Origin of the sequence: Stenotrophomonas sp. MMGLT7, assembly GCF_021168555.1 — a bacterium.
Lineage (GTDB): Bacteria > Pseudomonadota > Gammaproteobacteria > Xanthomonadales > Xanthomonadaceae > MMGLT7.
In genome coordinates, this window is sequence record NZ_JAJOZS010000015.1 from 1 (window position 1) to 109545 (window position 109545).

Annotated in this window: 97 protein-coding genes; 39 read left to right on the top strand and 58 right to left on the bottom strand. The window is 71.1% G+C overall.

Translation table 11 applies throughout. From position 1 onward, the window contains the following. The 10 genes from tssI to LRX76_RS15710 all read right to left on the bottom strand — a co-directional run. Window positions 1-2050: type VI secretion system tip protein TssI/VgrG (tssI, locus tag LRX76_RS15665; RefSeq protein ID WP_231806559.1), on the bottom strand; the 2050-nt coding region annotated here is incomplete at its 3' end. A 66-nt stretch (window positions 2051-2116) separates the two neighbouring features. Further along, entirely contained in the window at window positions 2117-2473 is a 357-nt protein-coding gene (locus tag LRX76_RS15670) for a hypothetical protein (protein WP_231806560.1), read from the bottom strand. A gap of 33 nt (window positions 2474-2506) precedes the next feature. Beyond that, window positions 2507-5254, bottom strand: a complete 2748-nt coding sequence (gene tssH, locus LRX76_RS15675) for a type VI secretion system ATPase TssH (RefSeq protein WP_231806561.1) — start codon at window positions 5252-5254, stop codon at window positions 2507-2509. Between the two features lie 70 nt (window positions 5255-5324). Next, window positions 5325-6416: a type VI secretion system baseplate subunit TssG gene (gene tssG / locus LRX76_RS15680; protein ID WP_231806562.1), complete on the bottom strand. Its 1092-nt coding sequence runs from the start codon at window positions 6414-6416 to the stop codon at window positions 5325-5327. Further along, window positions 6380-8212, bottom strand: coding sequence for a type VI secretion system baseplate subunit TssF (tssF, locus tag LRX76_RS15685; protein ID WP_231806563.1), 1833 nt, complete (start codon window positions 8210-8212; stop codon window positions 6380-6382). Before tssF ends, tssG begins: the two co-directional genes overlap by 37 nt. Before the next feature lies 1 nt (window position 8213). Then, entirely contained in the window at window positions 8214-8729 is a 516-nt protein-coding gene (gene tssE, locus LRX76_RS15690; RefSeq protein ID WP_231806564.1) for a type VI secretion system baseplate subunit TssE, read from the bottom strand. A 95-nt stretch (window positions 8730-8824) separates the two neighbouring features. Continuing rightward, window positions 8825-9322: a type VI secretion system tube protein Hcp gene (locus LRX76_RS15695; protein WP_231806565.1), complete on the bottom strand. Its 498-nt coding sequence runs from the start codon at window positions 9320-9322 to the stop codon at window positions 8825-8827. A gap of 142 nt (window positions 9323-9464) precedes the next feature. Further along, on the bottom strand, window positions 9465-10967 hold the full coding sequence (tssC, locus tag LRX76_RS15700) for a type VI secretion system contractile sheath large subunit (RefSeq protein ID WP_231806566.1): 1503 nt from the start codon (window positions 10965-10967) through the stop codon (window positions 9465-9467). A gap of 1 nt (window position 10968) precedes the next feature. Continuing rightward, window positions 10969-11475 carry a type VI secretion system contractile sheath small subunit gene (gene tssB / locus LRX76_RS15705; protein ID WP_231806567.1) on the bottom strand — a complete coding sequence of 169 codons (507 nt, stop codon included), beginning with the start codon at window positions 11473-11475 and terminating at the stop codon, window positions 10969-10971. Between the two features lie 42 nt (window positions 11476-11517). Continuing rightward, complete coding sequence (locus LRX76_RS15710) at window positions 11518-12150, bottom strand: hypothetical protein (RefSeq protein ID WP_231806568.1); 633 nt, start codon at window positions 12148-12150, stop codon at window positions 11518-11520. A gap of 253 nt (window positions 12151-12403) precedes the next feature. Here LRX76_RS15710 and tssJ point away from each other — a divergent pair, with 253 nt between their 5' ends. From tssJ to icmH, 3 genes are all read left to right on the top strand, one after another. Next, entirely contained in the window at window positions 12404-13006 is a 603-nt protein-coding gene (gene tssJ / locus LRX76_RS15715; protein ID WP_231806569.1) for a type VI secretion system lipoprotein TssJ, read from the top strand. A gap of 93 nt (window positions 13007-13099) precedes the next feature. Beyond that, the gene (gene tssK, locus LRX76_RS15720) at window positions 13100-14446 is read left to right on the top strand and encodes a type VI secretion system baseplate subunit TssK (protein ID WP_231806570.1); all 1347 of its coding nucleotides are present in this window, start codon (window positions 13100-13102) and stop codon (window positions 14444-14446) included. Further along, window positions 14443-15228 (top strand): type IVB secretion system protein IcmH/DotU, encoded by a 786-nt coding sequence (gene icmH / locus LRX76_RS15725; protein WP_231806571.1) that lies wholly within the window; start codon window positions 14443-14445, stop codon window positions 15226-15228. Before tssK ends, icmH begins: the two co-directional genes overlap by 4 nt. Before the next feature lie 217 nt (window positions 15229-15445). Here icmH and LRX76_RS15730 read toward each other — a convergent pair whose 3' ends face one another. The 8 genes from LRX76_RS15730 to LRX76_RS15765 form a co-directional block, all read right to left on the bottom strand. Continuing rightward, on the bottom strand, window positions 15446-15889 hold the full coding sequence (locus LRX76_RS15730) for a phosphotransferase (protein WP_231806572.1): 444 nt from the start codon (window positions 15887-15889) through the stop codon (window positions 15446-15448). Beyond that, window positions 15876-18224, bottom strand: coding sequence for an MMPL family transporter (locus LRX76_RS15735; protein WP_231806573.1), 2349 nt, complete (start codon window positions 18222-18224; stop codon window positions 15876-15878). Before LRX76_RS15735 ends, LRX76_RS15730 begins: the two co-directional genes overlap by 14 nt. 348 nt (window positions 18225-18572) lie before the next feature. Next, on the bottom strand, window positions 18573-19220 hold the full coding sequence (locus LRX76_RS15740; protein ID WP_331716788.1) for a LolA-related protein: 648 nt from the start codon (window positions 19218-19220) through the stop codon (window positions 18573-18575). Beyond that, window positions 19144-20118 carry an acyltransferase gene (locus LRX76_RS15745; RefSeq protein WP_231806574.1) on the bottom strand — a complete coding sequence of 325 codons (975 nt, stop codon included), beginning with the start codon at window positions 20116-20118 and terminating at the stop codon, window positions 19144-19146. Before LRX76_RS15745 ends, LRX76_RS15740 begins: the two co-directional genes overlap by 77 nt. Continuing rightward, window positions 20115-20402 (bottom strand): hypothetical protein, encoded by a 288-nt coding sequence (locus LRX76_RS15750; protein ID WP_231806649.1) that lies wholly within the window; start codon window positions 20400-20402, stop codon window positions 20115-20117. The genes LRX76_RS15745 and LRX76_RS15750 overlap by 4 nt, the downstream gene beginning before the upstream one ends. Before the next feature lie 5 nt (window positions 20403-20407). Next, window positions 20408-21154, bottom strand: coding sequence for a lysophospholipid acyltransferase family protein (locus LRX76_RS15755; RefSeq protein WP_231806575.1), 747 nt, complete (start codon window positions 21152-21154; stop codon window positions 20408-20410). Window positions 21155-21389: 235 nt separating this feature from the next. Beyond that, window positions 21390-22133 carry a ketosynthase gene (locus LRX76_RS15760; RefSeq protein WP_231806576.1) on the bottom strand — a complete coding sequence of 248 codons (744 nt, stop codon included), beginning with the start codon at window positions 22131-22133 and terminating at the stop codon, window positions 21390-21392. Further along, window positions 22108-22377: a phosphopantetheine-binding protein gene (locus LRX76_RS15765; RefSeq protein WP_231806577.1), complete on the bottom strand. Its 270-nt coding sequence runs from the start codon at window positions 22375-22377 to the stop codon at window positions 22108-22110. Before LRX76_RS15765 ends, LRX76_RS15760 begins: the two co-directional genes overlap by 26 nt. A 293-nt stretch (window positions 22378-22670) precedes the next feature. On the opposite strand from LRX76_RS15765, the gene LRX76_RS15770 reads away from it, so the two are divergent. After that, a complete protein-coding gene (locus LRX76_RS15770) occupies window positions 22671-23675 on the top strand; it encodes a pteridine-dependent deoxygenase (protein WP_231806578.1) in 1005 nt (334 codons plus the stop codon). 275 nt (window positions 23676-23950) lie between these two features. Here the strand turns inward: LRX76_RS15770 and LRX76_RS15775 are convergent, their stop codons facing one another. The 3 genes from LRX76_RS15775 to LRX76_RS15785 form a co-directional block, all read right to left on the bottom strand. Next, window positions 23951-24961, bottom strand: coding sequence for a hypothetical protein (locus LRX76_RS15775; protein ID WP_231806579.1), 1011 nt, complete (start codon window positions 24959-24961; stop codon window positions 23951-23953). A 58-nt stretch (window positions 24962-25019) separates the two neighbouring features. After that, a complete protein-coding gene (locus LRX76_RS15780) occupies window positions 25020-26330 on the bottom strand; it encodes an AMP-binding protein (protein ID WP_231806650.1) in 1311 nt (436 codons plus the stop codon). Window positions 26331-26618: 288 nt separating this feature from the next. After that, window positions 26619-27113 carry a RidA family protein gene (locus tag LRX76_RS15785; RefSeq protein WP_231806580.1) on the bottom strand — a complete coding sequence of 165 codons (495 nt, stop codon included), beginning with the start codon at window positions 27111-27113 and terminating at the stop codon, window positions 26619-26621. A gap of 285 nt (window positions 27114-27398) precedes the next feature. Here LRX76_RS15785 and LRX76_RS15790 point away from each other — a divergent pair, with 285 nt between their 5' ends. The 7 genes from LRX76_RS15790 to LRX76_RS15820 all read left to right on the top strand — a co-directional run bounded on the left by LRX76_RS15790 (window position 27399) and on the right by LRX76_RS15820 (window position 35514). Continuing rightward, window positions 27399-28979, top strand: coding sequence for a flavin monoamine oxidase family protein (locus LRX76_RS15790; RefSeq protein ID WP_231806581.1), 1581 nt, complete (start codon window positions 27399-27401; stop codon window positions 28977-28979). Then, window positions 28976-29410, top strand: a complete 435-nt coding sequence (locus LRX76_RS15795; protein ID WP_231806582.1) for a cytochrome c — start codon at window positions 28976-28978, stop codon at window positions 29408-29410. The genes LRX76_RS15790 and LRX76_RS15795 overlap by 4 nt, the downstream gene beginning before the upstream one ends. A 197-nt stretch (window positions 29411-29607) precedes the next feature. Continuing rightward, complete coding sequence (locus LRX76_RS15800; RefSeq protein WP_231806651.1) at window positions 29608-31956, top strand: S9 family peptidase; 2349 nt, start codon at window positions 29608-29610, stop codon at window positions 31954-31956. Between the two features lie 50 nt (window positions 31957-32006). After that, a complete protein-coding gene (locus tag LRX76_RS15805) occupies window positions 32007-32366 on the top strand; it encodes an NUDIX hydrolase (protein ID WP_231806583.1) in 360 nt (119 codons plus the stop codon). Window positions 32367-32493: 127 nt separating this feature from the next. Continuing rightward, on the top strand, window positions 32494-33042 hold the full coding sequence (locus tag LRX76_RS15810; protein WP_231806584.1) for a hypothetical protein: 549 nt from the start codon (window positions 32494-32496) through the stop codon (window positions 33040-33042). A 624-nt stretch (window positions 33043-33666) separates the two neighbouring features. Further along, on the top strand, window positions 33667-34143 hold the full coding sequence (locus tag LRX76_RS15815) for an NUDIX domain-containing protein (protein WP_231806652.1): 477 nt from the start codon (window positions 33667-33669) through the stop codon (window positions 34141-34143). Between the two features lie 147 nt (window positions 34144-34290). After that, on the top strand, window positions 34291-35514 hold the full coding sequence (locus LRX76_RS15820; RefSeq protein WP_231806585.1) for a hypothetical protein: 1224 nt from the start codon (window positions 34291-34293) through the stop codon (window positions 35512-35514). 69 nt (window positions 35515-35583) lie between these two features. Here LRX76_RS15820 and LRX76_RS15825 read toward each other — a convergent pair whose 3' ends face one another. Both LRX76_RS15825 and LRX76_RS15830 read right to left on the bottom strand, forming a co-directional pair. Further along, window positions 35584-37722 carry a M48 family metallopeptidase gene (locus LRX76_RS15825; RefSeq protein ID WP_231806586.1) on the bottom strand — a complete coding sequence of 713 codons (2139 nt, stop codon included), beginning with the start codon at window positions 37720-37722 and terminating at the stop codon, window positions 35584-35586. A gap of 115 nt (window positions 37723-37837) precedes the next feature. Next, window positions 37838-38275 carry a hypothetical protein gene (locus LRX76_RS15830; protein WP_231806587.1) on the bottom strand — a complete coding sequence of 146 codons (438 nt, stop codon included), beginning with the start codon at window positions 38273-38275 and terminating at the stop codon, window positions 37838-37840. A 166-nt stretch (window positions 38276-38441) separates the two neighbouring features. On the opposite strand from LRX76_RS15830, the gene hemF reads away from it, so the two are divergent. Beyond that, window positions 38442-39380 carry an oxygen-dependent coproporphyrinogen oxidase gene (gene hemF / locus LRX76_RS15835; protein WP_231806588.1) on the top strand — a complete coding sequence of 313 codons (939 nt, stop codon included), beginning with the start codon at window positions 38442-38444 and terminating at the stop codon, window positions 39378-39380. Next, complete coding sequence (locus LRX76_RS15840; protein WP_231806589.1) at window positions 39377-39619, top strand: DUF2164 domain-containing protein; 243 nt, start codon at window positions 39377-39379, stop codon at window positions 39617-39619. The genes hemF and LRX76_RS15840 overlap by 4 nt, the downstream gene beginning before the upstream one ends. Before the next feature lie 141 nt (window positions 39620-39760). Here the strand turns inward: LRX76_RS15840 and LRX76_RS15845 are convergent, their stop codons facing one another. Further along, window positions 39761-40240, bottom strand: a complete 480-nt coding sequence (locus tag LRX76_RS15845; RefSeq protein ID WP_231806590.1) for a YetF domain-containing protein — start codon at window positions 40238-40240, stop codon at window positions 39761-39763. A gap of 443 nt (window positions 40241-40683) precedes the next feature. Next, a complete protein-coding gene (gene polA, locus LRX76_RS15850; protein ID WP_231806591.1) occupies window positions 40684-43449 on the bottom strand; it encodes a DNA polymerase I in 2766 nt (921 codons plus the stop codon). Between the two features lie 92 nt (window positions 43450-43541). Between polA and LRX76_RS15855 the strand changes: the two genes are divergently transcribed. Next, the gene (locus LRX76_RS15855; RefSeq protein ID WP_231806592.1) at window positions 43542-43826 is read left to right on the top strand and encodes a DUF2782 domain-containing protein; all 285 of its coding nucleotides are present in this window, start codon (window positions 43542-43544) and stop codon (window positions 43824-43826) included. 320 nt (window positions 43827-44146) lie between these two features. On the opposite strand, the gene LRX76_RS15860 is transcribed toward LRX76_RS15855, so the two are convergent. From LRX76_RS15860 to LRX76_RS15870, 3 genes are all read right to left on the bottom strand, one after another. Then, the gene (locus LRX76_RS15860; RefSeq protein WP_231806593.1) at window positions 44147-44593 is read right to left on the bottom strand and encodes a universal stress protein; all 447 of its coding nucleotides are present in this window, start codon (window positions 44591-44593) and stop codon (window positions 44147-44149) included. 173 nt (window positions 44594-44766) lie between these two features. Beyond that, window positions 44767-47625, bottom strand: a complete 2859-nt coding sequence (locus tag LRX76_RS15865; protein ID WP_231806594.1) for a pitrilysin family protein — start codon at window positions 47623-47625, stop codon at window positions 44767-44769. Between the two features lie 9 nt (window positions 47626-47634). Continuing rightward, window positions 47635-47946, bottom strand: a complete 312-nt coding sequence (locus LRX76_RS15870; protein ID WP_231806595.1) for a hypothetical protein — start codon at window positions 47944-47946, stop codon at window positions 47635-47637. A gap of 128 nt (window positions 47947-48074) precedes the next feature. Between LRX76_RS15870 and LRX76_RS15875 the strand changes: the two genes are divergently transcribed. From LRX76_RS15875 to LRX76_RS15885, 3 genes are all read left to right on the top strand, one after another. Next, complete coding sequence (locus LRX76_RS15875; RefSeq protein WP_231806596.1) at window positions 48075-48536, top strand: hypothetical protein; 462 nt, start codon at window positions 48075-48077, stop codon at window positions 48534-48536. Between the two features lie 37 nt (window positions 48537-48573). Next, a complete protein-coding gene (locus LRX76_RS15880) occupies window positions 48574-49053 on the top strand; it encodes a tRNA (cytidine(34)-2'-O)-methyltransferase (protein WP_231806597.1) in 480 nt (159 codons plus the stop codon). A gap of 194 nt (window positions 49054-49247) precedes the next feature. Next, on the top strand, window positions 49248-49826 hold the full coding sequence (locus LRX76_RS15885) for an Ax21 family protein (RefSeq protein WP_231806598.1): 579 nt from the start codon (window positions 49248-49250) through the stop codon (window positions 49824-49826). A gap of 364 nt (window positions 49827-50190) precedes the next feature. On the opposite strand, the gene LRX76_RS15890 is transcribed toward LRX76_RS15885, so the two are convergent. The 5 genes from LRX76_RS15890 to LRX76_RS15910 form a co-directional block, all read right to left on the bottom strand. Further along, a complete protein-coding gene (locus LRX76_RS15890; RefSeq protein ID WP_231806599.1) occupies window positions 50191-51216 on the bottom strand; it encodes an NAD(P)H-dependent glycerol-3-phosphate dehydrogenase in 1026 nt (341 codons plus the stop codon). A gap of 13 nt (window positions 51217-51229) precedes the next feature. Continuing rightward, window positions 51230-51748, bottom strand: a complete 519-nt coding sequence (gene secB, locus LRX76_RS15895) for a protein-export chaperone SecB (protein ID WP_231806600.1) — start codon at window positions 51746-51748, stop codon at window positions 51230-51232. 121 nt (window positions 51749-51869) lie between these two features. Then, window positions 51870-52310, bottom strand: coding sequence for a rhodanese-like domain-containing protein (locus LRX76_RS15900; RefSeq protein ID WP_231806601.1), 441 nt, complete (start codon window positions 52308-52310; stop codon window positions 51870-51872). A gap of 86 nt (window positions 52311-52396) precedes the next feature. Further along, entirely contained in the window at window positions 52397-52819 is a 423-nt protein-coding gene (locus tag LRX76_RS15905; RefSeq protein ID WP_231806602.1) for a hypothetical protein, read from the bottom strand. Window positions 52820-52979: 160 nt separating this feature from the next. After that, entirely contained in the window at window positions 52980-53453 is a 474-nt protein-coding gene (locus tag LRX76_RS15910; RefSeq protein WP_231806603.1) for a YiiD C-terminal domain-containing protein, read from the bottom strand. Between the two features lie 46 nt (window positions 53454-53499). Here LRX76_RS15910 and LRX76_RS15915 point away from each other — a divergent pair, with 46 nt between their 5' ends. From LRX76_RS15915 to LRX76_RS15925, 3 genes are all read left to right on the top strand, one after another. Then, a complete protein-coding gene (locus LRX76_RS15915) occupies window positions 53500-54288 on the top strand; it encodes a uroporphyrinogen-III synthase (protein ID WP_231806604.1) in 789 nt (262 codons plus the stop codon). A 112-nt stretch (window positions 54289-54400) separates the two neighbouring features. Beyond that, window positions 54401-55396, top strand: coding sequence for a hypothetical protein (locus LRX76_RS15920; RefSeq protein ID WP_231806605.1), 996 nt, complete (start codon window positions 54401-54403; stop codon window positions 55394-55396). Next, window positions 55393-56655 (top strand): heme biosynthesis HemY N-terminal domain-containing protein, encoded by a 1263-nt coding sequence (locus tag LRX76_RS15925; RefSeq protein WP_231806606.1) that lies wholly within the window; start codon window positions 55393-55395, stop codon window positions 56653-56655. The genes LRX76_RS15920 and LRX76_RS15925 overlap by 4 nt, the downstream gene beginning before the upstream one ends. A 249-nt stretch (window positions 56656-56904) precedes the next feature. On the opposite strand, the gene LRX76_RS15930 is transcribed toward LRX76_RS15925, so the two are convergent. Further along, on the bottom strand, window positions 56905-58122 hold the full coding sequence (locus tag LRX76_RS15930; RefSeq protein ID WP_231806607.1) for an MFS transporter: 1218 nt from the start codon (window positions 58120-58122) through the stop codon (window positions 56905-56907). Window positions 58123-58965: 843 nt separating this feature from the next. Beyond that, complete coding sequence (locus LRX76_RS15935) at window positions 58966-60246, bottom strand: acetyl-CoA C-acetyltransferase (protein ID WP_231806608.1); 1281 nt, start codon at window positions 60244-60246, stop codon at window positions 58966-58968. 103 nt (window positions 60247-60349) lie between these two features. On the opposite strand from LRX76_RS15935, the gene LRX76_RS15940 reads away from it, so the two are divergent. After that, entirely contained in the window at window positions 60350-61234 is an 885-nt protein-coding gene (locus LRX76_RS15940; RefSeq protein ID WP_231806609.1) for a hypothetical protein, read from the top strand. A 227-nt stretch (window positions 61235-61461) separates the two neighbouring features. Here LRX76_RS15940 and LRX76_RS15945 read toward each other — a convergent pair whose 3' ends face one another. The 7 genes from LRX76_RS15945 to glnA form a co-directional block, all read right to left on the bottom strand. Then, window positions 61462-62079 (bottom strand): superoxide dismutase family protein, encoded by a 618-nt coding sequence (locus tag LRX76_RS15945; RefSeq protein ID WP_231806610.1) that lies wholly within the window; start codon window positions 62077-62079, stop codon window positions 61462-61464. 67 nt (window positions 62080-62146) lie between these two features. Further along, a complete protein-coding gene (locus LRX76_RS15950) occupies window positions 62147-62743 on the bottom strand; it encodes a superoxide dismutase family protein (RefSeq protein WP_231806611.1) in 597 nt (198 codons plus the stop codon). 264 nt (window positions 62744-63007) lie between these two features. Further along, window positions 63008-64432 (bottom strand): nitrogen regulation protein NR(I), encoded by a 1425-nt coding sequence (ntrC, locus tag LRX76_RS15955; protein WP_231806653.1) that lies wholly within the window; start codon window positions 64430-64432, stop codon window positions 63008-63010. Between the two features lie 2 nt (window positions 64433-64434). Further along, window positions 64435-65499: an ATP-binding protein gene (locus LRX76_RS15960; RefSeq protein ID WP_231806612.1), complete on the bottom strand. Its 1065-nt coding sequence runs from the start codon at window positions 65497-65499 to the stop codon at window positions 64435-64437. 175 nt (window positions 65500-65674) lie between these two features. Then, window positions 65675-67105: an ammonium transporter gene (gene amt / locus LRX76_RS15965; protein WP_231806613.1), complete on the bottom strand. Its 1431-nt coding sequence runs from the start codon at window positions 67103-67105 to the stop codon at window positions 65675-65677. Window positions 67106-67125: 20 nt separating this feature from the next. Further along, the gene (locus LRX76_RS15970) at window positions 67126-67464 is read right to left on the bottom strand and encodes a P-II family nitrogen regulator (RefSeq protein ID WP_231806614.1); all 339 of its coding nucleotides are present in this window, start codon (window positions 67462-67464) and stop codon (window positions 67126-67128) included. A 270-nt stretch (window positions 67465-67734) separates the two neighbouring features. Next, window positions 67735-69144 carry a type I glutamate--ammonia ligase gene (gene glnA, locus LRX76_RS15975; RefSeq protein ID WP_231806615.1) on the bottom strand — a complete coding sequence of 470 codons (1410 nt, stop codon included), beginning with the start codon at window positions 69142-69144 and terminating at the stop codon, window positions 67735-67737. 255 nt (window positions 69145-69399) lie between these two features. Here glnA and LRX76_RS15980 point away from each other — a divergent pair, with 255 nt between their 5' ends. Both LRX76_RS15980 and LRX76_RS15985 read left to right on the top strand, forming a co-directional pair. Then, window positions 69400-70197 (top strand): undecaprenyl-diphosphate phosphatase, encoded by a 798-nt coding sequence (locus LRX76_RS15980; protein WP_231806616.1) that lies wholly within the window; start codon window positions 69400-69402, stop codon window positions 70195-70197. Window positions 70198-70566: 369 nt separating this feature from the next. Further along, window positions 70567-71391, top strand: a complete 825-nt coding sequence (locus tag LRX76_RS15985; RefSeq protein WP_231806617.1) for an META and DUF4377 domain-containing protein — start codon at window positions 70567-70569, stop codon at window positions 71389-71391. 96 nt (window positions 71392-71487) lie between these two features. On the opposite strand, the gene LRX76_RS15990 is transcribed toward LRX76_RS15985, so the two are convergent. The 9 genes from LRX76_RS15990 to LRX76_RS16030 form a co-directional block, all read right to left on the bottom strand. Continuing rightward, window positions 71488-72105 (bottom strand): YbhB/YbcL family Raf kinase inhibitor-like protein, encoded by a 618-nt coding sequence (locus tag LRX76_RS15990; RefSeq protein WP_231806618.1) that lies wholly within the window; start codon window positions 72103-72105, stop codon window positions 71488-71490. Between the two features lie 19 nt (window positions 72106-72124). After that, window positions 72125-74191, bottom strand: a complete 2067-nt coding sequence (locus LRX76_RS15995) for a tetratricopeptide repeat protein (protein WP_231806619.1) — start codon at window positions 74189-74191, stop codon at window positions 72125-72127. An 808-nt stretch (window positions 74192-74999) separates the two neighbouring features. Next, complete coding sequence (locus tag LRX76_RS16000; RefSeq protein WP_231806654.1) at window positions 75000-76001, bottom strand: alpha/beta fold hydrolase; 1002 nt, start codon at window positions 75999-76001, stop codon at window positions 75000-75002. Window positions 76002-76088: 87 nt separating this feature from the next. Continuing rightward, the gene (locus LRX76_RS16005; protein ID WP_231806620.1) at window positions 76089-76886 is read right to left on the bottom strand and encodes a lysophospholipid acyltransferase family protein; all 798 of its coding nucleotides are present in this window, start codon (window positions 76884-76886) and stop codon (window positions 76089-76091) included. 103 nt (window positions 76887-76989) lie between these two features. Next, window positions 76990-77412 carry a hotdog fold thioesterase gene (locus tag LRX76_RS16010; protein ID WP_231806621.1) on the bottom strand — a complete coding sequence of 141 codons (423 nt, stop codon included), beginning with the start codon at window positions 77410-77412 and terminating at the stop codon, window positions 76990-76992. 164 nt (window positions 77413-77576) lie between these two features. Then, the gene (locus LRX76_RS16015; RefSeq protein ID WP_231806622.1) at window positions 77577-79574 is read right to left on the bottom strand and encodes a phospholipase D family protein; all 1998 of its coding nucleotides are present in this window, start codon (window positions 79572-79574) and stop codon (window positions 77577-77579) included. After that, complete coding sequence (locus LRX76_RS16020) at window positions 79571-80107, bottom strand: YceI family protein (protein ID WP_231806623.1); 537 nt, start codon at window positions 80105-80107, stop codon at window positions 79571-79573. Before LRX76_RS16020 ends, LRX76_RS16015 begins: the two co-directional genes overlap by 4 nt. 40 nt (window positions 80108-80147) lie before the next feature. Next, window positions 80148-80624, bottom strand: a complete 477-nt coding sequence (locus LRX76_RS16025; RefSeq protein ID WP_231806624.1) for a histidine phosphatase family protein — start codon at window positions 80622-80624, stop codon at window positions 80148-80150. 81 nt (window positions 80625-80705) lie between these two features. Beyond that, entirely contained in the window at window positions 80706-81338 is a 633-nt protein-coding gene (locus tag LRX76_RS16030; protein WP_231806625.1) for a ParA family protein, read from the bottom strand. 496 nt (window positions 81339-81834) lie between these two features. On the opposite strand from LRX76_RS16030, the gene LRX76_RS16035 reads away from it, so the two are divergent. Next, window positions 81835-82050: a hypothetical protein gene (locus tag LRX76_RS16035; RefSeq protein WP_231806626.1), complete on the top strand. Its 216-nt coding sequence runs from the start codon at window positions 81835-81837 to the stop codon at window positions 82048-82050. A gap of 95 nt (window positions 82051-82145) precedes the next feature. On the opposite strand, the gene LRX76_RS16040 is transcribed toward LRX76_RS16035, so the two are convergent. Together LRX76_RS16040 and LRX76_RS16045 are read right to left on the bottom strand one after the other, a co-directional pair. Then, the gene (locus tag LRX76_RS16040; RefSeq protein WP_231806627.1) at window positions 82146-83063 is read right to left on the bottom strand and encodes an AEC family transporter; all 918 of its coding nucleotides are present in this window, start codon (window positions 83061-83063) and stop codon (window positions 82146-82148) included. Between the two features lie 197 nt (window positions 83064-83260). Next, window positions 83261-83899, bottom strand: coding sequence for a tetratricopeptide repeat protein (locus tag LRX76_RS16045; RefSeq protein ID WP_231806628.1), 639 nt, complete (start codon window positions 83897-83899; stop codon window positions 83261-83263). Between the two features lie 304 nt (window positions 83900-84203). Between LRX76_RS16045 and LRX76_RS16050 the strand changes: the two genes are divergently transcribed. Continuing rightward, complete coding sequence (locus tag LRX76_RS16050; protein WP_231806629.1) at window positions 84204-84659, top strand: MgtC/SapB family protein; 456 nt, start codon at window positions 84204-84206, stop codon at window positions 84657-84659. Window positions 84660-84773: 114 nt separating this feature from the next. On the opposite strand, the gene LRX76_RS16055 is transcribed toward LRX76_RS16050, so the two are convergent. Continuing rightward, window positions 84774-86771 (bottom strand): bifunctional 2',3'-cyclic-nucleotide 2'-phosphodiesterase/3'-nucleotidase, encoded by a 1998-nt coding sequence (locus tag LRX76_RS16055; RefSeq protein ID WP_231806630.1) that lies wholly within the window; start codon window positions 86769-86771, stop codon window positions 84774-84776. A 161-nt stretch (window positions 86772-86932) separates the two neighbouring features. Between LRX76_RS16055 and LRX76_RS16060 the strand changes: the two genes are divergently transcribed. The 4 genes from LRX76_RS16060 to LRX76_RS16075 all read left to right on the top strand — a co-directional run bounded on the left by LRX76_RS16060 (window position 86933) and on the right by LRX76_RS16075 (window position 92277). Beyond that, a complete protein-coding gene (locus tag LRX76_RS16060; RefSeq protein ID WP_231806631.1) occupies window positions 86933-88390 on the top strand; it encodes an MFS transporter in 1458 nt (485 codons plus the stop codon). Between the two features lie 283 nt (window positions 88391-88673). Then, a complete protein-coding gene (locus LRX76_RS16065) occupies window positions 88674-89600 on the top strand; it encodes an ABC transporter ATP-binding protein (RefSeq protein WP_231806632.1) in 927 nt (308 codons plus the stop codon). 2 nt (window positions 89601-89602) lie between these two features. After that, a complete protein-coding gene (locus LRX76_RS16070) occupies window positions 89603-90364 on the top strand; it encodes an ABC transporter permease (protein WP_231806655.1) in 762 nt (253 codons plus the stop codon). A 704-nt stretch (window positions 90365-91068) separates the two neighbouring features. Beyond that, window positions 91069-92277 (top strand): serine hydrolase domain-containing protein, encoded by a 1209-nt coding sequence (locus LRX76_RS16075; protein ID WP_231806633.1) that lies wholly within the window; start codon window positions 91069-91071, stop codon window positions 92275-92277. A 123-nt stretch (window positions 92278-92400) separates the two neighbouring features. Here LRX76_RS16075 and yghX read toward each other — a convergent pair whose 3' ends face one another. Continuing rightward, window positions 92401-93288: a YghX family hydrolase gene (gene yghX / locus LRX76_RS16080; protein WP_231806634.1), complete on the bottom strand. Its 888-nt coding sequence runs from the start codon at window positions 93286-93288 to the stop codon at window positions 92401-92403. 492 nt (window positions 93289-93780) lie between these two features. On the opposite strand from yghX, the gene LRX76_RS16085 reads away from it, so the two are divergent. The 3 genes from LRX76_RS16085 (at window position 93781) to LRX76_RS16095 (ending at window position 98113) form a co-directional block, all read left to right on the top strand. Further along, on the top strand, window positions 93781-94188 hold the full coding sequence (locus tag LRX76_RS16085; RefSeq protein ID WP_231806635.1) for a nuclear transport factor 2 family protein: 408 nt from the start codon (window positions 93781-93783) through the stop codon (window positions 94186-94188). Window positions 94189-94337: 149 nt separating this feature from the next. Continuing rightward, window positions 94338-96827 carry a DEAD/DEAH box helicase gene (locus tag LRX76_RS16090; protein WP_231806636.1) on the top strand — a complete coding sequence of 830 codons (2490 nt, stop codon included), beginning with the start codon at window positions 94338-94340 and terminating at the stop codon, window positions 96825-96827. Next, window positions 96824-98113 (top strand): ribonuclease H-like domain-containing protein, encoded by a 1290-nt coding sequence (locus LRX76_RS16095; protein ID WP_231806637.1) that lies wholly within the window; start codon window positions 96824-96826, stop codon window positions 98111-98113. The genes LRX76_RS16090 and LRX76_RS16095 overlap by 4 nt, the downstream gene beginning before the upstream one ends. A 67-nt stretch (window positions 98114-98180) precedes the next feature. On the opposite strand, the gene LRX76_RS16100 is transcribed toward LRX76_RS16095, so the two are convergent. Further along, window positions 98181-99119: a LysR family transcriptional regulator gene (locus tag LRX76_RS16100; RefSeq protein ID WP_231806638.1), complete on the bottom strand. Its 939-nt coding sequence runs from the start codon at window positions 99117-99119 to the stop codon at window positions 98181-98183. 69 nt (window positions 99120-99188) lie between these two features. Here LRX76_RS16100 and LRX76_RS16105 point away from each other — a divergent pair, with 69 nt between their 5' ends. After that, window positions 99189-99602 (top strand): VOC family protein, encoded by a 414-nt coding sequence (locus tag LRX76_RS16105; RefSeq protein ID WP_231806639.1) that lies wholly within the window; start codon window positions 99189-99191, stop codon window positions 99600-99602. Between the two features lie 92 nt (window positions 99603-99694). Next, the gene (locus LRX76_RS16110; protein ID WP_231806640.1) at window positions 99695-100012 is read left to right on the top strand and encodes an I78 family peptidase inhibitor; all 318 of its coding nucleotides are present in this window, start codon (window positions 99695-99697) and stop codon (window positions 100010-100012) included. Window positions 100013-100034: 22 nt separating this feature from the next. Here the strand turns inward: LRX76_RS16110 and LRX76_RS16115 are convergent, their stop codons facing one another. After that, complete coding sequence (locus LRX76_RS16115; protein WP_231806641.1) at window positions 100035-101078, bottom strand: SDR family oxidoreductase; 1044 nt, start codon at window positions 101076-101078, stop codon at window positions 100035-100037. Between the two features lie 284 nt (window positions 101079-101362). Between LRX76_RS16115 and LRX76_RS16120 the strand changes: the two genes are divergently transcribed. Beyond that, entirely contained in the window at window positions 101363-101707 is a 345-nt protein-coding gene (locus tag LRX76_RS16120; RefSeq protein ID WP_231806642.1) for a hypothetical protein, read from the top strand. A gap of 68 nt (window positions 101708-101775) precedes the next feature. Further along, window positions 101776-101919, top strand: a complete 144-nt coding sequence (locus LRX76_RS16125) for a hypothetical protein (RefSeq protein ID WP_231806643.1) — start codon at window positions 101776-101778, stop codon at window positions 101917-101919. A 191-nt stretch (window positions 101920-102110) separates the two neighbouring features. On the opposite strand, the gene LRX76_RS16130 is transcribed toward LRX76_RS16125, so the two are convergent. Next, window positions 102111-103196 (bottom strand): DNA topoisomerase IB, encoded by a 1086-nt coding sequence (locus LRX76_RS16130; RefSeq protein ID WP_231806644.1) that lies wholly within the window; start codon window positions 103194-103196, stop codon window positions 102111-102113. A gap of 141 nt (window positions 103197-103337) precedes the next feature. Here LRX76_RS16130 and LRX76_RS16135 point away from each other — a divergent pair, with 141 nt between their 5' ends. From LRX76_RS16135 to LRX76_RS16145, 3 genes are all read left to right on the top strand, one after another. Continuing rightward, window positions 103338-103721: an I78 family peptidase inhibitor gene (locus tag LRX76_RS16135; protein WP_231806645.1), complete on the top strand. Its 384-nt coding sequence runs from the start codon at window positions 103338-103340 to the stop codon at window positions 103719-103721. 203 nt (window positions 103722-103924) lie between these two features. Continuing rightward, window positions 103925-108379: a glutamate synthase large subunit gene (gene gltB, locus LRX76_RS16140; RefSeq protein WP_231806646.1), complete on the top strand. Its 4455-nt coding sequence runs from the start codon at window positions 103925-103927 to the stop codon at window positions 108377-108379. A 109-nt stretch (window positions 108380-108488) separates the two neighbouring features. Continuing rightward, on the top strand, window positions 108489-109545 hold a 1057-nt coding region (locus tag LRX76_RS16145; RefSeq protein WP_231806647.1), incomplete at its 3' end, for an FAD-dependent oxidoreductase.

Genomic DNA, 109545 nt, shown 5'->3' on the forward strand with positions numbered 1-109545 from the left:
GCTGCCCGCGCGCGGCCTCGGCCAGCGCCTGCAGCAGTTGCTGGCCCTCGGCCAGCTGCGCCTGCGCCTGCTCGGCGCTGAGCTGCTGGCGGCCGGGCTCGCTGCTCAGCAGCAGGCCCTGGCCGGCGCGCAGGCTGCCGCGCGCCTGCGTGGACAGTTCGGTGCCGTAGCCGCGCTCGCCCTCGCGCACGTTGTCCTGGCCGCCTTTCAGGTGGCCCAGCGTCAGCGTGCTCTGCTGCTGGGTGGTCGACAGCTGCGCGCGGCCCTGGCCGGGGGTGTCGTCCAGCCGCAGTTGCTGGTAGCCGCCGCTGCCGTCCTGGCTGTGCGCCAGCGCCTGGCTCTTGAACCCGGTGAACACCGCGGCATGCTCGTTGCCGTCGAACCACGAAGGCGCGTTGCCGGTGGCCCCGGCACCACCGCCGCCGACCTGGTTGTGCGCCGCATCGGCCTGGCCGCGGCCGTTGTAGACGCTGCCCACCACCACCGGCCGGTCGATGTCGCCCTCCAGGAACGCCACCAGCACTTCCTGGCCCTTGCGCGGCAGCATCACCCCGCCCCAGTTGTCGCCGGCCCACGGCGTGGCCACCCGCACCCAGGTCCAGGCGCTGCCGCGACCCGGGGCGTTGTCCTCGCCGGCGGGATGCGCCTGCGCGCTGCTGGCGTCGGCGCCACGCTGCCAGGGGAACTGCACCTTGATGCGGTTGTCGCGGTCGGCCAGCAGCGGCTCGCCGTCGCTGACCACCACCGCGCTCTGCGTGCCCTGCACGCTCGGCCGCGGGTGCAGGCGCAGGCCGTGGCCGTCCTCGGTCTGCGGGCGGTAGGCCTGCGCCGCCGGCAGCGCTTCGAACACGTTCTCGTAGAAATCGGGCGCTTCGGCATCCAGCTGCGGCGCCTGCTGCCAGCCGGCCAGCGTCGAGGGCAGCGGCGCGCCGGGACCGGCCACCGTGCCCAGCGCCTGCTCCAGCGCGTCGAATACCTCGGCGCCGAGGTTGTTGCGGGCGCGGTGCCACACCCGCAGGCAGGTGTAGCCATCGTCCCCAGCCTGTGGGTGCTGGGTCAGCACGAAGCGACCGCCTGCCGCCAGTTGCCGCCAGCTGCCTTCGCCCTGGATGGTATGCGTGCGCAGCTGCTGCGCCTCCAGCTGCTGGCGGGCATGGCGCTCGCCGGTGGCCGCGTCCGGCCAGGCATACGGGCCGGCGGTGTCCACGTCCTCGGCGGCGAGTTCGCCGGGGGCCTGCACCTGCGCTTCGACCGGGCGCCGGTCCAGGCTGCGGTAGTCCCAGCTGGCGCGTGCGACCCGGGCGGTGCGCCAGCGCCGCGCCACCGACCATTGCTGCACGCTGTCGGCCGCCTCGGTGGCATCGGCGCGGTGGAAGCGCACGCTCCCCAGCTCGGCGAAGGCCTGGCCGTGGTCGGCCAGCACCAGGGTGTGCTCGCCCAGTGCTTCGCCGCCGGCATCGCCGCGGTGCTCGAACCAGTAGCAGATGCCTTCCTCGGCCAGCAGCCGCTGCACGAACGCCAGGTCGCTCTCCTGGTACTGGGTGCACAGGCTGCGCTTGCGGTAGATGCTGCGGTCGGCAAGGTCCCAGCGCCATCGCGGCACCAGCGCGCCCTGGCCGGCGTAGTCGGAGAACACGCTCTCCACGATCTCCACCACGCTCATGTCCTGGAACACGTAGCTGTCCACGCGCTGGCCCAGCAGCGCCAGCCACGGTTCGATCACAAGACGATAGCGCGCCAATCCGCCATTGCTGCCCACCCGCTCGAACGCGGTGACGTGGCCGTGGAACGGCCGCAGCGCGGTGGCCGACTCGGCGGTGAGCAGTTCCAGCAACACCGGCTGGCCCAGCAACGCATCCAGGTCCAGCCCGGCGTCCACCGACAGCGCCGTCAGCTCCAGCCGGAAGCCTTCGCCGTCGATGGATTCCTGGCCCGAGAGCGTCTCGGCCACCAGCGCGGAGGGCCCCAGGGCGGTATGCAGGCGCAGCAGTCGGTCGTGCTGCCCGGGCACGGCCTGCAGACACGCCAACACGATGTCGACCGGATTCATGTGTACTCCTTGGCTTCCAAGCCGTGGCGCCGCCCCCTGTCGGCGCCCGGTCGAATGCAGCCTGCGTCAGGCGGCCAGGGTGATGCGCTCGAGCTGCAGGAACGGAGCCTCCGTGCAGTGCAGCTTGTAGTCGCGCCCGGCCACGGCCAGGGTCACTTCGCGCACGTTGCTGACCAGCTGGTTGGCCTTGCCCGGGGCCGCGGCCTGCACCTGGATGCGCCACGGCACGCGCGACACCAGTGCGGCGAGGTTGCGGGCATCGCCGCGGGCATCGGCCGAAGCGGTGTCCAGCAGTTCCACCACGTGCTCGGGACGCAGGCGGCTCCAGGCACGCAGGTGTTCGACATCCGCTCCTGCACGCCCCAACGACAGGCTGTCGCAACGGGCAACGGCGTTGGCACGATCGAAACCATAGAAATCCATGGGTATTTCCTCCTTGTCATTCAGTACGGCGGGTCATGAAACCTTGTAGCGGAAAGCTCCGTTCTTGCCGGCGGTGACCTTGATCGCATCGATCTTGCCGCCTTCGGCCATCGTTGCCAACACCGTCTCGGCGATTTCCGGCAGCAGCGTCCCATTGAGGATGTGATCGACGTTGCGCGCGCCGGAGTCGACCTCGGTGCAGCGCGCCAGCACGGCCTCGAGCAGAGGCTGGTCCCACTGGAAGGCGGCCTTGTGGTTGGCACCGACGCGGTCGCGGATGCGGCCGAGCTTGAGCTCGATGATCGAGGCCAGCACGTCGTCGGAAATCGGATAATACGGCACAACCTTCATGCGTCCCAGGAACGCCGGCTTGAAGCTGCGCATCAGCACCGGACGCAGCGCCTCGGCCAGGTCGTCGGGCTTGGGCAGATCCTCGGCGGGCTTGTTCAGGCACGCCTGCATGATCTGCGAGGAGCCGACGTTGGAGGTGAGGATGATGAGCGTGTTGCGGAAGTCGATCTCGCGGCCTTCGGCATCGTCCATCACGCCCTTGTCAAACACCTGGAAGAACATCTCCAGCACGTCCGGATGCGCCTTCTCCACCTCGTCCAGTAGCACCACGCTGTAGGGATTGCGCCGCACCGCCTCGGTCAGCACCCCGCCCTCGCCGTAACCGACGTAGCCGGGGGGAGAACCCTTGAGACCGGAGACGCTGTGCGCCTCCTGGTACTCGCTCATGTTGATGGTGACCAGCTTGCGCTCGCCGCCGTAGAGGATGTCGGCCAGCGCCAGCGCGGTCTCGGTCTTGCCCACGCCGGACGGGCCGACGAACATGAACACGCCGCGCGGCTTGTTCGGGTCCTCGAGCTTGGCGGTGGCGGTGCGCACGCGCTGGGCGATGGCCTCCAGTGCGTGGTCCTGGCCGATCACGCGCTCGGCCAGCAGGTTGCGCAGGTTGCGGATGGTGCGGATCTCGTCCTTGACCATGCGCCCGAGCGGGATGCCGGTCCAGGCCGAGACGATTTCGGCGACCACGCCGCCATCGACCTGCAGCGGCACCATCGGCGTCTCGCCCTGCAGCTGGCGCAGCTCGCCCTGCAGCGCCTGCAGGCGCTCGTGGTCGGGCGAGAGCGGCGCGGCCGCGGCCTTGTCCTTCTTCCTGCCGCCCTTGGATGCGGGCTTGGCCTGTGCCGCAGCTTCTTCGGCCGCGGCCGGCGCCGGGAGCGCTTGTTCCAGCTGCGCGCGCAGGGCGACGATCTCGTCGGCCAGCGCGCGCTCGCGCTCCAGCCGCGCCTGGTTGTCGGCCAGTACCCGGGTCGCCTCCTGCTGCGCCTGGCGCAGCTCGGCCAGGCGCTCGGCGTGCTGGCCGGCGCCGCCGGCCGCTTCCTTCTCCAGCGCGCCGATCTCCGCCTGCAGGCGCTCCAGGTAGCGCTGCGTGTCCTCGATGATCGCCGGCGTCGCGCTGCGGCCGAGCGCCACCTTGGCGCAGGCGGTGTCGAGCACGCTGACCGCCTTGTCCGGCAGCTGGCGGCCGCTGATGTAGCGATGCGACAGGCGCACCGCCTCGGTCACCGCCTCGTCGAGCACGCGGATGCCGAAGTGCTGCTCCATCAGCGGCACCATGCCGCGCAGCATCGCCGCGGCCAGCGGCTCGCTCGGCTCCTCCACCTTGACCACCTGGAAGCGCCGCGCCAGCGCGGCGTCCTTCTCGAAGTACTTCTTGTACTCGCTCCAGGTGGTGGCAGCGATGGTGCGCAGTTCGCCGCGCGCCAGCGCCGGCTTGAGCAGGTTGGCCGCGTCGTTCTGCCCGGCGGTGCCGCCGGCGCCGATCATCGTGTGCGCCTCGTCGATGAACAGGATGATCGGATGCGGGCTCTTCTTGACCTCGTCGATCACGCCCTTGAGGCGGTTCTCGAACTCGCCCTTGACGCTGGCGCCGGCCTGCAGCAGCCCCAGGTCGAGCACGTGCAGCTCCACGCCCTGCAGCACCTGCGGCACGTCGCCGGCGGCGATGCGGCGCGCCAGGCCCTCGACCACGGCGGTCTTGCCCACGCCCGCCTCGCCGGTGAGGATCGGGTTGTTCTGGCGACGCCGCATGAGAATGTCGATGACCTGGCGGATCTCGCCGTCGCGGCCGATCACCGGGTCGATCTGGCCATCGCGGGCGCGCTGGGTGAGGTTGGTGGTGAACTGGTCCAGCGCCGGCGTCTTCGACAGCCCGCCCTGGGCCGGCGCCTCCTGCGGCGCCTCGCCGGTGGGTTGCTCGCCACCGCCGTCGGCATCGGCGAAGCGCAGGCTCTGCGCCGCTTCCTGCGAACCCTCGGTGAGCTTGGCGAAGTCGTGCTTGAGCTCGTCGAGCTTGAGCTTCACGAACAGCTTGGAACCGCGATAGGCCAGCTGCGACAGGTCCGGGTCGGTCAGCAGCGCCAGTAGCAGGTGGCCGCTGCGGATGCGCGTGGTCTGCGAGTCGAGCGAGGCGATCAGCCAGGCATGCTCGAACAGCCGCGGCAGGTGCTGCGAGAACACCGGGGTTCGGCTGTTGCCGGTCTTGAAGCGCTCCACCTCGTTGCCCAGGTCGCGTTCGAGCGACTCGGGCGAGACGCCGCTGCGCTTGAGGATGAACACGAAATCGCTGTCCGGCTGCTCCAGCAGCGCCAGGAACAGGTGTTCCAGGTCCACTTCGTAGTTGCCGCGCGCCATGCACAGGTTGGCGGCGCGCTCGGCGGCCTGCCGGCAGGTGTCGTCGAGCTTGCTGATCAGGGTCTTCAAGTTGATGCTCATGCGAAGTGCCGTGCTCCTTGCTTGGTCTGCGGCGGCGCCCCGGCAGGATGGCGCGCACCGATGGTTCGGTTCAGTGGATCGTGCGGATCTGGTAGGTGGTGTCGGAACGCGGTTCGTGCTGCGGGCGCGAGCACAGGTAGCTGTCCCAGCCCAGGCGCGGGCCCGCGTCGCCGGCCATGCGCATGCCGCGGATGTCGGCGGGCTTCAGCAGCAGCCGCACCTCGTACTCGAGCCCGGCGCCGGTCAGCAGCGCCAGCCATTTCGCCAGTGCCTGCGCGCCGTCCGAGCCGGGAAGGAAGTCGTCGAACGCCTGCCGCGCCAGCGGCCCGATGCGCAGGCGCAGGCGCAGGTCGCGCTGCCAGATGCGCTCTCCCGACAACGCGCTCTTGCCGAGCTGCGCATTGGTCATTCCCAGCCGCGTCCGCTGCGCCGCCGGCACCTTGTACCAGGCACCGACGAACTGCTCGACGTCGACGCGCGCGCGGAAGTAGTCCGACAGCACCCGGCGCAGCACGGCAGCCGACACCGGCCGCTGCCGGATCGCCCCGGCGTAGTAGGCGACCGCCTGGTCGAACACGTTGCCGCTGCCGTCGACCAGGGCATCGTGCAGGGTGCGCGAGCCCAGCCCGGCCAGCGACATCACCAGCGGCATGAAGCGCTCGCGCCGGTCCAGCTCGTACTGCAGCGCCAGCCGGTGCTTCTTCCAGGCGGCATAGTGCAAGGCCACCGCGCGCGTGGAGAAGATGTCCAGGAATGCGCGCGCCGCGCGGTCGCGGCCATACAGCTCGCGCTCGGCGAGCGTCTCGGTGTAGTGCAGCGGCAGCGCGCCGGCGATGCCGAGCAGCCCCATGAAGTGCGCGGTCAGCTGCACCTCGCCCAGGCTTTCGGTCTCGACCGCATGCGTTACCGCGGCCTCGCCGTGCAGGCGCTCGCCATCGTGCGAGAACACCGCGCTTTGCGCATCGAGCTCGGTGGCGGGGAAGGCCAACGACAGCGAATTGCGGAAACGCACCGACAAGGCGATGGCATCCGACTGGCGCCCGCCCTGCTGCCGCAACAGCCGCTCGAGGATCCGCATCGCCTGGAAGAACTGGAAGCGATGCGGCTGCTCGAACAGCTGCTGGGCTACGCCAGGATCGATTCGCCGCTTCGTGGCGGACATCTGACGATCTCCTTACCCGTCTGGCTGGAGAGCAGCACCAGCTGGGTGAAACTGTTGGCATGCACGTACAGGCCGAAAAACCTGTCCATGACATGGGCGAAGGCCGCCACGCCGGTGCCGACGAAATGGCTTTCGGCGACGGTCATGCGGATCTCCAGGCCGCGCGCCAGCGAACCGAAGCGCTCGCCGGACAGCCATGTCGTGACCGCTTCCGATTCCAGCCCGACGATGCCCTCGATCTGCCGCGAGGTCACGCCGCTGTCGCCCAGCTCGTACAGGCGCAGCATTTCCTTCAGCGTCTGCAGGCCGTTGTGCGCGAGCGAGAGCTGGTTGAGCGCCAGGTGCGATATCAGCCGCCATTGCGAGCCGCGTCCCTGGCGGAAGCGGACCGAGCGGCTCGGCTTGCGCAACAGGCCGATGGCGCGCGCCGGCGAGCCGCCTTCGATCGTCAGGTCTCCGCCGGCGACGCCATAGGCCAGCCGGGACGGCAGGTCGCGGTTGCTGCAGGTCAGCTTGACGCTGACCACGTCGGTCTTGGGCTGCGTCGGCTGGAACTCCAGGTCGACGAACGTCATTTCCATCTCGTGCCCGGGACTGTGGCGGGCGACGTCCTCGTCGCGATGCGCGATCCAGTACTGCCCGGCACGTTCCGGCTCCTCGCCGTGCCGCAGCGAATAGAACGGGCGGAACTCCTGTATCGACTCGCCCTGCGGCGACTGCCGGATGCGGTGCACCGAGTCGATGGAATGTATCTCGTAGGCGAAGGCCCGGCGCGCATCGGCGACGATGGGATAGGCCGTCTGCCGGTGGGTGACGCGGATCGGTTCGCCCTGCTGCGGGAACAGGTTGACCACCGGCGTGCAGCCCAGACGGATGTTGTCGCGGCCCAGCTCCTCCAGCACGCGGCTGTTGCCGCGGTCGGCGGGCGCCGCGCGCAGTACCAGGTGCAAGGTGAAGCGGCGCGCCGCACCGGCGATCAGCGGCGCGAGCGCGAGATCGAAGAAGCCGAACTTCTCCGGATAGGCGAAGAATTCGGTGAGCAGCAGGTAGGCCGGATGGGAGCGCGGCGGGAAATCGATCAGCGTCTCGTCTTCGGCGAACCCGACCGGGCTGAGCGGAACCGCATCCAGGCGGCGCCAGCGGCCGCTGCCATCGGCCTCGACGTAGGCCGCCTTGACCTCGAGCGAGAGCGCATCGCGCATGGCCGCGCAGAACGAGGGCTCGCCATCGACGAAGAAGCGCAGCGACTGCCCGAGCTGTTCCAGCGAGAGCTGGTCCGACAGCAGTTCGAACTCCAGCGAGATCTGCGCCCCGCAGCCGGGAGGCAGGACCACGGCCAGCGGCGTCTCGGCCACGGCCCGGTACCTGGCGGCACGGGTCACCAGCGGCGTCAGCACCACGTCGTAGGCGGTGCGGAAGCGGCAGTTGACGCCCTGCACCGGCCGCGACTGCAGCGAGGTCCCGCGGGCGATGCGTACCGGCCCGCTCAGCTTCGCCGCCGCCGGACCCATATCGAAATGCGCGATCGAGCACGAGGGGAACGGCCGCAGGTAGTGCGGGTACAGGACGTCGAGCAGGGCATCGGTGAATTCGGGGTAGTCGTCCTCGACACGCTTGGAGATGCGCGCGCCCAGCAGCGCGAACGCCTCGATCAGGCGCTCGACGTGCGGGTCCTGGCTGCCGTCGGCCGACAGCTGCAGGCGCCCGGCGATCTTCGGGTAGCGCTCGGCGAACTCGCGCCCGTAGCGGCGCAGGTAGGCCAGTTCGCGTTCGTAGTAGGGAAGCAGGTCCTGCATTTCAGGCCGCGACCTGCCTGCGCAGGCGGCTCACCTGGTACTGCAGCGTCGAGGGCTGCAACAGCGCGTCGAAACTGACCGGCTCGCGCGCCTCTTCGACGTTGAGCACGGCATGGATGCAGAAATGCAGTCCGCCGCCGGGCTGCTGGCCATTCTCGAGCATCACCTGCACGTTGCGCAGGCGCTTCTCGTGGCGGCCGATGGCGCGCTCGAGCGACTGGCAGATCCTGGCCCGGTCGTAGCCGTTGGCCAGGCTCAGCGCGGAGAAATCGTCCAGACCGTACGTCATCAGCGATTGCCGGCACTCGGGAAATCCTTCGAGCGCGACCTCGTCGAACGCCGATCGGGTATTGAGCAACCCTTCCAGGTCCCGCGCAACCGACTCCTTGAACTGCTCCAGCGACACCGCATTGGCCAACCCGGTCACCATGGACTTGGGTGCGTCGTCGAACAGCTTTTCCAACAGACTTGGCTCGAGTCCCTTCATCGCGATCCCTATGGGCGATTGGCTGCGCAAGAAAACAAGGAGGCGCGCGGCATGGTCCCCTTCCGTGGGTCCATCTCACTGCTGCCGGATGCGATGGCGCCGAAGCGCCATCGCAAGGGTCCACCTCAGACGGTGTAGTTCGGGATGTTCTTGGTAGCGCTCCACTGCGCCACCGCCTTGCCCCCGATGCCACCTTCCGGCTTCTGCTGGTTGTAGGTCCACTTGATTGCGCCGAAGCTCAACTGGACCACTTCCTGCGGCATGCCGTCTTCGTCGACGGTGGTGGTAACGCGATGGACGAGCACGTTCAGCAGCTCGACCTGGTAGTAGCTGATCGCGTTGCCGTCCTTGTCGGCGCGCATGAACTCGATACGCGCCTTCGGGAACGTGGTTCCGTTGGCACATGCCTGGCTCAATGCGGTGCTGGCCAGGTCGATCGACTTGACCACCTCGATCGGCGACAGGTTGACGCGTGCCGCCGTCTGACCGCCGGTCGTGGAGGCCGTGGCCGAACGCGGCTGCAGCACATCCTGGGTGAACGACTTGATCTCGATCCAATCCTTGTGCTTGTCGTCGTGCGACTCGCCCTTGATGGTGTCGATGGTGAGGAAAGCGTGTTGCATATCTGGTCTCCTAAGTTCCGTTCTTCCGTGAGAAATGCGGGGCCGGCTACCCGGCACCCGTTCTTGCCTGTCCTGATGGACATTGCGTCATCTGCAACTGCCGGGATCTCCGTCCCTTGACGCTGAGCAACAACAAAAAACGCTACGACTTGTTGGCGGCAGCCGGCAGTTCGGCCACCAGTCGCAACGAAACAGACAGCTCATCGAGCTGGAAATGCGGCCTGATGAAGGCCACCGCGCGGTAGACACCGGGCTTGCCCGGCACCTCCGAAACCTGAACCGACGCCTCCCTCAGCGGGTACTGCGCCTTGGCTTCCTGACTGGCGTTGTCGTCGAGCAGCACGTACTGCGCGATCCAACGGTTGAGGAAATCCTCTACATTCCGCACCGAGGCGAAACTGCCGATTTTCTCTCTCATCATCGCCTTCAGATAATGGGCGATGCGCGAGACGGCGAAGATGTACTGCAGCTGCGCCGACAGGATGGCGTTGGCGTTGGCCGAATCGGTGTTGTACTTCTTCGGCTTCTGCGCCGACTGCGCGCCGAAGAACGCCGCGTAGTCCGTGTTCTTGCAATGGACCAGCGGGATGAACCCCAGGTCGCTGAGCTCCTTCTCGCGACGGTCGGTGATCGCCACCTCGGTCGGGCACTTGAGCGCGACCTCGCCATCGTCGGTACGGAAGGTATGCGTGGGCAGATCCTCCACCAGTCCGCCACCCTCGACGCCGCGGATCGCCGCGCACCAGCCATAGTCCTCGAACGCGCTGGTCAGCCGCGCCGCCATCGCGTAGGCGGTGTTGCACCACAGGTAGCGGCCATGGTCCTTGGCATCGACCTCCTCGACGAAGTTGAAGCCTTCGACCGTGGTGCCGTCCTTCGGGTTGTACGGCAGGCGCCCGAGGAAGCGCGGCAGGGTCAGGCCGACGTAGCGGCTGTCCTCGCTGTCGCGGAACGACTTCCACTTGGCGTATTCCACGGTGTCGAAGACCTTGGCCAGGTCGCGCGGCTTGCCCAGCTCGGTGAAGGTCTCCAGGCCGAACATGTCCTCGGAGGCGGCCGAAATGAACGGCGCATGCGAGGCGGCGGCGACATGCGACATCTGCTCGACGAAGTACATGTCCTCCGGCTGGCGGCCGACGTAGTAGTCGCCGACCAGCGCCCCGAACGGCGCGCCGCCGAAGGTGCCGAACTCCTCTTCGTAGACCTTCTTGAACAGCGCGCTCTGGTCGAAGTCGATGGCCGACTTGAAGTCGCGCACCAGGTCCTTCTTCGGCGAGTTGAAGACCTTGATCTTCAGCGTGGCGCCGGTCGAGGTCTGCTCGCACAGGTAGTGCAGGCCGCGCCAGCTGCCTTCGAGCTGCTGGAACTCGGGCGCATGCATCACCGCGCTCAGCTGCTCGGAGATGATCCGGTCCAGCTCGGCGATGCGGGCGTCGAGGGTGAGGTTGAGGTTGTCGGAGACGACGACCGTGCCGTCCATCACCTCCTTGGCCAGCTCGGCGATCAGGTCCTTGGCGCGCCGGTGCTCGCTCTCGGACTTGGCGACCTTGCTCTGCTCGACGATCTGGTCGAGCAACCCGGGCTGTTCCTGGACCGCCGCGGCGGCACCGCCGCCGCCACTGGCATTTGCGGTTTCTGCAGCCATGTCAATTCTTCTCCTGGGTTTCCTGCCCGAGCTGCTTGAGCTGCTCGGTACTGTTGAGCACGTCGGTCAACAAGTCCTCGAGCTTCTCGTTACCGGCCAGCTTGTTGCGCAGGTCGGCGAGCTTGGTACGCGATTCGAGCAGCTTGCGCAACGGCTCGACCTGCTGCACCACGGCCTCGGGACGGAAATCCTCGATCGACTTGAACTTCAGCTCGACCGCGAACTCGCCGTCCTCGTCGCTGATCTTGTTGGGCACGCGATAGACCGCACGGGGCGCCATGCCTTCCATGACCTCGTCGAAGTTGTCGAGGTCGACATTGACGAACCTGCGGTCCTTGACCTTGGCCAGCGGCTGTTCCGGGTTGCCGCTGAAATCGCCAAGCACCCCGACCACGAACGGCAGCTCCTTCTGCTCGATGGCGTCGCCCTTCTCCACGTCGTACGTCAACTGCACGCGCGGCGGCCTCACCTTCTGCAGCCGCTTCTGGATGCTGTCCTTCTTGCCCATATGATCTTTGCTCCTTGGAAAAGCGGATAGCCTATCCGGCGATCAGTTGCCGCCGAGATTCTTGAACGGATCAGAGGAAGGTTTTTTCTGCTCGGTATTGCCGGTGGCCGCGGGAGCGGTGCTGGGCGCGGCGGTGGCGCGGCGCGCCGGGGCGGCACGCCGCCGGGGCGCGGGCGCCGCCGGCTTTTCCTGCGGGAACACGCTGTCGCCCATGGTCTTGCGCAGCGTCGTTGCCAGCGCCTCGGCTTCCTGGCGGGCCGTGCCCGAGGCCAGTACCCCGCGGTCCTGCAGCCGCTGCAACGACTGGTTGGCGATGCGCAGGCCCGACACGGTCAGCACGCCGTCGGCGATCAGGTCGTCCGGATCGCGCTGCAGCACTTCCTCGGACGCCACGATCGCCCGCGCGTAGTCGCCCTTGTCGAACTGCAGCTGCGCGGTCCTGACCCAGGGTTCCTTGCGGGTGGGGTCGGCCTTGCTGGCCTCGTCCAGGCGCTGCAGCGCCTCGGGCACCAGGCCGTTGGAGACGGCGTCCTCGGCCTGGGACATCAGGCTCTCGAAGCTCGTCGGCTCGGGCGGCGGGTCCTTCTTCGAGAACACCGAGCAGCCGGCCAGCAGTGCCAGCGCAGCGATGGCGAATACAGGCCTGAAAACAGCCGATCCCTTCCTAACGTCCATTACCGATTCCTTTAGAACTAGCCAATTGCAAGCGCGAGCTCATGGAACTGCAAGGCCAAGCAGTCCATTGCCCATCATGCCAGGATTGTACAGCGACCTGAAAGAGACGGTATAGTCCAGGCCCTCGGGATGCGTCAAGTTTTCGGCGGAGAAATGGATGCGACATGAAGTCGACAGCAGGCGGTCTGGGCCAAGCGCTTTTGCCGGGTCCCGACCGCCGCCGCAGCCCATCGATGCTCCCCTTTTCCCAGGCATGAAACGGCTGCCGGTCGCGGCGCTGCTGCCGCTCCTGCTGGCCGTGCTGCTGGCCGGCTGCGGAGGGGGATCGGTCGGCGGCATGGTGCGCAAGACCCTGCAGGCCACCGGCCTGCAGGAGGCGCCGCCGCCACAGCCGGTGACCGTGCCGGTGAACCTGTTCGCCGGCAGCAACCTCAACGCCGGCAACGACAAGCGCCCGGGCGCGGTCATCCTTAAGATCTATCACCTGCGCAGCGTCCAGCGCTTCGAGCAGGCGCCGTACTCGGCCTTCCTCGACTCGGCCGGCGAACAGGCCGCGCTGGGCGCGGACCTGCTCTCGAGCAGCGAGGTGGTCCTGCTGCCGGGCGCGCGCCACCGGCTCGACGAGACGATGTCCGACGGTTCCGGCGTGCTGGGACTGGTGGCATTGTTCCGCGCGCCCGCCGAAGGGCGCTGGCGCCTGGCGTTCGACACCGGCAATGCCGCCGCGCGCGAGGGCATCACCGTCGGTGTCCATGCCTGCGCCATGACCACCGACAACGCCGCGCTCATCACGCGCCGGTCGGGGGAAGACCCGAACCGGCTGGGATCGGTGCGCTGCGCCGTCCAGGGCCGGTGAATGCCGGCGCGGACCATGGCGGCAAACCGGCGGACCGTTAGATAATCTCCACAGTGGCTCTGGATCGGCCGGAATCGGACATAGGGAAGCAACGTGGCTCACGTAAGCAGTACGGCGAAGGTTCTATGGGGCGAAGGGCTGTTCCTGCGGCCGCAGCACTTCCAGCGGCAGGATGCCTACCATGAGGCCCGCCTGCAGGATCTGGCCGGCGCCCTGCACCCCTATGCCTGGGGCGTGCGCTCGGTGCGGTTCGACGTGCAGGCATTGAATGCGGGCAGCCTGCGGGCGCTGGACATCGCCCTGGTCTTCCCCGATGGCGAGGGCTACGAGGCCCCTGGCCGCGACGCGCTGCCCGAGACGATCTCGCTGGCGGACCTGCCGGCCGGGGTGCAGAGCTCGACGGTGTACATGGCCCTGCCGACGCTGAAGGAAGCGGGCAACAGCGGCGACGGCGACGGCCGCCTCGCGCGCTACCGCCAGTACGACGCGATGACGCCGGACCTGTACACCGATGCGGTGGAGGCGGAGATCGCCTACCTCGGCAAGGCGGCGCGGCTGCTGACCGAGGACAAGCCGCGCGACGCCTACGTCACCGTGCCGGTGGCCCGGATCAACCGCACGCCGACCGGCGGCTTCGAGCTGGACGAGAGCTTCATCCCGCCGAGCCTGCACGTGCAGGCATCGGACGTGCTGCTCAGGCAGCTGCGCGGCCTGCTGGATTCGCTGCAGGCCAAGGTCGACGCCCTCTACGGCCTGCACCGGCAGCCGTCGCAGCACATCATCGAGTTCCGTTCCGGCGACATCGCCTCGTTCTGGCTGCTGCACACCGCCTCCACCTCGTTCGCGTCGCTGGCACACCTGTTCCATCACCCGCGCCTGCACCCTGAGCGGCTGCACCAGGAACTGATGCGGATGGCCGGGGCGCTGCTGACCTTCTCCAACGCCTACCAGCTGGCCGACCTGCCGCGCTACGAGCACGGCGCGCCCGGGGCCGGCTTCGAGCAGCTGTTCACGATCATCCGCGACCTGCTGGACACGGTGATCTCCGCGCGCTACTTCCAGATCGCGCTCACCGAGGTGAAGCCGTCCTTCCACGTCGGCCACATCGATTCCCAGCGCATCGACGAGAACGCCTCGTTCTACATCGGCGTGTCGGCCGACATGCCGGGCCAGGAACTGGTGCAGACCGTGCCGATCCGCTTCAAGATCGGCGCACCCGACGACGTGGAGAAGTGCGTGCTGTCGGCGCTGCCGGGCGTCAAGCTCACCCATGCCGCGCAGGTGCCGGCGGCCATCCCGGTGCGGCCGGGCAGCTACTACTTCGCGGTGGAAGCGCGCGGGCCGCTGTACGAGCGCATGCTCAAGGCGCAGTCGATGATGATCTACGTCCCCTCCGGCATTGCCGATCTGAAGATGGAACTGGTCGCGGTGACCTCATGAACACTCCCCTGCCCCCCACTCCCGGCCCGATGCCCTCGCTGAGTTCGCAGGCCCGCCTGCCGGGCAGCACGGCGGCCACGCCGCAGTCGCTGCTGGACCTGATGGCCGACGGCTTCTACCTGCTGCTGCTGCTCAAGCGCGGCCAGCTGCCCGGCGACGCCGAGGGCTTCATGCAATCGGTGCAGAAGTTCCTCGACAACGTCGAGCGCGGCGCGGTCAAGCTGGGCATCTCGGCCGAGGACATCTACGCGGCCAAGTATGCGTTCTGCGCCGCCGTGGACGAGGCGATCCTGTCGCAGCCGTCGGCGCTGCACGAGGCCTGGGAACGCAACCCGCTGCAGCTGCGCCTGTTCGGCGAGCACCTGGCCGGCGAGCGCTTCTTCGACAAGCTCGAGGAGCTGCGCCGCCAGGGCGCGCCGCGGCTGGCCTCGCTGGAGGTCTACCACTACTGCCTGCTGCTCGGCTTCGAAGGCAAGTATCGGCTCGAGGGCCCGGAAAAGCTCGGTTACCTGACCGCGCGCCTGGGCGACGAGATCGTCTACCTCAAGGGCCGGCGCACGGGATTCGCACCGCACTGGCCGCCGCCGGACAACGTCAGCCACACCTTGCGGCGCGTGGTGCCGCTGTGGATGCCGGCAGCGCTGGTGGCGGTGTTCGGGGTGATCGGCTTCTTCGGCCTGCGCACGTACATGGACCACCAGACCGAGCAGCGGCTGGCGGCCTACAACGACGTGGTGCAGATGCCGCAGCGCACCGCCCACATCACCATCACCCTGCCGTGAGATCGATCCGGCCCCGCTGAGTGAGGGGGCGGGCGGTTGCGCGGCCGGGGATGGGGGATAGGCGACGGTTGCGGTAGAGCCGGGAGCAACCCCTCCCCAGCCCTCCCCTGCGCGCTGTGCGCGCAAGGGAGGGAGCCAAGCCTGCGTGCCGCTCAGGCATTCCGCCTTGGTCTCGCGCTGCGCCCCGTGAATGGGGTGACGCGATCCTTCGCCGGCCCTATCCGGGTGCGGCCGCCGGTTCCAGCATCGCCGCGGCGCGTCCTTCCGCCAGCAGTTGCGCCTCGTGCCAGATGCGGAAGGCGTACTGCTGGCTGGCTTCGCTGCAGGCCAGCACCTCGGCCTCGCCGCGCAGCAGGCCCGGCAGCGTCTCGATGCAGTCCACGTGCAGCTGCACCCCGCGCAATGCGACCAGCATGCCGGGACGCGGCGGCTGTCCGCGTTCGCGGCCCAGCAGGCCGCCGTGCACCGCCATCGCCTGCGCGCCGTATTCGCACAGGTGCAGCGCATGCAGGCGCCCGTGCGCGCGCAGCGGATGCTGCGGCGAGCGGTGGCCGCCGCTGCGCAGCACGATGCGCTGCGCGTCCCACTCGACCACTTCCTCCCACAGGCACATCAGCCCCTGGTGGGGAATCAGCGCGGCGATCGCCTCACGTCCCTGCATCGTGCGCCTCCCGCGCGGTCTGGCGCGACACCAGCAGCGCCAGCACGAAGTTGAACAGCACGCCCAGCGCCACCGTGCTGCCGATCGCGCGCAGCACCGGGATCGACGAGGCGGCCAGCAGCGCGAACACCAGCAGCGTCATCAGGCTGCACACGATCAGCGCGTGCAGCGTGCGCAGCTGGTCGGCGCGGTCGTCGCCGGCATGGTCGAAGAACAGTGCGTAGTCCAGCCCCAGGCCGGCGGCCAGGATCAGTGCGATCAGGTGGAACAGGTTCAACTCGACGCCGCAGCCGCGCAGGATCGCCAGGATCAGCAGCGTGCTCAGCGCCATCGGCAGCAGCACGCGCACGATGCGGCGCGGCCGGCGCAGGGCGATGGCCACGGTCAGCGCCAGCAGCAGCGCGGCCACGGCGAGCGCCGCCAGCACGCGGCCGCGGTAGGCCGCCACCAGCGACTCGGACGCCTGCTTCAGGTCCAGCAACCGTGCGCCGCTGCCGCGCAGCTGCGCCGCCAGCGCGGCCGGATCGCGCAGGCCGCTGAGCGAGACCAGCGCGGTGGCGCGCTCGCCCGAGCGCAGCAGCAGCCCGGCGACCGGCGTGGCCAGCGGCGTGCCGGCAAGGTCGCGCGGTGTCAGCGGCGCGGCATCGCGGGCACGTTGCAGGTCGTCGAGGAAGGGCGCGAAGACGGACTCGCGGAAAGGGCTGGCGGCCGCCGCTTCGGCCAGCATCGCCGTCGCCTGCTCCGCATCGGGCAGGCGCGCCTGCCGCCGGCGCTGGGCCTGGATGCTGGGCAGGTAGCGTGCGGCCATGTCGTAGCCGGCCAGCGTGCCCTGCGCGACTTGGCCGTCGAGTACGCCGCGCAGCTGCTCCGAGCGCTGCAGTGCCTGCTCGGCATCGGCCGCGGCGATGGCCAGCACGTAGCGCACGTCGGGTGCGCCGAGTTCGTCGCGCAGGTCGGCATCGCGCACCAGCGCATCGGCCGGGACCGGGGTCAGCCGCGACAGGTCGTTCTGCCAGAACGGGGTGGGCATGCAGGCGACGACCGCGAGCGCCACTAGTGCCAGCGCCAGCAGCGACCATTTCGGCCGCGGCAGCCTGGCGATGCCGCGCCACAGCCGCGCCAGCGCCGGCGAATCGGCTTGGTCGTGCGGCGCCGGATCGATCAGCGCCGGCAGCAGCAGGCGCGTGGTCAGCGCCGCCACCAGCAGCCCGGCGATAGTGAACACCGCCAGCTGGCGCAGGCCGTCGACCCCGGAGAACAGGAAGGTGACGTAGGCGATGCAGGTGGCGATGACGCCGGTGGACAGCGTCGGCCACAGGTGGCGGGCATTGGCGCGCGGGTCCAGGCCCGGGCGCTGGTGGCTGAACAGGTGGATCGGGTAGTCTTGCACCACCCCGATCAGGGTGAAGCCGAACGCCACGGTGATGCCGTGCACGCCGTCGAACAGCAGCGCCACCGCGCCCAGCCCGGCCAGGCCGGCGCTGGCCAGCGGCAGCACGCCGAGCACCGGGATCTTCCAGCTGCGATAGGCGACGAGCAGCAGCAGCACCAGGCCGACGGTGTCCAGCGTGCCGATCCATTGCGCCTCGCGCTGGGTGCGCCCGCCGATCTCCACCGAGAACGCGCCCGGCCCGGTCAGCGTGAGCGCGGTGGCGCTGTCGCCGCGCACCTGCGCGAAGGCGTCGTGGATGGCCTGCACCGCCTGCTGCTGGCCGGTGGGGTCGAAGCCGGCCGCGCGGGTCTGCGCCAGCAGCAGCGCGCGCTTGCCGGCGCGGTCGAACCACACCCCGTCGATGCGCTGCGGCGCATGCGCCGGCTGCAGGCCTTCGGCGATGTGCACGATCTCCAGCGTGGGATCGCGCGGGATCAGCGGCTCGACCAGGCCGGCGGCGGGCGAGCCCAGGTCCTGCAGCCGCGACTGCAGCGCGTCGGCCAGCGCGGCCGCGTCCAGCGGCTGCGCATCGAAACTGTCGCTGAGCAGGTAGCGGTAGGCCAGCAGGGACTCGGGGATCGCCGACAGGTCGGCGTCGCCGCCGTTGCCGACCAGCTCGAAGGCGTCGTTGGCCGCCAGCGTCTGCCGCAGCGCCTGCGATTGCCGCGCCAGCCGCGCCGGGTCGCTGCCGGAGAGCGACATCAGCAGCAATCGCGAGCCCGGGCCTTCGCCGAGCTCGTCGAGCAGCAGCTTCTGCGCCGGGGTCTGCGCGGCGGGCATGAACTTGCGCAGGTCGCCGGACAGCTGCAGGCGGTCGCCGAGCCACATCGCCGCGCCGACCAGGATCGCCAGCCACGCCAGCGCCAGGACGATGCGTGTTCTTGCGCCCAACTCAATCCGCATCGGTGGAATCTTCGCCCGAGGCGGGTACGAGGCCGGCCGTGTGTGCGCTGCCGATCACGGCGACGGTTCCGGCCATCCCACGAGCGGAAGACGACCCGTCTCCCGCGCCTATGCATGGTTTGTCCGTCACGAACCCCGGATGAAACGCTTTCGCCTTGCCGGGGCGGGGACTCCGTCGTCCCCGCGCAGGCGCGAATCCAGCGACTTTCGCCGTGCGATCAACCTGCCGGAGACTTCCACCCATGGTCCATCGTTCAAGGTGGAGGCACTGGATCCCCGCCTGCGCGGGGATGACGAGCCCGGGTTTCCCGAGCATGAGCGCCGGGATCGCCGATGAAATGCGTCCACTCATTGCCGCTGGCCATGGCACAGCGCGGCCAGTGCGTCGGCATCGGCCACCTGCTGCGCCTGCTCGGCGGCGCCGGCGAGCAGGGTGCGCTGCATGTCGCCCTTGGCCGGCTCGCTCTCGATGCAGCGCAGTTCGGCGCCGCGGCCGAACAGCCGCACCTCGCGCAGGCGCTGCGCCAGCGCCGCGTCCTTCGGCTTGAGCTGCATGCGCCACTGCTGGCGGCTGCCCTCGGCGGCGAGGACGTAGTGCTGCTCGAGCAAGCGGCGGTCGCCGGACAGGATCGCGCCGAAGCTGTCCTGCAGCGCGGCCAGTTCCGGCACCTTGTCCAGCGCGAAGCGGCGCGGCGGCTTGCCCTGGCGCTCCAGCGTGGCCTGGCCGCCACGCAGGGTGGTGGTCTCGCGGTAGGGCGCGCTGACCTCGCGCACCAGGGTGTCGGCGTCCGGGCGCGCGTAGCGGCCCTCCACCCGCAGCGGCGTCTTCAGCAGCGCCGAGCCGCGCAACTCGACGAAGCCGGTGCTGGCCGGCGCCGGTCGCGCGATCCGCTGCAGGATCCAGCCCGCATCGACGCCCTCAGACGGTGCGGCGCACAGCGGTGCGGCGCTGCACAGCAGTATCGGCATCGACAGCCAGGTACGACGCATCGGCATGGTGGGTGTTCCAGAAATCGTAGAAGTTGAACCAGTTGTACGGCGCGCTGCGGGTGTAATGCTCCAGCCGCGCGGCGTAATCGCAGATGAGCGCGGCCACCGCCGGCGCGCGCTGGCGGCGCGGCAGGTCCAGGCCTTCGCTGAAGGTCTCGAACGTCAGCTGGTAGCGGTTGCCGCCGCGGTACAGGCCGAAGGCCAGCACCACCGGCAGCTTGAGCACGGCGGCGATCAGCCACGGCGAGGTCGGGAACATCGCGCCCTGGCCGATGAACGGCGCCGGCAGCGCCGGGTCCTCCGGGCGCAGGCGGTCCACCAGCAGCGCCACCAGCGCGCCTTCGTCGGCGGCCTGCTTGATCGCCATGACGATCGAGGTGCTGTCCATGCCGGCGTCGATGATGTTGGCCGCCAGCTGCGGGTTCAGCGCGCAGAGCATGTCGGTCAGGGCCGGGTTGTGGGCCTTGTCGAGCACCACCTTGACCTGCACGTCCGGCCGCTCGGCGGCGAGCACGCGCAACGCGTCGAAGCTGCCCAGGTGCGAGCCGAACACCAGCACGCCGCGGCCCTTGTCCATCTGCGCACGCAGCTGGTCCAGGCCCTGCACCTCGATGCGGAAGCGTTCGAGCTGGCCGCCGAGCAGGAACACCCGGTCGAGGATGGTCGCGGCGAAGGTATGGATGTGCCGCGCCACCTCGCGCAGCTTCGCCGGCCGGCCGAACACGCGGCCCAGGTACTCGCGCGAGTCGCGCCGCTCCGGGGCGCGCGTGGCCAGGAAGTACAGCGTGATCGGATACAGCAGCAGGCGGCCGATGCCGCGCCCGCCATGGCGGGCGATGCCGCGGATCAGCCACAGCGCCAGGCGGCTGCCGCCCTCCGGGCGCTGCTTCCAGCTCGCGCTCATGGCCGCGCCTCCGCCACCACTTCGCCGCTGGCCAGCAGGCCGTGGGCGCCGAGCACGCGGAAACGCCAGCGCGGCGCCTGGCCCTCCAGCTGCACCTGCGCGCGCTCGCCCGGCAGCAGCGGCCGCACGAACTTGACCTGCGGCAGGCGCAGCGGCGCCAGCGCGCCGGTATGCGCCTGGATCGCCTGCACCACGTGGTCCACGATCACCACGCCGGGCACCACCGGGCGGCCGGGAAAATGCCCGGCCAGGCTGGGATGGTCTTGCGGCACTGCGAACTCCATCTGACTCATATCCTCGGTTCGAGCATTCTGCCCACGGCGGCATGTGCACGCCGGGTCAATTCCTGCCGGTCCAGTCCGGCCGCCTCGATCGGAGCACCGATGCGCACGCGAATGATGCCCGGACGCACCCGGAACAGACCCTGCACGGGCAGGATCTTGCCGGCACCGTCGAGCGCGACGGGCACCACCGCCACCCCGGCATCGATGGCCGCCTGCAGCAGCCCGGCCTTGAACCCGGCCAGCTCGCCGCCACGGCTGCGGGTACCCTCCGGGAACAGGCACAGGTCCCTGCCCTGCGCCAGCGCGGCCGCGGCGCGGCGCCGCACCAGCGCGCCGGCGCGACGGCTGTCGCGGTCCAGGAACAGCATGCCGGTGGCCCGGGCGTACCAGTTCACGAACGGCACCTTGAGCATCTCCTGCTTGAGCAGGAACCGCAGCGGCACCGGCAGCGCGACGAACAGCGCGCAGATGTCGATCACCGACTGGTGGTTGCTGACGAACAGGTAGTTGCGCGAGAAATCCACGTTCTCGCGCCCCTCCACCACCAGCCTGGCGCCGGCCCCGGCCAGCAGCACCGGCCCCCACCAGGTGGCGCCCATGCGCAGCACCCTGTCCGGCCGGCGGGTGAGCGCCAGCAGGGCCAGGGCGCAGCTGATCCCGGCGGCGGTGAAGGCCAGGGTGAAGCCCAGCTGCAACAGGTTCCACAGGCACCATGCCCAGCGTGTGGGCGTGCGTACGGCGTGTTGTCTCATGTTGTCGGTCGGGCTCCCCACCCGGACAGAATAACCGCGCGCGACTGCACACAGGCGCCCCCGGGGCTTGTCATCCATTGCCGAGCAGGCCGCGTTGGGGGTCTGCACGGCCGTCGGCCGGTGTCGCCTAGCGCCCGACCGGCCTCCGGAGCCGGTCCCTGGCGGGGGCCAAGCCGCGCGGTGCCGCATGGTGGTACTGCAGGGCCACGCCTGCACCACCTGCTCGGCACGCACCCTAGCGCAGCAGGTCGCGCCAGAACGCCGGCCCCAGCAGCGCCAGGCGGCGGAGGAAGTCGGGCAGGTTGCGGTAGGGCCGCACCGGGAACCAGCGCGAACGCAGGGCGTATTCGGCGACGAAGAAGCCGCCGATCACCCCGTACGCCAGCAGGTTGGCGAACAGCGAGGCGCTGGCGTCGGAGATCGGCCACGGCGAGGCCTTGCCCAGCTGTGCCAGCACGCCGCCGGGCACCGCGCACAGGCCGAGCACGGCGTTGAACAGCGCCAGCGCCGCCAGCAGCAGTGCCCAGGCCAGGGTCAGGCGCCGGGTGTAGCGGCGCTGCGCAGGGGTGATCTGGATGCCGGCCGAGGCGTACAGCCCATCGACGATGCGGCCGATCAGCGGTTGCCGCCCCGGCAGCAGGCTGCGGCCGAAGAACCAGGCGACCCAGCCGGTGAACAGCGCCGGCGGCGCGGCCAGCAGCAGCATGGCCCGCGGCGAATGCCACAGCGGCACCAGCGCGGCCAGCAGCAGCGGCAGCAGGCACCACGCCCACAGGCGGCGGCGCGCCAGCGGTTCGATCAGCATCATCAGCGCCAGCGCGACCGCGGCCAGCACCGCCAGCTGCGGCCGCCCGGAGGCGTTGGCCCAGTGCGCCAGCGGCGAATATGCCAGCGCCAGCAGCAAGGCCGCCGCGGCCGTCCACAATGACGGCGCGGCGGCGGCGCTGCCGGAATCAGTTGGCGCGATGGGACTGGACATGGGCCGACAGCGCGCGCAGGGAGGCGAAGATGCGGCGGTTGTCGTCGTTGTCCGAACGCAGCTGGAAGCCGTAGCGCTTGCTGATCGCCAGCGCCAGTTCCAGCGCGTCGATCGAGTCCAGCCCCAGGCCGGTGTTGAACAGCGGCGCCTCCGGATCGATGTCGCCGGGCTGCACCTCCTCCAGGTTCAGGCTTTCGACCAGCAACTCGGCCAGTTCGCGTTCGGCATCGGTCTGCGGGGACATCCAGGGACTTCCAATGGCTACAGGGGGCGACAAGATCGGGCATCGCGGCGGCGGGCGCAAGCGCCGGGAACGCAGGCGGGGGAACGTTGGCGGCGAGACATCCGCCGCGCGAGGCCTGATTCGTGACGATTCGCCAACCCGCAGCCGTACTGCAGGCCAGCAAACGGCGCGGATCCGGACCGCACGGCCGACTCCGCGGCCCGGACGGCTTCTGCCAGCTGCGCTCCCGGGCCGCGAAACAGCCAAGCTATCATGCCCGCCTTCTCCTGCCATGCCCGTGAGGCCGATAGCGCATGCCCCCCGATTCCCTGCCCGCGGCCGATGCCGGCGGCACCGCCCTGCAGATCGACTACGTGCCCGGCATCGACGCCGGCGAGCTGCTGGGCGATGCGCAGGTGCTGGCGGTGTTCGGCTTCGGCGACGAGGCGCCGCGCCTGGCCGATCCGCGCTACCTGCGCGTGCCGCTGCAGCCGTACGGCGACGCGCCGCTGGAAGCGTGGCGCTGCCGCGGCCCGGTGCGGCATGGCCGCGAGGGCGCCATCGCCTGGGCCGGCGACGGCGAGCTGCAGTTCGGCGCGATCGAGATCGACGAGAACGGACTGGGACCGGAGGAAGCCGCCCGGCAGGCCTATGCGCAGCTCTCGGCATTCGTTTCCGCCAGCGCCACCCCGCACCTGCTGCGCATCTGGAACTACCTGGACGCGATCACCGAGGGCGATGGCGACGCGGAGCGCTACCGGCAGTTCTGCCTCGGCCGCGCGCGCGGCTGGCAGGGCTTCGACCTGGACCAGCTGCCGGCCGCCACCGGCATCGGCCGCCGCGACGGGCAGCGGGTGATCCAGGTCTACTGGCTGGCCGCGGCCCGCCCCGGCCACGCGCTGGAGAATCCCCGCCAGGTCAGCGCCTGGCGCTATCCGCGCCAGTACGGTCCGCAGCCGCCGACCTTCGCCCGCGCGATGCTGCCGCCGCCCGGCGCGCAGGTGCCACTGCTGCTGTCGGGCACCGCCAGCGTGGTCGGGCACGAGACCCGGCACGCCGGCGACGTGCTGGCGCAGCTGCGCGAGACCTTCGTCAACTTCGATGCGCTGCTGGGCGCGGCGCATGCGCAGCGGCCTTCGTTGCCGGACCGTTTCGGCGCAGCCTCGCGGCTGAAGGTCTACGTGCGCGAGGCGGCCGACCTGCCGCGCGTGGCCGCCGCGCTGGACCATCGCTTCGGCCGCTCGTTGCCGCGGCTGCTGCTGCACGCCGACGTCTGCCGGCGCGACCTGCTGGTGGAGATCGACGGCAGCCACGATTGAGGCTGTCCAGGCCACGGCGGCGCGAGGCTGCGCCTTTGCCCTGGTCCGCCGGTTGCGTGCCGCATTGCGCCACGCAATGCGGGGGCCGGCCTCGCGAGAAGCTCCAGCCGGGCAAGCTCGGCTCTACGGCGGGGCGGGACGTGACTGGTCCTCCGCCGGGAGAGGGACCGATGCTCCAGGAGGACCCGCTCGCCGCAGCCGCACGGCCGGCGATGCGCTCCGGACGGCTTCCCCCCGACGCAGCTTCGTCTACGCCGTGCCCGGCGAGCCCGCATTCACCGCGCGCAATCGTCCGGCCCGATATCGGCAACCCCGCCATTGCCGTAGACCAGCAGGCGCGGGAGCGGGGCCGACAGGTCCGGCGGCTGCCATTGCCCCCGCCACTGCCCGGCGAGCGCGCGTGCCTGCGACTGCTGCTGCGCATCCATGCCGGCGCGCAACCGTTCCAGGTTCCGCTCCTGCACGTTGCGCAGCGCGAGCAGCCGGGCATCGCCCGTGGCGGCCAACGCGTCCTGCACATGCAGGTACAGCGCCAGCGCACGTACCGGATCGGCGGCGACGACCTGCGCCAGGAACGGCGGCCGGATGCCATAGCCGGGTTGGGACGAATAGGCGGCCGCCAGCGCCAGCGTGGTGCGGACGTCGCCGGCAGCGGCAGCCTGCAGCGCCAGCCGCTCGGCCTCGTCGCGATAGACCTGCAGCTGCGGCAGTAGCCGCAGTGTGTCCTGCAGCCTGAAGGCGTTGCCGACCGCATAGTGCGACAGCGCCGGCAAATGCCCGGCGAGCGCGGCGCGGCGCCAGTAGCCGGCACGCTCGGCAGGGCCGACGCGGGGCACGCCATCGCACTGCTCCAGGCGGCCGAGCAGCACCTTGCCGTGCCGTTCCATGGCATCGGCGAACTGGCGCCGCTGCTGCGGGTCCGGCTGCGGGTCGTGCCCGTCGCTCATCGCCGCCTCATGGGACCGCAGCTGCTCCTCGAACATCGGCAGCTCCTCGCGTACCTGCTCGCAGGCTTCCAGCTCCGCCGCGAGCCGGCATGCGGCCGGCGCCTCGCCATTGTCGGCGCGCCGCTTGAGATCGTCGAAGACCAGGCGCAGCGGCGTGCCGGAAGCCGGCAAGGGCGCTGTCGCGGGCAGCGGCCGGCTGCCGGCGGGGTGCGCCGGCGCGGCCGTGGCGGCCTCGCCGGGGTGCGCCGCGTCCTGCACAGCGGCCGGGGCGGCCGAGGTGCCGGCGTGGCTGCGCCAGCCGATCCAGGCGGCAATGGCCAGCATTACCGCGGCGCCCATCGCCATCGCGGTCCTTCGCTGCACAGCTCGTCCTCTCCGGGGCGCGGTCGTGGTGGGATCAGCCGCCGCGCAGCAGCTGCATCAGCGCATCGCGCGGCAGCTTGCCGGTATCGGCACGCGGCAGCGCATCGACGAAGCGGATGCGCCGCGGCAGGAACACCGGGTCCATCGCCTTGCGCAGCGCCGCCAGCAGCTGCGCCTCGTCCAGTCCCGGCGCGACCACCGCCGCGGCGATGCGGCGCACGCCCAGCTCGTCCGCTTCCAGCTGCGCCATCGCACCGTCGCGCACGCCGGGCACGGCCAGCAGGCGCCGGGTCAGGTCGCCCAGCGAGGCGCGCTTGCCGGCGATCTCCAGCATGTCGGCCTGGCGGCCGCGCACGATGAAGCGGCCCTGGGCATCGACCTCCATCAGGTCGGCCAGCGGCACCGGCTGCGGCAGGTGCTCGGCGTACACCAGCGTGCCGTCCGGCTGCGGCGCCACGCGCACGCCGGGCAGCGGCGTCCACGCCGCCTCGCAGGCGGTGCGGCGGCGGGCGAAGATGCAGGTCTCGGTGGAGCCGAACATCTCCCGCACCTGCGTGCCGAAGCGCTGCTCGGCGGCCTGCGCCAGTTCCTGCGCCAGCGGCGCGGTGGCAGAGACCATCGCCGCCACCGGCGGCAGTTCGACGCCGGAATCGACCAGCGCGCGCAGGTGCACCGGGGTGGTGACCAGGATCCGCGGCGCCGGCACCTGCGCCAGCGCGTCGGCCACGTCCTCCGGGAAGAACGGCTTGCCGCCCTGCACCGCCACCGGCGCCAGCAGCGGCATCACCACCGACAGTTCCATGCCGTACATGTGCTGCGGCGGCACCGTGGCCACCACGCTCGGCTGCTCGTCGCCCCACAGGTCCTCCAGCGCCGACAGGTTCTGGCCGTTGGAGGTGCGGAACGCCGCCAGCGTCTTCGGATAGGGCTTGGGCTGGCCGGTGCTGCCGGAAGTGAAGCCGATCGCCACCAGCACGTCCTCGGCCACCCGCGGTACCAGGCCGTCGGCCTGCGGCAGCGCGTCGGGCATCTGCCAGTAGCGCTCGGGCGCTTCGTCCAGCGCCTGGTCGCCGATGGCGTAGGCGTCGGCATGCCGGGCCATCGCCTCGGCCACCACCGCCGGCGCGCGCGAAGGCGGCAGCAGCGTCACCTGCCCGCGCAGCGCCACCGCGCAGAACGCCACCAGGAAGCGATAGCGGTTCTCGCACAGGTTCACCGCATGGCGCCCGGCCGGCAGCTGCGCGGCCAGCGCGCGTACCTGCGCATGGAACGTGGCCAGGTCGACCGCCTGCCCATGGTCGTAGCTGACGATGCGCGCGGCATCGCCGACGCCCAGGGTGATCATGCCCGCCGACTGGGACGGGGATTCGATGACTGCCGACATATGAGTGCTTCTTCGCTAGGGATCCGGCCGGGCCGGCCGGTGGCTGTTCCTCCGGACTAGCTTGGCCGCTTCCGGCCGCCGCTGGCAAGCGACGGCCCGGCGCGGCCGGCCGCCGGCAGCCGCCTCGCCGCGGAATCTGCGATGGCCTTTCGGGCCTGGTCGAGGCAGCGTTCGCGCAAGCGTGGGCGGCGCAAGCCATCCGGGCGGCGAGGCCCGGACGGCACGCCATGCGAGCCGTCGCGGTACGGCTCAGCGGCGCACCGCGACCACCTCGATCTCCACGCGGAAGGCCGGGTTGCCCAGCGCGGCGATCTGGAAGGTCGAACGCGCCGGCAGGTTCGGCTGGCCGGCCTCGGCGCCGAAGAACTGCGCGTAGCCCCGGCGGAAGCCGTCCAGGTCCATGCGCCCGCCGTTGTCCGGGTCGCCGACCAGGAACACCTGCATCTTCACCACGTCGCCCATGTCCAGGCCCAGCGTGCCCAGCAGCTCGCGGATGCGGGTGAGCACGCTCACCGTCTGCACGTAGGTGTCGCCATAGGCCTGCGGCGAATCCTTCGGCGCGGTGGCATCGGCCAGCGCGGGCGTGGCCCCGCTCAGGTAGACCGTGCTGCGCCCGGCCGGCACTTCCACCGCCATGGCGATCGGCGAACTGCCGCCGGGGTTGGCGTGGCGGACCACCTCGGCGGCCGTGGCGGAGGCGGACAGGGCGAACAGCAGGGGGATGGCGGCAGGCAGCAGGCGCATGGCGGGATTCCTCGGCTAGGGGCGGGCGGTGACGGCGCGATGGCCGGCCCGGCCAGCATACGCAACGACGGCGGACGCGCCGGACGGGGTAGGCGGACGGCGCGGCGCCGATGGCACAAGGCATCGCCCCGGTTCGCCGCGTCCGCGGCACTACCCGCCGATGCGTCGCCTACCCGCTGCCGCGCTCCGGTGCGGGCGAAGTCTCGGCCACTCTTGCGAGGTGGCCACCAGCGCCATCTCCCGTCCGCGATCGAGATCACGATGCACGACAGTGCCAACTCCCCGATGAGCCGCCGCCAGCTGCTGCGCATGATCGGCGCGGTCGCCGGCGGCGCGGCCATGTACCAGGCGATGGGCAACCTGGGCTTCGCCGCCGAGTCCCCCTATCGCGGGCCGCCGCGGCTGGAAGGCTCCGGCAAGGGCAGCTCGGTGCTGATCCTCGGCGCCGGCCTGGCCGGCATGACCGCCGCCTACGAACTGCGCAAGGCCGGCTACAAGGTCAGCATCCTCGAGTACAACGACCGTCCCGGCGGCCGCAACTGGAGCCTGTACGGCGGCGACAGCTACACCGAGCTGGGCGGCGCCACCCAGCACTGCCGCTTCGACAAGGGCCTGTACCTCAACCCCGGGCCGTGGCGCATCCCCTACCACCACCACGCCGTGCTGGACTACTGCAAGCTGTTCGGGGTCAGGCTCGAACCGTTCGTGCAAGTCAACTACAACGCCTTCCTGCACAACAGCGGCGCCTTCGGCGGCAGGCCGCAGCGGCTGCGCACGCTCAAGGCCGACACCCAGGGCCATATCGCCGAGCTGCTGTCCAAGTCGGTGCGCCAGCGCGCGCTCGACGAACAGGTCAGCGCCGAGGACCGCGAGAAACTGCTCGAGGGGCTGCGCCGCTGGGGCGCGCTGGACGCCGACTTCCGCTACCTGCGCGGCGAGACCAGCAGCAGCCGGCGCGGCTACGACAAGGATCCCGGCGGCGGCCTGAGCGCACGGCCGCTGCCCTCGCAGCCGCTGGGGCTGTCCGACGTGCTCGACGCCAACGCCTGGTCCGGGCTGGTGGCCGGCGAGAACTACGAGATGCAGACCGCCATGTTCCAGCCGGTGGGCGGCATGGGCATGATCGGCAAGGCCTTCGGCCGCGAGCTGGAAGGGGTGATCCGCTACCGCAGCAAGGTCGTCTCGATCCAGCAGGACGGCGGCGGCGTCAGCGTGGCCTACGAGGACACCGGCAACCCCGGGGTTGCGCTGAGCGCGCGCGCGGACTGGTGCCTGTGCACGATCCCGCTGTCGATCCTGGCGCAGATCCCGATGAACGTCGGCGCGCCGATGCAGGCGGCGATCGACGCGGTGCCGTACAACGCCTCGGTCAAGGTCGGCCTGCAGTTCAAGCGCCGTTTCTGGGAAGAGGACGAGCGCATCTACGGCGGCATCAGCTACACCGACGGGCCGATCGCCAGCATCGGCTATCCCAGCACCGATTTCTTCAGCGGCGGCAAGGGCGTGCTGCTGGGCGCCTACGCCGGCGGCCTGAACGCGCTGGAGATGACCTCGATGACGCCCGAGCAGCGCATCGAGACCGCGCTCGAGTACGGCAGCCGCATCCACCCGCAGTACCGGCGCGAGTTCGACAACGGCATCGCCGTGGCCTGGCACCGGGTGCCGTTCACCCAGGGCTGCGCCGGGCGCTGGACCGAGGACAGCCGCGCCGAGCACTACGACAACCTGTGCCAGATCGACGGCCGCATCCTGCTGGCCGGCGAGCACGCCTCCTACATCCCGGCCTGGATGGAAGGCGCCATCACCTCGGCGCTGGACGCCATCGGCCGCCTGCACCAGCGCGTCGCCACCGGAGCCTCCGCATGATCGCCCCCGTCCGCCGCCGTCTTCCGCTGCTGCTGGCACTGCTGGCCTCGCCGGCGCTGGCCGACGAGGCGCCGGTCATGCTCGATTCCGCCCAGTTCGCCAAGGCCGACGGCGCCACCGTCTACGCCCAGGTCTGCCAGGGCTGCCACATGGCAGACGGCAGGGGCGCCGCACAGGTGGGGCAATACCCCGGCTTCGCCGACAACCCCACGCTGGTGTCGCCGCAGTACGTGGCGCTGGTGGTGGCCAATGGCCGCAGGAACATGCCGGCCTTCGGGCGCGGCGAGAAGTACGCCGCGGCGATGCGCAGCATCGCCCTGACCGACGCGCAGATCGCCGAGGTCACCAACTACCTGCGCAGCCACTTCGGCAACCACTACGAGGACCACATCACCGCGGCCGACGTGGCCGCGCTGAAGCAGGCGCCCTGAGAATCCGTCCACGCTCTGCCGTGGGAGCATCGTTCCGGCGCGGTGCGCGCCGGCCGGCCAGGCCATGACCATCGGCGCAGTCGGCGCCGGCAGGCGGCTGCTACCCTTGCCGGCTTGTCGCCGCCACGGGAACCTCCATGCGCCACCGCCTGTCCACGCTGCTGATCGCCCTGTCCTGCCTGTCGGCGTTGCCGGCCATGGCCCAGGACCACCTCGCCCGCGAGCAGGCGCCGCTCACCATCGAGCAGGCGATGGCCGACCCGGACTGGATCGGCCCGGCGGTCGAGAGACCGGCATGGGCCTGGAACGGCCGGCAGGTGGTCTACCAGCTCAAGCGCGCCGGCAGCCCGGTGCGCGACGCCTGGCGCCAGCCGCTCGACGGCGCCGCCGCGCGCCGGGTCGAGGACGGCGAGCGCGCCGACCTGGACGCGCCGCGCGCGGTCTACGACGCCCGCCGCCAGCGCATGCTGTTCGCCCGCAACGGCGACATCTTCCTGCGCGACCTGCGCAGCGGCCGCCTGACCCAGCTCACCCGCAGCGACGCGGCCGAGTCGCGGCCGCAGTTCGCCAGCGACGGCGGCGCCATCTGGCGTGCCGGCAACGACTGGTACCACTGGTCGCCCGACGGCGGCACCGCCCAGGTCGGCGTGGTCAAGGCCACGCGCGACCCGGCGGCGGCGCCCAAGGCCGACGACCTGCGCGAGCAGCAGCTGCGCACCCTGGCCACGCTGCGCAACGACCGTGCCCAGCGCGAGGCGCTGCGCCAGCAGGAGGACGCGTGGCGCCGCGCCGACCCGAGCCGCGCGCCGGCACCGGTATACCTGGGCGACGACGTGCAGATCGTCGACAGCGCGCTCTCGCCCGACGGCCGCCACCTGCTGGTGGTCACCCAGGCCAAGGCCGCCGACGAGGGCCAGGCCGGCAAGATGCCGCGCTACGTCACCGAGTCCGGCTACGAGGAGTTCCAGGAGGTGCGCACCCGCGTCGGCCGCAACGACCCGGTGCCGCACGCGCTGTGGCTGGTGGACACCGCCGCCGGCAGCGCGCGCGCGCTGAAGTTCGACGTGCTGCCGGGCATCGGCGATGACCCGCTGTGGCCGCTGCGCAAGGCCGCCGGCAAGCCGCCGATCAAGGGCGACCGCGCCGTGCGCATCGAGACCGACGGCGACGGCAGCGGCCCGGCGATCCACTGGAGCGACGACGGCCGCAACGCCGCCGTGCTGGTGCGCGCGGTCGACAACAAGGACCGCTGGATCGCCACCGTCGACCTGGACAAGGCGACGCTGCAGCCGCGCCATCGCCTCACCGACGCGGCCTGGATCAACTGGAGCTTCAACGACTTCGGCTGGATGCCCGACGGCCGCACGCTGTGGCTGCTGTCCGAGCAGTCCGGCCACTCGCACCTGTACCTGCTCGACCAGGCCGCGCTGGCCAGGGGCGGCAAGCCGCGCCAGCTCACCTCCGGCAACTGGGAGGTGTCGATGCCGCAGCCGGCACCGGACGGCCAGGCGTTCTACTTCCTGTGCAACCGCGCCTGGCCCGGCAAGTACGAGGTGTGCAGGCTCGACCTGGCCGGCGGCCAGGTCAGCGAGCTGACCGACCTGTCCGGGGTGGAGGACTACGCGCTCTCGCCCGACGCCTCGCAGCTGCTGGTCAGCTATTCCGGCAGCTACCTGCCGACCCAGCTGGCGGTAGTGCCGGCGGCCGGCGGCCAGGCGCGCGTGCTCACCGATACCCGCAGCGCCGCGTTCAAGGCGCAGCCGTGGATCGCCCCGCAGTTCGTGCAGGTGCCCTCGAAGCATGGTGCCGGCAGCGTCTGGGGCAAGTACTACGGCCCGGCCAACCCGGAGCCGGGCAGGAAGTACCCGATCGTGATGTTCGTGCACGGCGCCGGCTACCTGCAGAACGTGCACGCGCAGTACCCGGCGTACTTCCGCGAGCAGATGTTCCACAACCTGCTGGTGCAGCGCGGCTACATCGTGCTCGACCTGGACTACCGCGGCAGCGCCGGCTACGGCCGCGACTGGCGCACCGCGATCTACCGCAACATGGGCCACCCCGAGCTGGAGGACTACCTGGACGGGCTGGACTGGCTGGCGCAGAACAAGCAGGGCGACCGCGACCGCGCCGGCATCTACGGCGGCTCCTACGGCGGCTTCATGACCTACATGGCGCTGTTCCGTTCGCCGGGCACGTTCAAGGCCGGCGCCGCGCTGCGCCCGGTCGGCGACTGGATGCAGTACAACCACGAGTACACCAGCAACATCCTCAACACCCCGGACATCGACCCGGAGGCCTACCGCGTGTCCTCGCCGATCGAGTATGCCGACGGCCTGCGCGACCACCTGCTGATCGCCCACGGCATGATCGACGACAACGTGTTCTTCCAGGACTCGGTCAACATGACCCAGAAGCTGATCGAGCTGCGCAAGGACAACTGGCAGATCGCCCCCTACCCGCTCGAGCGCCACGGCTTCACCCGCGCCGATTCGTGGCTGGACGAGTACAAGCGCATCCTCGTGCTGTTCGAGCAGCAGCTGAAGTAGCGGTACCGGCGGCTGGCCGGTTCGCATCGCCGCCGCACCGACCGACGGCGGTGCCGGCCACGCCACTGCTGGTGCGCAGGCGCGGCCCGACGTTCTTCATGCAACCGGGCGGCAGGCGCGAGCCGGGCGAGCGGGCGCTGACGACGCCGGCGCGCGAGCCGGGCCAGGAACCGGGCGTGGGCCTCGTGCCCGGCGGTGCGCGCCGGCTGGGCGAGTTCGAGCACGACGCGTTAAACGAGGCCGGCCGAAGCGTCCGGGCCGAGGTGTCCGCGCTGCGCATCGACGGCATCCCGCAGGCCAAGGCCGGGATCGCCGAACTGCGCTGGGTCGCGGCCCGGCCGCACTGGCCGGTCGCCGTGGCGCCGCTCGGCGCCGGCCGCATCCTGGCGCCGCTGGCCGCAGGCGCCTGATCCAGCCGCTGCCGACGCGGACGGATCCACCCGGGGACGGCCTGCACGGACACGCGTTGCCGCCGCGCGCTGGCACAACCCGCAGGCCATGCCTACCATCACCGCATTCCTGTCGAGTACCCCTGCCATGAGCTTTCCCGACAACAGCGCCGACTACCACGACGAGTTCGATGGCGACGGCGAGGAACTGCCCGAGGCCGGCGACATCGAAGCGCTGGTCTGGAACCTGCTGCTGCTGATCAATCCGAACGACCCGGAGACCGCGCTGCGCCAGTTCGACGCCTATCGCGAAGCGGTGGGCAGCGCGCAGCCGGACGGGCCCGACGCGGTGTGGCAACTCAAGGACGTGATCGACTGGACGTCCGGCTTCCACATCGATGGCCAGGACCGGGCCGCGCTGATCGACTGCCTCACCCAGCTGGTGGCGCGCTGGAACCTGGAGATCGACTGGGGCGGCGACGTCAGCGACGACGACTTCCTCGACCAGGCCGACGTGCCGTCGCTGATGGCGGTGGCCTACGACCGCCTGCGCGAACACGGCTACACGCTGTGGAACTGGAACAGCGACGATGGTTGCTGCGCCGGCTGGATCGCGCTCAGCCGCGACGACGAAGGCATGCAGCAGCTGACCGCGCTGCTGGGCATCGAACTGCGTCCGGGCAGCGACGCGTTCTGACCGCGCGCCGAGCGGATCCGCACGTCCCCCCCGCCATTGCCGAGCGTGACCTCCATGACACCCAGTCCGCCTGCCCGCTCCGGCTTCGTCACCGTGATGGCCAGCCTGTCGCTGGCAATGGCGGCGCTGGGCGTGGTGGCCGGGCTGCAGCAGGCGGTGCTGCTGGCCGTGGTGCCCGCCGAGACGCTGCTGCGGCCGCTCACCACCCTGCTCGGCGGGCCGCTGCCGCCGCCGCTGGACGCGGTGCTGGCGCACCTGGCGCCGCTGAACCTGATCGGCACCGCCGCCTGCGCGGTGCTGCTGGCGGTGTCCTGGGGCCTGCTCAAGCGGCGCGAGTGGGGCCGGCGCGGCTTCATCGCGCTGCTGGTGATCGGCGCGCTGGCCAACTTCGCCTTCATCCCGCTTCCGCACTACCTGGCCGGCACGGCCCTGGCCTCGCCCGCCGATCCGGCGGCCGGACAGCTGCTGCAGCTGGCACGAGCGCTGCTGTGGATCGCCGCGCTGTCGATCGCGGTGCTGCACGCCGCCATCGTCTGGATGCTGTGCAAGCCTGAGATCCGCGCCGAGTTCGAACGCGGCGCCCTCGCGGCAACGCAGCCACGCACCTTGACGCCGCAGACCATGATGAGCGGGATTCCCACTGGCGCCGAGCAGCACGGCGGCGACGGCCGCATCCGCATCGTCGCCGCGCTGATCGACGACGGCCACGGCCAAGCACTGCTGGTGCGCAAGCACGGCTCGCCGTTCTTCATGCAACCCGGCGGCAAGCGCGAGCCGGGCGAGGACGCACTGGCCACGCTGGCACGCGAACTGCGCGAGGAACTGGGCGTGGGCATCGTGCCCGGCAGCGCGCACCGGCTGGGCGAGTTCGAGCACGATGCGGTCAACGAGCCCGGATGCCGCGTCCAGGCCGAGGTGTTCGCGCTGCGCATCGACGGCTCCCCGCAGGCACAGGCCGAGATCGCCGAGCTGCGCTGGGTCGCGGCCATGCCGCCGTACCCGGTTGCCGTGGCACCGCTGAGCGCCACCTGCATCCTGCCGTTGCTGGCCACGACCCGCGCAGGAATGGCGCACGTGTCCGGCACGGGTGGCATGCCCTAGCCCGCTCCGCACGCCTTGTCATTGATCGGCACGGAAGCGACCACCATGCGTCGCACGCGATAATCGCGCGTTCCCTCCGCATCGCAGCCGATCCACCGCGGCTCGCCGTCCACCACATCCGCACCCTGCACAAGGAGCCAGTGCCCCATGCACGTCTCATCCCCCGCGTCGCTCTCCCCGCGGCGCCGCCGCACCGGCTGGCGGCTGCATGCCGTGGCCGCCATCGCGTTCGGCCTGCTGGCCGGTGCCGCCCATGCCCAGCAGGCCCCGGCCTGCGGTGAATACGGCGAGAGCGAACTCGGCCGCACGCTGCTGGTCGAATCCGCCGACCGCCTGCAGGAGCGCCTGCAGGCCAATGCGCCGTCGCACTACCACTACAGCCTCGACGGCGGGCGCATGCGCGTGCTCGACCTGGACAGCGGCGATGTCGACGACTACAGCGTCTCCGCCGACGGCCGCAGCATCGTCACCCCGCCGCCATTCGGCGCCACCTACACGCTTTCGCAGCCGCGCGCGTGCAAGGCCGCGGTCGCGCCGACCGCCGCGGGCGACAGTCCCTGCGGGACCGACCTGGCCGCCTGTGCCGGGCAGTTGCCGGCCATGGACGAGGCCGCACTGCAGGCGCTGTGCGAACGGCGCCTGCCCTTTGCCTGCAAGGCCCTGGTGGAGCGCCAGCAGGAACAGGCCGACCGGCTCGGCCAGGTGCCGGAACCGGCGTCCGCGAAGGAGGTACCGGCGGCCTGCCGCGAGGGAACCCGTGGCTACTCGCGGCGCCGCTGCGAGGAGTTGGTCAGGCAGGCGATGCCCGCTTTCGTCGAGAGCGTGACGCAGGCCGTCCTCGCCCCGCGGCCGCTGCCGCAGGATCAGCTGCAGGCGCTGGCGCGCATGTGCGCGGACAACGACTCGGCCAGCCTGTGCGAACTGGCCGCCGAGAAGCTGTGGACCGCCGGCGACTACCTGCAGGGCCGGCAGATGCTGCAGCTGGCCTGCCAGGCTCCGCGCGAGAGTTCGATCGCGTGCCGCAGGGCCGGGAACCTGCAGCGGCTCGATGCCGCGCTGCTGGCGCGGCCGCCGCTCGAGGACCTGCCCTGCGGTACCTACACCGCCGGCAGCGGCATGTTCGCCACGCTGGCCTTCGACGCCGCCGGCCAGGTCGATCCCGGTACCGGACTGCCGCTGGCGGCCCGCATCGAGGACGGCCGCATCCTGATCCGCCAGCTCAACGGCGCCGAGTTCGTGTTGCGGCCGCTGGGCGAGGATGTCCTGCTCGGCCTGGACCAGTGGACCCGCTACTCGCTGTACCGGCGCGACGGCGAAGATGGCCGGTGCGCGGCGGCGGGTGGCTCGGCGGCGACGGACGCCGGCCGCTGACGAAGGGCCGGTAGCTCCCGCATCGCCGGCTCGGCCCCGGCTCCGCTCGCGCGGGCGGTGCCGATCCCGTCATTGCCCGGCGTCCTGCCGCGCGCGCTCGGCCAGCGCAAGCCGGGCGCGGGCCGCCTGCAGGTAGCGTTCCAGCATCTCCAGCCAGGCGTCCTCGCTCAGTCCGCGTATTCCCGCGGCCCTGAGCACCAGGCAGTGCGCACGCTTGTCGGCGCGGCAGTTGCCGCCGCGCGCCCGCGGCAGCGCGACCTCCGCCCGCAGCTCGAACCCGGTCAACAGCCGCCGGCCGCCGTTGAACACGGAGAGGTCCTCCACGTCCAGCCAGTTCAGCGGCTGCTCCACGCCGCGCAGCCGCAACGTTTCCGGCGTCAGCACCGCCAGCGGCCGCCGCGCGCGGCGGCGTCCGGCCATCGCCGCAACGATGGCCACGACTCCCGAGAACAGCGCAATGGTGCCGCGGCCCAGCGTCTCGGCCGAACCGGATGCCTGCCCGTGCATGGTCGCCAGCGCATACAGCCCCCATCCCGACAGCACCACGCCGGTGATCAGCACGATCGCGAAGGCACGGCCGATGTCCTCGTGGATCTCCACCGCGGCGGCATCGACCGCCCCGGCCGCCTCTTCCAGCAGCTGCCGGTGGTGCGCATCCACCTCGTCCCCGATCGCCCGCAGGTCGTCGAGCAGCTGCGGTTCCAGCGCCGGCGGCAGGCATGCCGATGTCGCGGCATCCGGCCCCCGCCTCGCCCCGTCCAGTGCCGCCTCGGCCAGCGCGGCTTCCGGCTGCAGGCCCAGCGCGCTGATGCGCTGGCCCAGCAGCGGATGGCTGTCGGTCGGATGCGGCTGGCGGTCGTCCAGGTTGGCCAGCAGCGCCTGCGGCGACAGCCGCCCGGCCAGCTCGGCCAGCAGCGACGAGGCGCGCCGGCCGTCTCCGGCGTCCAGCGCGGTGCGCACCGCATGCTCGATCGCCGGCGCCAGCGCTGCGCTGCGCAGCAGGGCCGTGGCCGCGGCCTGCGCCGACACCCAGCCGGCACCCTTGGCATCGGCGCGGAACTCGCGCTCGCGGCTCCAGTGCTTGACCGCCGCGTCGAACCGTTCGAGCACGAAGGTCCCCAGCAGCAGCGCCGGCTGCAGCAGCAGCGTGTCGTAGCGGCTGCCGCTGTGGGCGTCGGCGACCGCCGCCACGCTGCGCTCCATCTGTGCGTACAGCGGCACGAACCTGCGGCTGTAGGCGGTATCGTCGCCGGAGAAGTGCGCCAGCTCGTGGCCGACGATGGCGCGCAGCTCGTCGGCGTCGATGACCGCCAGCAGCGGCAGGTTCAGGTACAGCGTCCTGCCACGCAGCAGGCGCCGTTCCGGCAGCAGCGACAGCTCGCCCTCGGTGACGAAGAACCCTTCGGAAAGGCCGACCGCGATCTGCGCCGGGCGCTCGGTACCGGCCTGCCGGGCGAGGCCATCGACCAGTGCCCACAGCTGCGGCGCCTCGGCCTCGGACAGCGTGCGCGCCGGCAATGGCATCGGCTCCGGGGCCAGTGCGCGCATGGCCTGCCGCAGCACCCGCAGGGCGCCGGCGGCCAGCGCCAGGATCATCAGGCCCGCCAGCGCCAAAGCGATGCTGATGGGCGGGATCGCCAGCGAGAGCGCGCCGCTCTGCCACAGCGAGAGGACCTCGTAGCCGACGATCGCCAGCGCCGCCAGCGCGGTCAGCGCGATCTGCCCGCCCATCTGCCACGGCAGCAGCCGGCGGATGCGCCGGAAGCCCGCCACCAGCGCATCGCGCGAGCGCCGTCCTGCGCGCGCCGCGCGCAGGGTGAGGACGAGGAACAGGGCGCTGCCCAGCGCGCACAGCCCGCCGGCGGCGATGACGAGCGGCGGCAGCAGCGACTGCACCGCGGCCAGGCGCTCGCTGCGCACGAAGGCCTGGCTGTGCAGCTCGGCCACCAGGTAGGCCGTATGCACCCCCATGGAGCGACCGTCGTCGAGTGTCACCTCGGCCTCGGGGTCGCGCTTTTCCAGCGCCAGGCGCTCGGCCATCGTCGCGTCCAGGTCGCGGCGGATGTCCTGCTGCGTGGACAGCAGTTGCCGCTGGCGGTACTGCTCGCCCACCCCGATCGCCGCCAGCAGCAGCGGCAGGACGATGGCGACCAGGATCAGGCGGAACGGGACGGCGCCCGCCGGGATTGCGTTTTCTTTGTCGGACATGGTGTTGCGTTCGTGCCTCTGCCTGCCTGGCGCAGGCCATGCCCGCCGGCGCGGCGAACGCGCAGGCGGCGGAAAGATGCACGGGGGCCGCGGCCGCCCGTGCGGGGATGGACCGCTAGCGCTGCTCGAGATAGTCGGTCAGGAAGTGCTGCGCGTTCCCCGACCCGGACAGGTCCGCGTCGTACGACACCCAGTGCGCATCGGCCTCGCCCGGCAGGTACACCTCGCCACGGCCCTCGCGCAGGATCAGCACGACGAACTTCTTGCCGGCCACCGGAGTCCAGTAGCGGTCGCTGTCGTTGACACGCTCGACCTGCATCTTCTGGATCCTCATGTCCCAGTCGTGGTCGATCCCGCCGATCTGCACCAGGGCCTCGTTGGCCGTGCGCGGGCCGATGCGCAGGGTCCACACCTTCAGCCCTTCGGCTCCGGCATAGGCCTTGACCGAGGTGGCGATCTCCGGCCGCGGCGCTTCCGCCCGCAGCGGCGCCGACAGCCCCGTGCCCAGCATCAACAGGCCGGCCAACACGCCGACCGCCATCTTCTTCGTCATCGCAGACCGCTCCATGTGAAAACGTGGCGGCACCAGGGAGCGGACACCGGGTCCGGCCTTCCCTGCGCCAGAACCGGGCATCTTACCGGATCGTCCGATCCGCCCGCGCGCTCGCTCCGGGCGGCGCCACTGCTGCGGCGGCCCGTGCAGCCCCTAGAATGCCGCCATGAACCAATTCGACCGCGTCCGCGACTACCTCACCGGCCTGCAGGACCGCATCTGCGCCGCCATCGAGACGGCAGATGGCCAGGCCCGCTTCACGGAAGACCGCTGGCAGCGCGCCCCCGACGACGCCGGCGGCGGCAACCCGCCAGGCAGTGGCGGCGGACGCACCCGCGTGCTCAAGGGCGGGGCGGTGTTCGAACAGGCCGGCATCGGCTTCTCCGATGTCGCCGGCAGCCGCCTGCCGCCCTCGGCCAGCGCACACCGGCCGGAACTGGCCGGCGCCAGCTGGCGTGCCTGCGGCGTGTCGCTGGTGTTCCACCCGCGCAATCCCTACGTGCCGACCACGCACGCCAACGTGCGCTACTTCCGCGCCGAGCGCGACGGCGAGCCGGTCGCGGCCTGGTTCGGCGGCGGCTTCGACCTGACCCCGTTCTACCCGTTCGACGAGGACGTGCGGCACTGGCACCAGGTGGCGCACGCGCTGTGCGCGCCGTTCGGCGACACCCGCTACCCGGCGCACAAGCGCTGGTGCGACGAGTACTTCTTCCTGCGCCACCGCAACGAGACGCGCGGCATCGGCGGGCTGTTCTTCGACGACCTGGGCGGGGACTTCGAGACCGACTTCGCCTACCTGCGCGCGGTCGGCGACGGCTTCCTCGACGCCTACCTGCCGATCGTCGATCGCCGCCGCGACACGCCCTACGGCGAGCGCGAGCGCGCCTTCCAGCTCTACCGGCGCGGGCGCTACGTCGAGTTCAACCTGGTCTACGACCGCGGCACGCTGTTCGGGCTGCAGAGCGGCGGCCGCGCCGAGAGCATCCTGATGAGCCTGCCGCCGATGGTGCGCTGGGAGTACGGCTACGTCCCCGAGGCCGGCAGCGCCGAGGCGCGGCTGGCCGACTACCTGGTCCCGCGCGACTGGCTGGAACCGCCGCGATGATCGAGCTCGGCAAGGACGAGAAGGCGCTGCTGGTCGCAAAGATCCAGCGCTACTTCGAGCAGGAGCTGCAACAGCGGATCGGCGGCTTCGATGCGCAGTTCCTGCTGGACTTCTTCGCCCGCGAGGCCGGCGCGCACTTCTACAACCGCGGGCTGCACGATGCGCAGGCGCTGATCGCGCTGCGGCTGGAGGACCTGGCCGACGCCATCTACCAGCTGGAACGGCCCACGCAGGGATGAACCCGTGGCCCGGGCAAGGCCGCGGGCCGCACCCGGCGCAGCGGTGGCGATGCGCGCCTGCGCTTCCCGGGTGCGCTGCGCTTGCCCGGGCCACGGGGACCTCACGCCTCGGACATCCCGCAGCGAAGGCGCTCCGGCCGCCTACTCGTCCTTGTACTGGATGATGGTGATGCGCCCGCTGGTCTCCAGCAGCGCCAGCTTCACCTTGTCGATACCGGGGCAGCCGTCCATGCGCATCGCCTCCTCGAAGTCGGCACGGCTGACCAGCTCGCGCCGCAGCACCTGGCGGAACACCCGGCCGTCGCGCGCCAGCACGATCGGCTCGCCCTCGATCACGCGCTTGAGCCGCATGCTGCGCGCACTCATCCAGCCGGCCAGGTAGTTGATCGCCAGCAGCGTCGCGGCCAGCAGCAGGCCGCCCAGCAGCGAGGAATCCTCGCCGATCAGCGAGTTCTGAACCGCGTTGCCCAGCAGCACCACCAGCAGCATGTCGAACGGGGTGAACTGGCCGACCGTGCGCTTGCCGGACAGGCGCACCAGCGCCAGCACGACCACATACACCACCACCGCCCGCAGCACGAACTCGTACCAGGGCATGGCCATGTCGAACAGGTCGCTCATCGCTCCACCGTCATCGTCGGGACGACCGCACCGTAGGCGCCGGCCCATGAAAGAGACGCGAGGATGGCGCCCGGACGGATCGGCGCGCGGCCGGCGACTGCGTGCGGGACATAAAAAAGCCCCACCGACCAGGGGAGGATCGGTGGGGCCAGGGAACGGCAACTTGGGGAGGAGTCGCCGTTCCAGTAGATCTTCTCCAGGGGATGGGAGAGATCCGCGACAGGCATTGCGCCTGCCGGGTGCTATATCAACACCGCAGACATTGATGGATCGTGAAGATCACCGCGGCCGATTCGGGAGAATTAAGGGGTGATTCATTCTTCCGGCCATTATCGGCCGCGCATTAACTCAGATGAATACGCTCGCCAAATCTCCAGCGAAAACATCGGCTTGCACATAATCCTCACGCCAGTAAATTGGCGGTCGCGCGGTTTCCGATGCAATCAATGCGCCTGGTCCCAGTTGCCGCCGATCCCGGCATCGACCACCAGCGGCACCTTCAGCTGCGCCGCGCCGGCCATGCGCTGCACGACCTCGCCGCGCAGGGTGTCGATGAAGTCGGCATCGGCCTCGAACACCAGTTCGTCGTGCACCTGCAGGATCATCAGCGCGCGCTCGCGGTGATCGGCCAGCCACTGGTCCACGCTCACCATCGCGCGCTTGATGATGTCCGCCGCGGTGCCCTGCATCGGCGCGTTGATCGCCGCGCGCTCGGCGCCGGCGCGCAGGCCCTGGTTGCGGGCGTCGATGTCGTTGAGGTACAGCCGGCGGCCGAACAGCGTCTCCACGTAGCCGCGCTCGCGCGCCTGGCTGCGCATGCGTTCCATGAAGTCGCGCACGCCCGGGTAGCGGCTGAAGTACAGCGCCACGTAGTCCTGCGCCTGGCCGCGGTCGATGCCCAGGTTGCGCGCCAGGCCGAACGCGCTCATGCCGTACATCAGGCCGAAGTTGATCGCCTTGGCGGCGCGGCGCTCGTTGGTGGTGACCTCCTCCAGCGGCCGCCCGAACACCTCGGCGGCGGTGGCGCGGTGGATGTCGGCGCCGGCGGCGAAGGCGCGCAGCAGGCCGGCGTCCTCGGACAGGTGGGCCATGATCCGCAACTCGATCTGCGAGTAGTCGCAGGCCAGCAGCACGCGCCCGGGCGGGGCGACGAAGGCGCGGCGGATGCGGCGCCCGTCCTCGCTGCGGATCGGGATGTTCTGCAGGTTGGGATCGGAGGACGACAGCCGCCCGGTGGCGGCGCCGGACTGGTGGTAGCTGGTGTGCAGGCGGCCGGTGTCCGGGTTGACCATCTCCGGCAGCTTGTCGGTGTAGGTGCTGCGCAGCTTGGCCAGGCCGCGGTACTCCAGGATCGTGCGCGGCAGCTCGTGCTGGTCGGCGATCGCCTCCAGCGCCTCCTCGTTGGTGGAAGGTTGCCCCTTGGGGGTCTTCAGCAGCGCCGGCAGCTTGAGTTCGTCGAACAGCACCGCCTGCAACTGCTTGGGCGAATCCAGGTTGAAGCTGCGCCCGGCCAGCTCGGTGGCCTTCTGCTGGGCGGCGAGCATGCGTCGCGACAGGTCCGCGCTCTGCCGGCGCAGCTCGTCGCCGTCGATGTGCACGCCGTTGGCCTCCACCCGCGCCAGCACCGCCACCAGCGGCATCTCGATCTCGCGGTACACCCGCTCCAGCGCCGGCTCGGCCGCCAGCTGCGGCGCCAGCGCCGCGTGCAGGCGCAGGGTGACGTCGGCGTCCTCGGCGGCGTAGCCGGTGGCATCGTCGATGGCCACCTGCGAGAACGGGATCTTCTTGGCGCCCTTGCCGGCCACGTCCTCGTACTTGACGGTGTCGTAGCCCAGGTAGCGCCGCGCCAGCGAATCCATGTCGTGGCGGCTGGCGGTGGAGTTGAGCACGAAGCTCTCGAGCATGGTGTCGTCGCGGTAGCCGCGCAGCTCGATGCCGTGGCGGCGCAGCACGTGCAGGTCGTACTTGCCGTGCTGGCCGACCTTGGCCACCGCCGCGTCCTCCAGCAGCGGCCTGACCATGGCCAGCGCCTCGGCCAGGTCCAGCTGCGCCGGCGCGCCGGGATAGTCGTGCCCCAGCGGGACGTAGGCGGCCTTGCCCGGCTCGGCGGCGAAGCTCATCCCGATCAGGCGCGCGCGCATCGGGTCGAGCGAGTCGGTCTCGGTGTCGAAGGCGAAGCGGCCGGCCGCGCGCAATGCCTCCAGCCAGGCCTGCAGCCGCTGCGGGGTGGTCACCGCCTCGTACTCGCCGCGGGCGGCCAGCGCCGGGTCCAGGTCCGCGGCGGCCTCGGTCGCGGCCTTGGCGTAGCCGGCGGCGGTGCCGCGCAGGCTGGGCGCCGCCTCCGAGACGTTCTCCGGCACCGCGGCGCCGTCCAGCTCCTTCAGCGCCTGGGTGAAGCCGTAGCGCCCGTAGAGCTGGCGCAGCGCATCGGCATCGCGCTCGCGCAGCGCCAGCGTGCGCGGCCCGCCCTCCAGCCGGACGTCGGTCTTGATCGTCACCAGCTCGCGGTTGAGCGGCAGCCGCGGCAGCGCCGCGCGCAGGTTCTCGCCGATCTTGCCCTTGATCGACTCGGCGTTGGCGATCACCGCGTCCAGCGAGCCGTACTCGGCCAGCCACTTGGCCGCGGTCTTGGGGCCGCACTTCTCCACCCCCGGCACGTTGTCGATGGCATCGCCCATCAGCGCCAGGTAGTCCACGATCTGGTCGGCGCGCACGCCGAACTTGGCCATCACCGCCTCGTCCGAGTCGGTGTGGCTGCCGCTCATGGTGTTGACCAGGCGTACGCCCGGGCGCACCAGCTGGGCGAAGTCCTTGTCGCCGGTGGAGATGGTCACCTCCAGCGCCTCGGCCACGCCGGCCAGCGCCAGCGTGCCGATCACGTCGTCGGCCTCCACCCCCGGCACGCGCAGGATGGTGATGCCCAGCGCGTGCACGATCTCGCACATCGGCTCGACCTGCGAGCGCAGCTCGTCGGGCATCGGCGGACGGTTGGCCTTGTAGGCCGGGTACAGGTCGTCGCGGAAGGTCTTGCCGGGCGCGTCGACGACGAAGGCGACGTACTCGGGCCGCTCCTTGAGGGTGGCGCGCAGCATGTTGACCACGCCGAACAGCGCGCCGGTCGGCTCGCCCTGCGCATTGGTCAGCGGCGGCAGCGCATGGAAGGCGCGGTACAGGTAACTGGACCCGTCGATCAGGACTAATCTGCTCATCGCGCAATTCTACGCTGAGGCCCGCGGGCCTCCCGCCGGCGAGCGCGGGCAGCGCATAATCGGCCTTCATTCGACTGGAGGGAGCACCCCCGATGAAAGCCCTGATGCTGATTCCGCTGCTGATGCTGGCCGGTTGCGCCAGCACCGGCGGGCTGGGCGCGCCGCCGGTGGACGTGAGCGGCGCCGACGTGGCCACGCGCACGATGGACAACGGCGACACGGTCGAGGAGTACCGCGTGGCCGGGCAGCTGCGCATGGTCAAGGTCACCCCGTCGCGCGGCGCGCCGTACTACCTCTACGACAAGAACGGCGACGGCCGCATGGACAACGACAAGGACGGCGTCTCGCCGGTGTACTGGAAACTCTACAGCTGGTAAGGGAACAGCGCTCTCCCTTCTCCCGCTTGCGGGGCTGGGCACCCTCGGGGTGGAAGGTGGCGCGCAGCGCCGGATGGGGGAGCTTCTGCTGTTGCTTTCCCATGCTCCGGGCAACCCCCATCCGCCCTTCGGGCACCTGCCCCCGCAAGCGGGAGAAGGGAACGGCCGTGGCTTTGATCAAGGGACAGTGACAGGCAAGGGATCCTGCCGAAGCCGTGCCGCGCTTCCAGCCTCCCGCCGCTTCAACAGAAAATCAGGAGGCCGCGCCGAAGCGCGGCCTCCTGCCCTTCTTCCCGGCCACCCGACCGGGACACACACACTCAGCGGATCACCAGCACCGGTGCCGTGCTGCGGGTCAGCACCTCGGCGGTCTGGCTGCCCAGCAGCACCCGGCTCACGCCGCGGCGGCCGTGCGAGGTCATCACGATCAGGTCGTTGCCGCGCTCGGTGGCGGTATCGATGATGCCGTCGGCGGCATAGCGGTCGAGCACGTGCACCGTCTCGGCGCTCACCCCGGCCGCCTGCGCCTGCTCCAGCGCCGGCTTGAGGACGGCCTGCGCCGCTTCCTCGCGCTCCTTCTTGTACTCGGGCGTGGCCTGGTAGCCGACGCTCCAGCCCATGGCGTCGTACATGCCCATGGCCCACGGCTCGGACACGGTGAGGATGTCGACCTTCGAACCCAGTGCGGCGGCCAGGGCAAGTCCCTGCTGCAGGCCCTTGTTGGCCAGCTCGGAACCGTCGGTGGCGATCAGGATGCGCTTGTACATTGACTCAACTCCCTTCGTGGAGGCCGGTACGGAGTACGGGTCCACTATGGCCCGCCGCCCCGGCGCCGGCGTTGATCTGGATCAAGACCGCGCCATCGTAGCGCGGCCGCGCCGTGCCGGCGGCGTTTCCGGCGTCGCGCTCCCGCCGCAGCGGCGGAAGCGCGAGCCGGCCCTCACTTGGCCGCCGGCAGCACCGGCTTGCCGTCGGCGTCGACCACGACGACCTCGCCCAGGCCCAGCGCGCGCACCGGCTGCTCGGTCTGCTTGAGGTCGCCCACCACCACCCAGGTCAGCGCCGCCGGGTCGAGCGTGGCCGCGGCCTGGCGCACCTGGTCCGGGGTCATCGCCTCGATCTCGGCCTTGCGCTTGAACACGTAGTCGTCCGGCCGGCCGTAGCGGACGATGCCGCCGATGGTGGACAGCACCGCGCCGGCGGTCTCGTAGGCTCCGGGCAGGCTCAGGGTCTGGATGTTGCGGATGCGCTCGACCTCGGCGGCGGTCGGCGGCTGCCGGCCGGCGGCGAACGCGGCGATCTCCCGGTCCATCTCCTTGAGCGCATCGGCGGTCTTGTCGATCTGCACCGGCGCGATCGCCATCCACGGGCGCTGGCCCAGCGCGCTGGAGGCCATGCTGCGGGCGCCGTAGGACCAGTGCTTCTCCTCGCGCAGGTTCATGTTCAGGCGCGAGGTGAAGTCGCCACCGAGCACGCCGTTGGCGATGTCGAAGCCGGTGGCGCCGGCGTCGGTGGTCGACGGCACCACCTGGCCGGCGAACAGGTTGGCCTGCACCGCGCCGGGCTGGTCGATCAGGTACACGCGCGGCTGCTTCGGCCGCGCGACCTCGGCCGGGACCTTGGCCGCCGGCGCGGCGCCTTCGCCCTTCCAGTCGCCGAAGTGGCGCTCCAGCTGCGGCACGATCTGCTTGAGCGTGGTGTCGCCGACCACGATCAGGGTGGCGTTCTCCGGGCGGATCCAGTCGCGCTGGAAGCCCACCAGGTCGTCGCGGGTCAGCGCGGCGATGCCGGCCTCGGTGCCGCTGCCGGTGAACGGGATCGCATACGGATGGCCTTCGCCGTACAGCAGCGGCGGCAGGATGCGCATCGCCACGCCGTTGGGCTGCGCCTTCTCCTGGGCGATGCCGGCGATCCAGGTGGCCTTGATGCGGTCGATCTCCTTCTGCTCGAAGCGCGGGCGCCGCACCATGTCGGCGAACAGCGCCAGCGACGGGTCCAGGTTCTCCTTCAGCGCCGACAGCGAGGCGCTGCTGCCGTCCAGCGAGGCGCCGGCGGCGAAGCGGGCGCCCAGCGACTCGGCGGCATCGGCGAAGGCCAGCGAGCCGCGCTCGCCGGCGCCCTCGTCGAGCATGCCCAGGGCGAAGTTGGCGGTGCCGGGCTTGCGCCCCTGGTCGGCGGTGAAGCCGCCGTTGAACTCATAGCTGAACTGCACCACCGGGATGTCGTGGCGCTCGGCCAGGATCACCCGGGTGCCGTTCTTCAGGGTGGCGCGCTGCAGCGCAGGGAACTTCAGTTCCGGGAAGGTAGCGGTCTGCGGCACGCCGGCCTTGCGGTCGACCGTGGTCGGCAGGGTGGCGTACTTCGGATCGGGCTTGGGCAGCGCGAACGGCACCGGGGTCACCGCCGGTTCCTCCGGCAGCGCCACGCGCGCGCCCGGCTCGATCACCAGGGTATGGTCGCCCTTGCCCAGCCAGGTGCGGCCCACCGCCTGCAGGTCGGCCGCGCCGGTGCCCTCGACCGTGGCCAGCGAGGTGCGGAAGCAGCCCGGGTCGCCGGTGAACACCGCGCATTCGGCCAGCGCGTCGGCCTTGCCGCCGAAGCCGCCGATGCGCTCGATGCCGCGGATGAAGCTGGCACGGGCGACGGTCTTGGCGCGCTCCAGTTCCTCGGCGCTGGGACCTTCGGCGATCAGCCGGTCGATTTCCTGCTGGATGATGGCCTCGACCCGGGCCGGGTCCACGCCCTGCTTCACCGTGGCCATCACCACGAAGTTGGAGCCCAGCTGCGAGGCGTAGGCGCCGGCGCTGACCTGGTCCACCAGCTGCTCCTGGTGCAGCAGGCGCTGGTCCAGGCGCGAGGCCTTGGCCCCGCCGAGCACGTAGGCCAGCAGCTGCAGCCGGTCGATGTCGACGGTGCCGTACTGGGCCACGTTCCAGGCGCGATAGATGCGCGCCTGCGGCACCTTGTCGGTCATGGTCTGGCGGGTGGAGGCCGGGCGCCTGGCCACGTTCACCGGCGGCTGCGCCATGGTCGGGCCGGCGGCGATGTCGCCGAAGTACCGGGCCACCTTCTCCTTGGCGGTGGCCACGTCGATGTCGCCGGCCAGCACCAGCACCGCGTTGTTGGGGCCGTACCAGGTGCGGAACCAGGTCTTCACGTCGTCCAGCGAGGCGGCGTTGAGATCGTTCATCGAGCCGATCACGCCATGGTGGTAGGGGTGCCCCTTCGGGTACAGCGCGCGCGTGAGCACGTCCCAGGCCTGGCCGTAGGGCTGGTTCTCGCCCTGGCGCTTCTCGTTCTGCACCACCCCGCGCTGCTCGTCCAGCGCCTTCTGGTCGATCGCGCCGAGCAGGTGGCCCATGCGGTCCGATTCCATCCACAGCGCCATGTCCAGCGCGGTGGTCGGCACGTTCTCGAAGTAGTTGGTGCGGTCGGTGTTGGTGGTGCCGTTCTGGTTGGTGGCGCCGACCTGCTTGAACGGCTCGAAGAACTCGCCGTCGTGGTTCTCGCTGCCCTGGAACATCAGGTGCTCGAACAGGTGCGCGAAACCGGTGCGCCCGGCCGGCTCGTCCTTGGCGCCGACGTGGTACCACACGTTGACCGCCACGATCGGCGCCTTGCGGTCGGTGTGCACGATCACCCGCAGGCCGTTGGGCAAGGTGAACTCCTCGTAGGGAATGTCGACCTTGGCGGGCGCCGCCTGCCTGGCCTGTGCCGGCACCGGTGCGAAGGCGGTGCCGAGCACGGCGGACAGGGTCACGGCCAGCAGCGCCGCACGCGGGAATGAGGGTGCACGCATCGGATTTCCTTATTGGTCGGTAATGGGGGAAGGCAGCGGGACATCGTAGCCGCCCTTCACATGGCCGCCCATAGGCCAGAGGCCATGGCCGCGGAGGGGCGCGCGGGCACTGCCATCGCGTCCGCGCGGCACGCGCGCGGGCCCGCCCCGGATCGCGGCCGCGAGCAGATACGGCCACGGCAGGCATACGCCGTCCGCGTCCGCCGCCGGCCGGGACGGGACGTCCGCCGTCCGCCCGCGGACACCACGACCCTCCTTAAAAATCTTGAAATTCAATCGGATGCGATTGGCACGGAAGCTGCTGCCTTTCTGTTCAAGCAAGCTGGTTCGAATCAAACATGACTTTCAGCTTAACAAAAGTAAGCAAAAGCTGATTTCGATTGACTCCCCAGTTTTGGTGTTTTACTTTACTACCACACCACTGTTCATCAACACCAAGAGACCTAGCCATGAACATCCACGCCCTGACCCTCGCCGCCGCCATCGCCGCCGCCTCCTTCGGCGCCCAGGCCTCCTCGATCCGCACGCTGGACACCGTGCAGGTACGCCCCTCGGCCGAGCAGATCGCCCAGCACGAGCACGAGCTGGCCAGCGACATCCCCACCCTGGCGGCGGTGCAGGTGCGCCCCTCCGCCGAACAGCTTGCCCAGTACGAGGCCGAGCTGGCCGCCAGCCAGCGCATCGTCACCCTGGCCACCGTCAACGTGCGGCCATCGGCCGAACAGCTGGCCGAGCGCGACGGCACCCGCGTCGCCACCGCTTCCGATGCGCACGACCACACCCTGATGGCGGCCGCGGCGGCACTGCTGGGCACCACGATCATCACCCTGCCGGTGCTGCACGTGAGCCCGGGCGCGTCCGACCTGAAGGCGCTGGCCGACGCGGCCGCCCACCTCACGGGTGTGCGCTGAACCGCAGCGCCTTGCAGCCGCGGCGTAAAATCGGCCGATGGCTTCCTCCCCCCGCCTCGATGTCCTGCTGTTCCAGCCCGAGATCCCGCCCAACACCGGCAACGTCATCCGCCTCTGCGCCAACACCGGCGCGCGGCTGCACCTGATCGAACCGCTCGGCTTCGACCTGAGCGATCGCCAGCTCAAGCGCGCCGGCTTGGACTACCACGAATACGCCAGCGTCCAGGTCCACCCCGACCTCGGCACCGCCCTGGCGCGCATCGCCCCCACCCGTCTGTTCGCCCTGAGCACCCGCGGCAGCGTCCGCTACGACACCCCTGCCTTCGCCGACGGCGATGCCTTCCTGTTCGGCCCGGAAACCCGCGGCCTGCCCGCCGACGTGCTCGACGCGATTCCCGCGGCGCAGCGCCTGCGCCTGCCGATGCGCCCGGACAACCGCAGCCTCAACCTTTCCAACAGCGTCGCCGTGGTGGTGTACGAAGCGTGGCGCCAGTGCGGATTCGCCGGCGCCGGCTGAGCGGTCGGCGTGACGGTTGGAGACAGGCGCGCGCCAAATCACGACACCTGCAAGTTCCTTAACCGGACATTTAATTCATGTACCACTCAGTTTGGAATTCAGGGGAAGTTCCACTGGCTAACGGATAATTCACATCTCGGCAGCGAACGGCCCCCCGCCTCAGCGCCGATATGACCATAAGAAAGGTACTAGCCATGAAGAATTCACTGCTTGCCCTCGGCCTGCTTGCCGCGCTTCCCTTCGCCGCCTCCGCGGCCGACGGCCTGTCCTACAACTATGTGGAGGGTGATTACGTCAAGACCGATGCCAACGGCGGCGACGCCGACGGCTGGGGCCTGAAGGGCTCCTACGCGCTGGCCCCGAACTTCCACATCTTCGGCGACTACAACAAGCAGAAGACCGATGCCAACGACGTCGATATCGACCAGTGGCGCGTGGGCGTGGGCTACAACCAGGCGATCGCCACCAGCACCGACCTGGTCGCGCGCGTGGCCTACCAGCGCTTCGACCCGGACAGCACCCCGAAGCGCGACTTCAACGGCTACAGCGCCGAGGTCGGCCTGCGCAACGCGTTCGGCGAGCACGTCGAGGTGTATGCCTTCGCCGGCTACGAGGACTACAGCAAGAAGCACGGCATCAACCCGGACGGCGAGTTCTATGGCCGCCTCGGCACCCAGGTCAAGTTCAACCAGAACTGGGGCATCAACGGCGACCTCAAGCTGGGCAAGGACGGCGACAAGGAATGGTCGGTCGGCCCGCGCTTCAGCTGGTAACCGTCACAACCGAAGAACGGACGCGGACCTCTCTCCCCGCGTCCATTCGGAGCCCGGTCTCGCGACCGGGCTTCTTTTTTGTGTCCGCGCCAGCGCTTCTCATGGCCGCGCCCGGGACGGCCGATCCGCAAAGGCCGGAAGAAGGGGCTTCGGTTGCGTAGGGCCGGCCCTGGCCCGCCGCAGGACACTCGCAAAGCCGCGCAAGGCGCATCGCCAGCAGCGCGCAGCCCGATCGTGCCTGCATGCTTCCACGTCGCCGGCCACGACGGTGGACCGGGGTCCACCCTATGGCTGCCCGCTGGGAAGAATCAAAAGAAAACCCGGCCGCAGCCGGGTTTCGCGCAATGCGGGCGAATCCACGCCGCTACTTGAACAGCGTCTGCGGGTATTCCGGCTTCTGCTCGCGCGCCAGCAGCTGGCGCAGCCCGTCCTCGGGCGTGAGCTCGCCGTGCAGCACCGCGCGCACGGCATTGGAGATCGGCAGGTCGATGCCGTGATGCTCGGCCTGGCGCATCACCTCGTCGGCGGTCTGCACCGACTCGACCACCTGGCCGATCTCGCGCACGGCGTGCTCCAGGCTCTGCCCGCGTCCCAGCGCCAGGCCCAGGCGGCGGTTGCGCGACAGGTCGCCGGTGCAGGTCAGCACCAGGTCGCCGAGCCCGGCCAGGCCCATCAGCGTTTCCGGCCGCGCACCGATCGCCGCGGCCAGTCGCAGCATCTCGTTGAGGCCACGGGTGATCAGGCCGGCGCGGGCGTTGAGGCCCAGCTCCATGCCGTCGGCCACGCCGGTGGCCACCGCCAGCACGTTCTTCATCGCCCCGCCCAGCTCGGCGCCGACCATGTCGTCGCCGGTATAGGCGCGGAACGCCGGCCCGTGCAGGGCATTGGCCACCTGCTGGGTGAAGTCCGCATCCTCGCCGTGCACGGTGACCGCGGTCGGCAGGCCCAGGGTGACTTCCTTGGCGAAGGACGGGCCGGTGACCACGGCCAGCGGCACGCCCGGCCCGAGGATCTGCTGCGCCACCTCATGCAGGAAGCGCCCGGAACCGGGCTCGAAGCCCTTGGTCGCCCAGGCCACGCCGGCTGCGCCCGGGCGCAGCGGTGCAAGCGCCTGCAGGGTCTCGGTGAAGGCGTGCGAAGGCACCACCACCAGCACCCAGCCGGCACCGTCCAGCGCCGCCGCCAGATCGGTGGTGGCGCGCAGCGTCTGCGGCAGCGCGATGCCCGGCAGGTAGTGCGGGTTCTCGTGCTGCGCGTCGATCGCCTGCACCACCGCCGGGTCGCGCCCCCACAGCACGGTCGGATAACCGTGCCGGGAGAGCAGCGCGCCGAGGGCGGTGCCCCAGGAGCCGGCGCCGAGAACGGCGATCTTGGCTTTCGGATCGCTCATCCGCGGCAACGGATCAGGCGTTGCCGGCCGGCTCGGAATCGGCCAGCGACGGGGTCTCGCCCTGCTGCGCGCGCTGGCGCAGGGTCTCGGCGTACAGGGCCTCGAAGTTGATCGGCTGCAGGTAGAACGGCGGGAAGCCGCCGGCCTGGATCAGCTCGCTCACCAGCGTGCGCACGTACGGGAACAGGATGCCCGGGCACTGCGTGCCCAGCAGCATGTCGATCGCCTGCGGCTCCAGGCCGACCAGGCCGAACACGCCGGCCTGCTGCACTTCGGCCACGTAGGCGGTCTTGCCGCCGGCGGTGCAGGTCAGGGTCACGCCCAGCACCACTTCGAAGGCGTTGTCGTTCAGGCGCTGCACCTTCTGGTTGAGGTTCAGCTGCAGCTCCGGCTGCACCGCTTCGTTGAACACGGCCGGGGCGTTGGGCGATTCGAACGAGACGTCCTTGACGTAGATCTTCTCGATGGTGAAGGCGGGAGCGTTGGCGGCTTCGGCCGGCGCGGCTACGCCGTTGGTGGTTTCGTCGGACATCTGTTGACTCCAGAAATTCGGTGAATGGAAATGGAACTGAGGCGGGGGAATTGAAGCGGGTTGCATCTCACGCCAGCAATGGGGACATGGCGCACCCCATGCAAGACGCGGCGGCGTCGGCTCAGCGGCCCTTGCCCTTGACCAGCGGCAGCTCGGCCTGCTGCCAGGCGGCGATGCCGCCCTCGAGCCAGTACACCTGCTCGAAGCCGGCCTTCTTCAGCCGCTTGGCGGCGGTGGCCGAGGCGGCGCCGCTGCGGCACACCAGCACCACCGGCGACTGCTTGGCGTTGGCCAGCAGCTTGCCGGCCGGATCGAACTGGCTGGGCGATACGTTGCGGCTGCCGGCGATGTGGCCCTTCTCGAAATCGCCGGAGGCGGACAGGTCCACCACCAGCGCGTCGTCGGCATTGATCAGGCGGGTCAGCTCGGCCGGCTTGAGCGGCTTGTAGCCGCGGAACAGGCGCGCGATCTCGGTGGCGATGATGGCGACGGTCAGGCCGGCCAGCGCCAGCGACAACATGGGGTTGCGGCCGGCAAAGGCCTGCAGCTCTTCGAAATTCACGGGGATACGGTTGGTTGAGCGGATCGCGATTGTCGCACAGCCGGGCAATCCGGCGCGGAGGCGGGGAGCGCGACGTGTCGCGGCCGCTATTGTCCCTGCCAGAAATCGGGCAGGCCCAGCGTCTGCCACCAGCGCTTGCCGGCCTCGTCCCAGCGCCAGCCCTCGCTGTAGCGGATCGTGCGCTCGGCCTGGGTATTGCGGTTGATCGCGCCGACCTCGATCTCGCGGGTGACCGTGCCGTCCGGGAGGACGCCGCGGCTGCGTTCGCGGTAGGAGGACACCTGCAGCTGGCGGTAGCGCTCCAGTTGCAGGTCGGTGAGCGGGTGCTCGCCGCGGTACTGCGGATCGACGAATTCCCAGGCGCGGTCGAACTCGCTCCAGCGGATCGCGTTGGCGTAGGCCTGCTGGATCTCGTCGAGCTTGCGGTTCTGGCTGCGGCTGTAGGCATCGGCGCTGGCGGCGGCCAGCAGCAGCCACAGCACGGCCACGGACGTGAGGATGATGCGCATGGATGGTTCCCCCGGGATCGCCGCCCATCGTAGCCGCTGCGGCGGCACGGTCCCAAACCCATCCGGGTTCCCGCAGGAGCGACTTCAAGTCGCGATGGGGCTCTACCGGCAAGGCCCGGTCGCGACCGAAGTCGCTCCTGCCCGGCTCCTAGCCGGCGAGCTATCGCCTCGCCATCGCCACGAAGCGCCCGTCCAGTTCGGCGGCGGCCGGCTGGCCCCCGGGCAGCAGCCGCGAGACCATGGCGATCCGCGCCTTGCCGCGCTGGCGGAAGGTGGCCAGGAAGCCCTCCCAGTCCGCCCCGGGCCCGGCGCCGGCCTCGGCGTGCAGGTCCTCGTAGACCGGGCGCAGGTAGCGCACCTGGCTGTCGGCGACGTAGACATCGGCCTCGTGCCCGGCCAGGCGCAGCTGCAGCGTCACCCAGGCCCAGGCGGCCAGCGTCATCACCGAGCACAGGCTGCCGCCGAAGGCGTTGCCCTTGTCGTTGACGTTGGCGGCCAGCGGTGCGTCCACCGCCAGCCGCTGCTCGCGATAGTCGCCCACCCGGACCTGCATCGCCGCCACCGGCGGCATCGCATCGAACGTGGCCTGCAGCTGGCGCAGGGCCTGCGGCAGCGAAATCTGTGGAGAAGTCATCGATCGGGCAATGGCGCTTGCGCGGCGGGCTCGCATAATGCCTGTCATGAGCAGGATCGCAACCTCCGAGCCGGTCGCGGCGTCGCCGTGGCAGCTGCTGTCGCTGCGACCCAGCGGCGGCCACGACAGCCTGCGCCGGGCGGCGGCGCGGCGCGGGGGCCGGCTGCTCGCCGCCTCGCCGTGGCGGCTGCAGCCGCGCGGCGACGCCGACGCCGCGCGGGCGCTGGATGCGGCCCTGGCGATGGCCGCGGTGATCTTCACCAGCCCGGCGGCGGTGGCCGCCGCCGACGCCCTGCGGCCGCTGTCGCGCCAGCCGGCGCGCACCTGGCTGGCGGTGGGCGCCGGTACCGCGCGGGCGCTGCGCGCGCGCGGGATCGCGCAGGTGCGGTACCCCGGGCGCATGGACAGCGAGGGCCTGCTGGCGCTGCCGGAACTGGCCCGGCCTGGCCGCATCGGCCTGGTCACCGCGCCCGGCGGCCGCGGCCTGCTGGCGGCGGAGCTGCAGCGGCACGGTGCCGAGGTGGTACGCGCCGACGTCTACGAACGCGTGGTCGTGGCGCTGGCGCCGGCCACGCTGGCACGGCTGCGCGACCTGCCGCCGGCCAGCGTGCTGGCGCTCAGCAGCGGCGAGGCGCTGGAGCACCTGCTGGCGCAGCTTCCAGCGGACCTGCGGCTGCGCCTGCAGCAGCTGCCGGTGGCCGCCGCCAGCGACAGGCTGGCGCGGCTGGCGCGCGCGGCGGGTTTCGCTCGCGCCGCGGCCGCTCGCGGACCGCTGCCGGCACAACTGGTGGCGGCAGCGTGCGCGCTGCTGGCGGACAGGGCGCCGTGCGCATGATCTTCACATCGCCGCCCTTGCAGTATTCAGCGGGCCCAAGCGATGCTGTGCGACGCATCGCCTTTTCGTCCGAACCGCTCCACGCGGCCGGCGGAAGCCCAGGAAGCTGCCCATGATCGACGACCCCACCGCTGCCGCTGTTCCCGCATCCCCGCGCCGCCGCCATACGCTCGGCTGGCTCGTGGTGCTGTTCGTGCTGGTGCTGGCCGGTCTCGGCGGCTGGCAGGGCTGGCGCTGGTGGCAGGGCCAGCAGGCACGGCAGCACGCCGCCGAGGCCCGCGCGCTGCAACACCTTGAAGGGGTGGAACAGCAGATCGAGGCGCTGCGGCAGAGCCAGCGCGCGAGTTCGCAGCGGATCCAGGACGCGGCCGCCACCAACCGGGTATTGCGCGAGGAGATCCTCGGCATCGGCCAGCGCAACGCGCTGCTGGAGGATACCGTGGCCAAGCTGGCCGATCCCGATCGCCATGGCGCGCAGGCACTGCGGCTGGACGAGATCGAGCTGCTGCTCAGCCAGGGCCAGCAGCGCTGGGTGGTCGCCGGCGACCTGGATGGCGCGCGCCGCGCCTACGCGCTGGCCGCCACCGTGCTGCAGGGCGTGGACAGCCCGGGAGCACTCAACCTGCGCCAGTCGCTGGAGCAGGAACGCGCCGCCCTGGACGCCCTCGGCGACGGCCCGCAAGTGCAACTGCAGGCGCGCCTGGAGCAGTTCTCCGGACAGCTGGCGCAACTGCCGCAACAGGCCGGCGGCACGCCCGCCGCGCCGCCGGCATGGTGGCAGCGGCTGCTGTCGCCGCTGGTGCAGGTGCGCGCCAGCAGCGACGTGCTGCCGGTCGCGCGCGGCGAACGCGGCGCGGCCCAGGATGCGCTGCAGATCGAACTCACCCTGGCGCGCGCGGCGGCCGAGCGCGGCGACGGCGCCGGCTACCGCCTGGCGCTGCAGCGGGTGGATACCTGGATGAGCCGGCTGTGGCCGGATTCGCCCCAGCTGCGGCAGCGCCGCGCCGAGCTGGCGGCACTGCAACAGATCGCCTTGCGCCCGCAGATTCCGGAACTGGGCTCCACCTTGCAACAGTTGCGCTCGATGCGTGACGGGAGGTCGTCATGAAACCAATCCGCAGCCTGCTGATCCTGCTGGTCGCCGTGGCGGTGGGCGTGCTCGCCGCCCACTGGATGTCGCAGCAGCACGGCTACGACCTGGGCGAGGTGATCGTGCGCGTCGGCGGCACCGACTACGTCGCACCGATGCCACAAGCACTGCTGATGCTGATCGTCGCCCTGCTGCTGGTATGGCTGGCGTGGCAACTGCTCAGCGCCCCGTTCCGCCTGTGGGGCCGGCGCCGGCGCAAGCAGTCGCGGGCGCGGCTGATCGAGGGCCTGCGCGCGCTCGAAGGCGGCCAGTGGGACCGCGCCGAGCGCCTGCTGCTGGCGGCCGCCGAGGATGCCGAAGTGGGACCGGTCGCCCTGGCCGGCGCCGCCCGCGCGGCCGAGGCGCGCGGCGACGACGCGGCCGCCGCCGAGGCGCTGCGACGGCTGCAGGAACGCGACCCGGTGATGCACGCGCTGCTGCAGGCCGACCTGCTGCTGGCACGGTCGCGCCCGGTCGATGCGATCAATGCGCTCGACGTGGCCCCGGCGCAGCCGCTGCCGCCACGCGGCATCCTGCTGCGCACCCATGCCCTGGCGCAGGCCGGCCGCGCCGCCGAGGCCTACGGCCAGCTCGGCGCGCTGCGCAAGCAGCAGGTGCTCGGCAGCGATGGCATCGCCGTGCTGGAACGCCAGCTGGCCACCCAGGCACTGCACGAGGCCGCCGACGCCAATGCCCTGGCCGAGCGCTGGGAAGTGCTGCCCAAGACACTGAAGCTGGAACCGGAGGTGGTCGCCGCCTACGCCACCCGCGCGGCGGCGCTGCACTGGGACGACGCCGCGCTGCGCAGCCTGGAACAGGCGCTGGACACCCATTGGGACGAATCGCTGGTGCTGCTGTACGGCCAGCTGCCGCTGGAGAAGTACGACTCGCGCCGCGCCAGCGCGCAGCGCTGGCTGCAGGCCCATCCGGCCAGTCCGGCGCTGCTGCTGACGCTGGCACGGCTGGCGCGCCGCCAGCAGCAGTGGCAGCAGTCCGAGGAGCTGCTGCACCGGGCCATCGCCCAGGGCGCCGGCGCGGAGGCGTGGCAGGAGCTGGCCAGCGGTTTCGCCGAGGCCGGCGACGACGCCAATGCGCAGCGCTGCTACGCCAATGCGCTGCGCGCCGAACGCGGCGAGTCCCCGCTGCCGCTGGCCGAGCGCGGCCTGGACAAGCAAATCCACGACCTGGCGGTGCCCGAGGATCGCGACGAGCACGGCATCCCGCGGCTGCGTCCCTGAGCCCGTTGTCGCCGCGGGGGCACGCCGATGCCCGCGGCGAACACGGCCTCGGCCACGTGCGGTAATACCCTTCCCGTCTCCTTCGCGCGCGGCGGACTGACGTCGGCCCTATGTCGGCTTCGGTCTTAGCAGCCCCGGTAAGGCCGACCGCCGCACCCGGGTGCGCTTCGCTTAATCGGGCTACCTCGTGCGACGGCCTGCGATGTCAACCGGCAGGCCGCCAGCCCGCCGCGCCGACGGCCACCGGCCTCAGCCGGCAGCAGGCAGGTGCCCGTGCGGCACGCGGCGCGACAGCCACAGGCTGGTCGCGGCGGCCAGCAGCGCCGCCAGCGCGGCCACCAGGTAGATCGAGCCATACCCCGAGCGATGCGCCAGCCAGCCGGCCAGCGGCCCGGTGATGGCCAGCGCCATGTCCAGGAACAGCGAGTAGATGCCCAGCGCGGTGCCGCGGCTGCTGGCGGCCACGCGCTTGACCGCCTCGGTCCCCAGCGACGGGAACACCAGCGCGAAGCCGGCGCCGGTGGCCGCCGCACCCAGCGCCGCCCAGCCGGCCGAGGGCGCCAGCCAGATCAGCGACAACCCGGCCGCCTCGACCACGAACGACGCCAGTGCCACCGCATAGCCGCCGAAGCGGCCGATCGCGTTGGGCAGCACCAGCCGCGTGGCCACGAAGGTGACGCCGAGCAGGGTGATCGCCAGCGCCGCGTGGTCCCAGTGGCGGTCGCCGTAGTACAGCGCGATGAACGAGGTGATCGCGCCGAAGCCGATCGAGCCCAGCCCGAGGCAGCTGCCGAACGGCAGCATCCGCGCCAGCACCTGCCGCATCGGGATGCGCACGCCGCGGATCGGCGCCACCCCGGGCTTGCGTACGCACAGGGCCAGCGCCGCGGCCGCCACGGCCAGTGTCAGCACGCCGAGCGCGGCGAAGCCCAGCCGCTGCTCCAGCAGCACCCCGACCGGCGCCGCCAGCGCCAGCGCGCCATAGGTGGTGACGCCGTTCCACGAGATCACCTTGCCGGTCTGGGCGATGCCGGCCATGCCGATGCCCCAGGTGGTGGTGCCGGTGGTGACCAGGCTCTCGCCGGTGCCCATCAGCAGGCGGCTGCCCAGCAGCAGCGCCAGGCTGGCCGCCGGCTGCGCCACGGCCAGCGCCGATGCCAGCAGCAGTGCACCGCAGCCGGTGCAGAACCCCAGCCCGAGCAGTACCGACACGCGCGGCCCGCGCTCGTCGCAGATGCGCCCGGCCAGCGCACGCGTGCACAGGGTGGCCACCGACTGCAGGCTCACCGCCAGTCCTGCCAGCACGGTGCCGTAGCCGAGGTCGCCGTGGACGTGGCCGGGAATCACCGCCAGCGGCAGGCCGACGCAGAAGTAGCCGACGAAGTTGAACAGCACGATGCCGAGGATGCGCAGCGTCAGCCGCGGTGGCTCGGCGTCCGGCGCCGGTGTCGGGGGAGATGGATTCATGCGCCTGCGGTCCTGGCTGGCGATGGGAATGGGGGTATCGTCAAGGGCGGCCATCCGGCCGCAGCTGGCGCTTGCGGTTGTGCGGCGCTTGCATCCGGGCATTTTCCCTCAATCACGCCGGGAAATGAGTGGGGTGGTGGCGATCCGCTTGTCCGATCGAGCCGTTGAACAACCGTTGTACGGACTGCTGGAGTCACTTCTTCGACAGGCTTCGAACACGCCTTTCAGAAGCAAAGTACAAGAAGCAAAGGCTTCCGTCCGCTGCGCGGCCGGGTTCACCCTTTTGGAAAGCGCCAAACGAAACGGAACCAAAGAAAAACGCTTTCCCTGCAAGGTCAAGAGTCTTCGCCTGCAAGGCTATCGGGATTTTCCGACTCGCCCTCCATGGCTCGGTCGGAACATGCACGATCACGGCAGGCCGCCCATCCATTGGCGGCGCCCTCCGGGTCCGGGGAGATCTTCCTCGCGCACGGCTGGCGAGAAACCCCGGGGCCACGCCCAAGGACGACGCTCGGATCGAGGCTTGTGCGCTGAACCGCCGGCCTCGTCATCCACGCCAGCGCGGGAACGCCTTTCAGCAGCCGAGGCGATTCAACTCAGTCGAATGACTGGCCGGTCATCCAAGGACGCTCGGGCAGATCTCGGTAACGTCCATGGACTCACCTGCACGGGAGTTACAGCCGATGCTGCCCTGATGCGACCACGCTGACAATGACGACTGATCTTCCCGCATCAGGGCTTGTGGAGTGTGCCGCCGACGCTGGCGAATCCGCACGCTCGGCTATCGGAAACCCTGCCGTAGGCGAAGTCCGCAACCCAGGCCGCGGCGTCCCCGCGAAGGGATCAGCGCTCGACGATCGCCACCACGCCCATGCCGCCGGCGGTGCAGATCGAGATCAGCGCGCGGCCGCCGCCGCGACGCTGGAGTTCCTTGGCCACGGTGGCGACGATGCGCGCGCCGGTGGCGGCGAACGGGTGGCCGGTGGCCAGCGACGAGCCCAGCGGGTTGATCTTCTCCGGCTCGATCCGGCCCAGCGGCGCGTCCAGGCCCAGGCGGCCGGTGCAGTAGTCCTCGCTCTCCCACGCGCGCAGGGTGCACAGCACCTGCGCGGCGAAGGCCTCGTGGATCTCGTAGATGTCGAAGTCCTGCAGGCTCAGGCCATGGCGCGCCAGCATCTGCGGCACCGCGACGGTGGGCGCCATCAGCAGGCCCTCGCCGTGCACGAAGTCCACCGCCGACACCTGCGCGTCCTTCAGATACGCCAGCGGCTCGTGGCCGTGCGCCTGCGCCCACTGCTCGCTGGCCAGCAGCACCGCGGCGGCGCCATCGGTCAGCGGGGTCGAGTTGGCGGCGGTGAGGGTGCCGCGGCCGGAGGCCCTGTCGAACGCCGGCCTGAGCGTGGCCAGCTTTTCCAGCGAGGTGTCCGGACGCAGGATGTTGTCGCGCTCCACGCCGCGGAACGGCGCGATCAGGTCGGCGAAGAAGCCGCTGTCGTAGGCGGCGGCCAGCTTCCTGTGCGAGGACACCGCCCAAGCGTCCTGCGAGTCGCGCGAGATGTTCCACTCCTTGGCCATGTCCTCGCAGTGCTCGCCCATGCTCTTGCCGGTGCGCGGCTCGGCCACCCCGGGGAACTCGGGCTTGAGTTCGGACAGGCGGAAACCCTTGACCAGCGCCTTGAGCTTGTCGGCCGGCTTCTTCGCCCGGTTGGCGGCCAGCAGCCGCGCGCGCAGCGCCCTGCCGTAGACGATCGGCACGTCCGAAGTGGTGTCCGAGCCGCCGCCGATGCCCGAGTCGATCTGCCCCAGCGCGATCTTGTTGGCCACGGTGATGACCGAATCCAGGCTGGTGCCGCAGGCACGCTGCAGGGTGATGCCCGGGGTCAGCGGCGACAGCCCCGAGGACAGCGCCGACTCGCGCGCCAGGTTCCAGTCCGCCGAATGCTTGATCACCGCCCCCATCGCCACCTCGCCCAGCACCTGGCCGTGCAGGCCGAAGCGCTCGACCAGCGCGCCCAGCGTGCGCACCGACATCCCCAGGTTGCCCACGTCCGCATACGCCGTGTTCTGGCGGCAGAAGGGAATGCGGACGCCGCCGAGAATGGCGACGGGACGGGGGCTGGGCATGTGAGCTTCTCGCATGTCGGGGTGTGAGGACGGGACCTGCACGCAACGGCAGGCATAATGGCGCCAAGTGTAGCGGCGAGCCCGTGACGGGCCAATTGAGACGATGACTGCAGTCGATACCGCGGAAACCGCCCTGGGCGTGCTGGCGCTGGAGCTTTCCGGCGGCCACGTCCCGGCCCATGCCGCGCTGGCCGCGCAACAGGCCGGCGAGCTGGCCGGGCTGATCGGCCGCGACCTGGCGCAGCTGGTGCCACAGGCGCGCGAGCTGGAACTGTGCGTGGCCGCCGCGCACTTCGACCCGGCCGAGGCGCTGCGCCCGGGCTGGTCGCTGCACCGGCGCCTGGCCGAGCTGCGCGCCCGCGCCCCCGGCCGCAACGAGGGCCCGCGCGTGCTGGCCTTCGGTGCCGACGCCAGGGGCGACATCCCGCTGCCGTTCCAGGCCGATGCCGCGCTCGCCGGCGGCAGCCTGCGGGTGCTGCCGTTCCTGCTGCATGGCGAACCCGGCATCGTCGCCGCGGTCTCGGCGGCGCTGGAGGAAGTGCTGCTGGCGCAGGGCATGGCGCAGCCGGACACCGCGCTGCTGGCGCAGCAGGCGTTCGGCGCCCAGATCGAGCATGCGCGCTATCTCACCGTGCACGACCTGGCCGCGATGATGGCGATGCAATACGACAACCAGGGCCTGGCCGTGCTGTGGCCGCTGATCGAGGCGGCACTGCTGGCGCCGGACAGCGAGGAGTGGCTGGCGCAGGCGCCGGAACCGCTACTGCGCTACGCCGGCGGCGAGGTGCGCATGGCCTTGTTCGACCCGGCCGGCTGGTGCGCCTACTACGGCCACGACCGCGAGCAGTGCGAGCGGCTGGAACGCACCTACGAGCAGTACCTGATGCGCCAGCGGCAGATGGCCGCGGTGCTGGAGGCCCATGGCCTGCCGGTGCTGTACGTGCATTGCGAGGCCGGTCACGACGCCAGGCAGTCGCTGGCCGCCTGAGCCCGGCCCGTGGTCCCGTGCGGCGGGCCCGGCGCCCGCCCCCATGACCCACCGAAGCACGTGGCGGACAACGCCCGCCACGCGTGCGCCAGCGGCCCGGCGCGACGGTGGAAGCCACGCCGCGCGCGCCGACGAGACCGGCCGCCCCGCGCGTCGACCGCGCGGGGCCGGCCTGTCGCCGCCTGCCCTGGTGCCCGAGCGCTGGTCCCGGGCAGCGGAACCGCAGGTTACGGCGCGCTGATCACCGCGCAGGCCAGGCGGCCGCCGGCGTTGCCGGTGGGCTGGGTGGCGTAGTCGTCCGGATCGGCGTGCACGATCAGGCCCTTGCCGATGATGTCGAAGTCGTCGCCCTTGCCGGCGTTGACGTTGCTCGACACCGGCCCGTCGACGGTGGCATTGCCCTCGGCGTCGGCGACGATGTTGGGCATGTCGCCGCCATGGTGCGGATCGCTGCTGACGTTGCCGTGGTCGGTCTTGGCCGGGTTGAAGTGGCCGCCGGCACTGCTGCCGTCCGGCGCGCTGCAGTCGCCCTTCTCGTGGATGTGGAAGCCGTGCTCGCTGTTGGGCTTCAGGCCCGAGAGCTTGCCGCTGGCGTGCAGTCCGCTGGCCAGCTGGATGAAGTCGATCTCGCCCTTGACCTCGCTGCCCTGGGTCGGCGCCAGCGTGGCCTTGGCCAGCACCGGGCCGGTGGCGGCCTCGCCCGGGGTGGTGTCGGGCGCGTGCTCGGCATGTTCGGCCACGCTCGCGGCCGGCGCGGTCTCGGTCTCGGTCGGCGGTTCCTGGCGCTGGCAGGCGGCCAGCACCAGGGTGCTGGCCAGGAACAGGATGGTATGGGTGGTTCGCATGCGCTTTCTCCTCGGTTGGGGCGATGGCGGCGGCGAGCAGGCTCGCGCCGCCACCAGGGTGAACGGATCAGTTCCCGGCCAACGGCCGGATCACGCCACAGGCCACGCGCGCACCGGAATTGCCGGCCGGCTGGCTGCGATAGTCGTCCGGGTCGGCATGCACCACCAGCGCGCGGCCGACGATGTCGCCCGGCCCGCCGCCGCCGAGCGCCACGCCGGGCAGGCGCAGGTCGACCTGCGCCACGCCGTCCGCGTTGCTCTGCAGGTTGTCCATGTCGCCGGCGTGGTGCGGGCCGGCACCGTTGCGCCCGTGCGCCGTGGCGCCGGGGTTGAAGTGGGCGCCGGCGCTGCTCGCGTCCACGGCGCTGCAATCGCCGCGCTCGTGCACGTGGAAGCCGAACTGGCGCAGCGGCGGCAGGCCGCCGACGGTACCGGTGATGCGTACCCCGTCGGCCACCGGCAGCAGCACCATGCGGCCGCTGATCAGGCTGGCCGAGGCCGGCGCCAGCGCGGCCTCGGCACGCTGCACCGGCGGCACCACCGGTGCCGGCGGCGGCGGAGTCGGCGCGACCGGCGCGGGTGCCGAGCTGCAGGCGGCCAGCAGGGCGAGCACACAGCCAGCACAGGACAGCCGGAGCAACGGTGAATGGCGGACGAGGGACATGCGGGGAACCTAGCGGGGCACGTGTTCAGGGACCATGAAAGATCGCCGCTGCGCCGCGGCAGCGCAAGCAGGTCGTTGCCAGAGGGCCTTGGAGCCTGCCTGCCCACGATCTTCCGCAGGGGCGGCTGTGGGAATGGCTGGGGGAACCGGCTGTAGGAGCGACTTCAGTCGCGATGGGGCCTTACCGGTAAAGCCACGATCGCGACTGAAGTCGCTCCTACAGATAGATACATGGATACGCCCGGCACTGCTGCGGGGCGGCGCTCAGCGCCGGCGGCGGCCCGGGCCCAGCTTGCGGGTGACGGTGTTGCGGCCCACTCCCAGCCGCGCGGCGGCCTCGGCGCGGCGGCCCTGGGTGAACTGCAGCGCCACCTCAAGCAGGGTCTTGTCGAAGCGTTCGCGCGCCTCGGCGTGCAGGCCCTCGGCGCCTTCGCCCAGGCGCTGCTGCGCCCAGGCCGCCAGCTGCGTGTCCCATTCGCCCTCGTCGCGACGGCGCTGGCGCTGGCCGCCGCGGGCCAGCGCCACCTCGATGTCGTCGGCGTCGATGATCTCGGCCGGCGCCAGCGCCGCCAGCCGCCAGCACACGTTCTCCAGTTCGCGCACGTTGCCCGGCCAGTCGTGCCGGCGCAGCGCCTCCATCGCCGCCGGCGACAGCCGCTTGGGCGGCATGTCGAGCTTGCGCGCGGCCACCGCCAGGAAGTTCTCGGCCAGCCGCGGCACGTCGGCACGGCGCTCGCGCAGCGGCGGCAGCTGCAGCCGCACCACGTCCAGGCGGTGCAGCAGGTCGGCGCGGAAGCGGCCCTGCTCGACCAGCGCCTCCAGGTCCTGGTGGGTGGCGGCGATGACGCGCACGTCGACGCGGATCAGCTCGCGGCCGCCGACGCGGAAGAACTCGTTCTCGGCCAGCACCCGCAGCAGCCGGGTCTGCAGCGGCAGCGGCATGTCGCCGATCTCGTCCAGGAACAGGGTGCCGCCGTCGGCCTGCTCGAAGCGGCCGATGTGGCGCTTGGCCGCGCCGGTGAAGGCACCGGCCTCGTGGCCGAACAGCTCGCTCTCCAGCAGCTCGGACGGGATCGCCGCGGTGTTGAGCGCGACGAAGGGGTTGCGTGCGCGCGGCGACTCGTTGTGCAGCGCGCGCGCCACCAGCTCCTTGCCGGTGCCGGTCTCGCCGTTGATCAGCACCGACAGCGGCGCCTGCGCCAGCCGGCCGATGACACGGAACAGCGCGCGCATGGCCGGGGTGTCGCCGATCAGCTCGGTGCGCCCTTCCGCGGCCGCCGCCGCGGGTGCCGGCGCCGGCACCCCGGTCTCGGGCAGCGCGCGCGCCGCCAGCGCCACCGCGTCGTCCAGGTCGAACGGCTTGGACAGGAACTCGTGGGCACCGCCGCGGAACGCACCGGCGGTACTGGCCACGTCGGTATAGGCCGACATCACGATCACCGGCAGCTGCGGATGCGCGGCCTTGAGCCGGTCCAGCAGCACCAGGCCGTCGTCGCCGGGCATGCGCACGTCGGTGAACAGCAGGTCCGGCAACGTCCGCACCGCCAGCGCCTGCAGCGCCGAGGCGGCGCTGTCGAAGCCGTCGACCGCGTAGCCGGCCTCGCGCAGGGCGGTGGACAGCACGAAGCGCACGGAGCGGTCGTCGTCGACCACCCAGATGCGTTGGGAGGTTTCGCCGGTCTCGGCCATCATCATGCAGCTCCTTTCCTGTGCCCGCTGCCTTCGCCGGCATCGGTGGCCTGCGGCAGCAACAAGGTGAAAACGGTATGCCCCGGACGCGAGCGGAAGGTCAGCGAGCCGTAGTGCTCGCGCGCGACCTGCTGTGCCAGCGCCAGGCCCAGGCCGCTGCCCTCGGCGCGGCCGGACACCAGCGGCAGGAACAGGTGCTCGGCCAGTTCCTCGGGCACGCCGGCGCCGTCGTCGATGATCTCCAGCCGCAGCGCCATCGCGTGCACGCGGTCGCGGATGCGCTGGCCGTGCTCCACCCGCGTGCGCAGCGTCACCTTGCCGGCGCCGGCCTGGATGGCGTTGCGCACCAGGTTCCACAGCGCCTGGGTGAGGCGGTCGGCATCGCCGGGAAACTCGGGGATGCTGGGGTCGTAGTCGCGCTGCATCTTCACCGCGCCGCGGCCTTCGGTCTCGGCCAGGCGCAGCACCCGCTCGAGCACGGCGTGGATGTTGAGCAGCACGTGCGGGTGCATCGGCGAGGGCGAGAGCAGTTGCTCCAGCAGCACGTTCAGGCGTTCGATCTCGGCGCCGATCAGCTCGATCAGCTCGCGCTCGTCCTGGTCGCGCTGGCCGGCGCGGCGGGCGAGCAGCTGCGCCGCCCCCTTGAGCCCGGCCAACGGGTTGCGCAGCTCGTGCGCCAGGCCCTTGAGCGCGGCGCTGAGCGCATTGGGCAGCGCCTGCGCCGGGTCGAGCGCCGGGAAATCGTCCACCGGATGGGCTTCCAGCAGCCAGCCGCCATCGTCGAGCCGGCTCAGCCAGCCGTCGGCGAAGCGCGGCGCCTCGCCTGGCGGCCCCAGCGCCATGCGGTGCAACCGCAGCACGTCGCGCTCGCGGTTGTCGAGGAAGCGCGCCAGCGCGTCGCCGCGGATCTCCAGCGCCGCCAGCGGCTGCCCGAGCAGCCGCCGCGCGCTCAGCCCCAGCCAGCGCGCGAAGGCAGGGTTGCAGCCGAGCACCCGCCCCTGCGCATCGGCCCAGACCAGCGGGGTACCGAGGGCATCGAGCGGCGGCGGGGAATCGGTCATGACCATTGCACCAATTTAGTGCAAGGCTCGCACGATGCGATCGGCGAGCATCCGGATCGAAGCGGTCGCCGCGGCCGCGATGGCGGGCACGCGGGCGATGTCCAGCAGCGACAGCCGGCCGCGGGCGGCGGCGCGGTATCGCCAGGCCGGCCCGCGGCGTTCTCCGCGGGCCGGCCCGATCTCACGACTCGTAGGCCGATTCGCCATGCGAGGTGATGTCCAGGCCTTCGCGCTCGGCCTCCTCGCTCACGCGTAGGCCGAGCACCACGCGGGTCACCAGCAGCGCCAGCGCGGTGACCACCGCGCACCAGACCACGGTGAACAGCACGCTCTCGACCTGGATCCACACCTGCGCGCCCATCGACTCGACGCCGTCGGCGAAGCCGGTGCCGCCCAGCGCCGGCGCGGAGAACACGCCGGTCAGGATCGCGCCGACGATGCCGCCGATGCCGTGCACGCCGAACACGTCGGCGGTGTCGTCCACCTTCAGCAGCCGCTTGAGCCCGGTCACGCCCCATACGCAGATCACGCCGGCGGCCAGGCCGATGACCAGCGCGCCCATCGGCCCTACGGTGCCGCAGGCCGGGGTGATGCCGACCAGGCCGGCGACCGCGCCGGAGGCCGCGCCCAGCGCCGAGGGCTTGCCCTTGGTGAGGGCCTCGACCACGGTCCAGCCGAGCACCGCCGCGGCGGTGGCCAGGATGGTGTTGATGAAGGCCAGCGCGGCCACGGTGTCGGCGGCGGCGGCGGAACCTGCGTTGAAGCCGAACCAGCCCACCCACAGCAGCATCGCGCCGATGTAGGTGAACGGCACGCTGTGCGGCTTGAGCGCACCCTGGCCGAAGCCGATGCGCTTGCCGACGAAGTACGAGCCCACCAGCGCGGCGACGCCGGCGTTGATGTGCACCACGGTGCCGCCGGCGAAGTCCAGCGCGCCGCGGTCCTTGAGGAAGCCGCCCTCGCCCCAGACGATGTGCGCCATCGGCACGTAGCTGAAGGTGAACCACAGCGCCGAGAACAGGATCACCGCCTTGAACTTGATGCGCTCGGCGAAGCCGCCGACGATCAGCGCGGTGGTGATGCCGGCGAAGGTGGACTGGAAGGCGACGAACAGCAGCTCCGGCAGGCCGCCGTCGATGGTGTCGGCGGTGATGCCCTTGAGGAACGCCTTGTCGCCGAACGAGCCGAAGAACGCGTTGCCGGCGCTGAACACCGCGCTGTAGCCGTAGAACACCCACAGCACCACCACCAGCGAGAACACCACCAGCACCTGGCTGAGCACCGACAGCACGTTCTTGGCGCGCACCAGGCCGCCGTAGAACAGCGCAACGCCCGGCACCGTCATCAGCAGCACCAGCAGCGTGGAGGTCAGCATCCACGCCACGTCGCCGTGGTCGAAGGCCGGGGCGGCCTCCTCCGCGGGCGCGTCGGGCTGCGGCGCGGCCACCACGTCCAGCTGCTCGGTGACCACCGTCTCGTTGGGCAGCGGCGCCACCTCGGCCTGCGCCAGCGCGGCCGGCGCGTAGGCGAAGGCCGCCAGCGCGGCTACCAGCATCAACATGCATACGACATGGAGCCGGGTCTTCCACCCGGCGAACGCTGCAGTCTTCATCTACGGGCTCCTGTGGGGGTTCAGAGCGCGTCGGCGCCGATTTCGCCGGTGCGGATGCGGATGACCTGCTCAATGGCGGTCACGAAGATCTTGCCGTCGCCGATCTTGCCGGTGCCGGCCGCGGTCTGGATGGCTTCCACGACCGCCTCCAGGCGATCGTCGGTGACCACCGTCTCGACCTTGATCTTGGGCAGGAAGTCGACGACGTACTCGGCACCGCGATACAGCTCGGTATGCCCTTTCTGCCGGCCGAAGCCCTTGACCTCGGTGACGGTGATGCCGGACACGCCCGCCTGCGACAGGGCCTCGCGGACCTCGTCGAGCTTGAACGGCCGGATGATGGCGGTGATCAGTTTCATGCGCATACCCCGATGGTGGAAGGAGCCGGCCGGCTTGCGCCGGCCGGCGATTTCAAGCTTCCCGGACGCTCTCTCCTTCGCCCGGTTTCACGGTCGGCGGCCCGACGCCGGCAACGCCGGCGGGCACTGGACGCGGCCCACGCCCCGCCTTCCGCGGCAATCCCCTCGCCCGCCGGATGCCGGCAGGCGTTCGATGCCGGTATCGGTACCGGCACAGGGTGCGGCGATGGCAAAGGCGGGAGGGGAAGCCTTCGCCATCGCCGCGATTGCTCAGTTGCCGTAGTACAGCTGGTACTCCAGCGGATGGGTGGCGGCGCGGAACTTGGTCACTTCCTGCATCTTCAGCGCGATGTAGCCGTCGATGAAGTCGTCGGAGAACACCCCGCCGGCCTTGAGGAACTCGCGGTCGGCGTCCAGCGCCTCCAGCGCCTGGTCCAGGCTCGAGCACACCTGCGGGATCAGCTTCTCCTCTTCCGGCGGCAGGTCGTACAGGTCCTTGTCCGACGGCGCGCCCGGGTCGATCTGGTTCTTGATGCCGTCCAGGCCGGCCATCATCAGCGCGGCGAAGGTCAGGTAGCCGGACTGCAGCGGATCGGGGAAGCGGATCTCGATGCGGCGCGCCTTCGGGCTGGACACCCACGGGATGCGGCACGAGGCCGAGCGGTTGCGGGCCGAGTAGGCCAGCATCACCGGCGCCTCGAAGCCCGGCACCAGGCGCTTGTAGCTGTTGGTGCCGGAGTTGGCGAAGGCGTTGATGGCCTTGGCATGCTTGAAGATGCCGCCGATGTACCACAGCGCCAGCTGGCTCAGGCCGCCGTAGCCGTCGCCCGAGAACAGGTTGCTGCCGTCCTTGGACAGCGACTGGTGCACGTGCATGCCCGAGCCGTTGTCGCCGACGATGGGCTTGGGCATGAAGGTCGCGGTCTTGCCGTTGCGGTAGGCGACGTTCTTGATCACGTACTTGGTGGTGATCAGCTCGTCGGCCTTCTTCACCAGCGAGTTGAACTTGGTGCCGATCTCGCACTGGCCGGCGGTGGCCACCTCGTGGTGGTGCACCTCGACCTCGATGCCGACCTCGGTCAGCACCTTGCACATCTCCGCGCGCAGGTCGTGCAGCGAATCGGTCGGCGGCACCGGGAAGTAGCCGCCCTTCACCGCCGGGCGGTAGCCGCTGTTGCCGCCCTCGATCTTGGCACCGGTGTTCCAGGCGCCTTCCTCGGAGTCGATCTTGAAGAAGGTGTGGCCCATCTCGTTGCCGAAGCGCACGCCGTCGAAGATGAAGAACTCCGGCTCCGGGCCGAAGAACGCCTGGTCGGCGACGCCGGAGGACTTGAGGTAGGCCTCGGCACGCTTGGCGATGCTGCGCGGATCGCGGCCGTAGGCCTGCATCGTCGCCGGATCGAGGATGTCGCAGTAGATCACCAGAGTCGGATCTGCCATGAACGGGTCGACGAAGGCGGTGTCGGCGTCGGGCATCAGCACCATGTCCGACTCGTTGATGCCCTTCCAGCCGGCGATCGAGCTGCCGTCGAACATCTTGCCTTCCTCGAACAGCGCCGGCTCGACGATGCTGGCCGGGAACGTCACGTGCTGCTGCACGCCGCGCATGTCGACAAAGCGCAGATCGACGAACTCGATGTTGTTGTCCTTGACCAGCTTCTCAACGTTTTCCGCAGACATTCGATGCAACCTCGGATAGATGGATGTATGGGGCTCGGTCGAATGCAGCAATCGCCGTGCCAAGTCCCGCTTCTTCACAAGTCCTTGATTCATATATGCCGCGGGTTCATGTCGCGGCACCATATCGCACCAATATAGGACTATCCACTCATATTGCACCAATTATGTGCAAATGCGCTCCGTACACCCTCCGTTGCAGCCGCGACCGGCGGCCATGGACTATCCTTGCCCGCTTTCGCCACGGATCCCCTGTCGATGTCGGACCTGCTTTCCGCCCTGCTGCTGGGCATCCTCGAAGGACTCACCGAGTTCCTGCCGGTTTCCAGCACCGGGCACCTGCTGATCGCCGAGGCATGGCTGGGGCGGCGCTCGGACTTCTTCAACATCGTCATCCAGGCCGGCGCCATCCTCGCCATCACCCTGGTGTACCGGCAGCGGCTGCTGACGCTGGCCACCGGCTGGCGCGAGCCGGCCAACCGCGACTACCTGGCCAAGCTGGCGGTCGCCTTCCTGGTCACCGCGCTGGTGGGCCTGCCGGTGCGCATGGCCGGCTGGGAGCTGCCGGAAACGGTGGTGCCGGTCGCCTGGGCGCTGGTGGTGGGCGGCGTCTGGATGCTGGTAGCCGAGCACTTCGCCTCTCGCCTGCCCGAACGCGACACGGTGACCTGGAAGGTGGCGGTGCTGGTCGGCCTGGCGCAGGTTGTGGCCGGCGTGTTCCCGGGCACCTCGCGCTCGGCCGCGGCGATCTTCATCGCCATGCTGTTCGGCCTGAGCCGGCGCTCGGCGGCGGCCGAGTTCGTGTTCCTGGTGGGCATCCCCACCATGTTCGCCGCCAGCGGCTATGCCTTCCTGGAGCTGATCCGCCACGGCAGCGTGGCCCACGAGAACTGGCTGGACGTGGCGGTTGCCTTTGCCGCGGCGGTGGTCACCGGCGTGGTGGTGGTGAAGTGGCTGCTGTCCTACATCAAGGCGCACCGCTTCACCGTGTTCGCGGTGTACCGCATCGTGCTGGGCGCGGCGCTGCTGCTGTGGCTGCCGGCCGCCGCGCACTAGTCTCGCGACAAGGTTCAGATGCCGGTGGTGCGCGCGGGCCTCGGCTCGCAGCGCAAGGCGCAGGCCGCGGCCAAGACTGGCCGTCTTGGCCAGGTCTACAACGCGGCGATGCGGGTCGAGGCCAAGTGCAAGGCCGGCACTCGGGCGCTGTCGCGACACTGGCATCGCCCGGGCCGTTCCCAACGCAGCCGTAGCCCGGGAACGCAGCGCGCCCGCGACACGGGCCGGCACAAGTGGCCGCATCCCCGGCGCGGCCTTCGGCCTCGCCCAGGCTGCACCGAACCGGCCGGCATGCGACTGCGCGCTCACCCGCACTACAGACGCGATGCGGTATCAGTGTTGCCGGAACCACATCGAAGGGAACCCGCCATGAACAAGCTCCTCGTCCTGCTGCCGCTCGCGCTGGCACTGGCGGCCTGCGGCCGCGAACCGGCCACGCCCGCCGGCGAACTGCCGGATGCGCAGGCCCCGCAGCCGACCACAGCCAAGGCCGCGGCGCCCGACCCGCAGCTGCTCGGCCGGTATCACTGGCAGCTCGACCAGGCCACCGATGCCGGCGGCCAGCGCGTACAGGCGCTGTTCGTCGATCCGCAGCGGCCGCTGCAGCTCGACTTCGGCGACGGCCGCGTGGCGGTCAGCAACACCTGCAACCGCATGTCCGGCGGCTACGCGCTCGACGGCAGCCGCCTGCGGGTGGAGCGCCTGGTCTCCACCGAGATGGCCTGCGAGCCGCCGCTGATGGCGCTGGACCAGGCGGTGGCGCAGCGGCTGCAGGCACCGCTCGAACTGGCCACGGAAACCGCCGGCGACGCGCCGACCCTCACCCTGACCGCCGCCGACGGCACGGTCCTGGCCTTCCACGGCGTCGCCACCGCCGCCACCCGCTATGGCGGCGAAGGCCAGACCGTGTTCCTGGAGGTGGCCGCGCAGAGCCCGCCCTGCCAGCAGCCGTTGGTCAGCGGCAAGCCGTGCCTGAGCGTGCGCGAGGTGCACTACGACGAGCACGGCCTGAGATCCGGCGAGCCCGGCCCCTGGCAGAACTTCCACGAGACGATCGAGGGCTACCGGCACGAGCCCGGCGTGCGCAACGTGCTGCGGGTCAAGCGCTACGCGGTCAAGGACCCGCCGGCCGACGGCGCCGCGCAGGCCTACGTGCTGGACATGGTGGTGGAGGCGGAGAACACCGCCAGATAGAGGGCAGCGTCGCCGCCCGGGGCGCAGTCCCCACTGCAGCCGCCGCAACGTCCCTACGGCGGGGACGGCTGGCCCCGTGCCCGCGGGCTGGCGCTATCAGGCGCCGGCCAGGTCCGGGTTCAGCGTGTAGGTGCCGTGCAGCGCGGCCTCGGCCAGCACGTGGCCCTGGCTGGCGCGCAGCACGTCGGCGGCGGTGAAGCGTGCCGGCAGGTCGAGCCTGTCCACGTCCAGCGCGAACAGGCGGAAGAAGTAGCGGTGCACGCGCAGGTCGTTGAACGGCGGGTACGGGCCGTCGTAGCCGAAGTAGTCGCCGCCCATGTCGGCGTCGCCGGCGAACCAGCCGGTGTAGTCGTTCAGGCCCTGCCGCGCGCCGGCCGGGCCGGCGGGGTCGTGCTTGCCGCGGGCGCTGATGCCGTCGCTGCAGCTGCCGGCGGCGATGGCGCGCACGCTGGCGGGAATGTCGGCCACCGCCCAGTGCACGAAGTCGCCGCGCGGCTGCTCGAGCGGGATCTGCAGGTCCTTGCGGCCCACGGTCTCCGGCACGGTCGGCGCGTCCGGGTCGATGCACAGCAGCGCGAACGAGCGGGTACCGTCGGGCACGTCATCCCACGCCAGCTGCGGATTGCGGTTGCCGCCGAACCCATCCGGCGTGCCCATGGCGAATTCGGCCGGGATCGGCTGGCCGGGCTGGAAGCTGTCGCTGTACAGGTGCATCGGAGTTCCTCCTGCGTGATCAGGTTTCAGGATAGCCAAGACGGCGCGACACCGGCGCCAGCAGGGCGAAGGGCTCGGCCAGGACGTCGCGGTAGCGGCGCCAGTGCCCGGCCGGCAGCCGCGCCGGCGCCAGCGACGCCGCCGGCGGGAACGGCACGCCGAAGGCCTGCTGCAGCGCGCCGGCCAGCGCCTGCGGATCGGCCTCGATGCCGTCCAGCCGCAGCAGGTGGTGCGGGTACAGGTCCTGCTCGTGCAGGGTGGCGAGCTGGTTCAGCACGATCGCCAGCCAGCCGGCCGCCTTGAGCGGGGATTCCAGCGCCAGCGGCGCCGGGGCGCCGTGCGCCAGCCAGTCCAGCAGCATGTCGCGCGGATCGCGCAGCGCCAGCACCAGACGGCCCTCGGGCAGGGCCTGGCGCAGCGCCAGCAGCAGCGCGTTGTCCCACCACAGCAGCCAGTCGATGACGTTGCCGTCGCCGATGCCGCGTGCCGGCAGTCGCGCCCGCCACTCGTCCACCAGCGCCTGCGGCGCCAGCGCGCCCGAGGCCAGGTCGGCCACCGTGGCATAGCGCTGGAAGGCATCGTCCGGCGGCTGCGCGCCGAAGCGGTCGCCGCGCACCACGCGGCTGGCGGCCGCCATCGCCGCCACCAGCTGCTCGACCGCGGAACCGGGCGCGCCCCACACCAGCAGCGGGCGCGCGTCGCTGCCCGCATCGACCTGCGCCAGCGCCGGCCAGGCTTCGGGCGGGGCGCCGACCGGCGGCAGCGGCAGCCGCCGCGGCGCCTGCTGGCGGTTGAACTCGCACCAGGAGGCCACGGCCGCATCGGCCTGCCCGGCGCGGTCCTGCACCGAGCCCAGCCAGGGCAGCAGCGCGCCGCGCGCCTGCTCGGGCAGCTTGGCGACCAGCTCCTGCACGTACGCCACCGCGGCGGGCGGGTCGCGTTGCAGCAGAGCCTCGACGATGCGCTGCTCGCCGCTGACGCGGCCGGGCTCGATGGCGACGATGCGCCGCGCCACCGCCTCGGCCTGGTCGCGCTCGCCGGCCATGTCGTGCACCCGCATCTGCGCTTCCAGCGCCGGCAGGTGTGCGGGCATGGCCGCCTGCCAGCGCTCGATCAGCGCGCGCGCGGCGGCACCGCCGACCGGCTCGATCGCCAGCCGCGCCAGCCACAGCTCGTGCGAGTCGCCGGTGGTGGCCAGCGCCGCCTCCAGCGTGGCGCGCGCCTCGTCCTCGGTGCCCAGCCGTTCCCATGCCGTCAGCAGCGCCTGCAGCGTGCGGCGGTCGCCGGGCAGGGCCGCCAGCGCCTGGCGCAGGTGCGCCGCCGCCTCGGCCGGACGCCCGGCGCCCAGCTCGATCTCGCCAGCCAGCCGTTGCGCGGCCGGGCCGATGCCCTGCGCCTGCAGGATCGGCTCGAGCGCGGCGCGCGCGTCGTCCGCGTGGCCCTGCTGCAGCGCCAGTTGCGCGATCAGCATGCGCAGCGTCGACGCAGCGGGCGAAAGCTCGACCACCCGGGTGAAGGCGCGCTCGGCGAACGCCGGATGGCCCTTCTCCATGTAGGCGAAGCCGAGCGCGTACAGCACGCGCGGGTCGTCCGGCAGCTGCTTGCTGGCTTGCGACAGCAGCGCCAGCGCGCGCTCGGCATCGCCGCGGCGCAGGGCGACGATGCCGTCGACCGCCATCAGTTCCGGATGTTCGGGCGCCAGCCGCGCCGCGGTGCGGCTCAGCCGCTCGGCCTCGTCCAGCTCGCCGCGGGCGGCCGCCAGGTGCGCCTGCATCAGGTAGGCGGTGAACCGGTTCGGGTCCAGCTCGGTGGTGCGCGCCAGCGCCGAATCGGCCGCCGCCACGTCGCGCCGCGCCAGCAGCAGGCCAGCCTGCTGCAGGTGCAGGCCGGCGTCTTCCGGCGCCAGCCGGAGCGCGCGGCCGTTGGCGTCCAGCGCCGGGTCCGGTTCGCCGGCCTGCTGCAGCGACAGCGACAGCCAGTACCAGGCCTGCGCCGAGGCCGGCTCCTCGGTGGTCCAGCGGCGGGCGAGCGCGACGGCTTCGTCGGCGGCGTTGCGGCGCAGGGCGGCGGCGATCTGTTCGTGCATGGATCCGGATGCTCGGGGCAAACGGCTATTGTAGGGCGTGCCCCGGCGTGCCGAAGCGCACCCGGGGAGAACCGCAGGGCGGGACCGCCGCAGGACCGGGCAAGCGAAGCTCGCCCGGGAACGGGACCGGGTCATCGCCTCCGGGCGCGGCTGTCGGCCTGTCTACGCTGCCTGCCAGGCCGTGCTGGCATGTCGTGGCGGGCGACGCCTGGCCTATCCCCGCCGCCCGGGACGATTCCGATCGTCGCTGCCTGCGAACTGGAGCCCAGGGCGCTGCCGCGATCGACCCAAGTTTGCCTGGATGACCAGCCATGGCCAGAGCCGTTCGGCTGCGGTGAGGCATTTCGGCTGTGATGTAGCGCTTGGGCTGTTGAAGAGCGCTTCCCGCGTTCGCGCACTACTGTCCGGGGAAGCTTTCCTGCCTGGCCGGCGAAGGCCTGCGGCAGAAACCTTGCGAGCTTGCCGGCAACAGCGGGACTCGGACCGTGGGCCGCCATCCGCGTGCTGGTCGTCCCCGCGCAGGCGGGGACCCGGCGACTTGCGCGGTGAAATCGGTCAGCTACGCAATCTCCCGGTAACTCCACCTTTCAAGGCACAGGCACCATGGGTCCCCGCCTGCGCGGGAACGACGCGTTCACTCTTCCGGACGTGAGCCGCACCACTTCGGCTGGCAACTGCCCGATCCTGCTCTTTCCCCGGACAGCAATGCGCGTACGCGGGGATGACGGCAAGCAGGTCCAGCGCGCAGCCTCGATCCGCGAACGGTGCCGACGGCGGGTGCGCGGCCCGCCTGCGCCCCGGTCGGCGTCTATCCCGCGGGCTGCCCCGCCGCCAGCGCCAGCCGCTGCGCCACCCAGCGCTCGGCGAAGCCGTCGCCGCGGGCATTCTCCAGGAAGCCGCAATGCCCGCCCCAGTGCGCCACCTGCAGGTGCGCGTGGGCCGGCAGCTGCCAGGCGCGGAAGTCGGTGAACGGGATCACCGGGTCGTCCTCGGCCATCAGGATGTCGGCCGGCACCTGCATCTGCGCCAGCCGCGCGCCGCCGATGGTGTAGCTGTCGAAGTACGCCTGCAGGCTGTCGTAGCCGGCGTGCTGCTCGGCCAGCCAGGCCATCAGCCCGCGCATGTCCAGCGCCAGCACGGCGTCGTCGTAGGCGAAGTGATCGGGGAACAGCGCGCGCTTGCGGATCAGCGAGTCGCGCCACTTGCGGCGGAAGTACCAGTTGTAGAAGTGGGTCTCGTGCTCCATGTACTCCATGGTCGAGGCCGGATCTACCAGCGGGCACACCGCCGCCACCCGCTCCAGCGGCAGCCCCGCCGCCGGCGCGCGCAACGCCAGCCGCAGCGCGAAGTTGCCGCCCAGCGAGTAGCCGGCCGCCAGCAGCCGCGGCGACGGGAAGCGCCGCCACAGGTCCTGCGCGGCATTGACCACTTCCTCGATGCGGTCGGAATGGAACAGGTCGACGTTGAGGTGGTAGGTGCCGCCGTGGTCGCGGAAATTGAGCCGGAACACCTGGTAGCCCTGCCGCAGCATGCGCGCGGCGGTCATCAGCATGTAGTTGGACTGGCTGCTGCCCTCCCAGCCGTGCAGCAGCAGCACCGTGCCGCGCGGTTCCTGGCGGCCGGCCGGCACGCTCAGCCAGCCCTGCAGGCGCACGCCGTCGCCGCCGTCGAGGATGTGCGCGGTGGTGGTGGCGCCGGTGGCGGCCAGCAGCAGCTCGCCGCGGCGGCGGCGGATCGGGCCCGAGCCCAGCACCGACTGCAGGTGCGGGTTGCGCAGCCAGCGCGGCGGCGCGTAGTCGGAGGCGCTCAGCAGGGCGTCGGCCTGGGCGTTCTCACCGGTGTGTCCGATGCCGTAGTCGCCGCCGTCCGCCTGCATGCCGTCACTCCTTCAGTCCGTTCAGGAATTCATCGCCGCGACGATGCGTGCGCGCGAGATCTCGGCGATGCGGCGCCGGCCCTCGACGTCGTGCGCTCCGATCGGCTCGAGGAAATGCACTTCCGCCCGTCGCGGCGGATCGCCGAGCAGGCGCAGGAAGTTGCCGAAGAAGCTCTCGCCGGGGGCGAACGCCACCCGTGTCTGCGCGTCGCCGCGCTCGCCGTAGCGTAGCGCCACCGGCTGCACGGGGGTATCGGTTTCCACCGCGGCCTGGAAGATGCGCGCATGGAACGGCCCCACCTCCTGGCCGCCGCGGGTGCGTCCTTCCGGGAACACGCCGACCGAGCGGCCGGCGCGCAGGCGCTGCTCCATCGCCTGCAGCACGCCGCCCAGGGACTCGGTGTTGCCGCGCCGGTGGAAGATGGTCTCGCCGCGCCCGGCCAGCCATCCCACCAGCGGCCAGCCGGCGATCTCGGCCTTGGCCACGAAGCCCATCATGCGCTGGCTGTGCAGCATCGAGATATCGGCCCAGCTGACGTGGTTGGCCACGAACAGGGTCGCTCCCGGATGCGGGGTGCCGATGCGCTGCAGGCGGAAACCGAAGATGTGCATCAGCGTGCCCTGCCACCAGCGGATCATCCGGTAGCCCAGGGTCTCGTCGCCCACCGGCAGCGCCGCGAGCGGGGCAACCATGACGCACAGCAGGGTCGGCGGCAGGCCCAGCACGACGTGCAGCAGCAGCAGCGGCACCCGGTACAGATAGCGCAGGCTGCGCAGAACGCCGCTTTCGCGGCGCAGGGAGAGGGAGGAATCACTCATGCGCACAAGGTACCGCAAAGCCGCCGGGGGAGAGGTCGCCTATTGTGTCAGCAAGGCGGCACGGCGGCATGGAAAGCAATGGTCCGGCAATGGCACGCCGGCCTCAGCGCCGCGTCACCACCGCCAGGGTCAGCCGCGACACGCATACGCGCTGGCCGGCGTCGTTGTCGATGGCGATGTCCCACACCTGGGTGCTGCGGCCGACGTGCACCGCCCGCGCGGTGCCGGTGACCTGCCCCTCGTACATGGCGCGCAGGTGGTTGGCGTTGATCTCCAGGCCGACGCAGACCTGGGTGCGCGGATCGACGCAGAGGTTGCCGGCCATGCTGCCCAGGGTCTCGGCCAGCGCCACCGAGGCGCCGCCATGCAGCAGCCCGAACGGCTGGTGGGTGCGCGCGTCCACCGGCATGGTGCCGCGCAGCCAGTCCTCGCCGGCCGCGGTGAAGACGATGCCGAGGTGGCCGATCATGTTGCCGGCGGCCTGGGCGTTGAGCGCCTCCAGCGAGACGGGTTCTTGGAAGACCATGGGATTTCTCCGGGATTCGGGATTCGGGATTCGGGATTCGTAAAAGCGTAGCGCTGTCGTGATCGGATGGAGTGGCGGGGCGGAGGCTTTCGCTCTTGCCGATCACCGCCCTGCACCGCCGAACGGCGGGTCATCCCGAATCCCCAATCCCGAATCCCCGCCCCTCAGAGAATCGGCACCAGCCCGGCACCGAAGGCGGTAAGCATCCGCACCAGCAGCCACTTCGGGCCGACGCTGACCTCGGGGAAGTCGCCGACTGCGACATAGCAGCTGCGGAACTGCGGGTCCTGGCGGCGCAGCGGGAACGGGCAGTCCGGTCCGGGCTGGAACTGGTAGTTGGTGGCGTAGCGCCACGGCCAGAAGTCCAGCACCGGCAATGCCTCGGAGGCCTTGCCGACGCTGTAGTTCAGCCCCGACAGCACGGGCGGCTTCTGCCGCGACGCCACCGTCCAGGAGTTGTCCGGATCGATGTCGCGGCGGATGCTCTCGGCCAGTGCGCGGGCGAAGGCCGGATCGTCGATGATCACCGCGCCCTCGGTGTTGTAGTTCTCGCTGCGCGGGTCGAAGTTGTGGGTGCCGATCACGCCGTAGCGCCCGTCCACCACCAGCGACTTGGCATGCAGGCCCATGCGCGCGCCCTGGCGGGTGACCGGCAGCGGGCGGTTGGCCGGCCGCGCGCTGAGGAACGAGGGCCGGGTCTCGGTGCGCAGCACGCGCCGGTCGACCCGGTTGCGGTCGTCGCGCGCGCCGGTGCTGCTGCCGCTGCCGCGGACATTGCTGCCGGCCGCGCTGCCGCCGATCAGGCGGTTGCGCTGCGGTGCCGGCGGCGCGGCGGCGCCGTCGTCCTGCGGCGGCGGCAGCAGGTTGGCGTAGTCCACCGGCGCGTCCAGCGGGAACGGCTTGTACTCGAAAATATCGAAGCCCAGCTCGCGCAGGTTGCGGCGCTTGTACTTGTAGGACAGCGCGTAGACGATCGGGTTGTCGGTGGCCGCCAGGCTGTTGGTGGACACCACCACGCGCGGCGGATCGGGCAGCCGGCGCAGCTGGCGGAAGATCTCCTGTGCCGGCTTGGACAGCACCAGGTAGGGCGTCTGCAGCATCACCTCCTGGCGCGCGCCGGCGATCAGGTCGTCCAGCTCCGGTGCGGTGGGACTGGCCTGCTGCGGCTGCTCGCGGCGGTGCTTCTGCGGCAGGTCGGCGACGTAGCTCACGTGCCGTACCGGCAGCGCGGTGCGCACGAAGACGTCCTCGACGAACTCCGGATCGGCCGCTTCCTCGGCCACCCGCTCGACCCGCTCCGGGCGCAGGAACGCCGCCGGCGGCATCGCCGGCACGCCCTCGCGCAGCAGCGTGCGGCCGACGTCGTTGAGCCGCTCCACCGGCACGCTGCGGCGCGCGACCCAGAAGGCGTCGAAGTTGGCGGCCATGTCGCGCACCACCGGACCGGCGATGATCACGTCGCGATCGCGGAAGTTGTACTCGCTGTCCCAGTCGTAGTAGTCGTCCTGGTAGTTGCGCCCGCCGACGATGCCGACCGCGTCGTCCACCACCAGCAGCTTGTTGTGCATGCGCTGGTTGAAGCGGCGGAAGCAGCACAGCACGCTGCCGGCGTAGTCGAAGTAGTTGAGCTTGGCCTTGCCGAAGGTGGGGTTGTAGATGCGCAGGGCGAAGTTCTGATGGGCGCCGGCCAGCGCGCCGAGGATCTGCAGGTCGGAGATGGCCGAGAGCTGGTCGATCAGCACCCGCACCCTGACCCCGCGCCGGGCCGCGTCGAGCAGCGCGTCGAGCACCATGCGCGCGCTGTCGTCCTTGTCGAAGATGTAGGTCTGCAGGTCGATGCTGCGGCTGGCGCTGTGGATCAGGTTCAGCCGCGCCACCAGCGACGCCTCGCCCTCGTCGAGCAGGGTGGCGTAGTGCCGCGGCACCTGCGCGGTGGAGGTGCTGAACGCCCTCCCGGCCAGGGTGCGCAGCGGCGAATGCTGCGCGCAGCGGTCTGCCTCGGTGCATTCCACCGTGGTGTCGCGGGCGGCCACGGCGATGGCCTCGGCGCGGTCGCGCTGGGCCGGCGACAGGCTGGCGCAGCCGCCGGCCAGCAGCGTCAGCGCGGCCAGCAGCAACGTGGAGACCCATCGCAGCGCCCCGGCCGTAGCTGAGGGCGTCATGGAATAGGCGCGTCCGCCAGGCGCGCGCGCAGGATGAAGGTCACCCGATCGCCCACGGCCACTTGCCACTTGTCCATCCCGTACCTTCCACGCAACACCGTACCGCGACTGATCACGTCGCAATCATACCCGGGGCGGTCGCATTCGGCCGGCATCAGCTTCAACGTCTCGACGCGGCTGACCCCGCGCAGGGTCAGCGTGCCGACTAGGTCGCCGCCGCGGACCACGGTGGCCGGGTCGTAGGGTTCGGACAGGAACTCCACCAGCGGGAAGCGCGCGGCATCGAAGAAATCCTCGCTGCGCATCCACTGCGTGTGCCGCGGCCGGCCGGGGATCTCGACCTGGGCGGTGTACATGCGCAGGTGCACCCGGTGGCGGCCGTCGGGCAGCACCTCGATGGTGCCGTCGAAGCGCGGGAACAGCCCCTCGATGCGCTGGCCGAAACGGGTGCGGATCTCGAAGCCGAAGCGCGACTGCGCCGGATCGAATGGCAGTGCCTGCTGGGCCCAGGCGCCGGCACTGCATGCCAACAACGCCCATCCGCACAGCCACCGCCACCGCGGGAACATCGCGTCAGGGCCACCAGAACGCGGTCAGGCGGGCCACGCCCGGTTCGATCGTGGCATCCAGCGGCAGCGCCAGCAGCGCCACCGACGCGGTCGGCATGCCGCGGTACTCGCTGCTGCGGCCGCTGTGCATCAGCGCCGCCAGCCGCTCCAGGCCCGGGTTGTGGCCGACCACCAGCAGCCGCTCGACCTCGCGGTGCTCGTCGACCAGCGCGGCCAGTGCGCCGGCGGTGGCCTCGTAGATGCGCGGTTCCAGCCGCTGCTCCAGGTAGCCGGTCACGCCCATCACCGCCTCCAGCGTCTCGCGCGCGCGCCGCGCCGGCGAGCACAGCGCCCGGTCCGGCACCAGCCGCTGCTCGTGCAGCCACTTGCCGGCCGCCTCGGCCTCGGCCATCCCGTGCGGCGACAGCGGCCGGTCGAAGTCGGCCTGCCCGGTGTCGGCCGGTTCGGCGTGGGCGTGGCGGAGCAGGATCAGTTCGCGCATGGCGGTTTCCCGGTCGGGAGAAGTGGGACGGGCACGCCGGGACGGCGGCGCGCGGCGGCGGGATGCGGGCCGTTCACCGGCTCAGGCCTGGTCCAGCCACCGCAGCAGCGGCTGCCAGTCCTGCTGGTGCTCGCGCACGTGCGCGGAGTTGTAGTCGAACAGGCTGCGCCCCAGCCCGACCAGCACCACGTAGGCCTGGGTGTCGCGCAGTTGCGTGACCACCGGGTACGGCCAGGCCTGGAGCATCTGCAGGGCCTGCTGCGAGGTCTGCGTCCACGGCTTGAAGCGGTTGATCACCAGCCCCACCGGCAGCTTGCGCTGGTGCACCCGCGGCACCTGCGACAGCGAGTTGAGGAAGCCGACGATGGCCTCGATGTCCAGCGCCGAGGGCAGCACCGGCACCACCACCGCGTCGGCCAGGTCGAGGAAGTGCTTCAGGTCCTCGGCCATCGCGCCGGCGGCGGCGTCGATGATCAGGGTGTCGGTCCCGGACGGGACCTTGTCGCCGAGCTTGCGCTTGCGGCTGACGTCCAGCGGCAGCACCGCGCTGTCCAGCCCGGCCCGCCGCTCGGCCCAGCGCAGCGAAGACCCCTGCGGATCGGCATCGGCCAGCGCCGTGCGCTGGCCCGACAATGCCGCATGCGCGGCGAGGTGGGTTGCCACCGTGGTCTTGCCGACGCCGCCCTTGGAGCCGGCCACCAGGATCGTTTTCATGCACGCCTCGCTTCCGGTTTGACTGGCCGCAGCGTACACCGCGTCCCGGTCGCCAGGTAGTCAAGGCCGGCCGCAGCCGGCCGGCGATGGCCCCGGCAGGAGGACCTGCGCAGGGGATCACCGTCCCGATCGGCGGCCGGCATCGGCGCAAAGCGCCCCGGCCTTGCGCTTCTTCGTTCGGCGGCGGCGCCGGCAGCACGCCCGGCCCGTGGCCGGACGACCGGCTGCAGGGACGGCGAAGCCGGCCACGCCGCCCCGTACCGCGTGCCCGGCCTATATGCCCTGCTTACTTTCCTGGAATGTCGATTTAACACGGACGGTGACAGGATGGCAGCGTCCTCGAGCAGGGCGCAGCCGGGCGCAACCCCTGTACATCCACTGCCGGCTGCGATGGCCTGGGCCCTGGACGGGCCGGACGCAATGGCATCCCCGCCATCGAGCGACCGGCAGGCTCGTGTCTGCCGTGCCGCAATCCCCACGTTTGCAGGAGGTCTCCATGACCCGATCCAGATACATCCTCGGAGCGCAGGCAGTGCCCCTGATCGCCGCCCTGGCCCTGGCCGGCTGCAACAAGCCCGAGCAGCCGGCCCCCGAGGCGCCACCGCCGGCCGATACCCAGCCGCCGCCGGGCGAGGCGCCGCCACCGTCGGATACGCAGCCGCCGCCGACCGATGGCAATCCCCCGCCGACCGATCAACCTTCCCAGGGTTGAGTCCCGCGGGCAGCCGCGGGACCCGCGCTGCGGCTCCGCCGCTGCCCGTCTTCCTTGTCTCCCCCCAATCGCCGCCGCTCCGGCCGGGGCGGCGGCTACCCGCCCACCAGGCCCAGCAGCCACAGCCACGCCGGCAGCGTGAGCAGCGACAGCAGGATGCTGTAGCCGACCATCGCCGCGGCCAGCCGCGGCGCCAGGCGGTGGGCGATGGCCAGCGCGGCGGCGGTGATCATGGTGGGCATGGCCGATTCGAGCACGTTGACCTTCAGCACGTCGCCGCGCAGGCCGAACACCAGCGACAGTCCCAGCGCCAGCGCCGGCAGCACCAGCAGCTTCAGCACCAGGCCGGCCCCCAGCGGCCGCAGCTCGGCCAGCGGGATGCGCAGCTGCAGCGACAGTCCGACCGAGAGCATCACCAGCGGCAGCATCGCGTCTGACAGGCTCCTGAGCCCGGCGCCGATCCACTGCGGCGGCTGCGCCGGCATCAGCGTGGCGGCGAAGACCAGCGCCCACAGCGGCGGGAAGCGGGCGATGCGCACGGCGATCTGCGCCGCCGACGGCGCACTGTCGCCGCTGTAGCGCGCCAGGATGTAGATGCCGTAGGTGGACAGCATCAGGAAGGTACCGAACTGATCGTAGACCACCGCGTACGGCAGCGCCGCATCGCCGAGCAGCGCGCGCACCATCGGGAAGCCGATGAAGCTGGAATTGGTCAGCACCACGCACATCAGCAGCGCCGCATGCTCGTCGCGGCGCAGGCGCAGCCAGCGCGTGGTCAGCGCGACCAGGCCGGTGGCGGCCGCTCCCAGCAGCCACGGGGTGGCGATCAGGCCGGCCAGCGACACGTCCACGTGCAGGCGCGGCACATAGGTCAGCACCGCCGCCGGCAGGCAGATGTACAGCACGACGCCGTTGAGCGTGTCGGCGGCGTTCTCGGGCAGGGTGCGGGTGCGCGCGAACAGCATGCCCAGCGCCAGCATGGCGAGGATCAGCGCAAAGGCTTCGAAGGCCATCGATGGATCGTGTCGTGCGGTGGGGCCGCTGAGGATCGCATGGCCGCCGCCGCGGCCCTATTGGCGGAAAGTCCAAGCCGCCGCGGCATGGGGCGGGCCCTGGCCCGCCAGCGGAAAGCCCGGGCCGGTCCAGGCCGCCATCATACCGGCCGGCGCCGGGGCGATGCCTGGCAGGCCGGGACGCCCGGCAGCGGGACCTACGGCCAGGCCGGGGGATCGGCGGCGTAGGCCGCCAGCACCTCGGCCAGCGTCGCCCGCTCGGCGTCGCTCCAGTCCGGCAGCAACCGCGGGAGATTGCCGGCATCGCCCCAGCGGTCGGGCCAGGTGCGCACCGCCGCCGCATACCAGACCACCGCCTCGGGCTTGCGCCCGGCGCTCCACAACGCCAGCGCCAGCGTCGGCGGCAGCCACTGCGGCGCGGCCGGACGGCCGTCGAGCAGTTGCGCCCATTGCGCCAGCGCGGCGTCCGCATCGCCGGCGCGATACAGGTCCCAGCCGTAGTTCCAGGCCACCGCGCGCCGCAGCGGGCTGTTCCCCGTCAGGTTGCCGAGCGCGGCCTGGTAGAGCTGCTCGCCCAGTTCGCGGCGGTCGCCGGCGAAGGCCACGTGCGCCAGCTGCGCGCGCGCATCGCTGGCCTGCGGGTTGCGCTGGACGATCGCGGCCAGGCGATCGACCAGCACGTCGCCCTGGGCATTGACCGCCACCACCGCGCGCGTGGTGGCGCGGTCCTCGTCGAAATAGAACTCCTTCGGCGCCGGCAGGTCCTGCGCCCGCAATGCCGCCGCCGCGGCCACGCCCACCAGCAACAGGCCGCAAAGCCATGCCTTCTTCAACATCGCTGCATTCCCCTGGGATACGACCGTCAACGCCCCTTCGCGAATGCTAACCGCAGCGGCCGGCCGAGCGCGAATCCGCGCATCCGGGGTGCGGCCGCACGTTCCCGCACGCCGCGCCGCGGTGGAACCCATGCCCGGCCCGCCGCTGTCCGCCGCCGGCGAGCGCGCGTGCCGCAGGCGCCCGCGCGGCGATGCTCTTCACGCTCCCGCCACCGCGGCCACTGCGACGCTTGCCGCCGCGGTGCGCGGCAGAACGGCGATGCGCGCATTGCGACGACGACCGACGCCGGGAGCGACGAGAGCGATGGTGACCGAACAGGATCTGGGCGTCCTGCTGCGCGTGCTGGCGGCAATGGTGCTGGGAGGCGTGCTGGGGGTGGAGCGCGAGCTCGGCAAGCATGCGGCGGGACTGCGCACGCACATGCTGATCGCCGGTGCCGCGGCACTGATCGTGGGCCTGGGCGATGCGGTGGCCGAGCACTTCACCGCCGAGCGCTACCGCAGCCTGCTGCAGGTCGACCCGATCCGCCTGATCGAAGCAGTAGTGGCCTGCGTCGGCTTCGTCGCCGCCGGCACCATCCTGCATGGCGCGCGCGGCGACCAGGTCACCGGCCTGACCACCGCCAGCTCGCTGATCATGGCCGCCGCCATCGGCATCGCCTGCGGCATCGGCGCCTATGCCATCGCCATCGGCGTGTCGCTGCTGTGCGTGCTGGTGCTGGCGATGTTCCGCCGGGTCGAGCGCAGGATCGGGCGCTGACCCGCAATCCACGCAATCTCCCGCGCAATCTCCCGTAGGAGCGACTTCAGTCGCGATGGGGCGTTACCGATAACGCATCGCGACTGAAGTCGCTCCTACGGGTTCGGGCGGCGCTCAGCGCGACAGGTCGATGGCGCACACGGCGCGGCCGTCGCCGCTGGCGCGCAGCTCGCGGATGTCGTCCAGCCCGGCCTCGCGCGCCACCGCCAGCTTGCCGGCCGGGCAGTCGAAGGTCAGCGGGCCGCGCGCCTCGACCGGGGCGAAGCGCCATGGCGTCGGCTCCAGGTCGGCGGCGGTGATCGTGCCCTTGCGCTGCAGCCAGGCGGCGAGGATCTCGCGGTTGCCGTCGGGCGCGGCCAGCACGATGTTGCTGCCGTCCAGCCCCGGGAACTCGCCGCCGCCGTTGGCGCGGTAGTTGTTGGTGGCCACCACGAACGGCTGCCGCGGAGCGACCGGCCGGCCCTGCCAGGTCAGCGAGACGATGCGCTGGCCGGCCGGGCGGGTGACGTCGATGGTGTAGGCGATGCCGCCCTGGATCTGGTCGACGTTGTAGCCGACGTAGCGGCCGTTGATCAGCGCCTGCTCGCCGGACTTGCCCGGATCGATGCGGTTGTAGCGCTCGGCCGAGCGTTCCAGCCACGCCTTCAGCCCGGCGCCGTCGATCTTCACCGCCGCCAGCGTGTTGGGGTAGAAGTACAGGTCGGCGGCGCTGCGCAGGGTCAGCGTGCCGGCCGGCACGTCGGTGTAGTCGTCGCTGCCGCCGAAGCCGGTGCGGAACGGCGCGGCCGCCGACAGCACCGGCACGCCGGCCAGTTCCGGATGCAGGCGCGGCAGCTCCTCGCGCACGTAGTCGCGCTGGGCGGCATTGACCACCGCCAGCGCCGAGTTGTTGCCCTGGTCGACGAAGTAGCTGGTGAAGTGCACCTGGCTGCGGCCGATCGGCGTGTCGACGTAGGCCAGCGTGGCCTGGTGCGCCTGCGCCACCAGCGGCGCGATCGCCGGGTCCGCCGGCACGCACTGGTCCTTGCCGCTGCAGATCGGCCGCACCTCGCTGTGGCTGGCCTGCCTGTCCACTACCCAGCGGCCGTCCTGGCGCCGCAGCGCCAGCTCGATCACGCCCAGGTCCTTGCCGAAGAAGCCGCCCATCACCGCCGGCACGCCGCGCACGAAGCCGCGCTCGGCATCGACCTCGGCCATGCCGCGGTAGCGCGGTCCGGGGAACTCGGCATGCGAGTGGCCCAGCAGCAGCGCATCGATCCCCGGCACGCCGGCCAGGTGCCAGCCGGCGTTCTCCATGTCCGGGGTGTAGTCGGCGGTGTTGAGCCCGCCGTGCAGGATCGCCACCACCAGGTCCGGATGCTGCGCCTGCAGCTGCGGCAGGTAGCGCCGCGCCGCCTCGACCACGCCGGTGACGGTGACCTTGCCTTCCAGGTTCTGCTTGTCCCACTGCATGATCGGCGGCGGGGTGAAGCCGATGATGCCCACCCGCAGCGGCACCTGGCGGGTGCGGCCGTCGGCATCGGTCACGGTGATGGGCTTTTCGACGATGGTCCACGGCTTGAAGATCGGCGCCCCGTCGCGCGCGCTGAAGACGTTGCTCAGCACCAGCGGGAAGGCCGGCCCGGCGCAGCGCTCGCTGCGGCCGCCGTCCACGTTCATCGGCGTGCCGGTCACCTGCGACAGGAAGCCCAGGCCGTAGTTGAACTCGTGGTTGCCGGCGGTGGCGCCGTCGTAGTCCATCGCGTCCATCGCCGCGTAGATGCCCAGCTTCTCGTCGCAGCCCACCGGCTTCACCTTGGCCTGGTAGTCCGCCAGCACGTTGCCCTGGATGGTGTCGCCGCTGTCGAACAGAAAGCTGTTGGGGAACTCGGCGCGCGCGCGGCGGATCAGCGTGGCCACGCGCTCGTAGCCGAGCGAGGTGTCCTCGCGCTGCTTGTAGTAGTCGTAGCTGAGGACGTTGGCGTGCACGTCGGTGGTTTCCAGGATCGCCACCTGCGCCCGCGCGCCATCGGCCAGCGCCGTGCCGTGGCGACCGCCGCCGCTGGCGCAGCCGGCCAGCAATGCGGCCAGGAAGAGGGAAACGGGCGCAACACGCAGTGATCGGACGGGCATGGCAGGCAACGGCTCGGGATACAGGCCGCGCACGTTAGCAGATGGTCCATGGCTGCGGTCACCCCGCGTCCTGCCGGACCGCTCACGCGCAGGCGACGCGGCCGCCGGCAGCATGGCGGCCACGCCAACGACCGCCGGGCACGCCGGCCTCCGCGTCTTGCATGTCCGCCAACGCCACGTCCTCGGACAACGTGTTCTCCACCGACCTGCCGGCGCGGCTGGACCGCCTGCCTTGGACGCGCTTCCACACCCTGCTGGTGGTCGCGCTGGGCATCACCTGGCTACTGGACGGGCTGGAGGTGACGCTGGCCGGCTCGATCGCCGGCGCGCTCAGGGACAGCCCGGCGCTGCGGATGAGCAATGCCGAGGTCGGGCTGGCCGGCGGCGCCTACATTGCCGGCGCGGTGCTGGGCGCGCTGTACTTCGGCTGGCTGGCCGACCGCCTGGGCCGGCGCAAGCTGTTCTTCATCACCCTGGCGGTGTACATCGGCGCCACCGCGCTGACCGCGCTGTCGTGGAACCTGTGGAGCTTCCTGCTGTTCCGCTTCCTCACCGGCGCCGGCATCGGCGGCGAGTACTCGGCGATCAACTCCACCATCCAGGAGTTCACCCCGGCGCGCTACCGCGGCCGCGTCGACCTGGCGATCAACGGCACCTTCTGGCTCGGCGCCGCGCTCGGCGCGCTCGGCTCGGTGGTGCTGCTGGACCCGCAGCTGATCGACCCCGAACTGGGCTGGCGGCTGTGCTTCGGCATCGGCGCCGCGCTCGGGCTGCTGATCCTGCTGATGCGGCTGTGGATCCCCGAGAGCCCGCGCTGGCTGCTGATCCACGGCCAGCCGCAGCAGGCCGCGCGCATCGTCGAGGACATCGAGCGGCACATCCGCCACATCGTGCACACGCTGCCGCCGCTGCGTGAGCACCACTGGCTGCGGCTGCACGTGCGCACGCACACCTCGCTGGGCGAGGCCATCGCCACGCTGTTCCACCGCTACCGCCGCCGCTCGCTGGTGGGGCTGTCGCTGCTGACCGCGCAGGCGTTCTTCTACAACGCGATCTTCTTCACCTACGCGCTGGTGCTGATCGACTTCTACGGCATCGCCGGCGACCGCATCGGCTGGTACATCCTGCCGTTCGCGCTGGGCAACTTCTGCGGCCCGCTGCTGCTGGGCCCGCTGTTCGACCGCATCGGCCGCAAGCCGATGATCGCCGGCACCTACATCCTCTCCGGCGTGCTGCTGGCGCTCAGCGGCTGGCTGTTCCGCGAGGGCGTGTTCGACGCCACCGGGCAGACGGTGGCGTGGATGGTGATCTTCTTCTTCGCCTCGGCCGCGGCCAGCTCGGCCTACCTCACCGTGGCCGAGACCTTCCCGCTGGAGATCCGCGCGCTGGCGATCGCGGTGTTCTATGCCTTCGGCACCGGGCTGGGCGGGATCAGCGGGCCGCTGCTGTTCGGCGCGCTGATCGAGACCGCCAGCCGCGACAACGTCGCCATCGGCTACCTGATCGGCGCGGTGCTGATGGTGGCGGCCGGCATCGTCCAGGCGATCTGGGGCGTGGCCGCCGAACGCAAGCCGCTGGAACAGGTGGCCGCGCCGCTGTCGCAGGCGCGGGACGACTGAGCACGCGCGCGGCCGTTGCCGGGGGGCGGACCGCATATCGCCCACCCGCGACCGCCGCAAGGCGCCGTGGCCGCGCATCCCGCACCGAACACGACGCCTGTTGCCATCCGCCCAACCGGCATTCCGCCTGCCCCGGCGGCGTGCGCGGCGCCGTCAGGTCGGATCCGCCCCCCGCACCGCCCGGCCTTGCTGCACGGCATCAACACCGCGGGACGGACAATCCCACGCCGATTCCACCTGCCATGCGTTACCGTGCCGCACCCATACGCATGCACGAGGTCGCGTGGACGCCATCCTCACCATCCGCAACCTGGTCAAGACCTACGCCTCCGGGCTGCAGGCGCTCAAGGGCGTGGACCTGCAGATCCGCCGCGGCGAGATCTTCGCTCTGCTCGGCCCCAACGGCGCCGGCAAGACCACCCTGATCGGCATCGTCTGCGGGCTGGTCAAGCCGACCTCGGGCAGCGTCGAGGTCGACGGCCACGACGCCCTGGTCGACTACCGCGCCGTGCGCAGCCGCATCGGCCTGGTGCCGCAGGAGCTGTCCACCGATGCGTTCGAGACGGTGTGGGCGACGCTGCGCTTCAGCCGCGGGCTGTTCGGCAAGGCGCCCGACCCGGCGCACCTGGAGCGGGTGCTGCGCGCGCTGTCGCTGTGGGACAAGAAGGACAGCAAGATCCTCGCCCTGTCCGGCGGCATGAAGCGCCGCGTGCTGATCGCCAAGGCGCTGGCGCACGAGCCGGACATCCTGTTCCTGGACGAGCCCACCGCCGGCGTGGATGTGGAGCTGCGCCACGACATGTGGCAGCTGGTACGCCAGCTGCGCGAGCGCGGCACCACCATCATCCTGACCACCCACTACATCGAGGAGGCCGAGCAGATGGCCGACCGCGTCGGCGTGATCGACCGCGGCGGGCTGGTGCTGGTGGAGGACACGCGCACGCTGATGCGCAAGCTCGGCAAGAAGACACTCACCCTCGCCCTGCAGGCGCCGCTGCAGCGGCTGCCCGAGGGCCTGGACGCGACCGGGCTGGAACTGGCCGACGAAGGCCGCGCGCTGGTCTACACCTACGACAGCCAGGGCGAGGAAACCGGCATCGCCGACCTGCTGCGCCGGCTGCAAGCCCGCGGCATCGACTTCAAGGACCTGCATTCGCGCGAGAGCTCGCTGGAGGACATCTTCGTCGACCTGGTGAGGAAGCGCGCATGAACGTGAACGTGTACGCGATCGCCGCCATCTACCGCTTCGAGATGGCGCGCGCCTTCCGCACCCTGACCCAGAGCCTGGTGTCGCCGGTGCTGACCACCGCGCTGTACTTCGTGGTGTTCGGCGCGGCCATCGGCAGCCGCATGGGCGAGATCGACGGGGTCGCCTACGGCGCCTTCATCGTCCCCGGGCTGGTGATGCTGTCGCTGCTCAACGAGAGCATCTCCAACGCCTCGTTCGGCATCTACATGCCCAAGTGGTCGGGCACGATCTACGAGCTGCTGTCGGCGCCGGTGTCGCCGTTCGAGGCGGTGGCCGGCTACGTCGGCGCGGCGGCCACCAAGTCGCTGCTGATCGGCCTGCTGATCCTGGTCACCGCGCGCGTGTTCGTGCCCTACCAGGTCGCCCATCCGCTGTGGATGCTGTTCTTCCTGGTGCTGACCTCGGTGAGCTTCAGCATGTTCGGCTTCCTGATCGGGCTGTGGGCCGACGACTTCCAGAAACTGCAGGTGATCCCGCTGATGGTGGTCACCCCGCTGACCTTCCTGGGCGGTGCGTTCTACTCCATCGACATGCTGCCCGAACCGTGGCGCACGGCATCGCTGTTCAACCCGGTGGTGTACCTGATCAGCGGCATGCGCTGGAGCTTCTTCGGCGTCTCCGACGTCAACGTCTGGATCAGCGCCGGGCTGATCCTGGGACTGCTCGGCGCCTGCCTGCTGGCGGCGTGGTGGATCTTCCGCAGCGGCTACAAGCTCAGGAGCTGAGTGGGGGCGTGTCCGTTCGCTGCGGTTGCAGTTGCAGGGTCGTGAACGATGCGACTTCCACATGGGGTCGCATCACCATGCGGAGAAGACGCCGGGCCGGTTGATCGTCAACCGAAGCGGCCGGGCTGGGCTCAGAAAATCATGAGCCCACCGTCCCCACGCAAGCGACTACTTTCGGGGGAAGTTTCGCTGGGACAGCGAATGCCTAGAACGCAAGGCTCTCGGTATGCCAGAGCACTCCCGGGACTCGATCGAGGCTTGCGCGCCGAACCTTGGTTCTCGTCATCCCCGCGCAGGCGGGGATCCAGGGACTTTCGTGCAGCTCGCGATAACGTCCATGGGCTCCCGCGTGCGCGGGAGCGACGATCGGAGTTTTCCCCGGACAATAGTGCGCGCAGGTGGGGACTCGTGCATTGAAAGGTGGAGCTACCGGGAGATTGCGTAGCTGATTGATTTCAACGCGGAAGTCGCTGGATCCCCGCCTGCGCGGGGATGACGAGTTCACTCCTCCGAACGTGAGCCACGCCACTTCAGCTGACAACTGTCTGATCCTGAGTTTTCTCCGGAAAGTAGTGCGCCTGCGCAGGGACGACGGCGGAAAGATCATCGACAGGACCGGCCGACACTCGACGCCACTGCGCAAGGCGCTAAGGCGCCTGCGCGTGTGTCCTATGATCGGACGCACCGCCTCCATGGAAGCCACCATGCGCCTCGCCTTCTCGCCCTGGATCTTCACCCTGGCGCTGCTGGCCGCCAGCAGCTGCGCCCTGGCCGACCCGGTGGCCACCGTGCGCGTGGCCTTCGACCGCGACGGCGTCACCGGCACCGATGTCCACGGCCTGGCCGACACCGCCAGCGGCCGTGCCGTCACCGCCGACGACCCGGTACGGGTGGCGTCGATCTCCAAGCTGGTGGTGGCGATCGCGGTGATGCGGCTGGTCGAGCAGGGCACGCTGGACCTGGATGCTGACGTGTCGCCGCAACTGGGCTGGACGCTGCGCAACCCGCGCTTCCCCGACGTGCCGGTCACGCTGCGGCTGCTGCTCTCGCACCGCTCCAGCCTGACCGACGCGGCCGGCTACTACGCCACGCCGCTGGACGGCCGCCTGCAGGACACGCTGGCCGACCCGCGCGCCTGGGATGCGGAGCATGCGCCGGGCACGTTCTTCCGCTACACCAACCTCAACTTCCCGCTGGTGGCCGCGGTGATGGAGCGCGCCACCGGCGAGCGCTTCGACCGGTCGATGCGGCGCCTGGTGCTGCAGCCGCTGGCGCTGGACGCCTGCTACAACTGGGACACCTGCGACACCGCCACCGCCGCGCGCGCGGTGGTGCTGTACGACGCGCAGGGTAAGCCGGTGCGCGACGACAACCGCGGCACCAAGCCCGCCTGCTCGGTGGTGCCGGCCAGCGACGGCTCCTGCGACCTGGCGCGCTGGACGCCCGGCACCAACGGCGCCACCTTCGCCCCGCAGGGCGGGCTGCGCATCTCCGCCAACGGCCTGGCCCGGATCGGCCGGCTGCTGCTCGGCGAGGGCGAGGTGGACGGCGTGCGCCTGCTGAGCGCGGCGTCGGTGCGCGAGATGGAGCGGCCGCTGTGGACCTGGCGCTCCGGCAACGGCGTCGCCTTCGAGGAGGACGGCAGCGAACCGGGCAAGGCCACGATCTGCCGCTACGGCCTGGCGGTGCAGACGCTGGCCACGCCGCAGCCCGACTGCGGCGACGACCCGTTCGGCGACGGCATCGCGCGCGTGGGCCATGCCGGGGAGGCCTACGGCCTGCTGTCCGGGCTGTGGATCGACCGCAGCGCCGGCACCGGCGTGGCCTACTTCGCCACCGGCGTGGAGCAGACGCCGCCGGGCCGGCACTCGGGATTCGCCGCGATCGAGGAGACGCTGGCGGCGGGCGACTGAGGCGGCAGCCGGGCAGCACCCCTGCCTGCATACCGCTCGACCGTCGCCGCTGCCGCGCCCCGATCGGCCAGCGGCCTCAGCCGCCCGAAACGCGGCGGGTGGCGCCGGGCGATGGCAGACGCCCTACGCCAGGTACTTCCCGAACCAGGCCAGCGTGCGCTCCCACGCCAGCGTCGCCGCGGCCTTGTCGTAGCGCGGGGTGGAGTCGTTGTGGAAACCGTGCTGGGTGCCGGGGTAGATGTAGGCCTCGTAGGTCTTGTGGTTGGCCTTCAGCGCGGCCTCGTAGGCGGGCCAGCCGGCGTTGACGTTGCGGTCTTCCTGCGCGTAGTGCAGCAGCAGCGGCGCGCGGATGGCGGGCACCTCCTCCGCGCGCGGCTGGCGTCCGTAGAACGGCACCGCCGCCGCCAGTTCCGGGTAGGCCACCGCCGCCGCGTTGGCCACGCCGCCGCCGTAGCAGAAGCCGGTGATGCCCACCTTGCCGGTGGTGCGCCCGTCGGCCAGCAGGTACTCGATGGCGGCGAAGAAGTCGTTCATCAGCTTCTGCGGGTCCACCTGCGCCTGCAGCGCGCGGCCCTTGTCGTCGTTGCCCGGGTAGCCGCCGACCGAGCTGAGCCCGTCCGGCGCCAGCGCCAGGTAGCCGGCCTTGGCCACGCGCCGGGCCACGTCCTCGATGTAGGGGTTCAGGCCCCGGTTCTCGTGCACCACCACCACCCCCGGCACCGGTGCCTTGGCCGCGGCCGGCCGCACCAGGTAGCCGCGCACCTGGCCGTGGCCCTTGGGCGAGGGATAGTCGATGTACTCGGCCACGATGTCCGGATCGGTGAACTCCACCTGCGTGGCCAGCGCGTAGTCGGGGCTCAGCGCGGACAACAGGGCGGTGGCCGACATCCCGGCCACCGCGAACGCGGCGGCCCGGTCCAGGAACTGGCGGCGGCTGATGCGGCCGTGCACGTAGCCGTCGTACAGCTCCAGCAGTTCGGGGGCGAAATCCTTGGCGGTCAGGCGGGTCATGGCGGGCTCCGTCGGGACAATGGCCCCGCGAAGATAGCAACTTGCCGCGGACATGCCAGCGAAGGCCCCGCCGCTCCCGCCCCCGGCATGCATGGCGACGGCCAGGGCGCCGCGCGCATTGCCAGCCGCGCCACGGCCGGCATGCGCCCCAGCCGCCCAATCCCGGCAGCGGCACGATGCCGCCGGCCAGGATTGCCCGGCCCTGCTGGAACGCCACCTCGCTGCCCTCGCCGTCGAGCGTGCAGGCGACGACGCAGTCATCCCTCGGACCCGGGCTTTCGCATCGCGTGCGCCACGGCCGGCACGCCGCCAGGGAGCGACTCGGACCGGGGACAAAGGATGCGGGACCGGGGCCATCGCGACGGAAGCCTCGCTCCGCTGCCTGCCCCGGGCGTGGCGTCGGCAGCGGCGGCCGGCTCGACCGGCCCTTGCCTCCGGCCGCATGCCGCCCCATCTCCGGGGTCATTCGTACCGTCACTCCCGGAGCCCCGCATGACCTCTCCCCTCGCCGGAAACGGCAAGCAACGCATCGCCGCCCTGTTCCGCGAGGTGCTGCAGGCGCCGGCGCTGGACCTGGAAGCCGTCCAGGCGTACTTCGATCCGGCCTATGTGCAGACCGTCGATGGCACCACGCTGGACCATGCCGGCTTCGTCGCCCACATGCGCAAGCAGAAGGAGGCGATCGCCTCGATGGAGGTGGATTTCCTGGCCATGGCCGAGGACGGCGACACGGTGTTCACCAACCACGTGGTCACCGCGACCAAGAAGGATGGCGACACCGTGGTGGTCAAGGTGATCGCGCAGTTCGTGTTCAAGGACGGCCGCCTGGTCCGCTGCGACGAACTGACCCGGCTGCTGCAGGGCGGCCACGACGATCGCGACATCGGTTCGCGCCATTGATGGTCGCGCCATTGAGCGGCATCGGCAGGCTGCGCTCCAGCCGCGACTGACGCCTGCGCGCGCCGGGCGAATCGTGCGCTGGACGGCCCGTCTCATAGGCTGAGACGTCCCTGTGCTCCCATGCCGTCCTTTGATCGACCAAGGGCGTCATGGCTTTCTCCCTCGCACCCCGTACCGAAGCCAGCGAACGGGCGCTGGCGACCACCGAGGGCCGGCCTTCGCGCGACGGCGCGCTGCTGACAGCGCGGCTGGAGCGGCGCTACGGCGACCGCATCACCGGCAGCTTCACGATCCCCGGCCGCGAGGGCGCCTACGCGCCGATCCCGGACGACGTGCCCGACGCGCTGAAGGCGGCGCTGAAGGCGCGCGGCATCGAGCGGCTGTATTCGCACCAGGCCGAGGCGTGGGCGGCTACCCAGCGCGGCGAACACGTGGCCGTGGTCACCCCCACCGCGTCGGGCAAGTCGCTGTGCTACACGCTGCCGGTGGTGAGCGCCGCGATGCAGGGCAACGCCAAGGCGCCCGCTTCAAAGGCACTTTTTCTGTTCCCGACCAAGGCGCTGGCGCAGGACCAGGTGGCCGAGCTGCTGGAGCTCAACCGCGCCGGCGAGCTGGAGGTGAAGGCCTTCACCTTCGACGGCGACACGCCGGGCGATGCGCGCCAGGCGATCCGCCTGCACGGCGACATCGTGGTCTCCAACCCGGACATGCTGCACCAGGCGATCCTGCCGCACCACACCAAGTGGGCGCAGTTCTTCGAGAACCTGCGCTACGTGGTGATCGACGAGGTGCATACCTACCGCGGCGTGTTCGGCAGCCACGTCACCAACGTGCTGCGCCGGCTCAAGCGCATCTGCGCGTTCTACGGCGTGCGCCCGCAGTTCATCCTGTGCTCGGCGACGATCGGCAACCCGCAGGCGCATGCCGAAGGCCTGATCGAGGACCGCGTGCACGCGATCACCGAGTCCGGCGCGCCCACCGGGCCGAAACATGTATTGCTGTGGAACCCGCCGGTGGTCAACGCCGACCTGGGCCTGCGCGCCTCGGCGCGCTCGCAGAGCAACCGCATCGCGCGCATCGCCATCAAGTCGGGCCTGAAGACCCTGGTGTTCGCGCAGACGCGGCTGATGGTGGAGGTGCTGACCAAGTACCTCAAGGACATCTTCGACCACGATCCGCGCAAGCCGCCGCGCATCCGCGCCTACCGCGGCGGCTACCTGCCGACCGAGCGGCGCGAGGTGGAGCGGGCGATGCGCGCCGGCCACATCGACGGCATCGTCAGCACCTCGGCGCTGGAGCTGGGCGTGGACATCGGTGCGCTCGACGTGGTCATCCTCAACGGCTATCCCGGCAGCGTCGCGGCGACCTGGCAGCGCTTCGGCCGCGCCGGCCGCCGCCAGCAGCCGGCGCTGGGCGTGCTGGTGGCCAGCAGCCAGCCGCTGGACCAGTACGTGGTGCGGCACCCGGACTTCTTCGCCGATGCCTCGCCCGAGCACGCGCGCATCGCCCCGGACCAGCCGCTGATCCTGTTCGACCACATCCGCTGCGCCGCGTTCGAGCTGCCGTTCGTGGCCGGCGACGGCTTCGGTCCGATCGACCCGGAGGTGTTCCTGCAGGCGCTGGCCGAGACCGAGGTGATCCACCGCGAGGGCGAGCGCTGGGAATGGATCGCCGACAGCTACCCGGCCAACGCGGTGAGCCTGCGCTCGGTCGCCGACGGCAACTTCGTGGTGGTCGACAAGACCGACGGCAAGCAGCAGATCATCGCCGAGGTCGACTACTCGGCCGCCGCGCTGACGCTGTACGAGGGCGCGATCCACATGGTGCAGAGCACGCCGTACCAGGTCGAGCGGCTCGACTGGGAGGGCCGCAAGGCCTACGTCACCCGCACCCACGTGGACTACTACACCGACAGCATCGACTTCACCAAGCTCAAGGTTCTGGACCGCTTCGACGGCGGCGCGGCCGGGCGCGGCGACAGCCACCACGGCGAGGTGCACGTGGTGCGGCGCGTGGCCGGCTACAAGAAGATCCGCTACTACACCCACGAGAACATCGGCTACGGCCCGGTCAACCTGCCCGACCAGGAGCTGCACACCACCGCGGTGTGGTGGCAGCTGCCGCAGGCCACGCTGCTGCGCGAGTTCGCCTCCCGGCAGGACGCGCTGGACGGCTTCCTCGGCGCCGCCTACGCGCTGCACATCGTCGCCACGGTGGCGGTGATGGCCGACGCGCGCGACCTGCAGAAGGCGGTGGGCAACGGCGACGGCGCCTGGTTCGCGGTGGCCGACCAGGGCGGGCGCGGGCAACTGCGCGGTACCGAGTCCGAAGGCGGGGTGGAACTTCAGCAAAGCTTCGTCCCCACCGTGTACCTGTACGACAACTTCCCCGGCGGCGTCGGCCTGAGCGAGCCGCTGTGGCAGCGCCAGGCCGAGCTGGTGCAGCGCGCGGACGAACTGGTGCGCCGCTGCGACTGCAAAGCCGGCTGCCCGGCCTGTGTCGGCCCGGTGCTGGCGGCCAGCGAGGACGGCCAGGGCGAATCGCCGAAGACCCTGGCATTGAAGGTGCTGGGCCTGCTTGCGGGCGACGCCTTGGAAACGGCATCTGCCGACGCCCGGGCGCTGGATGTGCCCGCATGAGCCTGAGCCTGGACAAGCTGCGGATGCTGCAGCGGCAGACGGGGCGCAAGGTTCCTGAGCCACGCGGTGAATCCGGGACGCTCTACCCTGTTCCGAACCGGGCTGCGCTGCCGGACGATGCCCAGGCCAGTGACGGCCCGATAACCGACGGTGGATCGCTACAGCGGCAAAGCACCCCTCCCCAACCCTCCCCTTGCTTCGCAAAGGGAGGGGGCAGAGAGCTGGGCGGCTCTGGGCGTTACGGCGATTCCAGCCCCCTCCCTTTCGCGCAGCGAAGGGGAGGGTTGGGGAGGGGTGCTCCTGCTCCTGCTCCTGCTCCTGCTCCTGCTCCTGCTCCTGCTCCTGCTCCTGCTCCTGCTCCTGCTCCTGCTCCTGCTCCTGCTCCTGCTCCTGCTCCTGCTCCTGCTCCCACGCCCACGCCCACGCCCACGCCAACAGACACCCAGCCGCTCCCCGGCACAGCGACGAAGCGCAGTCCATCCCCGCTCGACGGCCTGCGCCGCCTGCTGGCCCAGCGCGAGCGCAGCATCGCGCCGGCAGCAGCCACCTACCCGCGCCCCGCCAGCACCGACCGCGCCCTGCCCGGCAGCGAGATCGCCCCCGGCCTGCGCCTGGTCGAGGCCTTCCTGCCGCAACCGGTGCCGCGCACGGCGCTGTCGCTGGCCTTCGCCAAGCGCGAGGGCGAGCAGGTGCGCCCGCATGACCTGCTGTTCTTCGACACCGAGACCACCGGCCTGGCCGGCGGCACCGGCACCCGCGCCTTCATGATCGGCGCCGCCGACTGGGTTCGCGACGGTGCCGGCGGCGAAGGCCTGCGCGTGCGCCAGCTGCTGATGACCACGATGGCGGCCGAGCCGGCGATGCTGGAGACCTTCGCCGGCTGGCTGGCCGACACCACGGTACTGTCCAGCTACAACGGCCGCTGCTACGACGCGCCGCTGCTCAAGACCCGTTACCGGCTGGCGCGGCGCGGCGATCCGATCACGCCGCTGGACCACGTCGACCTGCTGTTCCCCACCCGCCGCCGCTACCGCGGCACCTGGGAGAACTGCCGGCTGGCGACCATCGAGCGCCAGCTGCTGCGGATCGTGCGCGAGGACGACCTGCCCGGTTCCGAGGCCCCCGCCGCGTGGCTGAACTACCTGCGCGGCGGCAGCGCCCGCAACCTGCGCCGCGTGGCCGAGCACAACCACCAGGACGTGGTGACGCTGGCGCTGCTGTTCCAGCGGCTGGTCGCGGCCGAAAGCGAAGACCACGAGATCCTGCCGATGACGGAACTGCCGTGAGGCGGCGGCGCCACCGGTCCCGCACGGCGTGGCCCGGATAGGCGCCGCGCACCCAGGCCACGGGATGCTACCGGCCCAGCTCCGGGCTTGCGAACAACTCCACCGCGTAGTCGATGAACGCCCGCACCTTGGGCAGGCGCTGGCGGCCCGCTGGCCACAGCAGCCAGCGCTCGCTGCCGCGCAGTTCGCCGCAGGCATCGGCCAGTACCGGCAGCAGCCGACCGTCGGCGAACGCCGGCGCGGTCACGTACTCGGGCATCAGCGCGATGCCCAGGCCGGCCAGGACCGCCACCCGCAGCGCATCCGGATCGGTGAACAGCAGCATCTGCGGGAGCGCCTGCGCGTTCGCCAGCGGCCAGGCACGCACGCGGCCGTCGCCGGGATGGCGGTAGCGCAGCAGGTCGTGGCCGGCGAGCGCGGCCAGCGTGTCCGGCAGCCCCCTGCGGCGCACATAATCCGGGGCCGCGCACAACGCCAGGCGCTCGCGTCCCAGCGCGCGCGCCTGCAGGCCGGAGTCGGGCAGCGGGCCGGTACGCAAGGCCACGTCGACGCCGGTGCCCACCAGATCGATGGCACGGCCCTCGAAGTCGATCTCCAGCCCCACCAGGGGATAGCGCGCGCGAAAGCCCGCCAGCGCCGGCAGCACCAGCGCCTTGCCGATGGCCGGGGCCAGGCTCAGGCGCAGCCGCCCGCGCGGCACGCCGTCGTGCTGGGCCAGGGCATCGACGGCATCGCCGGCGGCGGCGAGGATGCGCTCGGCCGGCGGCAACAGCAATCGGCCGGCCTCGGTCAGCCCCAGGCTGCGGGTGGTGCGCGCGAACAGGCGCACGCCAACCCGCGCCTCCAGCCGCTGCACCGCCTTGGCGACACCCGACGGCGACATGCCCAGCACGGTGGCGGCACGCGCGAAGCCGCCCAGGCGGGCGCTGTGGACGAAGGCCGCCAGCGCCGAGCCGGCCTGGTCGAGCAGGGCATTGGCGACGTCCAGGCGTCGAAGTTCGGACATGGAATGCATTTTACCGGTGCGTATGTCGGCAAATACTGCCGGATCCGACCATCAGCGAGAATCCATCCGATGCCCACCCCTCCATCCGCCGTGCGCCAGCTGCGCCTCGTCGTCGAAGCCGACGACTACGATGCCGCGCTGCGTTTCTATCGCGACGTGCTCGGCATGCCCGAGCAGGCCGCCTTCCAGGGCGAGGGCGATGCCCGGGTCGCCATCCTCGATGCGGGACGCGCCACCCTGGAACTCGCCAACCCGGCACAGAAGCGCATGATCGACCGGGTCGAGGCCGGCGGCGCGCAGAGTCCACGGCTGCGGCTGGCCCTGCAGGTGGACGACGCCGTGGCGGCCACCGAGGTGGCCCGCCTGGGCGGAGCGCGCGTGATCGCCGCGCCGCGGACGACGCCGTGGGGTTCGCTGAACGCCCGCCTGGAGGCCCCGGCCGCCCTGCAGGTCACCCTGTTCCAAGAGCCGGAGTCCGGCTGATACGGTAGGCGTCCCCCGCCGCGTCCGGTTGTCGCCACGCTCACCCGCGGCGCGGCACAATCCGCAGCCACAACGCCGGAGACGTGACGCCCATGCGTATTTCCCTGCTCCTTCCCGCCGCCTGCCTGTTCTCCCTCGGCGCCTGCGCCAGCCCACCCGCCCCGGCGCCGTCCGAACCGCCGCAGGCCGCACCGGTCGACGGCGGCGCGGCCTGCCGGCCCGAGGCACTCGAAGGCTTCGTCGGCCAGGTCGCCAGCGAGGCAGTGGTGAAGAAGGCGGTCGCCGAATCCGGTGCGCGCCATGCGCGCGTCGCCAAGCCCGGCATGGCGATGACCATGGATTTCCGCCAGGACCGGCTGACCATCATGGTCGACGCGCAGAACCGGATCGAATCGATCAGCTGCGGCTGAGTGGCGCCGGCCCCTGGCGCCGTCAGCCGTGCGGCCCGCCCATCACCGGCAGCACCGCGCCGCTGACGTAGCTGGCGGTCACCGGCGAGGCCAGGAACACGTAGGCCGGCGACAGCTCCTCCGGCTGCGCCGGGCGCCCCATCGCGCTGTCCCTGCCGAACGCGGCCACGTCCTTGGCGCGCTTGTCGGCCGGGTTGAGCGGCGTCCATACCGGGCCGGGCGCGACCGCGTTGACGCGGATGCCGCGCGGCTGCAGCTGGCTGGCCAGCGCCATCGTGAAGGCGTGGATCGCGCCCTTGGTGGCGGAATAGTCCAGCAGCGACTTGCTGCCGAACAGGCCGGTCTCCGAGCCGGAATTGACGATGCTGCCGCCCTGGCGAAGGTGCGGGACCGCCGCGCGCGCCATGTGGAAGTAGCCGCCTATGTTGGTCTCCAGGGTCTGCCGGATGTGCTCGTCGCTGAGTTCCTCGATGGCATCGCAGTGCAGCTGGAAGGCGGCGTTGTTGACCAGCACGTCGAGCCCGCCGAAGGCCTCCACGGTCTGCGCCACCGCGGCATCGCAGAACGCGCTGTCCCTGACGTCGCCCGGGATCAGCAGGCAGCGCCGGCCTTCCTTCTCCACGTGCTCGCAGGTGAGCTGGGCATCGTCGTGCTCGTCGAGGTAGACGATGGCCACGTCGGCGCCTTCGCGCGCGAACAGCACCGCCACCGCGCGGCCGATGCCCGAGTCGCCGCCGGTGACGATCGCGCTCATGCCCTTGAGCTTGCCGCTGCCCTGGTACTCCACCGCCAGGAAGCGCGGCTGCAGCTCCAGCTCGTGCTCGTTGCCCGGCTTGCGCAGGTGCTGGGCCGGCATCTTCACCGGCTGCCGGCGCTTGCCGGCCTGTGCCGCGCCCGCTTTCCGCTTCTGCGCGGGTGCGCCTTGCCGGCGCCTGTCGCCGGCATCCACCTGGCGCTGCAGCGCACGCTGCTGCCGCACCACCGTCGCGGTGGCGGCCTTGGGGGTCTTGCCGGTGGTCTTCTTCGCCGCCGTCTTGGCGGTGGCTGTCTTCTTGCGGGTTGCCATCGGTCGTCTCCGTGGTGGTGATCGGGATTGGCCGGGCCAGCGCGGCAGGCACCTCGTGGACCGCGCAAGCGGAGCAATCGCAGCTGCCAAGGACCGCAGCTGCGCTCGTGCCCGCTGCGCGGTCAGTGCGCCCCGGGGCCTCGCTCGCCCATGCCGGTCGCAGGTCCAATCTGCCGCGGCCGGCGCACAGCCAGGGTGAAGCCGCCGGCAAGGATTCGTGGATTTTCATCCGCCGCACACGCCCCAGTGAGCACTCTCCGGGCAGATATCCGATGGAGACCACCATGATTCGCCTGCTCGTTCCCATTGCCGCGGCGGCGGCCCTCAGTGCCTGCGCTTCCACCCAGCTCGCCCAGGTGCAGCCGCTCGACGGCGTGATCTCCGGCCAGTGCCATGTGGACGCCGTGCGCGGCGCCGCCGGCCTGGCGGCCTCCAACACCACCGTGGAACGCGCGCGGGTGGACAGCGACAGCCTGCAGGCGCAGGTGGTGCGCGGACCGCGCGCCGATGCCGGAGCCACCGCCAGCGGCGTGGGCGATGCGGCGCAGGGCGCCGAACAGAGCGGGGGCGAGCGCCTGACCATCGAGGTCGGGCCCACCAACAACATCACCGCGATCTACTGCGGCTGAGCACGGACGCCTGATGTCGGCGGCGTCATCCAGGCCATTCACACGGGAGTGCGGCGATGACTCAATGGATGCCTGTAGTACTGATCGGACTGCTGCTGTTCTGGCTGCTGCCGTGGCTGGCGATCCTGTCGTGCCGCCGCCGTCATGGCCACCGCCCCACGACCGACCGGGCGGACGCCGCGGCCGAGGACCGGATCCGGCAACGCGGCTAGGGTCGGATGTCGATCGCGCGCGCGGGCCGCGATGAGGTGATGACGCTATCGTGGTGGCTGGCGGTGCCAGCGAAACGCAGCCGTCTCCCTAGTTGTCGCGATGGGATCTCCCGGTAAGGCCTCATCGCGACCGAAGTCGCTCCTACATCGATCCTACATCGCTCCTACAGGCCGCTGGCACGCCGATGGCCTCATCGCCTGCCGGACCGCCGCCGCGCACGCTGGGCGCAGGCAAGGAAGCGCAGCGCGGCCTGCTCCCACTGGCGCGGACCGCGCGTGCTCGCCGCCAGGCCCTGCAGGCGGCCGCTGCGCCAGCCGTCGAACACGCATGGATCGATGTATGCCTTGCGGCAGACCGCCGGCGTGTTGCCCAGCACCTCGGCCACCTCGGCGACCACCTCGTTCTGCACCTGCTTGAGCGCGCGCTCGCTGCCGCGCTCGGGCAGCGGCAGCCGCGCCAGCGCCTGCAGCGCCGCCAGGGTGCCGCCCCAGGTACGGAAGTCCTTGGCGGTGAAGTCCTCGCCCATGGCCTGGCGCAGGTAGTCGTTGACCTGCCCCGAATCCACCGGCTGCAGCGCGCCGTCGTCGTCGCGGTACTGGAACAGGGCCTGCCCCGGCAGCTGCTGGCAGGCATGGATCAACCGCGCCAGGCGCTTGTCGTCCACCTCGATCTCCTGCTCCTGCCCGCTCTTGCCGCGGAACTTCAGCCGCGCGCGGCCGCCGCGCACGAATTCCAGGTGGCGGTTGCGCAGCGTGGTCAGGCCGTAGGAACGGTTGCTGCGCGCGTACTCGCTGTTGCCCACGCGCACCAGGGTGTCGGCCATCAGCGCCACCACCAACGCCAGCACCTTCTGACGCGGGAAGCCGGGCAGCGCCAGGTCGCTGCGCAGGCGCCGCCGCAGCCTCGGCAAGGCCTTGCCGAAGGCGACGATGCGCTCGAACTTGCCGTCGCCGCGCACCTGTGCCCAGTCGGCGTGATAGCGGTACTGCTTGCGGCCGCGGGCATCGCGCCCGGTGGCCTGCAGGTGGCCCTGCGGGTCCAGGCAGATCCACACCTGGGTATAGGCCGGCGGGATCGCCAGCGCGCGGATCCGCGCCAGCGTGGCGGCGTCGCCGACCTTGCCGCCATCGGGCAGCCGGTAGCCGAAGCCGCGGCCCGCCCGGCGCCGCGCGATGCCCGGCTCGCTATCGCTGACGTAGACCAGCCCGGCCGCGCGTGCCACGGCCGGGGCGTCGCCGTTGTCGTTGGGGGGAGTGCGGCGTTGCGAGGACGGCATCGTGCGGTTTCCGGGCGAAACGCCGATTGTCGACAGCGTCGCCGCTAGGCGGCGTCAACGCACGCCGCGAGCGGCCGCCCGGTCCCATCCGCATTCGAAGCCCTTATGCTTGGATGCATTCCGTTTCCCCATGGAGCCACGATGATCCTGCACGCATCCTTCCTGCGCACCGCCGTCATCGCCGCCGCGCTGGCCCTGCCGCTGGCCGCCTGCAATGCGCCGCAGCCCGACGAACAGGAGGCCGCCAGCGCCCAGGCCCAGGCCGCCGCCGAGCACGCCGCCACGCCGACCCCGGAAGCCTCGCCGCAGCCGCCGCCGGCCGGCAGCTGCGAGGCCGCCCAGGTGCAGGGGCTGGTCGGCCAGGCCGTCAGCGACGCCCTCGCCGAGCAGGCCCGCATCGACGCCGGCGCCAGCACCGTGCGCATCCTGCGGCCCGACCAGCCGGTGACGCTGGAGTTCGACGGCAACCGCCTGAACATCGAGGTGGACACCGCCAGCGCCATCACCGGGGTGCGTTGCGGCTGACCGGGCCGGCACCTAGTCGAAAACCCTTTCCCCTCAATATCTTGGCGAGGCCTCCCGGCGGGGCCTCGTTGCAGATGCAACAGCAGTTGCGGCACCGCATCAACTGTGCTTAAGTCGATCATCCGGTGACTTCAACAAGCGCTCCACGGACAGGGCGGGGACGGATGTCGCCGCTTTCCCGGATCGCTTCTTGAGGCAAGACGATGGCCCCCCGCAACCGCCAAGGGCTTTACAACCCACTGGATGAGCGCGATGCCTGTGGTTTCGGCATGATCGCGCAACTGGACGACCAGCCCTCGCGGGCCCTGGTCGACACCGCCATCGCCGCGCTGTCGCGCATGACCCACCGCGGCGGCGTCGCCGCCGACGGCCTGACCGGCGACGGCTGCGGCCTGCTGATCCGCAAGCCCATCCCGTTCCTGCGCGCCCTGGCCGCCGATGCCGGCATCGCGGTCGGCGCGCGCTTCGCCGCCGGCGTGGTGTTCCTGCCGCGCGATGCCGACGCCGCCGCACGCTGTCGCGACGCGCTCGAAGGGGAACTGCTGCGCGCCGGCAGCACGCCGCGCGGCTGGCGCATCGTGCCCACCGACGACAGCGTCTGCGGCGAACTCGCCAAGGACACCCTGCCGCACATCGAGCAGCTGTTCGTCGACGCCGGCGAAGGCCAGGACGACAACGGCTTCGCCCTGGCCCTGTTCCTGGCGCGCCGCCGCGCCGAGCAGCGCCTGCGCGAGCAGGCCGACTTCTACGTCACCACGCTCTCGCCCAACGGCATCGCCTACAAGGGCATGGTGCTGCCGGACAAGCTGAGCACGTTCTACCCGGACCTGCAGCGCAGCGACCTGGCCTCCAGCGCCATCGTGTTCCACCAGCGCTTCTCCACCAACACGCTGCCGCGCTGGCCGCTGGCGCACCCGTTCCGGCTGCTCGCCCACAACGGCGAGATCAACACCATCGAGGGCAACCGGCGCTGGGCGCAGGCGCGCAGCAAGGTGTGGAAGACCCCGCGCTTCGACATCGCCGAGTTCGACCCGGTGATCTCCATGCACGGCTCCGATTCGCAGAGCCTGGACAACATGCTGGAGCTGATGATCGCCGCCGGCATGGACCTGCTGCAGGCGCTGCGCATCCTGGTGCCGCCGGCCACCCAGGCGCTGGAGTTCAAGGACGCCGACCTGGCCGCGTTCTACGAGTTCCACGGCCTGAATACCGAGCCCTGGGACGGCCCGGCCGGCATCGTCGCCTGCGACGGCCGCTACGCCGCCTGCATGCTCGACCGCAACGGCCTGCGCCCGGCGCGCTGGATGCTCAGTTCCGACCGCCATTTCCTGGTCGCCTCCGAGGCCGGCGTGTGGGAGCTGCCGGCAGAGCGCGTGACCCGCAAGGGCAAGCTCGGCCCCGGCGAGATGATGGCGATCGACCTCAAGCGCGGCGACCTGCTCGACAGCGACGCCATCGACCGCATCAACCGCGCCCGCGCGCCGTACAAGCAGTGGCTGCACCAGGGCCTGACCTACCTGCAGACCGAGCTGATCGACCCGTCGCTGGTCGAGGAGCCGTTCGACGAGGCCACGCTGCGGACCTTCCACAAGCTCTACCAGCTCTCCAGCGAGGAGCTGGAGCAGGTGCTGCGGCCGCTGGCCGAGACCGAGCAGGAAGCCACCGGCTCGATGGGCGACGACACCCCCATCGCCGTGCTCAGCACCCGCACGCGGCAGCTGTACGACTACTTCCGCCAGGCCTTCGCGCAGGTCACCAACCCGCCGATCGACCCGCTGCGCGAAGGCATCGCGATGTCGCTGTCCACCCAGCTCGGCAAGGAGACCAACATCTTCCATGTCGGCGCGGAGACGGTGAACCACATCCTGCTCGACTCGCCGGTGCTGTCCCAGCGCAAGCTGCGCCAGCTGCTGCAGATGGCGCCGTACGACCAGGCGCATGCGGTGATCGACCTGTCCTACGCCCCCGAGGACAGCCTGAAGTCCGCGCTGGAGCGCATCTGCGCACAGGCCGAGCAGGCCGCGCGCGACGGCAAGGTCATGCTGCTGCTGTCCGACCGCTACCCGGCCCCCGGGCGGCCGATGGCGCACGCGCTGCTGGCCACCGGCGCGGTCCACCACCACCTCTCGCGGGCGGGACTGCGCTGCGACGTCAACCTGATCGTCGAGACCGGCACCGCGCGCGACGCGCACCACATGGCCTGCCTGATCGGCTTCGGCGCCACCGCGGTGTACCCGTACCTGGCCTACCAGACCCTGTTCGACCTGGGCCGGCGCGGCATCCTCAAGCTCAAGAAGGGCGGCGAGTTCACCCAGATCGGCCGCAGCTACCGCAAGGGCCTGCTCAAGGGCCTGTCCAAGATCATCTCCAAGATGGGCATCTGCACCATCGCCAGCTACCGCGGCGCGCAGCTGTTCGAGATCCTCGGGCTGGAACCGGACGTGATCGAGCTGTGCTTCCCAGAGACCCATTGCCGCATCGGCGGCGTCGGCCTGGCGCGGCTGGACACCGAGGCGCGGCAGCTGTCCGAGCGCGCCTGGAACGAACTGGCCCGGCCGGAGATCGGCGGCGTGCTCAAGTACGTGCACGGCGGCGAATACCACATGTTCAACCCGGACGTGGTGATGAGCCTGCAGCGCGCCACCCGCAGCGGCGAGTGGGCCGACTGGCAGCAGTACGTGGAGGCGGTGCACGCACGGCCGCCATCGGCGCTGCGCGACCTGCTGCAGCTGAAGCAGGCGCCGGTACCGACCCCGCTCGACGAGGTCACCCCGGCCGACGACATCCTGCGCCGCTTCGACACTGCCGCGATCAGCCTGGGCGCGCTCTCGCCCGAGGCGCACGAGGCGCTGGCCATCGCCATGAACCGCCTGGGCGGGCGCTCCAACTCCGGCGAGGGCGGCGAGGACCCGGCCCGCTACGGCACCGAGAAGCGTTCCAAGATCAAGCAGGTGGCCTCCGGCCGCTTCGGCGTCACCCCCGAGTACCTGGTCAACGCCGAGGTACTGCAGATCAAGGTCGCCCAGGGCGCCAAGCCCGGCGAGGGCGGCCAGCTGCCCGGCCACAAGGTCAACGAGCTGATCGCGCGGCTGCGCTACGCCAAGCCCGGCATCGGCCTGATCTCGCCGCCGCCGCACCACGACATCTACTCCATCGAGGACCTGGCACAGCTGATCTACGACCTCAAGCAGGTCAACCCGACCGCGCTGGTGTCGGTCAAGCTGGTCAGCCATGCCGGCGTGGGCACGATCGCCGCCGGCGTGGTCAAGGCCGGCGCCGACCTGATCACCGTGTCCGGCCACGACGGCGGCACCGGCGCCAGCCCGATCAGCTCGATCCACCATGCCGGCGTGCCGTGGGAACTGGGCGTGGCCGAGTCGCACCAGGCACTGGTGGCCAACGACCTGCGCTCGCGCGCCATCCTGCAGACCGACGGCGGCCTGAAGACCGGCCTGGACGTGGTCAAGGCGGCGCTGCTGGGCGCGGACAGCTTCGGCTTCGGCACCGCGCCGATGATCGTGCTCGGCTGCAAGTACCTGCGCATCTGCCACCTCAACAACTGCGCCACCGGCGTGGCCACCCAGGACGAGCGCCTGCGCGCGCAGTACTTCAAGGGCCTGCCCGAGCGCGTGGAGAGCTTCTTCCACCTGCTCAGCCAGGAGGTGCGGCAATGGCTGTCGTACCTGGGCGCACGCTCGCTGGACGAGATCGTCGGCCGTACCGACCTGCTCGAGCAGATCCCGGCCAGCCCGCGCGAGGGCGTGCGCGTGGACCTGTCGCAGCTGCTGGGCAAGGCCGGCTACGAAGGCGGCCACTGCGCCGCCCAGCGCATGTACGAATCGCCCGACAGCCTGGCCACGCAGCTGGACGGCCAGCTGGCCGATGCCATCGTGCACAAGCGCGGCGGCGAGCACCGCTTCCTGATCCACAACACCGACCGCTCGATCGGCGCGCGCCTGTCCGGCGCCATCGCCCGTGCCCACGGCAACCACGGCATGGAGGATGCCCCGCTGACCCTGCGCTTCCGCGGCAGCGCCGGGCAGAGCTTCGGCGCCTTCAACGCCGGCGGCCTGAACCTGGAGGTCGAGGGCGAGGCCAACGACTACGTCGGCAAGGGCATGGCCGGCGGCCGGCTGGTGATCCGGCCGCCGCGCGGGGCGCGTTTCGAGGCGCGCAGCACCGCCATCATCGGCAACACCTGCCTGTACGGCGCCACCGGCGGCGAGCTGTTCGCCGCCGGCCGTGCCGGCGAGCGCTTCGCGGTGCGCAACTCCGGCGCGCTGGCGGTGGTGGAAGGCGCCGGCGACCACTGCTGCGAATACATGACCGACGGCATCGTGCTGGTGCTGGGCAAGGTCGGGCTGAACTTCGGCGCCGGCTTCACCGGTGGCCTGGCCTACGTGCTCGACATCGAGCGCGACTTCGTCGACCGCTTCAACCACGAGCTGATCGACATCCACCGCATCTCCGCCGAAGGCTTCGAGAACCACCGCCAGCACCTGCACCGGCTGATCAGCCGCCACCGCGAGCTGACCGGCAGCATCTGGGCGCAGCAGATCCTGGACGAGTTCCGCGACTACATCGGCAAGTTCTGGCTGGTCAAACCCAAGGCCGCCAGCATCGAGTCGCTGACCGAGTCGCTCAGGCGGGCGGCGTGAACGCCGCCTTCGCCGGGATTCGGGATTCGGGATTGGGGATTCGCAAAAGCGCATCCCGCCGGATTTCCGCTCCCCGAATCCCCAATCCCCATTCCCGAATCCCAGCCCTATGAGCCGCAAGCAAGCCTTCCAATTCCTCGACCTGCCGCGCGAAATGCCGCGACGCATCCCGGTCGAGCTGCGCACCTCCGGCGACTGGGGCGAGCTGTACGGCAAGTTCGGCCTGCCCGAGGCCCAGCACCAGGCCGGGCGCTGCCTGGACTGCGGCAATCCCTACTGCAGCTGGAAGTGCCCTGTGCACAACGCCATCCCGCAGTGGCTGCAGCTGGTGCAGGAAAACCGCATCGAGGAAGCCGCCGCGCTGTGCCACTCGACCAACCCGCTGCCCGAGGTCTGCGGCCGCGTCTGTCCGCAGGACCGCCTGTGCGAAGGCAGCTGCACGCTGGAGGAATTCGGCGCGGTCACCATCGGCGCGGTGGAGAAGTTCATCGTCGATAGCGCGCTGGCGGCCGGCTGGCGGCCGGACCTGAGCAAGGTCGAGCCGACCGGCAAGCGGGTGGCGGTCGTCGGCGCCGGCCCCGCCGGGCTGTCCTGCGCCGACCGCCTGGCGCGCGCCGGCATCCAGGCGGTGGTCTACGACCGCTACGAGCAGATCGGCGGCCTGCTGCAGTTCGGCATCCCCAGCTTCAAGCTGGACAAGTCGGTGATCGCCAAGCGCCGCGAAGTGCTGGAAGGCATGGGCGTGGAATTCCGCCTCGGCGTGGAGATCGGCAGCGACGTCGCCATCGAACAGCTGCTGGAGGAATATGACGCGGTGTTCCTCGGCACCGGCGCCTACCGCTACACCGACGGCGGCCTGCCCGGGCAGGAACTCAAGGGCGTGTTGCCGGCGCTGCCGTTCCTGGTGCAGAACGCCCGCATCGTCGGCGGCAACGACCCATGGGGACGTCCGATTGCCGGCTGGGAAGACAAGATCATGCTGCCCGACCTCAACGGCAAGCGCGTGGTGGTGCTCGGAGGCGGCGACACCGGCATGGACTGCGTGCGCAGCGCGATCCGCCTGGGTGCGGCCAAGGTCACCTGCGCCTATCGCCGGGACGAGCAGAACATGCCGGGATCTGCGCGCGAGGTAGCGAACGCGCGTGAGGAAGGGGTGCGTTTTCTGT

What these genes read in the sequence shown, in the direction of transcription:
- LRX76_RS15710 (WP_231806568.1), bottom strand. Translation starts at nt 12,150, where the DNA reads ATGGACGTTAGGAAGGGATCGGCTGTTTTCAGGCCTGTATTCGCCATC.
- tssC (WP_231806566.1), bottom strand. Translation starts at nt 10,967, where the DNA reads ATGGCTGCAGAAACCGCAAATGCCAGTGGCGGCGGCGGTGCCGCCGCG.
- LRX76_RS15950 (WP_231806611.1), bottom strand. Translation starts at nt 62,743, where the DNA reads ATGTCCCTCGTCCGCCATTCACCGTTGCTCCGGCTGTCCTGTGCTGGC.
- LRX76_RS15780 (WP_231806650.1), bottom strand. Translation starts at nt 26,330, where the DNA reads ATGATCACCCTGGGCGTCGGCGATGCCGCGCGCATCGTCAGCTACGAC.
- LRX76_RS16090 (WP_231806636.1), top strand. Translation starts at nt 94,338, where the DNA reads ATGGCTTTCTCCCTCGCACCCCGTACCGAAGCCAGCGAACGGGCGCTG.
- tssH (WP_231806561.1), bottom strand. Translation starts at nt 5,254, where the DNA reads ATGAGCATCAACTTGAAGACCCTGATCAGCAAGCTCGACGACACCTGC.
- tssJ (WP_231806569.1), top strand. Translation starts at nt 12,404, where the DNA reads ATGAAACGGCTGCCGGTCGCGGCGCTGCTGCCGCTCCTGCTGGCCGTG.
- LRX76_RS15905 (WP_231806602.1), bottom strand. Translation starts at nt 52,819, where the DNA reads ATGCGCATCATCCTCACGTCCGTGGCCGTGCTGTGGCTGCTGCTGGCC.
- LRX76_RS15670 (WP_231806560.1), bottom strand. Translation starts at nt 2,473, where the DNA reads ATGGATTTCTATGGTTTCGATCGTGCCAACGCCGTTGCCCGTTGCGAC.
- LRX76_RS16105 (WP_231806639.1), top strand. Translation starts at nt 99,189, where the DNA reads ATGCCCACCCCTCCATCCGCCGTGCGCCAGCTGCGCCTCGTCGTCGAA.
- LRX76_RS15935 (WP_231806608.1), bottom strand. Translation starts at nt 60,246, where the DNA reads ATGCCCAGCCCCCGTCCCGTCGCCATTCTCGGCGGCGTCCGCATTCCC.
- LRX76_RS15755 (WP_231806575.1), bottom strand. Translation starts at nt 21,154, where the DNA reads ATGAGACAACACGCCGTACGCACGCCCACACGCTGGGCATGGTGCCTG.
- LRX76_RS15820 (WP_231806585.1), top strand. Translation starts at nt 34,291, where the DNA reads ATGCACGTCTCATCCCCCGCGTCGCTCTCCCCGCGGCGCCGCCGCACC.
- LRX76_RS15860 (WP_231806593.1), bottom strand. Translation starts at nt 44,593, where the DNA reads ATGTACAAGCGCATCCTGATCGCCACCGACGGTTCCGAGCTGGCCAAC.
- LRX76_RS16015 (WP_231806622.1), bottom strand. Translation starts at nt 79,574, where the DNA reads ATGACGCCCTCAGCTACGGCCGGGGCGCTGCGATGGGTCTCCACGTTG.
- LRX76_RS15795 (WP_231806582.1), top strand. Translation starts at nt 28,976, where the DNA reads ATGATCGCCCCCGTCCGCCGCCGTCTTCCGCTGCTGCTGGCACTGCTG.
- LRX76_RS15775 (WP_231806579.1), bottom strand. Translation starts at nt 24,961, where the DNA reads ATGGGCGCCGCGGTAATGCTGGCCATTGCCGCCTGGATCGGCTGGCGC.
- LRX76_RS15980 (WP_231806616.1), top strand. Translation starts at nt 69,400, where the DNA reads ATGTCGGACCTGCTTTCCGCCCTGCTGCTGGGCATCCTCGAAGGACTC.
- LRX76_RS16100 (WP_231806638.1), bottom strand. Translation starts at nt 99,119, where the DNA reads ATGTCCGAACTTCGACGCCTGGACGTCGCCAATGCCCTGCTCGACCAG.
- LRX76_RS16125 (WP_231806643.1), top strand. Translation starts at nt 101,776, where the DNA reads ATGCCTGTAGTACTGATCGGACTGCTGCTGTTCTGGCTGCTGCCGTGG.
- LRX76_RS16045 (WP_231806628.1), bottom strand. Translation starts at nt 83,899, where the DNA reads ATGTTGAAGAAGGCATGGCTTTGCGGCCTGTTGCTGGTGGGCGTGGCC.
- gltB (WP_231806646.1), top strand. Translation starts at nt 103,925, where the DNA reads ATGGCCCCCCGCAACCGCCAAGGGCTTTACAACCCACTGGATGAGCGC.
- LRX76_RS15990 (WP_231806618.1), bottom strand. Translation starts at nt 72,105, where the DNA reads ATGCACCTGTACAGCGACAGCTTCCAGCCCGGCCAGCCGATCCCGGCC.
- LRX76_RS15695 (WP_231806565.1), bottom strand. Translation starts at nt 9,322, where the DNA reads ATGCAACACGCTTTCCTCACCATCGACACCATCAAGGGCGAGTCGCAC.
- LRX76_RS15920 (WP_231806605.1), top strand. Translation starts at nt 54,401, where the DNA reads ATGATCGACGACCCCACCGCTGCCGCTGTTCCCGCATCCCCGCGCCGC.
- polA (WP_231806591.1), bottom strand. Translation starts at nt 43,449, where the DNA reads ATGAGCAGATTAGTCCTGATCGACGGGTCCAGTTACCTGTACCGCGCC.
- LRX76_RS15745 (WP_231806574.1), bottom strand. Translation starts at nt 20,118, where the DNA reads ATGAGCGCGAGCTGGAAGCAGCGCCCGGAGGGCGGCAGCCGCCTGGCG.
- ntrC (WP_231806653.1), bottom strand. Translation starts at nt 64,432, where the DNA reads ATGGCCGAGACCGGCGAAACCTCCCAACGCATCTGGGTGGTCGACGAC.
- LRX76_RS16005 (WP_231806620.1), bottom strand. Translation starts at nt 76,886, where the DNA reads ATGAGTGATTCCTCCCTCTCCCTGCGCCGCGAAAGCGGCGTTCTGCGC.
- LRX76_RS15880 (WP_231806597.1), top strand. Translation starts at nt 48,574, where the DNA reads ATGGCTTCCTCCCCCCGCCTCGATGTCCTGCTGTTCCAGCCCGAGATC.
- LRX76_RS16135 (WP_231806645.1), top strand. Translation starts at nt 103,338, where the DNA reads ATGATCCTGCACGCATCCTTCCTGCGCACCGCCGTCATCGCCGCCGCG.
- LRX76_RS16120 (WP_231806642.1), top strand. Translation starts at nt 101,363, where the DNA reads ATGATTCGCCTGCTCGTTCCCATTGCCGCGGCGGCGGCCCTCAGTGCC.
- hemF (WP_231806588.1), top strand. Translation starts at nt 38,442, where the DNA reads ATGAACCAATTCGACCGCGTCCGCGACTACCTCACCGGCCTGCAGGAC.
- glnA (WP_231806615.1), bottom strand. Translation starts at nt 69,144, where the DNA reads ATGTCTGCGGAAAACGTTGAGAAGCTGGTCAAGGACAACAACATCGAG.
- amt (WP_231806613.1), bottom strand. Translation starts at nt 67,105, where the DNA reads ATGAAGACTGCAGCGTTCGCCGGGTGGAAGACCCGGCTCCATGTCGTA.
- LRX76_RS15730 (WP_231806572.1), bottom strand. Translation starts at nt 15,889, where the DNA reads ATGCAGGGACGTGAGGCGATCGCCGCGCTGATTCCCCACCAGGGGCTG.
- LRX76_RS15910 (WP_231806603.1), bottom strand. Translation starts at nt 53,453, where the DNA reads ATGACTTCTCCACAGATTTCGCTGCCGCAGGCCCTGCGCCAGCTGCAG.
- icmH (WP_231806571.1), top strand. Translation starts at nt 14,443, where the DNA reads ATGAACACTCCCCTGCCCCCCACTCCCGGCCCGATGCCCTCGCTGAGT.
- LRX76_RS15735 (WP_231806573.1), bottom strand. Translation starts at nt 18,224, where the DNA reads ATGCGGATTGAGTTGGGCGCAAGAACACGCATCGTCCTGGCGCTGGCG.
- LRX76_RS15845 (WP_231806590.1), bottom strand. Translation starts at nt 40,240, where the DNA reads ATGAGCGACCTGTTCGACATGGCCATGCCCTGGTACGAGTTCGTGCTG.
- LRX76_RS15885 (WP_231806598.1), top strand. Translation starts at nt 49,248, where the DNA reads ATGAAGAATTCACTGCTTGCCCTCGGCCTGCTTGCCGCGCTTCCCTTC.
- LRX76_RS16085 (WP_231806635.1), top strand. Translation starts at nt 93,781, where the DNA reads ATGACCTCTCCCCTCGCCGGAAACGGCAAGCAACGCATCGCCGCCCTG.
- LRX76_RS16010 (WP_231806621.1), bottom strand. Translation starts at nt 77,412, where the DNA reads ATGGTCTTCCAAGAACCCGTCTCGCTGGAGGCGCTCAACGCCCAGGCC.
- LRX76_RS15945 (WP_231806610.1), bottom strand. Translation starts at nt 62,079, where the DNA reads ATGCGAACCACCCATACCATCCTGTTCCTGGCCAGCACCCTGGTGCTG.
- LRX76_RS15960 (WP_231806612.1), bottom strand. Translation starts at nt 65,499, where the DNA reads ATGGTCATGACCGATTCCCCGCCGCCGCTCGATGCCCTCGGTACCCCG.
- LRX76_RS15740 (WP_331716788.1), bottom strand. Translation starts at nt 19,220, where the DNA reads ATGCCGATGCGTCGTACCTGGCTGTCGATGCCGATACTGCTGTGCAGC.
- LRX76_RS16130 (WP_231806644.1), bottom strand. Translation starts at nt 103,196, where the DNA reads ATGCCGTCCTCGCAACGCCGCACTCCCCCCAACGACAACGGCGACGCC.
- LRX76_RS15810 (WP_231806584.1), top strand. Translation starts at nt 32,494, where the DNA reads ATGAGCTTTCCCGACAACAGCGCCGACTACCACGACGAGTTCGATGGC.
- yghX (WP_231806634.1), bottom strand. Translation starts at nt 93,288, where the DNA reads ATGACCCGCCTGACCGCCAAGGATTTCGCCCCCGAACTGCTGGAGCTG.
- LRX76_RS15890 (WP_231806599.1), bottom strand. Translation starts at nt 51,216, where the DNA reads ATGAGCGATCCGAAAGCCAAGATCGCCGTTCTCGGCGCCGGCTCCTGG.
- LRX76_RS15915 (WP_231806604.1), top strand. Translation starts at nt 53,500, where the DNA reads ATGAGCAGGATCGCAACCTCCGAGCCGGTCGCGGCGTCGCCGTGGCAG.
- LRX76_RS15925 (WP_231806606.1), top strand. Translation starts at nt 55,393, where the DNA reads ATGAAACCAATCCGCAGCCTGCTGATCCTGCTGGTCGCCGTGGCGGTG.
- secB (WP_231806600.1), bottom strand. Translation starts at nt 51,748, where the DNA reads ATGTCCGACGAAACCACCAACGGCGTAGCCGCGCCGGCCGAAGCCGCC.
- tssF (WP_231806563.1), bottom strand. Translation starts at nt 8,212, where the DNA reads ATGCAGGACCTGCTTCCCTACTACGAACGCGAACTGGCCTACCTGCGC.
- LRX76_RS15790 (WP_231806581.1), top strand. Translation starts at nt 27,399, where the DNA reads ATGAGCCGCCGCCAGCTGCTGCGCATGATCGGCGCGGTCGCCGGCGGC.
- LRX76_RS16035 (WP_231806626.1), top strand. Translation starts at nt 81,835, where the DNA reads ATGACCCGATCCAGATACATCCTCGGAGCGCAGGCAGTGCCCCTGATC.
- LRX76_RS16075 (WP_231806633.1), top strand. Translation starts at nt 91,069, where the DNA reads ATGCGCCTCGCCTTCTCGCCCTGGATCTTCACCCTGGCGCTGCTGGCC.
- LRX76_RS15825 (WP_231806586.1), bottom strand. Translation starts at nt 37,722, where the DNA reads ATGTCCGACAAAGAAAACGCAATCCCGGCGGGCGCCGTCCCGTTCCGC.
- LRX76_RS16025 (WP_231806624.1), bottom strand. Translation starts at nt 80,624, where the DNA reads ATGCGCGAACTGATCCTGCTCCGCCACGCCCACGCCGAACCGGCCGAC.
- LRX76_RS15930 (WP_231806607.1), bottom strand. Translation starts at nt 58,122, where the DNA reads ATGAATCCATCTCCCCCGACACCGGCGCCGGACGCCGAGCCACCGCGG.
- LRX76_RS16110 (WP_231806640.1), top strand. Translation starts at nt 99,695, where the DNA reads ATGCGTATTTCCCTGCTCCTTCCCGCCGCCTGCCTGTTCTCCCTCGGC.
- LRX76_RS15815 (WP_231806652.1), top strand. Translation starts at nt 33,667, where the DNA reads ATGAGCGGGATTCCCACTGGCGCCGAGCAGCACGGCGGCGACGGCCGC.
- tssB (WP_231806567.1), bottom strand. Translation starts at nt 11,475, where the DNA reads ATGGGCAAGAAGGACAGCATCCAGAAGCGGCTGCAGAAGGTGAGGCCG.
- LRX76_RS15865 (WP_231806594.1), bottom strand. Translation starts at nt 47,625, where the DNA reads ATGCGTGCACCCTCATTCCCGCGTGCGGCGCTGCTGGCCGTGACCCTG.
- LRX76_RS15970 (WP_231806614.1), bottom strand. Translation starts at nt 67,464, where the DNA reads ATGAAACTGATCACCGCCATCATCCGGCCGTTCAAGCTCGACGAGGTC.
- LRX76_RS15840 (WP_231806589.1), top strand. Translation starts at nt 39,377, where the DNA reads ATGATCGAGCTCGGCAAGGACGAGAAGGCGCTGCTGGTCGCAAAGATC.
- LRX76_RS15760 (WP_231806576.1), bottom strand. Translation starts at nt 22,133, where the DNA reads ATGTCCAGTCCCATCGCGCCAACTGATTCCGGCAGCGCCGCCGCCGCG.
- LRX76_RS15940 (WP_231806609.1), top strand. Translation starts at nt 60,350, where the DNA reads ATGACTGCAGTCGATACCGCGGAAACCGCCCTGGGCGTGCTGGCGCTG.
- LRX76_RS16115 (WP_231806641.1), bottom strand. Translation starts at nt 101,078, where the DNA reads ATGGCAACCCGCAAGAAGACAGCCACCGCCAAGACGGCGGCGAAGAAG.
- LRX76_RS16030 (WP_231806625.1), bottom strand. Translation starts at nt 81,338, where the DNA reads ATGAAAACGATCCTGGTGGCCGGCTCCAAGGGCGGCGTCGGCAAGACC.
- LRX76_RS15875 (WP_231806596.1), top strand. Translation starts at nt 48,075, where the DNA reads ATGAACATCCACGCCCTGACCCTCGCCGCCGCCATCGCCGCCGCCTCC.
- LRX76_RS16060 (WP_231806631.1), top strand. Translation starts at nt 86,933, where the DNA reads ATGTCCGCCAACGCCACGTCCTCGGACAACGTGTTCTCCACCGACCTG.
- LRX76_RS15770 (WP_231806578.1), top strand. Translation starts at nt 22,671, where the DNA reads ATGCCCCCCGATTCCCTGCCCGCGGCCGATGCCGGCGGCACCGCCCTG.
- LRX76_RS16040 (WP_231806627.1), bottom strand. Translation starts at nt 83,063, where the DNA reads ATGGCCTTCGAAGCCTTTGCGCTGATCCTCGCCATGCTGGCGCTGGGC.
- LRX76_RS15855 (WP_231806592.1), top strand. Translation starts at nt 43,542, where the DNA reads ATGAAAGCCCTGATGCTGATTCCGCTGCTGATGCTGGCCGGTTGCGCC.
- LRX76_RS15800 (WP_231806651.1), top strand. Translation starts at nt 29,608, where the DNA reads ATGGCCCAGGACCACCTCGCCCGCGAGCAGGCGCCGCTCACCATCGAG.
- LRX76_RS16050 (WP_231806629.1), top strand. Translation starts at nt 84,204, where the DNA reads ATGGTGACCGAACAGGATCTGGGCGTCCTGCTGCGCGTGCTGGCGGCA.
- LRX76_RS16055 (WP_231806630.1), bottom strand. Translation starts at nt 86,771, where the DNA reads ATGCCCGTCCGATCACTGCGTGTTGCGCCCGTTTCCCTCTTCCTGGCC.
- LRX76_RS15830 (WP_231806587.1), bottom strand. Translation starts at nt 38,275, where the DNA reads ATGACGAAGAAGATGGCGGTCGGCGTGTTGGCCGGCCTGTTGATGCTG.
- LRX76_RS15785 (WP_231806580.1), bottom strand. Translation starts at nt 27,113, where the DNA reads ATGCGCCTGCTGCCTGCCGCCATCCCCCTGCTGTTCGCCCTGTCCGCC.
- LRX76_RS15985 (WP_231806617.1), top strand. Translation starts at nt 70,567, where the DNA reads ATGAACAAGCTCCTCGTCCTGCTGCCGCTCGCGCTGGCACTGGCGGCC.
- LRX76_RS15995 (WP_231806619.1), bottom strand. Translation starts at nt 74,191, where the DNA reads ATGCACGAACAGATCGCCGCCGCCCTGCGCCGCAACGCCGCCGACGAA.
- LRX76_RS15750 (WP_231806649.1), bottom strand. Translation starts at nt 20,402, where the DNA reads ATGGAGTTCGCAGTGCCGCAAGACCATCCCAGCCTGGCCGGGCATTTT.
- tssG (WP_231806562.1), bottom strand. Translation starts at nt 6,416, where the DNA reads ATGTCCGCCACGAAGCGGCGAATCGATCCTGGCGTAGCCCAGCAGCTG.
- LRX76_RS16095 (WP_231806637.1), top strand. Translation starts at nt 96,824, where the DNA reads ATGAGCCTGAGCCTGGACAAGCTGCGGATGCTGCAGCGGCAGACGGGG.
- LRX76_RS15765 (WP_231806577.1), bottom strand. Translation starts at nt 22,377, where the DNA reads ATGTCCCCGCAGACCGATGCCGAACGCGAACTGGCCGAGTTGCTGGTC.